A 115,343-nucleotide genomic window follows, 5' to 3' on the forward strand; every position below is an offset into this window, starting at 1 on the left:
CCGGCGATTGAGCCACGAAATCAGGAAGCAAGTGAGCAAACGAGACAGCATGTGGATCAGTTGACCAAGCCGCTTGGCAGCCTTGGACGCCTGGAGCAATTGGCTATTGAGCTGGCTGGGATGACAGGTGAGACGATGCCTGTTGTAACACCGCCGGGCGTGCTTGTTTTTGCGGCCGATCACGGTGTGGCACGGGAAGGTGTCTCTGCCTATCCGCAGGAAGTGACAGCGCAGATGGTGCTGAATATGGTTCATGGCGGAGCTGGAGTCAACGTCTTTGCCAGACAAATCGGAGCCATTCAAAAAATCGTCGATGTCGGTGTAGCGGTCGAGGTCGAAGCACCGGGTGTTTACAACAAGCGAATCAGAGCAGGCTCGGGCAATATGCTGAAAGAACCAGCAATGACCGCAGACGAAGCGCAGCGCTCCATCGCAGTTGGCCTCGAGATGGCGGAAGCGATGATCGGGGAAGGCGCCAAAGTCCTGATCGTCGGTGAAGTGGGCATTGGCAACACGACAGCCAGCAGTGTGATCCTGTCAGCATTAACCGGAGCTGATCCTGAGCAAATCGTCGGACGAGGAACAGGGCTGGATGACGCGGGCTGGCAGCGTAAAAAGGCAGTTGTTCGTGAAGCACTTGCCCTGCATCGCCCGGATGCAACTAATCCGTTGGACGTTTTGGCAAAAGTCGGCGGACTGGAAATCGGAGCAATGGCTGGTGCGATCATGGGAGCAGCCTCTCGCCGTGTCCCTGTGCTGCTGGACGGCTTTATCGCTACGGTAGCGGCTTTGCTTGCTGTTCGAATGGAGCCACTCGTTGCTGATTACTTGATAGCGGGTCACCGTTCTGAGGAGCCGGGGCATGATTTTGTCCTGCAAGCATTAGGCAAGGAGCCACTGCTCAGCCTGAAATTGCGACTGGGCGAAGGAAGCGGAGCAACATTGGCGTTTCCAATCGTGGAAGCGGCGACACGGATGGTTCGTGAGATGGCGACATTTGCATCAGCAGGGGTAAGTGACCGATGAGCGGCGCGGGGAAAGTCTATCTCGTAGGAGCTGGCCCTGGCGATCCAAAGCTGATTACTGTAAAAGGAATGGAATGCCTGCAAAAGGCAGAGGTGGTTGTGTATGATCGTCTGGCAAATCCAGCCCTGCTGGAGTACGCGCCACAGACGGCAGAACGCATCTACTGCGGCAAGCTGCCGGATCATCACACGATGAGACAGGAATCGATTAACGAGCTGTTAGCGGAAAAAGCGTTGGAAGGAAAAGTCGTCGTACGGCTAAAAGGCGGCGATCCTTGTGTGTTTGGTCGAGCGGGAGAAGAAGCGCAGCATTTGGCTGAGCGTGGAATTGCCTTTGAAATCGTCCCGGGAGTAACAGCTGGAATTGCAGCCTCGGCGTACGCGGGTATTCCGGTGACACACCGCGATCACGGCTCTTCATTCGCTGTCGTGACGGGACATTTACGCGAAGACAAGCCGGAGCTGGCGGTAGAAAAATGGAGTGCTCTCGCAAATGGCATCGACACGGTTGCCTTTTACATGGGAGTAGCCAATCTGCCGTTGATCCGCACCCAATTAATCAAGCACGGACGCGATCCACATACGCCAGTCGCTGTCATCTCTTGGGGAACACTCCCGCAGCAAGCAGTGGTAACGGGTACCCTGGTTGATATTGAGGAACGTTTGGCCCAAAACAGTCACATCACGAATCCAGCTATCATTCTGGTCGGTGATGTCGTGAAAATGCGTGAGAAAATCAACTGGTTTGAAGCTACGCTTGGAATGGGGCAAGTGCAATAATAGGAAAACGAGGGGGGAAACGCTGATGACGCACTATGCCATGATGGTCAATCTACAAAACAAGCGTTGCCTGGTGGTCGGTGGCGGGCAGGTAGCCGAGCGGAAAATCGGCAGTCTGCTTGCTGCTGGTGCAGATGTCACCGTTGTGAGTCCCTCCTGTACGGCAACCATCCTTGAGTGGGCACATGCTAGGAAGCTGATGGTAGCACAGCGCCCCTTTACCCCACAGGACGTAGAGCAGGTGGTTCTCATCATCGCGGCGACGAGTGATCCCACCGTCAATCTGGCTGTATACGAAGCGTGCCGTCCGCATCAGTGGATCAATATCGTTGATCGCCCAGACCTCTGTTCCTTTACCGTTCCATCTGTCGTTGTACGTGGAGACCTGCAGATTGCTATCTCTACGGGTGGGAACAACCCGGGTCTGGCAAAGAAAATGCGCCGTCAGCTCGAAGAATGGGTGGGACCAGAATACGAGGACTACACGCTTTTTCTCGGCAGCATGAGAAGACAAGTACTCTCGCTGGCGGCAAGCGAGGCGGATAGACGGGCAATCTTGGCAGAGCTTTTGGACGACCGCTTTTTACAGTGGACCAAAAATGGCGAAATCGACCGAAGAGATCGGGAGGCCGCAGCACTGCTTACCATGACAAGAGAGTAGATCAACGCAAAAATTGGATGGCTCCCACTAAGCGACTTGGTGGGAGCTTTTTTCTACTTCTTTCGCCAGATCATTTCCAAATGCCTCCCGACCACTTCAAAGCCGAGCTTTCTGTACATTTCCTGCGGCGTATCATCTGCATAGGTCGTCAAGTACATATGGGTGGCGCCGAGCTTTTTGGCGTCCTGCATCATGACCCGAATGATTTCCGTGCCGAATCCTCTACGTTGCCAGGCATCCAGTATAAAAAATTCCTCCATACGAACGAGCTCGTTGTAAAGATGCCATTCACATGCACCGACTGGCTCCTGATCGACAAAGCACACATACGGAATGATCTCGCCTTTTTTATAAATTTCTCTTTTCCGGTTCGCTTTACGTACAGCAAAATCAGGATTGATCATAACGGAATCATAAGCAGTAAGGCAGCGTATTCCTGCTTCCATGATGTCAGTTGAATCCCCTCGTAAAACGGAGCATTGTGGATTCGGAGCCAGTTTATCGGCAACATCCAGTGGAGCAAGCATGTACAGCATCGTATTTACTTCAAACCCAAGCTGGGAAGCAAAAGACACTAACTCTTCTGAAAAAGGTAGCGACGGGTGCAGTTCCAGCTTCAAGTGGCCGAGCTGCTGCTCTTTGGCATGTTGTAGCTCTTGCTCGATGTAAGCTTGTATCCAGTCTTGAGTGGGAACCGACATCAGTTCTGTATAATTATGGCTATACATGTCCGGGACCGATTCATCGCGATATACGCGTACTTGTGGATGCTCCGTTCGCGTAGAAAAAGCAAGGGCATAGCGCTCCTGCAAAGTAAAAATATTCGTGAGCATTCCTTTATTCCCCATTTCCTGATATGGTGATAGTTGTTTGAATACTTGTCTTCTCAGAGTAAGCCATTTTCCTAAAGGAGGAAACGAAAATGTCGGATGCTTTTCAAATGGGCCCCTTTTTGTTGAAAATGAGCATGCTGGCGGTCATTGTTTCACTTTCGCTCGGCTTTGTGGCTATATCCGCTCAGCTTAAACATAGCAGAGAAATGAAATCAGCGGTTATTGAGCTGTTGAGTAATGCACTGTTGCTGGCATTTCTCGTTTGGAAGTTCAGCTACGTCCTGTTTCATTTTTCGAAGGCAGTGGAGAATCCCTCATCGATTCTTTATTTTTCCGGGGGAGAAACCGGAGCCATCCTGGCAGTCGTGGCAGTTGTCGTCTACCTCACCAAGACGGTACGCAAAAAAGCGATTCTTGTTCATTTCGTTGCCTTGGGAATGGCGACAGGTTTTCTTGCTGCAACTGGTGTTTACCAACTGCTCACGGTCCTGTTGGAACAGAGCAGCATGTGGTATCACCTACAGCAGGTCGTCATATGCGTCCTCTTTCTTTGGTGGCTGCATCGGGCAAAGGAAGGACTCATTCATCTGGCGGCTTGGCTTGCACCCGTGATGTGGTTTGCCATTAGCCAAGTCTATGTGCACTTTTTTATTCCGAATCGAGAAGCTGTGTTTGCAGGACTTTCTGGCGATCAGCTCATGTACTATGCATTCGCTCTCTTGCTGCTCTTTTTGTCCAGACGAGTGAAGCCGATAGGGGGAACGACTGATGAAGAAGCATCATAATGTTTGGGCGATTCTCGTACTCTTGGGGCTTTTGGGATGGGGTATTTTTGATGCGGAAATCTTGAACAGGCAGGAACCCATCGCTTCATCTGGCGAGCAAGGCAACGGGCAGATTGGAATAGAAAAAGGAAATACCGCCCCGGATTTTGAACTGCAGCAGATAGGTGGCGGTACAGTCAAGCTGTCCGATTTCCGGGGGAAAAAAGTCATTCTCAATCTATGGGCGACGTGGTGTCCTCCTTGCCGCGCAGAAATGCCGGACATGCAGCGTTACTACGAAGAGAACAAAGAAAAAGGCGTTGTTATTCTCGGGGTCAATCTGACCGATACGGAGACGAGCCCGGAAGTGGTGGCGGATTTCGTGAAGTTGTATGGCATCACCTTTCCGATCTTGCTCGATCCCGATAAAGAAGTAGCGAATGTATACAAAGCCATTTCGATTCCGACCAGCTACATTATTGATTCGAACGGCGTAGTCCAGAACAAATACATCGGCCCGATGAGTGAAGAAATCATGGAAAACATGTTGTCTGCGATCAAATAGAAAACCGACAGCAGTCATATCTGCTGTCGGTAGTCATGTCTTTCCTATTATCCAGCGTCTGCTTTGTTTGCTGGTTCCTTGACGGATGTCTTTCGATCCAGACGAAATACAGCATTGAGCAGCTTGTATATATGCTTGGATTCCTTGGTTAGCAATGGTCCTAAAATGGCGAGAATCAAAACGTAAAGAGCCGCAAATGGTTGCAAAATTTCCATGAGTGCGCCCGCTTTTCCGAGATTAGCCATGATGATGGAGAACTCACCGCGAGATACGATGGTCAGTCCAATATTGGTAGAAGCCTTCGGAGGCAATCCGGCACTTCGCCCAGCCAAAAGTCCGGCGACGACGTTACCGAAAAGGGTGAGGGCGACGGCACCAATGGACAACCATACGGCTCCACCTAATGACAATGGATCAATTGTCAAACCGAAGCTGAAGAAGAACATGGCTCCGAAGAAGTCACGAAATGGCAGGATGAGATGCTCGATGCGCTTCATGTGTTGTGTTTCTGCCAAAACGAGACCTACGAGCAGTGCTCCGATGGCTTCGGCAACATGGATCGTTTCGGAAAAACCCGCAATCAGAAACAGAGCGGCAAACACCGTAATCATAAACACTTCGTTTGATTTGATGTTCAATGCCCGATTCAGGAAAGGAACGAGCTTGCGGCCTACGATAATGAGGAGGAGCATGTAGCCAAGTGCAATCAATGCGGATGAGAGGACGCCAGCAAGGGAAGTTGCACCGCTTAACACCAAGCCAGATACGATTGAGATATAGACGGCCAAGAATATGTCTTCGAACATGATGATCCCCAAGATCATCTCTGTTTCGCGATTTGCTGTACGTTTGAGATCCACCAGTACTTTTGCCACAATGGCACTGGAGGAAATAGTGGTAATGCCTGCGATAATCAAAACTTCTTTGAGTGGAAATCCAGCAGCCCAACCAAACAAGAGGCCGAGGGTAAAGTTGATGACAATGTAAATGGTACCGCCAACGGCAATAGATCGACCAGCCTTGATCAGGCGGCCTACTGAAAATTCAAGTCCGAGGTAAAACAACAGGAAGAGTACGCCAATTCTGCCCATAAATTCGATGAGCGGGGCGCTTTCAATAAAGCGGAGATCAAACAAGCCGATGTCGGGAGCGTGTGGACCCACGATCATCCCGACGAGAATGTAGAAGGGTACGATGGAGAATTTTAACTTCATGGAGAGGAACCCCGCCATTGCTATGAGTGCGAGGGCAAGACCGACTTCAAAAACGATGTGCTCCAATATCACTCACCTCCGTTGCTGAGAATAGTCTTGAGAGCCTTCACCTGCTTCCGTTCACCTGCAACGACCAACGTAGATCCTGTACAAAGGACATACTCGGGGCCGGGATTAATCGTTTGATTATGGTCTTTTTCGATAACGGCGATGATAGTAGCGCCAGTTTCTTGACGAATGTTGAGCTCCCCAATCGTCTTGCCAATGGCAGGAGCGTTCGATTCAATCTTGTACCATTCGATCATGAGTTTGTCTAACGCAACCTCGACTGTTTCCAGTGCAGATGGTTTATACGTCAAACCGCCTACGATGGCAGCAATTTGTCTCGCCTCATCATCGTCAAGGGTAACCATGGAGATTGTTTCGTCTATATCATCACGGTCAAAGTGATACATTTCCCGGCGGCCATCATCGTGAATGACGATAACCAGCTTGTCGCCACTTCTGGTTTCGACCTGGTACTTCCTGCCGATCCCTGGCAAATCGGATTCTCTAATCGAGAACATGTAAGATCCTCCTTCACGCAAGACACTGTATTGGCATAGATATCGGCTCTTTTTTCCCAGTGAGCAACAAGTCGTCAATAATTATTTGGAATTATATCCATTCCGGTGATATTTTAGTAATAATCCCCCCTGTTGTGCGGACTATTGTCGACATTCATACCTACAACAACTATTATACACGAAATGACATGATTTTTCTCTGAAATGAAACATTTTTATTAAAAAATGACACACTTATAAACGTACAGGAATATCAACTTTCCTCTAAAGCGAAGTCGCTCCTCCATGAGCCGGCTTCGAAAGAGGTTATTTTAAGGATGATGAAACATGGCGAACAAACAGTATCGATTAACAGAAGCGGAATGGGTCTTTATTCAAGACATGCGGTCCATGGAGATGGATGAGCTATTGGACATCGTGATCGCATTGCGCAATGAGGTAAGGGAGTTGGAGAAAAAGGCGGAGCTGATCAGAGAGCGCGAGAAAGAGGGCTGGCAGGAGGAGTATCAGGCAGCACAGAAGCGAATTAATCACCTGCGCCAATTTGAGGTGGAGCTTCGTAAAACATGGCCAAATGACTAAAGCAAAAAGAGGTTCTCTCGGGAATAGGAGAACCTCTTTTTTATCTGGACTAGGCCATAATCGGTTTTGCCTCTGACTCGTTGTCCGTCTCGGTGGCAGTTTCATCTGTTTGCTGGACGCGTCCCGGATGGAACTCATTTTCATGCTTGGCTATGACCACGGCAGCTACGCCATTTCCGATCAGATTCGTGATGGCACGAGCTTCTGACATGAATCGATCGACGCCGAGCAAGAGGGCAATGCCTTCGACCGGAATGACAGGGAAGGCTGCCAAGGTAGCGGCGAGTGTAATGAAACCAGAACCTGTGACACCGGCAGCCCCTTTTGACGTAATCATCAGAATTCCTAAAAGAGTGACCTGTTCCCAAAAGCTGAGCTCGATGCCATATGCTTGGGCGATAAAAATGGCAGCCATAGATAAATAAATAGAGGTGCCATCCAGGTTAAACGAGTAGCCCGTCGGTACGACCAGACCGACAACGGATTTGGAGCAGCCGTACTTCTCCAGCCGATCCATCATTCTTGGAAGAGCGGACTCTGAGGAGGATGTTCCGAGCACGAGCAGGATTTCCTCCCGAATGTATTTGATAAACGAGAAGATGCTGAATTTGTAGTAGCGCGCGATCCCGCCCAGGACGAGAATAATGAACAAAAACATTGTGATGTAGACAGCCGTCATCAAAAGGCCCAGTCTGGTCAGCGACCCGATGCCGAATTTCCCAATCGTGTACGCCATCGCGCCAAATGCAGCTACTGGCGAGACCTTCATGATCATATTGACGACACCAAAAAATCCGTGTGTCAGCTTGTCAAACAGCTTGATGACAGGCTGGGACGCTTGCCCCATGGCAGTGAGTGAGAGACCAAACAGGACAGCGAAGAACAGAATAGGCAACAGCTCGCCATTTGCCATCGCCCCGACGACATTTTCCGGGATAATCTTCACAATAAAATCGATAAAACCGTTGTTACTCTGAGCAGCAGCCTCCGTGTACTTGGAAACGTCCCCGCTGGTCAGTCCCGTTTTGTCAAAGCCTACCCCAGGCTTGATCAGGTTGACCACGAGCAGTCCGATGGCCAATGCGATTGTGGTAACGATTTCAAAATAGAGCAGCGCTTTGCCGCCGATCTTACCGACCTTTTTCATGTCTCCCATACTGGCGATTCCATTCACCACGGTGAAGAAGACAATCGGTGGAATGACCATTTTGATCAGTTTGACAAAAATATCGGCCAACACCTTCAGCTCTGCGCCGAATTTGGGTGCAAAATGACCAACTAAAATACCGAGGATGATGGCTATAACGACCTGTACGGTCAGATTTTTAAAGTTGATCCGCATCGAATCACTCCTCCTCCAAGAATTGAAAGCGCTTTATCCCTCTCTTTTGCATTGTATAAATGGTGTGGAAAATTGAAAATGATACGGTCATATTGGTTGTTTTGGTCCTTTTGGTCATAGAAAACCCCTCAAATTGGAAAGGAAAAAATCAATTGTTGACATACTCTCGACACGAACGATAGGTAAAGTAAGAGATGTACATAGTGACACGAAAGAAACAGACAACCGGGAGAATGGAGGATTTTCTATGTTCAAGAAGCAATATCTGGCGATTGCCTCAGCGTTGATTCTGTCTACCACACTTATTCCGACGAGCTCTCAAGCGGCTACTGGAACGAAGAATCTGCAAGCTAAGTACAACAACATTAAAGTTATCTATAACGGTGCAGCTGTTCCAACAACAATCGAACCATTCATCGTAAACGGAACCACGTACATTCCACTTCGCATGATGGCTGGCGTATTCAGCAAGGATGTAGCATGGGATGGCGCGAAGTACACCATCACAGTAAAAGACTTGCCTAACTCCCAACACGCAAACGAGTTAGCTGCACGTGATGCTCAAATCAGAAGTCTGCAAAACACCATCGATAGCCTGAACAAAGAGATCTCTGATTTGAAAAACAGCAAGAAGAATAACAGTAGCAAAGACGATGACGATCTGGACGATCTGGAAGACGATCTGAATAACTACTACGATGACTACAAAGATATCGAGTGGAAGATCTCTCTGAGTGGCGACGAAGATGATATCGATGTAGAAATCCAAGTTGACCGTGAAGAATTCGAAGATGAATATGAGGATCTGGATGAATCTGATTTCGAAGAACTCGTGGAAAAAGTAGTGGAAGATATTTGGGATGAGTTCGAAGATGCAGATATTGACGGTGAAATTGTCGATGAGGATGACGATAACCTGTATGATTTCTCCGCTGACGCTAGCGATGGAGATATCACTTTCGAAGGTGACGTTATCAACTAACTTCCCGCAAAGTGGGGACGTTTCTCACAAAAAAAGCCTTGCTCCTTTTCACAGGATGCAAGGCTTTTTTCCTATTTTCCAAAAACATCAAAGCCAAATTTTAATACAAGGTTGTAAACTGATAGAATAGAAGTACGTAGATGATTAGAGAGACCATGCGAGAGAATTCTCGAATAGGAATGATCATATGTCTGTAAATCAGGTAGGGAAGATATGAAAAGCATTTTGTTGGTAGAAGATGAACTGGTGATATCGCGCGTGCTGAAGGCTTACTTGCAAAAGGAAGGGTATGAGGTCTTGCAAGCGAACGATGGAATCAAGGCGATGGAGCTTTTTGACGAAAAAAAGCCGGATCTGGTTCTGTTGGATGTCATGCTCCCTGAACGCAACGGTTGGGAGATTCTCCAGTACATTCGCGAAAAGAGCTCCTGTCCAGTCATTATGATGACGGCGCTCGGTCAAACAGACCAAAAGCTCAAAGGACTCAATCAAGGGGCAGATGACTACATAACGAAGCCTTTTGTCGCGGATGAAGTAATTGCACGAGTCAATGCGGTGCTGCGCCGCTCTGTTATTTTGGTGAAAGATCAGGAAACCCGACTATTTGGAAGCTTAAAAATAAACTTTCAGTCCCATCACGTGACGCTTCATGGTCTCGAACTGACGTTTCACCCGCGCGATTTGTCCTTGCTGCTTTTTCTGGCACAAAATCCGAATCAGACCTTTACCCGAGAACAATTGATCGAACAAGTATGGGGAATGGACTATGGCGGGAGTGACCGTGCTGTAGACCTGGCGATCAAGCGGGTCAGAAAGACACTGGAGAATTGGCCAGTTCAGGAAGGCGAGATCAAGACGCAAAGAGGGGTTGGGTATCAATTCTGTGTTTATAAAAAACAATGAGCCCGTATCGCTGCTGCGCTATTGGACCACACGCTATCTACTCACCCTCGTGATCGGATTGCTCATCATTGGGGCTGTCTCTGCCTATTGGATCAAGTACGCCGCGATTGAAAAGCAGATCGAGGTCACGCGACTGTTTGCAGAGGAAGTGGCTGATCGGGTCGTCGATGATGTTGGAAATATTTTGGTGGGGGAAAAACTTCATCAGGTATTGGATAATCGGCGAAAGTTTATGGGTGTGGATCGCAATCTGATTTTATTCATTGAAGATGTAAAAGGAAAGGTCGTATACAGTCGGCCAACCAAGCTTCCGCCTCCATTGCAGCAGGCAGCACCTGAGTTGTTGGAGCAGGCAGATAAGCGGGATAAAGTGAGGCATCCGTCAGGTGAGACCCTGTATGTAATCAGGAAAAATCTGGAGTTCAATGACCAAATCATTGGCAAGGTGATCTTGCTTTTCCCCGAAACAGATATCAAGGTAGGGAAAGAGGAAATCCAATATTTGGTCATCATGCTGGGGAGTTTGGGTGTGCTTGGCTGGGCGGTTATTTATTTTCATGCGCGCAAGCTGTCTGAACCGATTCAAAATGTGGTGATGTCCGCACGACAGATCGTAGAAGGAAACTACGACGTCTTGCTCAATAAAACGATCAAGGAAAAAGAAATTCACGAGCTGGTGCATACCTTTGCGGAAATGGCCGACCGTCTTCGGCAGTTGGAAAGCATGCGAACAGAGCTTTTGGCTGGGGTGACACACGAGCTGAAAACCCCCGTTACGTCGATTAGCGGATTAATCCAGGCAATTAACGACGAGGTGGTTTCCGGTGAGGAGCAGAAGGAGTTTTTGGAAATCTGTCTGAAGGAAACAAAGCGCCTGCAAAAAATGGTAGAGGATTTGCTAGACTTCAATTCATTTGCCGTAGGAGCGATCACTGTTTGTCAGGAAGAGCAAAACGTGAACAAGCTGATCCGCGAGATCGCCTCACAATGGCAGATTGTCCACGACCTCGGTCACGTCACGTTTACCGTTAGGGTTCTGGAAAAGCAGACAATGATCTATGTCGATCCGGGCCGTGTCCAGCAAATCTTGATTAACCTATTGAACAACGCGAAACAGGCTGTTGGTGAGAAGGGGAACATAGCGCTCACTCTCTACAAAACGGATACAGATTTACGAATCGACGTCAAAGACGATGGACCAGGAATACCCGCAAAGGAACAGCCTCTTGTGTTTGAGCGTTTCTTCCGGGGTAGCAATAAAAAAGACAAAGTACGTGGACTTGGGTTGGGGTTGTCGTATTCTCGCATGATGGCGAAGGCGCTTGGCGGTGATCTCCTCCTCGCAAAGAGCACGTCAGAGGGATCGGTTTTTACGCTCATTTTGCCTATGCGCAAGGACCAGAGCGAGGAGATTGCTTGAGAGCTTCACCGGCGTTGGTGGAGCTCTCTGATTTTCTGCATCAATGGTTCTCCGATGCTCGGAGCGAATTGATCGTAGACTGGCTGCAACGCTTCGATCCAGGCGGCACGTTCTTCTGCTGTCTGTATGTGGATGTTCATTCCCCCGTTTTCTTGGAGCAAGCGCAGTTGTTTGTCATTCATCGATACAGCCAATTGATTATTGTAAGCTGTCGCTTCCTGCATCGCTTCCGATATCGCCTGCTGAATATCGGCGGGGAGATTGTTCCAAAAGGTTTTATTAATCACCACAGTGTAACCCAAATAACTGTGATTGCTGATCGTCATGTGCTTTTGAACTTGGTAGAGCCGTTTAGTGTACACGTTGGAGATCGTATTTTCTTCGCCGTCTACTTTTCCGGCAGCCAGCATGCTGTATAATTCATTGAAGGAAGAGCCTACAGGGATTGCCCGGAGCGTGCGAAATTGAGCTTCGATCACGTTGCCAGGAATAATCCGCAAACGTTGGCCGACAAAATCGGAAGGCATAATCAACGGGCGGTTGGCTGTCACTTGCTTAAAGCCGCTTCCCCAGAAGGCCAGTCCTTTCATGTCGGAATCTTCGAGCTTATCGAATAGTATTTGGCCGATTTCTCCATTGAATACGGTTTCGACGTCCTCTTGTGATCGAAACAGATAAGGCAAATCAAGGACAGCCCATTCGGGAATCGTGTTTGACAGATAGGAGAACGCAGGGGCAATCATCTGGATTTCGCCGTTTTGCAAAGCAGTCATCTCGGTTTTCTCGGTATGAAGGATACTGTTGGGAAAGACTTGTACCTCTACACGTCCGTTTGTCTTTTCCTTCACGAGCTGGGAAAAGCGTTCGATAGTGAGACCCTTCGGCGTGTTTTCCGCGATTACGTGGCTGAACTTGATGATAATTTGACTGGACAACCCTACCTGTTCTTCATCATACCCTCTGTTTTCCATCAGAGAATCTGGTCCGAAGCCTATAATGACAGCGCTCACAAGTCCGAGTATAACAATGAATGTACTGGTTACCAATGATTTCATTTTCAAAACACCTGCTTATGTTGAGTGAATGTGAGTTGCAAACCCAATGGAAAGGAAAGAACGAACCTGTTCGAACGTTTAACAATCAAATGGAAAATTATGCTGCTCTCCGTCGGAATCGTTCTTTTTTCCTTGATCATCGGAAACTTGATCATGGCCGGAGGGATTATTCGGATTACGGAAACCCAACTGGGACAACGGCTGATGACCACAGCGCGCACGGTTGCGACGATTCCGAATGTACAAAAAAGCATTCAGGAACCAGACGGATGGAAGGTGATCCAACCGACAGCAAACAACCTGCGCGTCGTCAATGATGTGACGTATATCGTCGTGCTGAATATGGAGCGTGTCCGTTATTCAGACCCATTAGATGGGCGGATTGGTACGGTGTTTATGGACCCTGCGGTTGATGAGGCCTATGCCGAGCACTCCTATTTTCAAAAAGTCAAAGGAGAGATGGGAATGGCTCTGCGGGCCTACGTGCCGATCATGGATGACCAGCATCAGCAGGTGGGTGTTGTCTTGGTCGGACGTGTCATGCCTGATGTTTGGGGGATCTTGTACAGCGAGCGAAACAATATTGCACTGACCTTTTTCTTCTCCTTATTGTTCGGGGTGTGGGGTTCCTATCAGTTGGCCCGTCACATGAAAAAGCAGATGCTCGACCTGGAGCCGGACGAAATCGCGCGAATCCTGGTAGAGAGAACCGCAACCTTCCATGCCATGCATGAGGGAGTCATCGCCATCGACAATCGGGAGAGAATTACGATCTTTAATGACAGGGCGAAGCAAATTTTTGGCATCGAAGGAGAGGTGCTGGGCAAGCACATACGGTCTGTCCTGCACGACACCAGATTACCAGAAGTGCTGGAGCTTCGCCAGAATTTTACCAACACGGAAATTCACGTCGGCAATACACTGCTCTGGTCCAACCGTTTTCTGATCAAGGTCGAGGAAAAGATCGTCGGCGCGATTGCGATTTTTCAGGACAGAACAGAAGTGGCGAGAATGGCGGAGGAACTGACAGGCGTAAAAGAATTCGTCGGTGCGCTGCGGGTACAAAACCACGAGCACATGAACCATTTGCATACCATCGCAGGCTTGCTCCAGCTCCATCAGCATGAAAAGGCGCTCGCGTATTTGTTCGAGGTCAACGAGCAGCAGGAGGAGCTCATCTCCTTTTTAACGACGCGGATCATGGATGAGAATTTATCAGGGCTATTGATTGGCAAAGTAAGTCGCGGAAGAGAGCTGGGTATTCGAGTTGTGATTGATCGCAGGAGTCATCTGGAACGTTTTCCGCCGTACATGGATCATCATAATTTCGTGCTCATTTTGGGGAATCTGATCGAGAATGCCTTTGATTCACTGGAGCAAATCGAACGCGAGGAGAAGGAGATTATGATCAGTATCGAGCAAGACGAAGAGATTTGCTCCATCCTGGTGGAGGACAATGGAATCGGCATGGACGAAGAGACGCGCCGACACATGCTGGAACGGGGATTTTCTACGAAAGAACGCGCGCACCGTGGACTTGGTCTGCATCTGGTGCAGCAGCTGGTCAATAAAGGGAGAGGCGAGCTGGTTTGCCATTCGGCACGCGGAGAAGGGGCCAGCTTTCTTATAACGTTTCCGATGGGGGTGGTGGAGAGTCATGGAGAAGGATAACGATCACATTCGCGTACTGATTATGGAAGACGATCCGATGGTACAGGAAATCAACAAACAGTTCATTGAGCGCGTCCCGGGCTTCGTCGTGGTCGGAATTGCAGCCAACGGGGCAGATGGACTCAAGCTAGTGAATGAGCTCAATCCTGACTTGGTGATCATTGATATTTTCATGCCGATCCAGGACGGGGTGAAGGCGCTGATGGAGCTGCGTGCCGCCAAACATGCAGTGGACGTCATCGTCGTGACAGCCGCAAAGGACAAAACCACGATTCAATCGATGCTGCGCAATGGGGCAATGGACTATATTATCAAGCCGTTCCAGTTTGAGCGGATCAAGCAGTCGTTGGAAAATTATCGAGAGTTTCGCCGACGGATTGATTGGGAGGGAACCGCATCCCAGGATGAAGTCGACCAACTGCTATTCCGCAAAAGCCCGGAAAAAGAACAAGCCGATGCCACTATTGGCAGGGCAGTGCTGCCGAAGGGACTGCACGCTGTCACCATGGAGCAGATCATGCGCCAGATCGAGAAAGAGAGTCAGCCGCTCTCGGCAGATGACGTGGCCGAACGCGTAGGGATCGCGAGAGTAACAGCTAGACGCTATTTGGACTATCTGGAGAAGAGCGGGAGTGTCAGAATGGATGTCAGCTATGGTGGGGTAGGCAGACCGACGAATCGCTATGTACGTGTCACTCCACAAGATGCGGGGGGCACGGGAGGTAAGGAGCGCCATGGTCGATTATGAAGCCTTGTTAGGCTCGCTGTTTGATATCGTACACGTAACAGACGCAGAAGGCAGGACCTTGTTTTGCTCGGGAAGCTATGAGGAATTTTTCGGAATCGATCCCAGGGAGATGATGGGCAAGCCGATTGAAGAGTTTTATCATCACGGTTATTTTGCGCCAACGATCACGATGCGGGTCATTCGCGACAAGAAAAAGATACACACGATTCAAACCACCCGCAAAAATCGTAAGCTTTTTGTGGAAGGTACACCGATTTGGGATCAGGACGGGAATTTTAACGGAGTGATCCATACGTTCATTGATATAACGAGCCAGGAGCAACTTCAGCAGGAATTAAATGAAGTCAAGTACGTCGGAACGGTCTTGCAGAGTGAAATGACCAAGGAGAACAACAGGCAAAAAGGAGAGACTAGCTTGATCTACCGCAGTCAGTCCATGGAGCAAGTCGCCATGATGGCAAAAAAACTGTCGCAGGTAGAATCATCCATGATCCTGCTAGGGGAATCAGGCGTCGGAAAAGGCGTACTGGCAAAATACATCCACGAGTGCAGTCCGCGGGTGGACAAGCCATTCGTGCATATCAATTGCGGAGCCATTCCCGAGACATTGCTGGAGTCAGAACTGTTTGGCTATGAAAAGGGTGCTTTTACGGGAGCAGACAAGGATGGCAAGGCAGGTTTGATTGAAAAGGCAAACGGAGGCACGCTGTTTTTGGACGAGATCGGGGAGATGTCACTCTCCTTGCAAGTGAAGCTGTTGAATGTGTTGCAAGAAAAAACGATTACGCCCGTAGGCAGCTCTGTTTCGCGAAAAGTCGATGTAAAGCTGATCACGGCCACGAATAAAAACCTGCGGCAAATGGTCAAGGAAGGCAAATTTCGCGAGGATTTGTACTATCGCATTCACGTCGTCCCGTTAGAAATTCCACCGCTGCGCGAACGACAGGAAGAGATACCCGTGCTCGTTCATTACTTTCTCAATGTCTTTTCGCAAAAGTACTGCTTGGAGAGACAGCTCGCAGATACCTGCTATCGCATCCTCAGTGAATACGATTGGCCTGGCAATGTGAGAGAGTTGGAAAATGTAGTGGAACGGCTCGTCGTTACGTCTCACGATACCCTCATTACGCCCGCGCAAATTCCGCGTTACATACATAACCAAGAGTACAGGGAGCACAAGGGGATCAAGGTTGATCGTGTAATGCAGATGCAGGAGGCAATGGACGAGGTGGAGCGGCAGCTCGTGCACCGGGCGTATGAGCAGCATAAAACGACGACAAAGGTAGCGGAAGCGCTCGGAATCAGCCAGCCGTCTGCAAGTCGCAAGCTGCGAAAATGGCTATGCACCATTTGACACAGATGTACGATAATGGGGAGAGAACCCGGAGGAGGAGACTGGACAGATGAACAAAGGGAAAGCATTGCGAGCGGGCGATACAATCGGAGTAGTGGCAACCTCTAGCCCTGCTACAGAAGAAGTGCTGAACAAAGCAATGGCAGAGCTGCAAGGTTTGGGATACAAGGTGAAAATATCGGATACGTGCCGAGAATCGTACGGTGGGTATTTGGCGGGAACTCCTGAGCAACGAGCGGCTGAGCTAAATGCCATGTTCGTCGACGAGGAAGTAGACGGGATCATGTGCATGCGTGGCGGTTACGGTTCCCCGCAAATCCTGTCTTTGCTCGACTATGACCTCATCGCCCAAAACCCGAAGCTGTTTATCGGCTACAGCGACATTACGGCGCTGCATACCGTTTTTGGACAGCGTGCGAATCTGGCTACCCTTCACGGACCGATGGCTACCTCAGACATTGCGCATGGATTGGATGACTGGTCCAAGCAATATTTGCTGCGCGCCATGACTCGCCCCGAGCCATTGGGAGCGATCATGAATCCGCCGGGGGAAGAAATCGTCTGTCTCGTCGAAGGTCAGGCAGCTGGACCTGTAGTCGGCGGGAATCTCGCCCTCGTCTCCGCGTTGATGGGGACCCCGTACCAGCTCGATACGAGAGGCAAGCTGTTGTTTTTGGAGGATATCGACGAGGAGCCGTACCGGATTGACCGCATGCTGACACAGCTTGCTCAGGGTGGCTTGTTTGATGATTGTGCGGGCGTCGTCATCGGGACCTGGACCGATTGTGAGCCGAAAAAGCGCGAAGGCTTCTCAGTCTGGGATGTGTTTCAAAATATCGTCGTACCGTACGGAAAGCCGACCATCTGGAACATACAGATCGGGCATGGCGCGTGCAACATTGCTCTCCCTCTGGGCGTAGAGGCCAGTCTCGACGCGACAAACGGTGAGCTGGTGATCGAAGAAAGTGTAACGATATAACGAGATTGCTTTTTCTTTCAAGAAGGCTTCCCCAACTATCGCAGAGTTGGTGGAGGCCTTTTTGGGTTATTTTGAAAAATAAGGAAACAGGACGTTTGACCCATAAATTATTTTCCAATTTATCCCGATTATTAGATGGAATGTAAAAATAAGACGAAATATGGAAGTTGCTTGCGGAGGATTTTTTGGGAAGGGGAGATAGGTCTAATGATGCTAGCGTTACTTCAAGCACTTGCAATGGGGTTGTTCAGCCCCGAGTACTCATATGTCGTGCGGGGAGCGACTCTCAAGTGCAGTCAGGGAACCGACCCCGGCGTATTGAATTTACCTTTGTGCCATGGCGTTTACAGCCTTAACAAGCCTGTTATGAATGTCGCCGATCACGTCCCCGGCGTGAATATCGGATGCTTTGGGTTTTGCAAAGCGGCAGGAGGAGTGGAGTGTGTACCACAGACGTTCTCGAAATGGACAGATGGAAAACACGATGTGCTCATCGACAACGAGCATGCCTTGCTGAGCAGGTCGCAGCTGGTTTGCAATCGTTCAGGCATCATCACGATTGAAAAAGACGGTCAGGATTGACGCTTATCGCGCTTGCTAGAGAAGGAGGGGGGAGAATATGCAGCGTACAAGCGGCGTCATGACCTATCAGGATATAAAAGTCGTTTGGCCATATGGACCAATACGGTTAGATCAGCTGGAGTTCGTCCATCAAACAGGCACGCATGCCACGCTCACGATCACAGGAATTGTCCCGGAAGACAAAGAGGACGAGATCATCAATCGTGCCGGCACCCACGATCCCATCGAGCTGTACAAGGTGGAAGGCGGGGAAAAACAGCCGATTTTCATGGGGCGGCTGGATCATGTGGAAATCAAGGTCGTACGGGATATTCACTACGTCACAATAAAGGCCGTGTCGCATACATATGCGTTGGACATGAGCGTGAAAACACGTTCGTTTCAACAGGTGAATCGGTTGTACCGGGATGTCGTAGACGAAATCATGTCCATCTATCACGGTGGAGATGTCATCGATCAAGCCTTCGACGACCGCCAGCAGGGCAAATTCATCATGCAGTACGAGGAAACAGACTGGACCTTTTTAAAGCGAATCGCGTCCCATGTCGGAGCCGTGCTCGTACCGGATTTGAGTGCGCATAAGGTACGCTTGTGGATCGGCATGCCCGAGGGACGCAAGCGAATCAAGCTGGAAGAGGAATCGCCATACGAGGTCAACCGGGCTATCGCGCCGTACATGAAAAAAGCCGCAAACGGCTCCTCGTCTGTCAGCGAGTACCAGTACACGACGTACGCCTTCGATTATGACGATCTGCTACAAATCGGGGATGAGGTGCAGCGGGAAGGGCAAACGTTTGTCATTACAAAAGTCACTGGGAAGCTGGAGCAGGGACTCTTGAGGTGGAGCTACATATGTGCCGTGCCAGAAGCCGTCAAGCAAACGAAGCTGTACAACAAGGCCATCATCGGTGCGGCGATCGACGGAAAAGTGATTCAAATTGGTCGCAATCAGGTCAAGCTCCACCTGAACATGGACAAAAAGCAAGAGCCAAGCAAGGCCCAGTGGTTCCCGTATGCGGCGGAAGGCAACCAAATTTTGTACCTCATGCCCGAGCTCGGCTCAAAGGTAAAGCTGTACTTCCCGAGCGCCGAAGAAGACGACGGCATGGTCATGAACTCCGTACGCCATGCGCCCAAAGGAGCGGCTGCCGAGAAGCAGGAGCGGCAAATGCAGGACCCCGGTGTGAAGACGTTTGGGAATCCGCAGGGAAAAGAGTTTACGCTCGGGGATAAAGAGCTGACGATGACTGCTCAGGAAGGGATGCTTTACATCTCGATGAACAAGGATGTTGGCGTCAGTTTGAAAAGTACCTCGAATGTGAATATCAGTGCGAGTGGTGCCCTGACCTTGACAGGGGCAGCCGTGTCTTTGTCCGGGACTGAGAGCTTGAACGTGAAAACGGCGTCGGATACGATAGAACTGTTGGAGGAAAACAAATCCAGTAGTGAGGAGATTAAGCTGGATGCGACCGTACGTCAGGCGTTTCCGAGAATATTAAGTGCGTTTGAAAAGGACGTTCAGGAAAACGGTTTGGCTGCCGTCATGTTGCGCAGAACTGTCAACAACCAATTATCTGAGGCGAAAGGGAAATTAGATGCTCTCGGAGATACCTTGTTAGGCTTGTGGAATGTGGTAGTAGATGCCGGAGATATTGCGTCGACCGCGTTACCAACATCGTATCTGGTAGACGCCATTTACGAAGGGGTGACTGGGGAAGAGCGACCTTCTCTCCTCGAACGAAATGATCTCGCGAGAGGAGCTGTAGAAACCGCTACGAATGCAGTCAATTACGTGGGAGATACGGTAACGGGCAATAAATCGTGGGAACAAATCAAATCCGATGCAAAGTCGTTTGGACAAGGGCTATACGATGACTATATCGACCCATTCGTGAAAGACGCCCAATATGATCAAGATAACTTGTTTAGCGGTGGTCTGTGGACCAGATCAGAAGAACAAAGCTATGCAAAGGGCCAGAATGAGTTTAAGAAAGACATGGTGGTTGCAGAGGTAGCGGTAAGTGCTCTTAGTGCTGGTACAGGTACAGCCGTTACGCGGACAGTGAAACTGGCCAATAAGCTGGATGGGCCGAATGGCAAGAAAAAGTCTGGTGACCATGAGGGAAATGGGAAAGGTGTCCTTTTGCCTAATTCCAGTATTGATGATGCAATGAGCGCCGTCCTTAAGGATGGAAAGCTAAAGACGCATGGTAAGAGTTTTGCAGAGTCGATGATTGAGTTACAAGAGAAAGTGGATAAGTTCCTCAAGCAGATGAATGGTGTGTTTAATGGAAGAGTTGTCGTTCTAAGAGATGCTGTTACAGGTCAGCCTATGGTTTATTGGATGCGGCATGATGATATGCCTGGTAGCACTGGAGGCGGTCGTGGCAGTAATCATCTCAATAGTGATGCAGGGAATGGTAGAACTGGTCATGTTGAAAAACCTCTCGACACTTCCAATAAGAAGGGTTTACCAAAGGTAGTGAACGGAGATTCTGGGCATTCCAATCATTCACCATCGCTGAATAGTAAGGCAGATGGTACGAACAAAAATAATTCTCAAGGAAGTAATAAGCCAGATAATGAGGCAAGGACAGGACAAGCTCAACATGCTGAAAAACCTCTCGACATTCCTGATGAGAAGGATTTACCAAAGGTAGTGAACGGCGGAATTGGGCATTCGAATCATTCTACGCCTCCTAAGGGGAAGGGTGATAGTACTAAGAAAAATGATTCTCAAGGTGAAAAGAAGCCGGATACTGAGGGGACGGGTAATGTACCACCAATTAAACCTATTGAACCGAGAGGAGAGCCTATAAAATTTGAACCACTTATTAAGCAAGAAAAAATTGCTCAACAGACATACGATAGGTTAAGAAGAACAGGTCTAGATATGAATGAACTTGAACTGTTCTCCAAAAACACAGGACTTAGTTTGGAAGAAGCTATTGAATTGAAGAAACATCTGTTTTTAACTGAGCATGTTAATTTACCGGATACTATTACTGGAAAATATTATTATACGGGTTATTTTCATCCGGATATGCATATTGCTTATGGGTGGGAAAAGGCACTTCAAGGGGAATTATCGCCTGCAGGAAAAGCATGGTTTAGACAATTAGCAGACCATGAACTAGCGGAAAGTAAAATGATGCAAGAAGGAATGCCATATCGTAAAATTGAATCATGGAATCCTAAAGAAGGATTAACTGGAAAACCACCTAACGAGGGAGCTCATGATCTAGCACCTCTTCCACCAAAAGACTTCCCAGATTTTAAAGCGGATGAGACTATTTTATAATTCTATAAGTAAATTTATTTTAGGAGGACGCTTAGTTGAATCAGATGTTTGAAGATGCTAGAACCATTATAAGAAACATTAATTGGGAAAATGAAGAACCTAACAAACCTTCACACGGAATATTAATATATGAGTTTTTAAGGAGAGGTTCTCAATTTTATGACTTTATAGATCACGAACCTAACAAGAGACTGGCAGTTTTTAGTGCTGCAGATATGTGCGGTATAAAATTGCCAATTGAAATATATGAATACTGCGATGAATTAAACGAAATTAAGGATGAGTGGTTAGTCAAATCAGCTTGCAAAAGTTATTTGGAATGGGCATATTTATCTGGTGAGAACGAATCCGTAGCACTTAAATTCCAAGGACTATATGTTCCTATTATCAAGCTGTTCAGTAGAGGAGGGAGGATAAGATACCATAATGGAGAGTTAACCTATGGAAGGGCTGCACGTTCTCGAATTATTTCTGTAGAAATGAGCACGGTTGAACCAGAGGATATTAGTGAAAAAACTTTGGATAAACTCGACACAAATTGGAATGAGACAATACCGAAATAATTATTAAAATAGGCTTCAGTCAAACAACTTTCAGTTCGAAAGCTATATCATATAAGTACATTCAACAACGCCACAATGCGAGCTAGACGCCCGTATTGTGGTTTCTTTATTATCTGCCGCTATTGCTATACAGTACAAACAAATGGCGGCTCTCCCCAAAAGACCCCACCCAGTGCCGAATGAGCTCATCATTTAACCAATAACACATATAGCCCATGTAATACCCGCATAAAGGATTCTTCATTTTTGTTGTACGCACATGAAGCTTGAATTTTATAACCTATTTAACGTAATAGCATTACATCGAACAGGTCGATTATGGTCAGATACCACCATGATTGACCTGTTTTTTGTTATCTTCGCTTTCTCACAGCTTTTTTAAAATTTATCGCAACAATTTGGCAGAATAAAACGATAGTTAGTGTGAGAGACGGTCAAAGAATTTTTCATCGCAACTAAGCGAGTAGAAGTTCCGACTATTAACAGTGTAGAGTTCAAAATCTGGTGACGACCAGTTGACATATAACAGGTAAGGTAACGTGTAGGCTAGCCACCTTCCCAACTTCATAGCTGCCATGCAGCGGCATAAAACTATGAGAAGGGTGGTAATGAAAATGAGTAACTTCTGGTTGATTAAGAATAACCCAAGCCGCAAATGAGTACATGGACAAGGTGAGCCAAGAGAGTCAGTTCACGTCACAACATAAGGGGTTTACCAAAGTGCCGCATAAAATCCATCGGTGCTAAGGCTTAACACAATATGAAAAGCTGATTCTGATTGACCTAATCGCGTATATGAGCGACAAAAGTCAATGCTATCCGACCATCGAAATGATGGCTAGAAACATCGGATGCAGTTCAAAGTCAGTAGAACGCCATATCAAGGAATTGGCAGACAAGAAGATGATTCTAGTCAGTCAGGGTAAGAATAACACCTATTCCCTGTCGAATTATCTGCATTGCCACCCATATCTGCTAATGTCGGAAAAGACCCATGAGGTTATCGGAAGCGTACGGAAGCAAGTAAACGAGCGAGAGTTGACGCTTTGGATTCAGGGCATGGTCAAGCGTGACGAATACAAGTCGTATATTGACCAACTTCAAAGACTCAATGAAAGAAGACTGCCCATTGACAAATTTGCTGAGAAGGAGATTCTGGAAAGCTATGCTCAGTTCCTGAAAGCTGAGATGACCAAACGCTTTCCGTCCGATGTGAACGGGTAAAAATGATGAGTCTGTCATTTCAGCAGACTCTCTGTCCGAATAACCGTCATATAGTCTGTTGAAGGATGCATAAATGGTGCTGTAGACAATGTGTCCATGATTTAGACATAGAGTCGGTTAAGAAGGACAGGGAGTCTGAATGAAAGACATAAAGTCTGTTACGAACCGTCCGACAGTCTCACTAATAATAATCATAAACAATATCAATTAAAGAAGAATTAAAAAAGAATCAGTTAAAGAAGAAACAGCAGACACGCCATTGGCGGTCTGCGATTTCGGGGGATTTTTGATTCTTGAAGGGGATTGGTAAAAGCGGCGGATAACTCTTTTAAGGATACTTTACTGAGTGCGCATAAGGTACGCTTGTGGATCGGCATGCCCGAGGGACACAAGCAAATGAAGCTGGAAGAAAAATCGCCATACGAGGTCAACCGGGCCATCGCGCCGTACATGAAAAAAGCAGGAGTATACTTCAAGGTTCAAAAATTGAAAATATAGTATTAAGATCTGCAAATGGACATACTGGAGGTATTAAACCTTTTTGTAAAAATTGTTCAATTACATTTGAGGATTTTATGCAATCCATGGAGTAGGAGGAAAAAGAAAGTGAATATGAGTAATGAAACTATAAAGATTTTAAGGAATTCTGGTTGGTATGAGGGAAGAAATATAGACACTAAAGAAATTGAAGAGAATTTGGAAAAATTAGGTTTCACCATTTATCCGGAAGTGAGAAAATTTTTATCAGAGTTTGGTAATCTAGTAATAGAAGATACTATAAACGATGAGACCCACAATACAGGTGTGAAGTTCAGAAGCCAGGGAGCTTTCAAAGCAGAGGAGAAATATGCTCAAGAAAATTTAGTGCCCGTGGGTTTTATTGATAGTGACAATCTTGTGCTATTTGTATCAGAAAGTGGAAAAGTGTACTGTAGTACAGGGAAATTAGGTGATAATGCAAAAGAAGCATGGGAAAGTTTAATTGGGGGTAGCGGTTTTAAGCCGTGGGGGTCTTTCTAGATATGTAATTTATTTTATACAAGCAACTCTAAATAATGTATATGTATATTCTTACTATAATGTAACGCCACAATGCGAGCTAACTGCCGTGTTGTGGTTTCTTTTTTATCCGCCGCTTCATGCTAATAAATAGTCATACAAGTGGCGGCTATTCAAGAATACCCCAGCCAGTGGCGAATGAGTAGGGCTGTATCTCATGCCTGAGCTGGCCTTAAAGATAAAGCTGTATTTTAAAAGAATTGTACTTAATCTAGATGAATATCCTGCTGAAAATATAGATGAGCTATAAAAGACTATTTTGAGGCAAACAACGCCCAAGGTAAATTTAAAACACCTGGACGAACTCTTAATTGTTAAGGATGGTCAAATTACAGAGTTTTTGGGAGGTAGGAAAGAATGGATTACGAATTATTTATAAATACTAATTTGGAAAGAAAAAGCATAGGAGATTTATTATATAAAGTAGCGAGTGAAGTAATAGGTGAGGAAGTTAAGTTTAAAAAAATGCAACATAGCCTTGGTTTTGAATATGTTTATATTGGCAGTGCTTTTTTTTCGATAGACATTGATCTAGATGATGAAGATGATGATATGGAAGAGTATCAGGAGATGAATTTAAGATATCATGACGTTAATACAAATATGCGTATTAGTGTTCAGATGATTTCAAAGACGTTTAATGTTGGATGGATGAGATTCCTTGAAATAATCGGGGGAATTTTACAAATTATTGATGGAGATGTGCTTTTGCTGGATGATGGTTCTTTTCCATTAATGAAAAGAAAGGATAAAATTTTATATATAAATAGCAATTTAGATGAATATCGTGTCAAGTATATTACTAAGGAAAATTTAAACCTTCTTAATTACCCTTTTATTGAGGAAAATTTTTCAGGCAAGTAAGAATGCTACAAGACATAATAAACTCAGAAATAAAAACAGGGATGCATCCTACGAAAATGTAGTACAGGCAGCAATTGATTATTAAGTATCTATTGAGTGCTGAGTAAATTATTTATGCAGACAATAATCACATTTGACCCATGTAATAGGGTCTGTCAAGATTTTTGTGTAAACTCAATCAACCGATATATGAAAAGGTTTCATCCCCCTAATTAGGACATCTTTTTCGAAGCCAACAGGGTCAAGGGCGTAAGGCAAAGCGAACCCTTGACACGTGGGTGTAGAAAAAGACAATCCCTTCGGGGATGAAGCCTTTCTTTTACTTGTTAACGGATGTGTGGCCGTACGCGATCCTCAAAGAAAACAGATAGCTGCATGAGAATCTGTCCCCAATTGTGGACCCTTCCCGTCCATTTTCGTAAGACATCCATGGTTACGAGATATAACATCTTTAGAAGGGCATCGTCTGTCGGAAATATAGCTTTTCCCTTCGTTACTTTTCGAAGTTGACGATGGTAACTTTCAATAACATTAGTTGTATAGATCAGCTTTCGAATCTCTGGAGGATATTTAAAGAAGGTCGCAATCTCCTCCCAGTTGGAACGCCAGGAGCGTACCATTAAGGGATATTTACTCCCCCAAGTTTGCTCAAACTGATCGAATTCTTCCAGTGCAGCTTGCTCCGTTGGAGCCTTGTAAATAGGCTTTAGTTCAGCTGTCACTCTCTTTAAATCCTTATAGGAAACATATTTAATAGAGTTACGTATTTGATGGATGACACACTTCTGAATCTCTGTCTTTGGATAACATGCTGAAATAGCCTCCGTAAAGCCTCGGAGGTTATCGACGCTAGTAATGAGAATATCCTGGACTCCACGGTTTTTCAGTTCATTGAGTACATGTAGCCAGAATTTAGCCGATTCATTCTCGCCAACCCAGATACCAAGGACATCTTTATGACCGTCAAGGTCAATGCCAATGACCATATAGGCAGCCTTGTTGACGATAGCCCCGTCCTGTTTTACTTTAAAGTGAATAGCGTCTAAGAAAACAACGGCATATACCGATTGCAAGGGGCGATTTTGCCACTCTTTAATCAGTGGAACGATTTTGTTCGTGACATTAGAAATGAGTGTTGGTGAGACTTCGATGCCATAGAGCTGCTGTAGATGATCTTGAATATCACGTGTGGATACGCCTTTTGCATACAGCGCGAGGATTTGATCTTCGATCCCTGTTACATTGGACTGGTGCTTCCTTACGATGGCAGGCTCAAATTCTCCCTCACGATCACGAGGAATTTGAATATCGACTTCGCCATACTCGGAGCGAACCGTTTTTTTGCTATAACCGTTGCGGCTATTGGTTGTTCGCTTGTTTTTCATGTCATGCTTGGCATATCCAAGTGAGGACTCCATCTCAGCTTCGAGCATTTCTTGGATCGTTTCAGCAAACAAATCCTTCAAGGCTGACTGAACATCGTCCACAGACTTCATGTTTTTCTCCTTGATCCACTGCTTGATCTGCTCTTTTGACATCATAAAAATCTCCCAACCTTTCTAAGACTAATTGTAGTTTAGAGGTTGAGAGTTTACACAGAATATTTTACAGACTCATGTAATACCATATAAAGCTTCCGTTTTTATTTTTGTAGGTACATTAATGCTCTGATTTGTGGTGCCTTTCCTTTATATCTTACAGGTCGATTATGGTTAGTTCCCCCCATGATTGACCTGTTTTTATGTGTAGCCGAATGAAAGTAGATTTTGTAGCTAATGAAAGAGAGCAGTTGACTACTGAAGTACTGTTGAAAAGGAATTGTAGGAAGCGGAAAGGCTTCCATCATGTCGTGTAGAGCCTTCAACAACCAAGTGGCTGAGGCGAAAGGGAAATTAGATGCTCTCGGAGATACCTTGTTAGGCTTGTGGAATGTGGTAGTAGATGCCGGAGATATTGCGTCGACCGCGTTACCAACATCGTATCTGGTAGACGCCATTTACGAAGGGGTGACTGGGGAAGAGCGACCTTCTCTCCTCGAACGAAATGATCTCGCGAGAGGAGCTGTAGAAACCGCTACGAATGCAGTCAATTACGTGGGAGATACGGTAACGGGCAATAAATCGTGGGAACAAATCAAATCCGATGCAAAGTCGTTTGGACAAGGGCTATACGATGACTATATCGACCCATTCGTGAAAGACGCCCAATATGATCAAGATAACTTGTTTAGCGGCGGTCTGTGGACCAGATCAGAAGAACAAAGCTATGCAAAGGGCCAGAATGAGTTTAAGAAAGACATGGTGGTTGCAGAGGTAGCGGTAAGTGCTCTTAGTGCTGGTACAGGTACAGCCGTTACGCGGACAGTGAAACTGGCCAATAAGCTGGATGGGCCGAATGGCAAGAAAAAGTCTGGTGACCATGAGGGAAATGGGAAAGGTGTCCTTTTGCCTAATTCCAGTATTGATGATGCAATGAGCGCCATGCTTAAGGATGGAAAGCTAAAGACGCATGGTAAGAGCTTTGCAGAGTCGATGATTGAGTTACAAGAGAAAGTGGATAAGTTCCTCAAGCAGATGAATGGTGTGTTTAATGGAAGAGTTGTCGTTCTCAGAGATGCTGTTACAGGTCAGCCTATGGTTTATTGGATGCGGCATGATGATATGCCTGGTAATAGAGGCGGTGGTGGAGGGAATCATCGTCGTAGGGATGGGAAGGAAGACCAGGAGAGAGAAGAAAGAGGGAGGAGAGAAAGAGAAGAAAGAGAGAGAGAAGGGAAAGAGAAGAAAGAGAGAGAAGAGAAAGAGAAGAAAGAGAGAGAAGAGAACAAGAGCAGAGGGATTCTGAGGGTAAGGGGAACGTGGCTTCGTACCCATCTAGAACTCCAGAGGCTACTGCAGAAGCACAAAATGTGGTAGGTGAGCTTAATAAAATACTTGGAGATGGTAAAAGAGCCCCAAATCCAGTCGTTTCTGTAATAACGCACGAAGATGGAACGGTTTCAGTTGGGATTTCAGGTGAAGCAAGTCCTAAAAATATTGAAACAGCAAGACAATTACAAAATGCATTAAATAAAAAATATGGAGATAAATACACTGTAAAGGCTGAACCGATGCCAACAGAAAAACTAGATACAATAGAGGGTAGTAATACTGCAGGTACATGTGCAGAATCAAAAGTAGTAAATGCTGCACATGATAACCCAAGTAAAATAACGGGTATGGATACTGTTTGGCGCTCATCTAAAAAAGAAAATCCGTATCCATATGCAGAAGGTTCAAACCAAATGAATCCATGTTTAACGTGTAGTGATATAAAAAATATAGAGGAGTACATGAAATATGCAAATGCCAATAAAAAGTAATCACATCCCACCCATAGGAGATTGTACAAATCTTTTTGAACGATTATCAAAATATATATCAAGATTTGATGAGAAATGGGTAAATGAAATAGAACCAGCAAAAAAAGAGGACATAGATACGCTGAAAAATCTAACACAAATTAATAAATATAACTATCATTTTCCTAAAGAATATGAGATTTATTTAAATTATATGGGGCAGGATGATAAGGGTTTACTAAAAACTCAACTTCCAGGATATGCTTCAATTTCTGAGATAATTAATTCTTATGAAGGGATACATGAGGAAGCACCAGACACTTTAAGTGATAAATATATACATTTTTTTCAAAAAGAATTATTTGATGGTCAACTATCATTTGATTTTACCCAAACTGATAATCCTCTGATTGTTATGACTGATGAGGATAGCGAGTTTGTAAGTTATTTTGCAGATAACTTTGAAAAACTCTTATTTCAATGTGCATTTAGTAAATATGAAAGATTAAATTATGATAAGTGTATAATCTTTGCTGGATCACCTAATATGCTTAAAGAAGCAATACAGAAGCATAATGAATCGGATGTTTTTGGCATAATTGATAAATTTTCAAAAACATATAATTTTCAAAGAGGTTGGTTTAGTGACCTGACCCATCACATAGGTTTTAAAGACGGCATTAGCTTTTACATCGATAGTAGAAATAATTCTTTGCGTGGATTTATAGCAGGTGATTTAGATAAACAAATCGACATTATTGGTGAAACCTTACTAGCTGAATTATGTGTTAATAAAAAAAATTAAAGCTTTCACCATGCTTATATGCAAAGTTTCACACTAATATTGGGGTATCAACACTGATTTTGGAAAGGATTTCTTGAAAAATGCTACTATGCTTGAAGTAGGCAACCGAGTCTGTCAAGATTTTGTGTAACCATTTACAATCCCAACAACTAGATCGTACAATACAACCAACAAACCAAACGCTTAAAAACTTGACAAACACGCTTAGACCAACTTCCCAAGGCTTATTCCAACTCGAACGGCGAGGAGGAATGAGCCTTTTAAGCATGCACACGAGAGTCTCGCAGAGATGAAGGGTCTGGAGAGAATCCATGTCCTATAAGCGGATTTTTCTAAAAGAAGAAAGGCTGCCGAGTTACTCGACAGCCGTGGGCGAAAGAAAGTTTCCCAAAAAAGAGAAAACAGCTACTCACCACTTAACCGGCAAAGAATGATAACCAAACGCTAAATCAATCATGGCACTTGCTTCTTGACGCTTCAACAAATCTTTTGCGCGGAATGTGAAGAAGCCATCTGCGCTTATCTTCGTATCAGGATCGACGATGCCTTGTGAAGCAAGAGTAGTGATCGCATCTTTTGCCCATGCATCGGCTTTGTCTTGCAGCTTCACTTTGCTGGTTGCCACGGGTTCAAGCTGCTTCAAAGTTTGGATCATGACAGCAGCGGCTTGTCTTGAAATAGGTGCCGAAAGGTTCAAATCAGGGAGGCTCGCGGCCAATTGCTGTCTATTCATGTCTTCGTCCCCGGGAAATCCGTACCAGCCATTTGCTTTGACCAGAGCGTCAATAAATTCGCCTTGTGTCATGGTCCCTGTAGGATCAAATTTACCTTCCGTTTTTGCTCCCATAATGGAAAGAGCGCTGACATTACTGATATAGGTCTTATAGCTACTGGTGTTAGGGACGTCTGAGTAAGTCTCCTTCCTATCCATTTTTTGTGAATGGGCAACGGCGTGTGTGACGTCTTTTGGCGTGGAATAATAGAAGTATTGGATGTTGCTGTTTTTGTCTTCCTTGAACGCGATTTTATTGCCTTCCTCATCTACAAACAGCAGTGGATGAATCATTCGTAGCTTTTGTTTTCCACCGGTTTTATCCTCCAGCATGAGTGAGCCATTCTCGTAGGCAATCGAAGTGCGGTTCCAAAAGCCACGCGTATTTTGGTACAGCCCGATATATTTTGGTGCATCTCTTTCACTCAAGGGCAAATAAACAGGCTCTGCTTTTTCTTTTTCGGGGAAATAATGATCCATGAACTCTTTGAAAATATCGGATCTCATGTCCGAATCACTGTTGTAGGACATATAAAAGGCGGTTTTTTGTTCAGGGATCAATACGATCAGGGAAGCATGGCCAGGTATGTTTCCTCCCTTGAAAACCACGTGCTGACCATTTGCCAGCTCTCTATAGAGGTTTTCAAAGCCTACTGTTGTGACCGGGATGTCCTTTTCCGCGAAAATCTGGTAAGAATGCATCAAGTCTAGGCTTTTCTGGCTGACAATTTCCTTGCCGTCAAATTTCCCGTTTTGCAGCTGCATGATCAAGTACTTGGCCATGTCTTCTCCCGTTGATAGAATGCTTCCCTGCGGAGCATCACTTGGAATGAATCCTTCTGCGGGATGTGGCTCGCCATTAGGGCGGTAATGGGCAGCCATTCTCTTCAAGAGCTCAGGCTTTAAGCGAACGCTACTCGAGGTCATTCCGAGAGGCTTGAACACTTTTTCATCCATATACTGGGCAAAGGGGATTCCACTTGCTTTTTCCACGGCGTAGCCAGCGAGTAAGAATCCTGTATTATCGTAGGAATAGACCTCGCCAGGTGGTCGGATGACGGACGGCATTTTATTCTTTGAAACGAATTCAGCCATCGAGATGTCCTGCTCGATGTATTGTGGACCGAGAAAGGTAGTGATGTCAGGAGAATCGAAGCCGCTTGAATAGGTAAGCATGTCGTACAGAGTGAGCGGTTTTCCCGTCTTATTGGGAATCTTTAGATCGCCGAGATATTCCTCTACATTATGATGCAGGTCTATTTTGCCCGCATCGACTTGCTGCAAGACCGCCATGGCGGTAAAGGTTTTCGTTACAGAGCCAATTTGGAACACCGTGTCTTTATCAACAGGGATTTTCTTTTCCTTGTCAGCGAAGCCGTATCCTTTGTTCACGAGGACCTTGCCATCACGGACGACAGCAAAGTTGGAACCATTCACATTAAATTTTTTCATCTTCTCTGCAAACAGTTGATCGGCAAACGCTTCTACTTCTTTTGCATCCAGCGGTCCTTTTATGTTATTGGCAGCAATGGAAGCAGTCTGATTTATTTCCATTGCACCGAGTGGCTGGGTGCATACGGCAATCAAGGTCGCGGAGAGAAGAAAAACCGTGAGACTCATTTTTTGAAAAGCTTTTTTCATGTGTGATTCTCCTTTGAGTTTTGCTAATACGTTTTGTCGCACCGACTCCGAGAGTGAGCGCTTGAGCACAGTATGGCAAAGCTCTTGTCATACTCGGTAGTAACTTTCTGTCATATGACACTTTGGCACTGGCTCATACGCAGGTTCCAAGAGCATATGAAAAAGACTGCCGAGTTTCTCGACAGCCTTAAAGTAGGGGAGAGTAATTATTAATCTTTCAGCTCGGTAATCACTTTTGAGGCGCGTTTTTCATCCGGGGTAGGGAACATTTGAAATTGATGCTGAAGCTCGATTTCCTTCTCATTCAAGTCACTTGAAACTTTTTGCTCAGCTTGTCCCCTGTGTTTATCGCTATTTTCCACGACCATTCACCTCCCTCAAAGGAGTAGGGTATACAACAAGTCCCTACTTTATCCCAAAAATAGGAAAAGGATGCTTATCGTTTAATCGGCAATGAATAGTAACCAAATGCTAAGTCAAGCAAGGCACTGGCTTCTTGACGCTTCAGTAAATCTTTTGCGCGGAATGTGAAAGAGCCATCTGCGTTTACCTTCGTGTCAGGATCGACGATGCCTTGTGAAACAAGAGCAGTGATCGCATCTTTTGCCCATGCGTCGGCCGGGTCTTGCAGCGTCACTTTGCTGGTTGCCACAGGTTCAAGCTGCTTTAAATTTTGGATCATGGCAGCAGCGACTTGTCTTGTAATTGGTGCCGATGGGTTCAAATTAGGGATGCCTGCGGCCAATTGCTGTCTAAGTCCGTCTTCACTCCCGGCCATTACGTAATGGCCTTCTGCTTTGATCAGGGTGTCAGCAAATTCGCCTTGTGTCATGGTCCCTGTAGGATCAAATTTACTTCCTGATTTCGCTCCCATAATGGAAAGGGCGCTGAGGTTGTTGATATGGGTCTTATAGCTGCTAGTGTTAGGGACGTCTGAGTAGGTCTTTTCCATTTCCATTCTTTGAGATTCGCCAGCAATGTTAACGCCTATTGCTGTTGTATAATAGTAGTAGTTGATGTTACCGTTTTTGTCTTCCTTGAACGCGACTTTTTCGCCTGTCTCATCTTCAAATAGCAATGGTTTAATCATTCGCAGTTTTTGTTTTCCGGTTGCCTCACTCTCAAGCACGAGTGATCCATTCTCATAGGTAATAGAAGTGCGTGTCCAATAGGCACGTGTATTTTGATACAGCCCGACATATTTTTGCGCATCCGCTTCACTCAAGGTCATGAAAACAGGCTCAGCTTTTTTCTCTGTTTCTGGGAAATAATGATCCATGAATTCTTTGTAAATATCAGCGCTAACCATTGAATCATTGTTGTAGGACATGAAAAAGCCGGTTTTATGTTCCGGGATCAATACCATCAGGGAAGAATGGCCTGGCATGTTTCCGCCCTTCAAAACAACTTTCTGACCATTTGCATACTCTGGAAAATAGTTTTCAAAGCCTAAGGTTGTGATCGGGATGTCACCCGCGGAATACTGGTGCGTATGCATCAAATCCAAGCTTTTCTGGCTGACGATTTCCTTGCCGTCAAATTTTCCGTTTTGCAGGTGCATGATCATGTACTTTGCCATGTCATCTGCTGTTGATATAATGCTTCCCTGCGGACCATCAGTTGGATTGGTTCCTTCTAGCGGACGTTGCTCGCCAGTATTAAAGTAATTGGTAGCCATTCTCTTCATGAGCTCAGGCTTCAAGCGTACACTGGTCGAGGACATTCCGAGAGGTTTGAACACTTTCTCATCCATATACTGGTAAAATGGGATTCCACTTGTTTTTTCCACAGCGTAGCCAGCGAGCAAGAATCCTGTATTATCATACGTATAGACTTCGCCAGGTGGTCGGACGATGACCGGCATGTGCTTTGGAAAGAATTCATCCATAGAGATGTCTTGCCCGATGTATTGTGGACCGGTAAAGGTAGTTTCGTCCGGAAATTCGAAGCCGGGTGTGTAGGCGAGCAAGTCGTACATGGTGACTGGTTTTCCTGTCTTATTCGGAATTTTTAGTCCACCGAGATATTCCTCTATATTGGCATGCAGGTCAATTTTACCCGCATCGACTTGCTGCATGGCAGCCAAGGCGGTAAAGGTTTTCGATACTGAGCCAATTTGGAACACCGTGTCTTTATCAACAGGGGTTTTCTTTTCCTTGTCAGCAAAACCGTAGCCTTTGTTCACGATGACTTTGCCATCACGGACGACAACAAAGCTGGAACCAGCCACATTAAATTCTTTCATTTTTTTTGCAAACAGTGGATCAGCAAACGTTTCTATTTCTTTGGCATCCACCGGTCCTTGGGTAGCAATGGAAGCAGTCTGAGTAGATTCAACAGCACCGAGCGACTGTGTGCATGCGGAAATCAAGGTTGTGGAGAGAAGAAAAACAACGAGACTCATTTTTTGTATCACTTTTTTCATGTGCGATTCTCCTTTTTGTGTTACAAAACGTTTTGGCGCACCGACTCTGAGAGCGAGCGCTTGAGCACAGTATGGCAAAGCTCGTGTCATACTCGGTAGTTACTTCCTGTCATCACTTTTCCGACTAACAAATGATTTTGATGAAATGACATGACTTAGCCTGTCATATGACATTTTGATACTGGCTCATGTGACGCGCAGTGGTTTACGGTTATGGCAGACCGTCATTAGTGTGTCGGAAAAAGTATAGATAGGAGAGAATTAGCTTATATGAAAAAAGCGATCATGCGTAACGTTCAAAATGTTATCTTTTTGCTGTATACATTTGTCTCGGGAGTATTTTATTTATGTTTTTACATGGTCAGTATCATGCTTGGCTTGGCCTTGTCCTTTACCGTAGTGGGAATTCCATTGCTCACCAATGTTTTGCGTACAACTCAAACCTTTGTCCAGCATGAACGTATTCAGACGAAGATTTATACGGATATTTCCATAGAACCGTTGGCAATGAGAGAAAGAGCCAAGGGAAATCAATGGATGCAGGCTAAGGCGGAATTATCGGATGTAAAAAACTGGATATCCGTTTACTGGCTGATGAAAAAATTTGTCCTAGGCTGTATCTGCCTGGTGGTCGGAGTGCTCATCTACATTGCACCCGTATTTTTTGCGATCGTACCGTTGTGCTATCCTTTCGTGGAGATACATTTTTTCGGGAGCGTAGTGGATTCAGAGCTGAAGGCATTGCAAATCATGGGTTTAGGATTCATACTCATGATCGGATGCTCCAAGCTAGGGAACGGTCTGGTACAATTAGTTGGTGGGTACACCCGCTTGATGTTCAAAGCAATTAGGAGATGATGGTTTGTTAGATGTCGTGAAACAATGGGCTTGGTATGACTGGGTGATGTTTTTTTTACGTCTGATCGTTTGCTTTTCACTCACCGTTACGACTGTAAAATTTGGAGATTATCTCACGCTACCCTTATGGATGGTTATACTTTGGGAAATGATGGTGTTTTCCGTCCCGTGGATTTGTTTAATGCTGAGCTATCGTTATTATCTGATAGCAGAAATGCTCTTGTTTGGCGGATTATCGATTTATCTCACGTCTATGTTTCCGGAGGCGTACATTACTTTATTGATGCCTGCTTTTTTGATTGCCGCCAATAGTGCGGAGAAATCGTATCGCTGGGCGGCTCCCATTACAATTGTTTTCCTTCCACTGCTGATTGTGCTTTTTTCGCGGGAAATTGATGTCTTCGTGATTTTTTCGCAAGTCGGGCTTGCTTATGCGATAGGGTTTGCCTTTCATTTGCTCATCGTCAATCATCGGCAAAATGAAATTATTCTCAAGCAAAACAGTGTGCTGGAGCAATACCTCACCCAAATCGAGAAAGTGACTCTGCTGGAGGAGCGGGACCGACTCTCAAAGGACCTGCATGATACGATGGGGCATTCCTATGTCTCGATCATCATGGGGCTGGAAACCTTGCGTCAGGATGTAGCGTCGGAGGAAGGGGCGCAAAAGCTCGAATCCCTCTTGCAGCTTGCGCGAAAAGGTATGAAGGAAGTGCGAGGGTACTTGCATCAGATGGGGGCACCGCAAGAGACGCTTCCCTTGGTTCATTCGCTGAGGCAGCTTGCAGAGGAGTTTCAGACACATGCAAAAGTGAATGTGCGGTTTCGTGCAATTGGAGAAGAGTATCCGATCGGTAAACAAGTGAAAATGACCTTGTTTCGCTGCTTGCAGGAATCTTTGACGAATGCCGTACGACACGGGAACGCTACAGACATCGTCGTTTCCTTGCATTTTGAGCAGCAACAGACGAGGCTGGAAGTACAGGATAACGGTCACGGGGTGGATAATTGGGAGGATGGCTTCGGGATCACGACGATGAAAGAGCGGGCCGCGCTTCTGCAAGGAAGAGTATCCGTATACTCAGAGCGGGGAGAAGGAACGCTCATTACTTGTTTGGTTCCGAGGATGGTAGAGAGCACCGATGAAATCATTCGTTTGTTTATCGTCGATGATCACTCGTTTATTCGGGAAAGCTTGCGTTCCATATTAGAGGGACAGCGGGACCTGCGGGTAGTCGGGTTAGCAGAGGATGGGGTCCAGGCTGTGGCGCTGTGCGAGGAGCTGGAACCAGATCTTGTGCTGATGGACTTGGAGATGCCGAATATGGACGGGATTACTGCGACAAAACGAATAAAGGAAAAATGGCCCGGTATTCGTGTCCTTGTCCTGTCTACGTTTCAAGATACTGAAAAAGCCAAGGAAATCATGCGCAGTGGTGCAGACGGATATCTTTTGAAATCGATCGATTCACGAGAGCTTGCGGAAACGATTCGCCTCGTCCATCGCGGTGGTACGATGATTGCACAGGACCTGTTTCATAAAATGCTGGATGCACAGCCAGCAAGCGAACAGGAAGATTTGCTCGGTGCACCGAAACTAAGCGAAAAAGACGAGAATGCTTATGGTTTAACGAAGCGGGAGCAGGAGATTTTGCAGATGCTTTCCCAAGGCATGCGTTATAAAACAATTGCTTCCAAGCTGTATTTGTCAGACGGGACCGTGCGTAACTATGCGTCTGCTCTGTATGACAAGCTCGGCGTGCGGAATCGGGATGACGCGGTACAAAAAGGGAAAATGGAAGGACTTCTGTAACGTGTGATAGCCAGGGAGAGTAGGCCCTGGTTTTTTTGTATAGGTCATTTGACAGCTATTTACAGATAGTTGTATATTAAACTATCAAATGAACCCCCCTATATATAAACAACTCTTCTATCCAAACTCCACGAGGAGGAATGACACGATGGAAATGTCTATCACAAGAGGACTCTCAGAATTAAAGTTACTCGATAAACGAATTCAAAAAGGAATCAATGAAACGACTTTCATGTCTTCGGCCATTGGACCTAAGCCAGTAACTGGTTACACGTCAACAGAACTGTATGTGGAAACAACAGAGCGCAACTACCAATCCACCATTGATTTAATAAAAAGAAGACAAAAAATTAAGTCGCTGATCGTCGAGTCCAACGCAAAGACGATGGTAACGATAAGCGGCAAGAAAATGACAGTTGCCGAAGCAATCGAGCGAAAAACCTCCATTCAATATGAGAAATCACTGCTGGAGAAAATGAGAAGAGATTACAACCACGCTGTCATGCAGGTTGAAGAGAAAAATGAAGAAGTACAGCTGCGATTGGAAAAGCTGCTCGAAGCGAACTTTGGCAAAGACTCCAAGGTGAAGGATACGGAAATGGAAGCGATCTCCAAACCGTTTAAAGAACAAAATGAAGCGAAGCTCGTAGACCCCTTGAAGCTGAAAGAGAAAATGGATACGCTTAGTAAAGAAATTGACGAGTTTGAGTGTGAAGTCGATTTTATATTAAGCGAATCCAATACGATTACCAAAATCAATCTTGTGGATTAACAGTGTGATTTGCTAATCATTTGAATAGCTGATAAACGAGAGTCCCTTGCCTGGTGGGTTAACCAGGCCATCCTAAAATTATTTGGTGAATATGCGGATGAAAGCTCAAAGCTTAGCGCTCAGATTTCAAACCTTACGTATCAAAGCTCTTTAGGCTCAAAGATCAGGACTTAGGCGTTAAGACTCGATGAAATCTTGGAGTACTGGTCCCAAAACGTGCACTCTCTGGACTTTTCAGCAACCACCAAGCTAAATGGTTAGCAACTAGCACCATACAAAGTAGAGATATGTTGAGAGAAGATTCTCAGCGAACCTCTACTTTTTTATTTTTTAAACGAAACGGTTAAGAGCTAGCATAGATATGTCGATACAAATAGGAAGAAAAGGAAATATATTGATTGTGCCATACAAGGAAAGTCAGGGAGTGAAGTAATGGAATTTGAGTTTCATGTTACCTTCAACGATCTACAACTTGATGAAAAGGAAGCTTTTATCGATCTCTGCCAATCGCAACATGTGAAACCGGTCATGATCGTTTTGGATCAGGGAAATTACATCAATCAACCGATGATAACAGGAGTAATCAAGCGAGCAGATTTTCATGAAGCGAATATAGAGATGGAAAAGGTTGCAGCTACGTTTCAAAACAACGGTTTTACCATCGTCCGAAAAAAAGTAGAGATTTCTCCAAAGGAAGAAACGTACTTTCACCAGCCCATCCTAAAAAACTCGAAGCCTTACTTCGAATGGCATGGCAAAGTACAGGTCGATGATGTCGATGCGTTACGAAATTTATGTGAGGATCATGGCGGGCATATTTCGAGAAACTCATTGAATGCGAATGGAAAGGTGAGATTCATCACTGTCCGAGAATATGAGAGCCCGAAACAGTTTTACGATCGAGTAGAAATGATACATACCATATTGCAAGCAAATCAGATCGAGTTAATCAAAGAACAATACGAACTATGTATTTATGACAGCCGAGAAGAACTGGACAGCGGCTGGATATCCTAATTTTTAAGATGGAGGATCATGATGATAACATATGATGATGTAGCAGAGTTAGAATATGAGGCGAGAGAGCTAGTAGTTTTGGAAGCACTGTTGAGAAGAATTGCTCTTGTGAATATGCCCTTTGTATTAAAAGGCAGCCTTCTCACCAGACAATATTTGGACAACCGAGAGATTCGGGACGCGGATGATATTGACTTATTGTATGCGGGGAAGATCAGGGACGTCGAGCACGCCCATGAAGTATTTACACAATGGATGATTCAAGTAACCGAAATGGATCTGAACGACGGCGTCGTGTTTAGAAGCTTTCGTGAAAATGCCTTTTGGAGATATATCGATTACGCAATGGCAGATGATTTTCCGACGATAAATACGGATATTGCCTATTATTTCAAAGGCCAAACAAGGGAAGCGAATGATTATAACGAGCTTGATCTTGATATTTCGTTTAACCTGGAAATGGAAGCAGACCCAGTTCCGCTACAGTACCAACCTGCTTTCGGGGAAAGCTTTCTGGTTCCGTACACTGTGCCTCTGTCCATCCAGGTTGCTTGGAAGCTGCATCAAACAATTGTCAGACCGAGGTTTAAAGACTTGTACGATTTGAAATTTTTACTCGCTCACCCGTCCTATGACAACGATGCGCTCAAGGCAACATTACAGGCGCTCGTGAACGAATGCAGTATCGATCCATCTATTAAAAATGCGGATATGAAAAAGGTGCTTGTTGATGATTTGCATTACATATACGATTCGTTAACCTACGATTACGACTTGAGAAAATATGCGGGCAGCATGGATCGTGGCCTCTATTTTACGCAGTTTGTCAGTGATTTGCGTAAAAAGATGGATTTTGCCGGGATTAATGGGGAAGCGTTTGAAAGTTTGCCAAGTCCAACACCCCAAAAATTGTAACAGGATAATAAATGAAGTAGGCTTGTTCCTTCTGTTAGGGTAGAAGGAGTGAGCTTTTTTTATGGGATACAAGATTAATGATGAAATTGGTCGGAACATTCCCCATCAACATCAATGAATAATACCCTACATTAACCCAAATACAATTGCACAGCAGCTCGTGAAACAAAATGCGCGAGACAACAGGAAAAGGTGAAAGTAGTAACGAAAATGGCAATATCCCGTGAATCCGCAATTGCACGGAGATTCAGGGGATACTAATCGTGGATTGTGTACGAAATCTCGCGTTTTTGGTTTGAAGCTGAGCGGCAGTCTTGGACGATATGATCACGTTATCCTGCCGCTGTTTTCTGTTATCAATACCAATGATTATCCCAAAAAAGCAATAGAACGCTTCACTTTCCTGGCAAATGCAATGGGATTATCAATTGACTCCCAATGAATATACATAAGACGCGGGTTGTCAAAGAGCCAGTGATTATGGACTGCTGTTACCTTTATCCCGTTTTTGCGAAGGTTTGACAATAAACGGTTTACTTGGTTTTGGAAGAGAGCCGTTTCCCCTAAACATAGTGCACGTCCCGAACTGTTCAAGGATTCGAATGAGAACAATTGATAGCGGACCAATGGAGATGTGGTTTTTCTGCCTAATATAGACGCATTGAATACTCTATTTCTGGAGACGAAACAAACGGGACCTCTTGTAATTTCATGCTCTGTTCCACCTAAAATGGCTGAAAATCGGTTACACAGTCTTCTAAACTGGGGACTTGCCTTTGCTTTTGCATTTACTTTGCCCATATCCGTCATCCTTTCGATTATGATGAAATGAAAACTTCATGGCTCCACCATGTTAACCCAGGAATGCGATGGACTCTTTGGTTTTCCTAGCGAATACGATAGGGTTTTCTATCGCTTCCCAATGCATGTACATTAAGCGCGGGTTTTCTTTTAGCCAGTGGTTGTGAAGTGCGGTCACTTTAATTCCGCGCTTGCGGAGATTCGACATCAAGCGGTTCACCTGATTTTGGTGAACGGCAGTCTCTCCCAAACAAAGGGCACGACCCGACTTATCAAGGGATTCAAACGAAAACATTTGAGCTCGAACTAAAGGAGATAGCGTTCGTCTTCCTAAGATGGTTTCTCGAAGATTTGTAAGCCGCATGACAAAACAAACCGGCCCACTGTCAATTTCCGACTCGCCCCCTAATATTCTTCCAAATCGGGTACAGAGTCTTTTGAATTGTGGGCTAACCTTCGTTTTCGCTTTATGCGCCATAGTAATCCTCCTTTTGTCAATCTAGAAATAGCTTATGATTGACAGAAAAAAGGGAAATGAGTAATTTGTGGTTTTTTACATGAAAAAGACACAGATTTCATTCCAGAGCTTTAGCAATACGTGGAGCTAGTTGTATAAGCTCGTCCAGCTTGTAGAAAAGATGGACTGTCATGAAAAGAATAGAATCGCCCGATTGACCACATACTACAAACGCTATATCTATACCATGAGAGGTGGAGCGTCCGGATGAGTATGACAATGAGTCGGCCCGTGACCGACGTACTTAATAAACAAGTTGCCAACTGGTCTGTGCTGTATATGAAGCTGCATCATTATCACTGGTTTGTCAAAGGACCGAATTTCTTTACCCTGCATGAAAAATTTGAGGAGCTATACAACGAGGCAGCCAAAAATGTGGATGAGCTGGCAGAACGGCTGTTAACGGTTGGGGGCAAGCCTGTTTCGACGTTGAAGGCCTGTATGGAGCAGGCTTCCATTAAGGAAGCGACAGGTGGAGAGTCTGCGGATCAGATGGTAGAGGCAGTCGTGAACGATTTTACACTCCTGATCAAAGAACTCAAAGAAGGTATTACAGCCGCGGAAGCAGGGGACGATGAAGCGACTGGCGATATGTTCTTAGGGATCATGGACAGCTTGCAAAAGCATGTGTGGATGCTGCAAGCCCACTTGGGAAAATAACAAGAAATTCTTTTATAAGCAAAGCTGATGCCATGGGGTATCGGCTTTTTTCCTATGTACTCATGAAGGCAAAGTGCAGAGCTGGTCTGATTTAGGGCAACCCCCTTGTTCCCAAGAAAGACATGCTGGTGTAAACTAACCTTGTGTGAAATAAAGTAAGCACTTTCATGATGGAAAGGATGTACATTCCCATGGCATCACCCTATGTTACATTTAATCGCGGGCAGTGGAGTGCTCTGCGGGCTTCCACGCCGTTGACCATATCTGATAACGAGCTTTCCCTTTTGCAGGGCTTAAACGAGAAAATGTCCATGACCGAAGTCTCCGACATTTACCTTCCGTTGTCCCGTCTGCTGAATTTGTATGTCGGGGGCACGCAGGAGCTGTACCAGGCGACTCACACTTTTTTAGGGAACCAGGATGGCAAGGTTCCATTCATTATCGGTATCGCAGGCAGTGTGGCTGTAGGCAAAAGCACAACGGCTCGCATTTTGCAGACGCTGTTGTCCCGCTGGCCGAATCATCCGAAGGTGGATTTGGTAACGACCGACGGGTTCCTGTATCCGAACAAGGTCCTAGAAGACAGAGGAATCATGAAGCGCAAGGGATTCCCGGAGAGTTATGACTTGCGCCGCTTTATCAATTTTTTATCCGATGTAAAATCGGGTTTGCCTGAAGTGAAAGCACCAGTTTATTCCCACCTTGTATATGACATCGTGCCAGATGAATGGCAGACCGTCAGACAGCCTGACATTTTGATTGTTGAAGGCTTGAATGTGCTGCAACCGCCTAGAGGTGACGAAAACGATACTCGTATTTCCGAGGTCATTGTTTCGGATTTCTTTGACTTCACGATCTACGTACACGCGGAAGAGAAGCACATCCTGCAATGGTATGTAGAGCGGTTCAAGCTGCTGCGTCAGACTGCGTTCTCCGATCCATCCTCGTATTTCAAGCGTTACGCGAGTTTGTCTGATGAGGAGGCGACTAAGGTGGCCACCGGTATTTGGACGGAGATCAATGGAGCTAACCTGCGTCAAAACATTTTGCCGACGCGTGTTCGCGCTCAATTGATTTTGGACAAGGGGCAGGATCATAGGGTACAAAGCGTGAAGCTGCGCAAGCTGTAAATAAAAAGGTGGAGGACGGTTGTCATGAAAGTGATTAGCGCCTGTTTGATCGGCTGTGAATGCCGTTACGATCAGAAGTCATGCTTGAACCAAGAGCTGGAGCAATTGCTCCGGGAAGGAAAGGCCATTCCCGTCTGTCCTGAACAGCTGGGAGGCTTGCCAACACCACGACCGCCAGCCGAAATCATCGGGGGTACGGGAGATGATGTTCTGGATGGCAAAGCACGCATCATAGACGACACTGGCCGAGACGTTACCGAGGAATTTTTGATGGGGGCGAACCAAGCACTGAAGCTGGCGAAAACGGTTGGAGCCACATCTGCTATCTTAAAAGAAAACAGCCCGTCCTGTGGGAGCTCCTTCGTTTACGATGGCAGCTTTTCCGGGAAAAAAGTGCCGGGTGTCGGGCTGACGGCAGCGCTGTTTCGCAGAAACGGGATTGAGGTAACATCTGAGGTGAAAACATCTAATGAATAACAAAGGGGGGCGCGATGAATAGCGTCCCCCTTTACAATCTGCTCATATAATAAGCGGTCTCTTCAAGCAACTCCTGTATTTTGAACCAAGAACGCCAAAGAGAAAAACTGAAGAAGACACATGCAACAAATGCTAACGCAGGAAGGCTATGATCGCGAATAACATTTCGCAGTATAAACCAAACGGACAGTATGTACGACAAGATTAGGAAATAAAAGATGACATTGCGCTCTTCTCGAATGAGCAGATCGATTTTATCCTCCAGTAATGAAAACTCCAGTTGGTTGTCTTTGTGCATTTGTTGGCGATCCACTCGAGCGTCTGAGGTTGCAAAGCTGTACAGCTCTATTTCTTTCCTGTTTGGTTCCTTGATAAATTCCACTTGAAACATTACACCTGTAAAAATCGATCGTTTCATGTACAGATTGTCGGTATAGAGGCGATTTTGATTTTCCCATACTTGCAAGATAATAAACGAAGCAATGAATAGTGTGAAGACAATCATCAATTTCCAGTACGGTATCGGTACTATCTTTTTTCGAAAAGAACGATCTAGCTCCATACGATCAAATCCTTTGAAATATTTTCCATATAATACCACAAAAAAGACCCTTCACGAAGCATAATGCCTGATAGAAGGGTCTTCCTGCCTTTTACAACTCCTTCAACAACCTCTCCAGCTTCTTCTGCTGTTCTTTCCGCTTCTTTTTCGCAATCCGGTCTTCTTCTTGCAACGCCATGACAAGGGAGAAGCACATCAAGACCATGATGACGGTAAAAGGCAGTGCTGCCACTATGGAGGCTGTCTGTAGGCCTTCCAAGCCGCCGCTTAACAACAGAACAATCGCGATAGCGGATTGGAGGACGCCCCAGGTGATTTTTACCCGATTCGACGGGTCCAGGTTGCCATCAGAAGACAGCATGCCGAGCACGAAAATAGCGGAATCCGCTGATGTAATAAAAAAGGTGATGATTAACAGAATCGCAACGACAGCGAGAATGTACCCCATAGGCAACTGCTCCAGGGCGAGGAACAACGCAGTCGATATGTCACTTTGTACCGCCGCCCCTATAGGCGCTTGATCAAAAATTTCGAGATGAAGAGCAGTCCCGCCAAACACCGAAAACCAAATGAAGCTTAACAAACTCGGAACGAGCATCACGCAAATGACGAATTCCTTGATCGTGCGACCTTTGGAGACGCGTGCGATAAACATGCCGACGAACGGCGCCCAGGCAATCCACCACGACCAGTAAAACAGCGTCCAGTTGGCTACCCATGTCCCTTGTGTAAAAGGGGTCAGTCGCAAGCTCATCGAGATGAGATTGTTCAAATAACTGCCCAGCGTACTGGTGAAGGCGTCAAAAATAAATGAGGTTGGTCCCAGTACGAGCGTTAGCAGGAGGAGCAACAAAGCGAATACGAGATTCGTATTGCTCAAATACTTGATACCTCGATCCAGCCCTGTCGTAGCCGAGAGCAGAAATAGCACTGTAATGATGGAAATAATGACGATCTGCACTGTGGTACTGGACGGCAGTCCAAAGAGGTGAGACAAGCCCCCATTTATTTGCAGAGTTCCGAGGCCAAGTGAGGTTGCGACACCGAATGCCGTGGCGATGACAGCTAGAATATCGATCCCTTTTCCGAGCGGTCCGTGTATGCGTTCACCGAGCAGTGGGCCAAAGGTGGAGGAAATCAAGCCCTTCGCCCCTTTGCGAAATTGAAAATACGAGAGAGAGAGTGCGATGAGAGCGTAGATCCCCCAAGGATGCAGACCCCAGTGAAAAAACGCATAGCGCAGAGCAGTTTGTGCGGCTTCGGTCGTTTGTCCGGTCACACCTGCTGGCGGAGCGAAGTAATGAGAAATGGGCTCCGCTACTCCCCAAAAGACAAGACCAATCCCCATCCCAGCAGAAAACAGCATGGCAAACCACGTAGGCAGCGAGTATTCCGGCTCGTCATCGTCGCTCCCCAAAGGGATTTGTCCGTATCTGCTAAAGGCAAGGAAGATGCAAAAGATCAGAAAACCGAAAGTCACGATTAAATAAAACCAGCCAAAATTCGTCGTGGTCACTTTCAGGACATGGGAAGCCGCAGAGGCGAACAGCTCAGGAGAAATCGCGCCGAACAGCACAATGACAAATACAATGACCAAGGATATCAGGAAAGTCATCTTTATCCTCCCGGGAATCTACAAGAAATGGTAATAGTTTATCATCCCGCGGGATTTCCAAGATTATTCCACTGGAGTTACGATGAAAACGTCTCGATAAACCGATTCGCTGCTTTGGATAGATGGCGTCCAGACTGCCAAACGACAGCAGCGGAAGAATAAATAGAAGTACCGGAGAGTCGAATCCCGCGAATTTGTTCGCTCTGATGAGTTTCCCATGCCGAGATGGGGACGATGGAGGAACCGACAGAGGAGGCGACCATGCTGACGATGAGCGAGATGTCCGGGCACTCACAGATGACATGCGGTTCCACGCCTAGACGGGAAAATTCCTTGATAATCAAGTCGTAGATGCCCAATCCTGGCGTGCTCGGCATGATGAGCGGGAGCTGGGCGATCTCGCGCATTTCGATTTCTTTGCGATCGGCATAAGGGGAGGTGGCAGGAACAATGAGCACAAAATCCTCTTCCTCCAACGGAATCATGGTGCAGTTGTTCAATGAGTGGGGGAGACGTACGATAGCGACTTCTATGGTTCTGCGCTCCAGCCACTGATTGAGGAGCTGCGTATCGCCTTTCCAAATTTTATACGTAATGAGCGGATATTTTTGCTGAAACACGCGAATTTGTTCTGGCAGACGATAGGCCGACAGTGCGCTGACACCGATGGAAAGCGTCCCACGAATGCCTTCGCCTGTCTCTTTGACCTCGGAAAGGGCTTCCTCCATTTGATGAACGATATTGAGGGCCTGTTTGTAGAGAGTGACGCCTGCTTCTGTCAGAACCATTTGTTTGCCTGAGCGCTCAACAAGCAAGGTTCCGAGTTCCTCCTCCATTTGTTTCAGTTGCTGGCTCAAAGGCGGCTGGGCCATGTTCAGCCTTTTAGCCGCTCCCGTTATCTGACCTTCTTCCGCTATGGCGATAAAATAACGCAGTTGCCGAATGTCCACACACAATGCCTTCTTTCCTTACGAGAATGGTTCCATATGAAAACGATATGAAAATTAGATTTTATGGATATTTTTCATATTGATGAAGCTATGATAGCATGTTTCCTGTGAATCTTCACTTCATGGAAAAGACATAAAGGAAAGAAGGGAAATCCGTGCGTACGTGGATGGAAAAGCTATTTCACTTGCGCGCTTACGACACGACGTTTCAAAGGGAACTCATCGCCGGATTTATTGGCTTTGTCACCATTGTTTACATTGTTGCCGTAAACGCTTCGATTTTAAATGATGCTGGAATACCGATGGAAGCAGGCATTCTGGCGACTGTATTGACGGCATTTATCGGGTCACTTCTTATGGCCTTTTGGGCAAATGCACCTATTATTCTGGTTCCCGGCATGGGGATCAACGCCCTGTTTACGTTCACATTATGCAAATCGATGGGCCTCACTTGGCAAGAAGCATTGGCAGCTGTTTTTGTTTCGGGTCTGATCTTTAGTGTCATTGCCTTTACCAAGGCCGCGAAAATATTGTCCAGTGCGATACCCGCTTCGCTAAAAGAAGCGATTACCGTAGGGATCGGGCTGTTCTTGACCTTCATCGGTCTGCAAAAAGGCGGGCTGATCGTCATGAATCCGTCTACATTTGTCGCGCTGGGTGACGTGTCCAGCCCGCATGTGATCGTCACGCTGATAACTTTGATTGTTACGTTGATTTTGTTTGTTCGCAATGTACCGGGCAACTTCTTGATCGGTATTGCGGTTGGTACAGGACTTGGCTTTTTGTTCGGGATTATCGAGCCAGGAGGAGGAGGATCGTTTTCGTTCGCGGATTACGGAAGCGTATTTGCGGGTCTTTCCTTTTCAGCCATTTGGGCGTTGCCATTTTGGATCGCGACCTTCTCATTGGCGATGGTCATCGTCTTTGAAAATATCGGCTTGATTCATGGGCATACCTCGATGCTTGGGCAGCCGGAGAAGTTTGGCCGGTCGCTGCAAGCGAATGCATTGTCGGCTGCCATCTCTGGCATTCTGGGAACCAGTCCGACGGTTTCTACGGTAGAGACAGCAGCAGGAATCGCAGCGGGAGGACGGACGGGACTGACCGCACTTGTAACAGGTACCTTGTTCCTGCTCTCGCTCGGTTTGCTTCCTGTCATCAAAATGATTCCAGATGGAGCCATTGCTCCGGTGCTCATCATCATTGGCGCACTGATGCTGCAAAATGTACAGAATATCAATCTGAAGGACTTCTCGGAAGGCTTCCCTGCCTTTTTGATCATCGCGATTATCCCGTTGTCCTACAGCATTGTAGATGGAATTGCGTTTGGATTCGTGGCGTATCCGCTCTTGAAGCTCGCATTGGGCAAACGCCGTGAAGTGCCTGCGCTCATGTATGTCATCGCGGGATTGTTCTTGCTGAATCTCATGCTGCCGATCTTCGCATAAAAGAGAAGGTTTCCCTCGACTTGTGTCGGGGGTTTTTTTGTTCTGTTCTCCCGTGCGATTTGCCTCGTAAAACCATCTTAAAAACAATGAAAAAGTCCCTTTGCCAATGAGAGAGGCAAAGGGATTATTCACGGAGAGATGCGCATTGATTATCGTTTTACCAGCGTAAACGCTTGTTTTACTTGGTCCAGAGACATCATCAGAGGGATGAATTTCTTCCCTTCTTTGCTTGCTGGATCAAATACTGTGTCTTGTGGCAAGCTTGCTACATAAACCGTGTTGGTTGCTTGGTTACGTGCAATTTCGACGCCGACTGGTGGCTCGTCCGGGTTGTTCAGTTTTTTCCAGTCATTCAGGTCAAACGCGGTGATAACTACAACTGGTGTACGATCTTCCGCTTTGTCAGCATTGAAGATGAAGCGGGTTACACTCTTTGCTTCTGGCAAGTATTCGTCTGCATTTGGGCCTGTTTTTTCCTCAACAAGGATGTTGCCATTCCAAGATTTTGGACCTTTAAAAGTAAAGGCTGCGTCTTGGCTTTTGAAAGTATCATGATAGACTTCGAGTGGTTTTACAGCTGGTTCGAAGTTGGCACTCATCAATTCCCATTTGGTTTGGTTCCACTTCCATTTGGATTTGAGGTAGCCGCGAACATCTGCATTGTAATCACCAGTCAGGCGCTCTGTGCCTTCCAGTACGTAGAGGCCATTATTGTTTAGGTCGATCGGTTTCAGTTCGACGAAGTCCGCTCCGACTACGCCTGCTTTGTTTTTATCGAGACCTGGCAGGCTGAGTTCTTTCGCTTTTCCATCTTTCACGGTGTAGATGTGATTGGTTGTGTAGCCGCCGCTTCCGCCAGTGCTTGCAGTAACCATGATCTCGCCTTTTTTATCGTAAGTGAAATCTTGAACGGACAGCTTCGGCTCGTAGCCGTTGTCCTTCACGTCGATGTTAAAAGATTTCTTCGTTTTGCCATCTGTTACTTTGATGGTGAGGTCCTTCACGTATGGGCTGTTTTTCTCTTTTTTCCCGTACAGAACCACTGTGTCTGCGGTTTTGTCACCCGTTACGTCTGCTGTTTTTTTCGTAATCTCTTGCAAGCCTTTTGTTGTAGCAGTTGTGTTGCTTGCATCTGCTGTGATTGCATACCCTCCAGTGAAAAGTACGGAAGTTAGTACTGTTCCTGTTACGAGTTTGTTCAAGTGTTTCAAGTGTTTCATGTGGTGAATCTCCTCCCCAGTCTTGCTGACTGATCATGATGTAAATGTGTAGTCTGCTGCATCTTGGCTTGTCCTTGCTACACGTTCATTATGTACGATAGGGTGGCTGCATTGGTTACAGACTATCGACATAAATCCTACAAATCGGTAACAGGTAAAAGTTAGGGGGCTAGGAGGTTGCTCGCTTCTTTTAGCAGTGCCTCGCTGCTTTGCTCCAACAGCATGGGATAGAGACGTGTTTTGTCTGGAGCTAACGCGAGGAGCTGATCATATACCGCAGCGGAGGCATAGAGCAAGTCAGAATCGTGGATAATCTGCTGCAAGGAGCGTTCATCAACGAATCCTGCGGTCATGTGTTGAATCTGTTCGATACCTGCCTCTTGTACCCGTCTCGCCATCCATTCCCCGCCTTTTTTTCCGAGACAAACAAACCCAACTGCACGGCCTACCTCCAGGCGAGCGATCTCCAGAAGCGTGCTCGTCTGGGCACTTGCTCCAATGATGAGGACTGATTTGTGATAACGAGCAGCTAATTCTTTTACCTCCTCTGCATGATTGACGGTGGTGACGATTTGGTCGGCATCTTGTATAGCAGAGAGAACATCTGAATGGTTTTCAAGATAGGCAGCCTGAATGGGCTGACCAATGATCTCTTCTATTTTCCTACGATAAAAAGGATGGTCATGCTCGTGACATTCTACCAAGAGCCATCGGGCTTCTTTTTTGGACCGGGAAAGAAACAAGTGCCCGTAAGCAATGGAAGCAAGCATAAGCTCATCCAGCGAAAACGGAAGCTGCTGTGCTTCGGTCATGATGGTTTTGGCGTGATCATAAAGCGATTGCTGCCGCATGCGAAAGGCAGTAATCGCAGAATTGTCGGCGACAGAGGTGCCGCGACCCTTTTGCATATGGACGAGACCTTCATCCCGTAGCTGTGTGTATACAGCATTGATGGTGTTGCGGTTGACTTGCAGCTGATCCGCTAATTGGGCAGCAGGTGGGAGCATTTCGCCCGGTTGAAGGTGGCCGAGGCCAACGAGAAGCTTCAATTGTTCTTTGATTTGCACATGAATCGGGATTGGAAAGTCTGGATTTAGCCGCACAAGTGATTGAGTCATGGATATTCGCCTCACAGTTTGGTGTTTGTATTTTATTTTACTAAATATCTAGGTAACTAGCTATTATTTGTGTTTTTGTAAGATAGCTTACAGAACAAGGAAAGGTCACTTGCTAAGATGGGAGCAGGAGGTGGCTGTGATGAGTGAAGGATGGAGCATAAAGGGATTTGTAGCCAAAATGAAGGGGAGAAGCAGAACGCCTTTGAAAATATCTGGCTCGGTTGCTTTGATTGGGGGCCTTGGCGGATTAGTGACGATAGGGGTGTTGGGCATGCTGACGGAATTCACCACCGCTGTTTGGTTGATGGCTTCATTTGGAGCAAGCTGTGTGCTTGCTTTCGTGGCTTGGGATTCGCCGTTATCTCAGCCGCGCAATATCGTCGGGGGGCATTTTTTTACCAGCTTGGTTGGCGTGCTGCTTTATCAAATAGGCGGATCGCAGCTGTGGGTCGTAGCAGTTAGTGTCGGTCTTGCGATTGTCGTCATGCATGTCACGAAAACGACCCATCCTCCTGCGGGTGCCAATCCGATCGTCATTGTCATGGACGGCAAGGGGTGGGAGTTTTTATTGTCTCCGGTACTTATAGGTGCAGTAGTGGTTGTGCTGATTGCGCTATTCGTCAATAACATGCATAAGAAGCGTGCTTATCCTGTGTTTTGGGTATAGCAATATCACAGTAAACAATGGCCGCCTTTTATTAGGGGGTCATTTTTTCATGGAGAAAGAAGAGGAGAGGGTGATTGACAAATGAGATGAAATACATAAAAGTATAGGTAACTAGGTATGCGGTGTGGAGAGGATGTATCATGAGTGAGCAAATCGTTCTAGCCAAGAAAACGGTGTTTCAGACACCGACGGACACTCGAATGGGCATTTTTTTCATTCAAAAGGGACTTCTGCGTCTCTCTCGGTTAAACGAGGATGGAAAATCCTTTACCGTGGGATTGCTGGGACCCGGAGCTGTTTTTGGCGAGATTGGGGAAATGGTGCTGGGGTCACGTGCTGTGTACATTGAAGCGATGCAAAAAACGACCCTTACTCATTGGAGTGCGACTCGGATGGAAAAAATGCTGCAAGCATGTCCACCACGCTTGAAAGAAATGATGTACCAGTTGTCAAAACGATTGGGCGAACAAGAGGAGCGGATGGAAAAGCTGGCCTTGGAATCGGTCAGGGATCGCGTGTTGCATCTGTTGGTTCAGTTATGTCAGCGGTTCGGAAAAGCAGAGGGGCCGTTTTGGAAATTGACCGTATCTCTCTCCCACCAGGAGATTGCCAACATGGTAGGGGCGACCAGAGAAACTGTTTCATTAGCATTAGCGAGTTTGGTCGATGAGGGAATGGTGTTGGTGTCCCGCATGTCGATTGCGGTACATGCCTCGAGAATGGTTGATAAAAAAAGAGAATGCAAGTAAAATGATTGAATGCTCAAAACGGGCCGCGGTTCGTAAACTCCCGCGTTATCAAAACTAGGAGGAAATCATATGTTTAATTTTTGGATCGGAGTGCTGTTTGCTCTGGTGAACTTCGGGCTGTTCCTGCTCTGCTACCGATTGTTCGGCAGAATGGGACTGTACGCGTGGATCGGGATGGCAACCGTGCTGGCCAACATCCAAGTGGTCAAAACGATCGAAATGTTCGGCTTGGTCATGACGCTCGGCAATACGATTTATGCTTCTATTTATTTGGTAAGCGATCTATTGAACGAGAAGTATGGGGAAAGAGAAGCGAAAAAAGCCGTATGGTTCGGCTTCTTTACCTTAATTGCGGCAACGATCATCATGCAACTCGTGCTGGTGTTTGAACCACAGGAAACAGATATTGCCCAAGGTTCCTTAGAGACGATTTTTGGCTTGATGCCAAGAGTTGCATTGGGTAGCTTGTGTGCGTATTTTGTCAGCCAGTTTGTCGACGTGAAAATCTATTCGTGGTTGAAGAAAAAATGTCCGGGCCCAAATCAGCTCTGGATTCGCAATAATGGAAGCACGCTCTTTAGTCAGTTGCTTGACTCGGTTACCTTTTGTACGATTGCCTTTTTGGGAGAATTCCCGATGGATGTTTGGTGGCAAATCCTGTTGACCACCTACCTGATCAAGTTTGTCGTATCGGCAGCTTCGACGCCGGCTCTTTATATCGCACGTAGTATGAAAGTGGACGAAAGCTAATTGACAAAAACACGGAAAAACCGCCAAGGACGATGAAACTTGGCGGTTTTTGTTTTTCCATGTTTAGAAGGATTATACAAACTTTACATCAAATTTACATAAGATTCAGGTTATACGTTTACCATCTTATAGTAATTACTTCCGAATGATGTGAGGAGGAATGATGCGAGAATGTTGAAAAAAAGAGGGATTACTTCCAGATGGCCAAAGTTGGCGTTAATAGCCGCGGTCATGATGGGAACTGTTTTACCGACCGGGTGGATACCACAGGCAAAAGCCGAGCGGGCTGATCATGTGGTGATCAGTGAGGTGTATGGGGGTGGGGGGAATTCAGGTGCCCATTACAAGAATGACTTCATTGAATTGTATAACCCGACAGACACGGCTGTTTCGCTAGTAGGGTGGTCAGTTCAGTATGCTTCTGCTACGGGTGAGAAATGGCAGGCAACTAATTTGACTGGAAGCATTGCCCCCGATGGATTTTATTTGATTCAGCAAGCGGCAGGACAAGGTGGAGGGACAGAACTCTCTTCTCCTGATGATACTGGAAAGACTGATTTGTCAGGTACGAAAGGGAAAGTCGCTCTCGTCAGCCATACAACACCTTTAACTGGAACAGATGTATCCTCACAAGCAGGTGTTGCTGATATGGTTGGATTTGGTGATGCCAATTCATCTGAGGGCAACTCACCAGCACCAGCTCCCTCGAATACGACCAGTGCCCAACGCATTAGCGACGCCAGCGGCATTGTGCCGAACGGAGGAAATGGCTGGGATACCAATAACAACGGCAACGATTTTATTACAGGGGCACCTACCCCGAAAAACACCCAAAGCCCGGTAGAACCGCCGCTACCAACAGATGTGACCGAAAAGCCGAATGCCACAGAACTCATTTTTGATCATACGGATCCTATCCAAGCAACAATTCGCGGCTATGTCGGTCAAGGGCGGACTATTAAGGTTTATGCGAGTCAGCCTACCGGAACAGGTAACGACACTCCTTTGGCACAGCAAGATTCGGATGCTTCCGGACTGATCGACCTGACTTTTACCAATCCCGATCCAAATGCACAGGGAGTCTATCTCACGGCAATGGAAGGCAGCAAGAAGGAAAGCGCGAGCATTGAGCTGAGGCCAGCGGTAGCAAGCCCAGCTATGATCCAGGATAAAGTCAGCCTGCAAGCATTGAACGGTGTGGGCGAGCTGCGTGGAGAAGCAGGTGCGGCAGCAGGGAATGCGATACTGCGTGCATACGATCCACAAAAACAACCGCTAATGCTTAGTAACAAAGAAACTGGAACGGCACAGGCAAATGGGTCATTTTCCTTTACGATTCCAAACATCGACCAGTTGGATCATATCCTCGTAACGCAGCAAACAGTTGGGGCATATGGCAAGTCGTTTGAGAGCCCGGAAGTTAGCGTCACCAAGTCAGCCGTAGGTTTGACGACGATTGCTGAAGCAAGAAAAACCCCGGTTGGGACGAACGTGATTGTCGTCGGAACGGTGACCGCGATGTTTGAAGCGGGCGGACAAAACAACGTGTACTTCCAAGATGAGACGGCAGGACTCGTACTTCGTGCGCCAGGGCTGACTGGCAAAGTTGAGGTAGGAGACAAGATCCGAGCTACCGGAAAAATGAATGATTATTATGGACTTGCTCAACTCGAAGCACTCACCAATAACGTGGAAATCGTGCAAAAGCAAGCAGGTGTGCCTAACCCGCAAGTTGTGACTTCCACTGATTTTGCAACTGCTACAGGAGAGGCATTGGAAGGCAAACTGGTAACCGTGAAGGTGGTTACTGTCAAATCAGTATCAAGCGGCAACTATACGCTGGAGGATCAGCACGGTACGTTTGTGTCTCGACCGGATGCCTCTCTTCTGCTACCAGTGAACAAGAGCTATGCAGCTATTACAGGCGTGGTGAACTACGACCGCAATGTATACAAGCTGGTGCCGCGCACTGTTGCCGATCTTGTCGAGGACGAGAATAAAGTCCCGATGGTCACAGCGAGCCCAGCTGGTCCTATGGTGACAAAAGGAACAAATGTCACGCTCACAACGACGATGGCTGACGCTACGATCTTCTATACGGTAGATGGTTCAACGCCCGGCAGAGGAAGCATCAAGTATACGGGACCGATCCAGATTGATACGGATACGACACTTTCAGCCATAGCCGTCAAGGATGGTTACACAGACAGCAATATAGCGACCTTCCGCTATGTGATTCAAAAAGATAACATTCGTATCCATGACATTCAAGGAACCTCGCACCGCTCACCGATGACGGATGGAACGGTGACCAATATTCCAGGAATCGTCACGGCTATCGTCAAAAGCGGCAGTAATGTACAAGGCTTTTATATGCAAGACCCGCAACCGGACGCAGACCCATTTACCTCTGAAGGCATTTACGTTTACGAGCCAAAAGCAGCGGTCGCCCCTGGCGATGAAGTAACTGTGAGTGGTACCGTCAAGGAATATGTACCATCGAACAGGGCGGGTACAGACCTCACTCAAACGCAAATTGATGCAACCTCGTACGCCGTTGTAAATCCAGCAAAGGGACTCCCAGACCCACTCATCTTGGGCAAAGACAACTACGAATATCCGAAAGGAATTATCGACAACGACAGTCTCGGCAAATTCGATCCAGACCAAGACGGCATCGACTTCTGGGAAAGCCTCGAAGGCATGCTGGTACAAATCGAAAATCCAATCGTGGTTGGCGAAACCAAGACGTTTACCAATCCACGCGCAACGGAGTTTGTCGTCATCGATGATCAAGCCCATCCGAATCAGCCACGTACGCCAGCCGGCGGAGTGGTGCTGGAAGCCAATGATTTTCACCCTGAGCGCATCACGGTATCGGACAAACTCGAATCGATTACCGGAGAAGTAAAAGTCGGCGACAAATTTGACGGCCCGCTGGTAGGTATCATTGATTACAGCTTTGCGAACTACAAGCTGTTCCATACACGAGCGTTTACGGTACAGCCAAGCCATTATGAGCAGCCAGTGACAAGTATTTCCCCAAAAGAAGACAAGCTGACAATCGCTTCGTACAACATCGAGAATTTCTCGGCAAAAACCGATTCTGCCAAAATCAATCGCATCGCCGAGACGATTGTAGACAACATGAAAGCGCCGGATATTGTCGGAGTGGTGGAAATGCAGGACGATAATGGCCCGACGGACAATGGGCAAACAGATGCTACGCAGTCTGCGGACGCATTGATCAAAGCAATAGCAAACAAAAACGGACCGACTTACCGATACATCGATATTGCACCACAGAACAATCAGGATGGTGGACAGCCAGGAGGAAACATCCGTGTCGGCTTCTTCTACAACCCAGAACGGGTACAGCTGGCAGCAGGAACGCCAGGTGGTGCGACTGATGCGGTGCAAATCGAGACACGAGATGGTATAGCGCATTTGTCACACAATCCAGGACGGGTAGATCCGACCAACGCGGCGTTTGCTTCGAGCCGTAAGCCACTGGCAGCAGAGTTCATTTTCCAGGGCGAGCCAGTCATTGTCATAGCCAACCATTTCAACTCCAAGGGTGGAGATCAAGCGCTGTTTGGAAAAGATCAGCCGCCACAGCTGGTGAGTGAAGTACAGCGCATGAAAATTGCCCGTGTGCTAAATAACTTTGTAAAAGAAATCCATGCAGCGGAAGCGAAAGCAAATGTTGTGGTGCTGGGCGATCTCAACGATTTCCCGTTTTCGAATCCGGTGCAGGAATTGGCAGATGGCGTTTTGACCAATATGGTCGAGAAACTGCCGAAGGGTGAGCAGTATACGTACGTGTACCAAGGGAACTCCCAAGTCTTGGATCAAATTTTGGTCAGCAACCACTTGAAGGATGACACAAAGGTTGACATCGTTCACATCAACGCTGGCTTGACCGAGAGCGAGGGACGTGTGAGTGATCATAATCCCGTCCTTGTCCAACTGGACTTGAAGGATCGTGGTACGCCGGAAAAAACAGCACAAGAAGTCGCGGAAAGCATTACGCAGCTCACACAGCCCGCAGCGGGTGAGACCCGTTTGAAGCTGCCAGAAGTACCTACAGGCTTTACTATCACGATCAAGTCGTCTAGTGATCCAGCAGTCATTGCGCTGGATGGCAAAATCACGCCGACATATCGCCAGACGAATGTAGACCTAGTTTTGGAGGTCACGCGAGCATCTGATCAATCTACAGCAGAAACGAAAGTATTGACCGTACAGGTTCCAGCCAAGCCGGATTCACCACCGCCAGTTACGCCGCCGGACAGAACACCGACACCAGACTCGCAGCGTGAGTTGAACAAGCAAGCAGCTCAAGTGATCTCCTCAAGTAACGGGGAGAACGCCATTTTGGGTCAGGTGGATCAAGTACTCAGCCATTTGGAAAAACTTCTGGATGCCAAGCAATGGACGCCGACGGAGAAATGGGAGACAGTCACGGATACGATCACGACTGTACTCGAGGCAGTAACCGAGCAGGCTGAGCGAGGAATTATCAGTGAAGAGACACTCCAAGATGTGACGAAGAGCTTTTTGGACAAAGCATTTGACCCGCTCACTGAAGATGGCATCGAGGATGAAGAGATTGCCCGCCTGGCACTTGCCTCTTTGACGAGTTTGGCGAAAACAGCGCTGGAGCCGCTCGATGAAAAGGATATTTCCAAAGAGGTAGCCAAGCATGTCCGAACATTGGCAGGAGAGCTCTTGAAAAAGCTTGGCACTGTCGTCATAGAAGATGGGGATGAAATCAAGGCAGATGACGAACAAGTAGATGAGCTTCTGGACGTACTCGGGGAATTCATGAAGGCAATCGAGTCCGTGAAAGAAAAGATCGGCTTTGCTCCTGTGCTGTTCGTTCAGGTGAAAGAAGGCGATGACGATGCGAGCGACACGCGTTCTCGCAAGGGAGAATCCGCTGATCCGACGGTGACCCTGGAACAGCAACTCGTTGAACAATTAAAGGAAAAAGAGGTAGGCATTCGCGTAACCTTGGACAGCGAAGCATGGGTTGAGGTGCCTGGCACATATTTTGCCGCTCAGCGTGCAAGAGAATTTGCCCTCGCTCTGACACAAGCAAACGGGAACGGGTGGAAAGGTGTGCCGAACCCTGGCGAAGCGTATCAATTGCAAGTGTGGAGCAACGGTAAAAAAGTGACAAATCTCGGCAAAACAGGCTTTACACTTGGTCTGCCAGTCGCCGAGGACGCAAGCGAAAAGCTCCAGGCGTATTCGTACCGTAGCAATATGTGGAGAGCAGCTACTGGACTCAAGGGTAAAGCGATCCAGGTGACGAAGGAAGATGATTTGGGTAGCTTTACAGTAACAACGGCGGCAACTTATGTCGTCGGAGAGAGTGCCCTGAAAAGGATCGAGATCGAGCCGAAATCTCTCAAGCTAGCCCAAGGAGAGGAAGCACAACTCAAGGTGAAGGCGATCCTCGGTAATGATGCAGAAGAGGACGTTACCGAAGCAGCGGGTATCGAGTTCACATCAAGCAAGCCCGAACAGGTAGAGGTGGATGAGTCTGGACGTATTCTTGTCTTGGATGATGCCAAACCAGGGACAAGAGTGACCATCACGATCAGCTACGCTGGCAAGACAGCGAAGGTAACTGTCACGGTTAAGAGCAATTGACGAAAAGAAAACGGGTTGGGAGAAAGTTTCCCAGCCCGTTTTTTTGTTGTGCAAATGGATTAGATACGTGCCATCCCCATCGCTTTTTCAACTTTGTATAGCATCTCATTCGCGACCTTATTCGCTTTTTCTGCCCCGGCAGTCAGGATATCATCCAGCTCTGAGGAGTGGAACAGCTGCTCAAAGCGTTCTTGAATCGGACGGAGTGTTTCTACGACAACTTCTGCCAGCTCGGTTTTGAATGCGCCATAGCCTTTGCCCTCGTACATCGCTTCAATCTCGTCCAGCGTTTTTCCGGAGCAGAGGGAGTAGATGGTCATGAGGTTAGAGACAGCAGGCTTTTCTGCTTTGTCATAACGTACAACGCTGTCGGAATCCGTCTGTGCGCGCTTGATTTTTTTCGTGATGGTGTCTGCATCATCCAGCATGGAAATGAAGGCGCCTTGGTTTGGATCGGATTTGCTCATTTTCTTGGTGCCTTCAGCAAGGGACATGATGCGTGCGCCAGTCTCTGGCAGGCGAACTTCCGGAATGGTGAAAATGTCACCATAACGGTTGTTAAAACGAGCAGCTAAATCACGTGTCAGCTCCAGATGCTGCTTCTGATCCTCGCCCACTGGGACAAAATCAGTGCCGTACAGCAAAATATCAGCAGCCATCAATGGAGGATAAGCTAGCAGACCGCCTGGAATAGATTCGCCGCGTCCATCGGATTTGTCCTTGAATTGGGTCATGCGCTCCAATTCACCCAAGTAAGAGGTACACAGCATGATCCAGCCGAGCTTGGCATGGGCCGGTACTTCCGATTGGACGAATAGCGTCATTTTGTTCGGATCGAGGCCAACGGACAAATAGAGAGCCGCGAGACGACGAATGTTTTCGCGCAGAACAGCAGGCTCCTGTGGAACGGTGATCGCATGCTGGTCGACGATGCAGTAAAAGCAGTTGAACTGATCTTGAAGCGGAACGAAGTGCTTCATTGCGCCCAAGTAGTTGCCGAGTGTCATAATGCCGCTCGGCTGAATGCCGGAAAAGATGGTTTTCATGGGAAAGTTGCTCCTTTCAATCGTGAAATATGAATTCAAAAAGTCGACTTTTCAGCACCGAGAAAATGGCGAGAAGCTGAAGAAGGAGGAGCGGAATGTAGGGGACCTACATGAGCACCGGACTTCGAAGGTGAACGCCATTTTCGATGCCGCATAAGCTTTCAGAACTACTTCGTGATCAAAAGTCGATTTTTTGAATGTCCGCTTAAATACAAAAAGGTTCATCCGCCCTGGACAGGGACGAATGAACCGTGGTGCCACCCTTGTTATTTCGCGCAAGGAATCATCCATACGCAAAATCTCTTTAATCCGTACCGTTTCTGTGTAAGACAGCTTGATACGGTGTCCATTGTAACGTACGGACGTAACGCCAAGGCCTACTGCCGCCATAAGGGCGGGTTCGGTTTGGAGCTCGGAAGCCCATTCATCATTTCCTTAACACTGATTCGCACCAACCATCAGCTCTCTGAAGTCTCGCAAAATGACTACTCTTCTTCCTCATTGCCATCAAATGATACCCTTTGAGCAAACATTTTACATAGAGCGGAAGGAAAAAGCAAGTGGGTCTTGACAAGAAAATCCAAAAGTTGTAAAAATAACTCAAGAGTTATATAACTGACGAGTTACTTTTGGTGGGTGAGAAAATGACCAATGACAAATTGTCAAAAGGAGAGCTGAGTCGCAGTCGGTTGCTTGCGGCCGCAGCTTCTGAGTTCGCGGCAAAAGGCTTTCATCGTACACGAGTGAGCGACATTGTGAAAGCAGCAGGTCTGACTCAGGCGTCTTTTTACCAGTATTTCGACAGCAAGGAAGGCTTGTATCAGCAGTTGACGGACACATTCGTCACCAAGCTGTGGGAATTGGCGAACAGCGGTCAAAAGGTAACGGCTTTGACGAAGGCAGATGTCTTCCATCAGGTACGGGAAAACTTGCTCGCCTTGTTCCGATTTTTTCAGGATCAGCCCGACTTGACCCGGATTGTGCTGTATCAGGCAGAAGAGGGCGAAGAGCTGCAGCGTAAGCTGGCTTCGATTGTTGCTGTCAACTTGCGACAAAATCAGACTGCTGGGCATGTTCGTGTCGAGTTGTCTGTGGAGGTAGCGGCTGAGGCAATGATCGCAGTTATAGACCGGATGACGGCGCGGTATTTGCTGACAGGAGAGAAAACAGCGGAGCAGCTTGCAGATGACGCGGTATCTTTTTTGGCATATGGAATTTTGCAGGCAAACGAATAGGGAGTGGGTGCTTGTATGCTGGAGCTGTCCCATCTGATTTGGCTATTTTTAGTTGTTTTCATGTTTCATGATTTCGAGGAGATCGTGATGGTAGAAGGTTGGGTGCGAGCCAAGAAAGACATGATTAGACGGACTGTGCCAGAACGGCTTATGAAGATGCTGGAGCCGTCTCTTTCAATGAATACGGCGCAATTTGCTGTCGCAGTCTCCTGTATTTTCGCGGTTTTATCGGCAGCGGTCATCCTGACTGTCACGACGCTTTCGGCTGGAACGTACCTTCCGTTTTTCCTTGTTTGTCTGCACGTGATGTTTCTCCATGTGTTCATGCATGTTGGTCATACCGTTGTCCTTCGCACGTACACACCTGGTGTGGTGACGGCTGTGGCATTCGTTTTGCCGTATAGTTTATATACGTATGATCGATTGCTTGAGGCGGGGCTTGTGACGTGGCCGTTGCTATGGAGCACATTGCCGTTCAGCTTGCTGATCATACCTGTTTTGTACGTGGCACACCGGCTTGGGGAGGCAGCAGGTAAAATGATCCCCCGATGAGAAAAAGAAAGGGAGTATGTTATCCTAGTAGGAGAAGATTGGTGTGAAAGAGGGAATTTTGTTGAAGCTGCGACTAGGCGTAATAGGCGCGGATGATTCACTTGCCATCATCGAATCAGTCATGCGAGAGTTTCCCGAAATTGAATACTTGCCGATTGTCTATTGGAAAGAAGAAGAAATCCTCGATCTGATCATGCCGCATGTGGATGAGGTGGATATGTGGCTTTTCTCCGGACAAGTCCCTTATGCCATGGTGAGCGAGTCAGGCAAGGTTCAAGTCCCGATGGCGTATGTGCCTCATCTCGGTGCGAGCTTGTACAGAACCTTGCTTCATCTGTCCCATCAATTGGGAATCCGGGTGGAGGAAGTGAGCTTTGATACATTTTCACCAGAAGAACTGGAGCATTTTATGGATGAAGCGGGCATCGCTGGCGGCTACAAATGGCTCAAGCATTACGAGGGAGCGATCTCAGCCGATGAACTGGCGGATTACCACGAACAGCTTTGGAGGGCAGGCAAGACAAAGGTGGCTGTCACCTGCTTGCGGACAGCAGATGTAGAGCTGGCACGCAGAGGTGTCCCAGTACATCGGGTCGTGCCGACACGTGCAGGCGTGATTTCGGTCATTCACATGCTTTTGCGGACACACGAAATGCTTCACTTCAAAGATACCCAAATCGCTGTGCAGATGATGGAGATCGATCCATTTCGCGAGCTTGCCGGTGGCAACTTTTCCACAGATGAATGGCAAAATGCCGAGATCAAGACGATGGAAAAGCTGTTGCGCTACGCAAAGCATTTGCAAGGCTCACTAAAGACAGCAGGTCCCGGACGCTACGTCATTTTTACAACGCGGGGCAACCTGCAAGAAGTGACCCGTGACTATGCGACCATGCCGGATTTGGAAGAGCTGTTTGGCATTCGCGCTGATCTGGTGACGTGCGGAATCGGGATCGGCAAGACCGCTTATGAAGCAGAGATCCACGGTGGCGCGGCTTTGCTGCACGCCAAAGAGCGCGGGGCAGGCAACTGGATGGTCTTCTTTGATGACAAAAGCATCGCAGGGCCGCTTGGTCGTGATGAACAGATCACCTATCGGTACGACTCAGAAAAGCTGCAAGAGCTCAGTCAGCTTACCTCCCTAAGTGTCATGACGCTCGCCAAGCTGTACTCCATACTCAAAAAGCGAGGCTCTCAGGAAATTCATGCGACAGAATTAGCCTCATATCTGCAAATTCTGCCACGAAGCGCCAGACGAATCCTGATTGAACTGGAGTCAAAGGGACTAGCGCAGGTAATCAGAGAAGAAAACCCGCACCCGCGGGGCAGACCGCGAAAGGTGTATCGAATCGTATGGCAATCGCAATTGTAATAAATTTACCAATTAATCATTTCTTTCGGGAAATGATTTTTTTGTCGTTAAAAAATTGTTCTCAAATTCACATTTATGACAAATAATAAGAGATGTAAACAACTATGAAATTACATAAAAAACAATAATTACCAAGGAGGAGTTAACAAGTATGAAGAAATCGGTTTTTGCAGTAACACTCAGCTTCGCATTAGGTACCACTACATTCCTGCCGTTGGCTACGCAGGCCGCATCCGAAAGCATCGTCTATAGCGCTGAGTGGGATACCCCCGAATTTATCGGAGAAGAGTTCGAAGCAGAAGAGCTGGATGGCGAAGAAAAAGTTTGGGGATTCCTGGAACAGTACCAAGATTCCTTCCGCATTGATGGAGATGTGAAAGATCACTTTAAAGTGCTAGATGAAGTGACAGACAAAGAGACAGACATGACTCACTATCGCGTACAAGAAATGTACGAGGGCATCCCGGTCTATGGTTATCAGCAGACGATTCACGTAAACGAGGATGGGAATGTAACGGCATTCCTCGGGAACTACGCGCCTGACTTGTCAGACAATGATAAGCTGACGAAAAAACCAAAACTCAAGGCAGATAAAGCGGTTAAAGAGGCTATCAAGGATTTGGAGGATGAGATTGACAAAGAAGTGAAGAAGTTCGAAGTGAAGCCAGAAGGGAACCTCTACATCTACATCCACGAAGATGAATCGTATTTGGCTTACGAAGTGGAGCTGAATTTCCTCGATCCACAGCCAGGCCGTTGGAAGTATTTCATCGATGCAAACACTGGTGACGTGATTAACAAATACAATATGCTCCATGAGATTACAGGGACGGGTACAGGGGTACTAGGTGATTCCAAATCGTTCGAAGTAACGAAAGTAAGCAATACCAACTATACAACGAAAGATACGACTCGCGGCAAGGGAATTGAGACGTACACTGCACGGAACAGATACACTCTCCCAGGCACTCTTGGCTCTGATACCGATAACAAGTGGACAGATGGAGCACTTGTTGACGCGCATGCCTATGCACAGGCAACCTACGATTACTATAAAAACGCACATAACCGCAACAGCTATGACAACAACGGTGCGAAATTGATCTCCACTGTCCATTACGGTAGCAACTATAACAACGCATTCTGGAACGGCGTACAAATGGTATACGGTGATGGAGATGGAAGCGTATTCCGTCCACTGTCTGCTGGCTTGGATGTCGTCGCACATGAATTAACACATGCTGTTACAGAAAAAACAGCCGATCTGATCTATCAAAATGAGTCCGGTGCGTTAAATGAATCCATCTCTGATATCTTCGGGGCAATGATTGACAACGACGATTGGCTCATGGGTGAAGATGTATACACGCCAGGAACTCCAGGAGATGCTCTGCGCTCTCTCGAAGATCCAACCATTGCTGGTGATCCTGACCACTACAGCGATCGATATACAGGTCCAAATGACAACGGAGGCGTACACACGAACAGCGGTATCAACAACAAAGCGGCATACCTCCTCGCAGAGGGTGGCTCACACCACGGTGTAACGGTTACAGGCATTGGTCGCAATGACACAGCAAAAATCTACTACTACGCTCTAACAAACTACCTCAATCCAAACTCTAATTTCTCCGCTATGCGACAAGCAGCTATTCAATCGGCAACAGTTCTTTTCGGTGCTAATTCCCAACAAGTAGAATCTGTAAGAGATGCGTATGATGCAGTTGGCGTGCAATAATCACTAAAGTATTTTGCGACACGAAATATTTGTCATACTATTAAAAATTGTCTTGCTCCTATTGTGGGGCAAGACAATTTTTTGTATGTTGATGGTAATTTACCTTGTGTGTATATGGAGTAGAAAGGAGTATCTCATGGATCATCTAAAAAACATAGTGAGACACCATTATGATATAGACGTTGTTGATGTGACCCCTCAACAAGGTGGATGGTCGGCGCTTGCTTATAAAGTCATTAGCCACCAGCACTCCTATTTCTTGAAGGTCTATGAAAAAAGCAGAGCATCTACGCCCAAGTGGACAGCGCTGATCGATAAGTATGTTCCCATCATCCAATGGCTGTCAGGTCAGACCAGACTGCAAGGCAAAATTCCAGTTCCGCTGCTGACTAGAAACGCAGCATTTAAACATGAAGACGACATGGGGATTTATCAACTGTTTTTATATATTGAGGGGAAAACCATTGGGAGCCAAGTGTTAAACTCGATGCAAGTTCGCCAGTTGGCAGAAATCATAGCAGAGTTGCATTTGTACACAGAAGAAATCCCGGTCAGTACGGCTGCCATCAAGGAAGACTTCCGCATCCCATTTGCCGAGCAGTTTAGAGAAATGCTGAATGAAGATATCCATCGTCTGCCTGATGATGTGGATGAAATCGTCAGACCTTTTGTAAACGTACTGGCTGACCGCATGAATAAGTTGGAGATGATTGCAGAGGAATTGCGAGGCAGTGAGGTGAAAATGAAGCTTTGCCATACGGATATTCACAACTGGAACCTGATGCAATCTGATCACCAGCTCATTCTCATAGACTGGGAAGGATTGAAGCTGGCTCCAGTAGAAGCCGATCTGATGTTTTTGGTAGATGAGCCTTTTTTTGAGGAGTTTATGACTACCTATCGGAAGACACATCCAAATTATGTGATCAATCGACAAGCGCTGGAATTCTATCAAATCCGGCGTAGGCTGGAAGATATAGGTGAACTGCTAGAGCAGCTTCTGTTTGATGAGCAGGAAGAACAAGATCGAGTGGAGACGATCGGACATTTGAAAGGGGAATTGAGGAAGATTGATAGCAGGGAGGCTTAACATGATAGACGTTACTTACTTGGAAAGGTTATTCCTAAATAGAAGGGAAGATCTACATCTCAGATTGGGTGATATTGGTGATTTGCTCGAGTATGGAAACCCTAATCGAAATGACGTTATCACATTTACAAAGTATGTCCTGGAACTTGCGATTGCAGAGGAAAACTTTGAAGTAAAGGAAAGTTTGTTTTATCTACTCATGAATGCAGTAACCTTTCAAGGAGTCGCAAGAAATGTAGAATGGGAGCCATTAGCAGATGTTCTGCCAACACTGGAAGACGCTATCCTTATTTATGCATTAACCATCCTTGGTTTTTCAAAAAACCGAAAATTTATAAAAGTAATTGAGCCGTACTTACATTCTCCGAACGATTCTATTAGGGAAACTGCGGCGGAAGCATTGGAGGAAATCAATTATTACGTAGAAGGATCTCCGTAAGGAAATCGAACAGCTATTGAGACAGTCTAGGACTTTATTTCAGGGGGCCATGGCTGCCTCCTTTTCAAAATAGACAGACTATTATACAATTAAGGACATAACCGTTAATCAACCGTTATTGGCTTTACATAGAAGGGGGAGTGGCGCGTCATGATCAATTCGGATCGATTGTGGGATCGATTGGGACAGCTTGGCAACGTCGGGAAGCAAGAGGCGGGCGGCATCACGCGGTTGTCTTTTACGCCTGAGGAAAGGGCGGCAAAAGATCTCGTCACAGGCTTTATGAAAGAAGCAGGTCTCACCGTTCGCGAAGATGAGGTTGGGAACTTGATTGGGCGAAAAGAAGGGAAAAATCCGGCAGCTCCTGTCGTTTTGGTTGGCTCGCATATCGACTCCGTACCAAATGGCGGCGATTATGACGGCCCACTTGGCGTGCTGGCTGGCGTAGAAGTTTTACAGACGATGCAAGAACAGGGAATCGAAACAGAGCATCCGATCGAAGTCATCGCGTTCACAGATGAAGAAGGAACCCGTTTTGGTTACGGGATGATCGGCAGTCGCGGTATCGCGGGTCTGATCAAGCGTGACGAGCTGGAACAAGCAGACAAGAATGGGGTCACGATTGCCGAAGCAATGCGACAAACAGGGCTTGATCCAGACCGCACCAGTCTCGCCGCGAGAACGCCTGGAAGTGTAAAAGCTTATGTGGAACTACATATCGAGCAAGGTAAAGTACTGGAAAGCCGCGACCTATCTGTCGGGATCGTGACAGGAGTGGCGGGCCCGCTCTGGTTGAATTTCGTGCTGGAGGGAGAAGCCGGTCATGCCGGGGCAACGCCGATGAATTTGCGCCGTGATCCGATGGCAGCAGCCGCTCAAGTGATGCTGGTCATCGAGGAAGAAGCCGGACGGACAGGAACCAGTGTAGGAACGGTTGGACGCCTGCAAGCATTCCCAGGCGGGGTGAATGTCATTCCTGGACGAGTCGAGTTTTCGCTTGATTTGCGCGACGTGGACGAAGCGATCCGCGATGAAGTGGAACAGCGCATTTACGAACGGGCCAAAGCGATTTGTGCTGAGCGCAATGTGACGTTGAAAGTAGAGCTGCTGCAACGTATAGCTCCTGCTGTATGCTCGGACGATATCCAGCATGCTGTAGCCGAAGCATGTGAAGCAGAAGGCTTGGAAGCATTTAGACTGCCGAGTGGCGCAGGGCATGATTGCATGCAGCTGGTTGAACTGTGCCCGGTTGGCATGATTTTCGTCAGGTCCAAGGATGGCATTAGCCACAACCCGGCAGAGTTTACGACAAAAGAGGATTGTGCGAACGGAGCACAAGTACTGTACCGCACCGTTTTATCCTTAGCAAAATAGGCATATGAGATAGTAAGTGGGGGAGCCACGAAAATCAGGAGGAGAGCGGCATGACAGCAATAGCAGTGGTAACACTTAATAAGGCGGTCGAAGAAATCATGGATCAGGTAATTGCGTGGAGACGCTATTTGCACGAGAACCCTGAATTATCCTTCCATGAAGAAAAAACAGCACAGTTTGTATACGAGACATTGCTTTCTTTTGGCAATCTGGAAGTGTCCAGACCGACGAAAAACAGTGTGATGGCCAGATTGATCGGTTCCCAGCCTGGAAAAGTGCTTGCCATGCGCGCTGACATGGATGCATTGCCGATTACGGAAGAGAATACGTTTGAATTCGTCTCGAAAAATCCTGGCGTTATGCATGCGTGCGGACATGATGGACATACTTCCATGCTGCTCGGAACAGCAAAGCTGCTGTCCGGGATGAAGGATCAGATCAAGGGAGAGGTTCGTTTCTTCTTTCAGCACGCGGAGGAAGTATATCCGGGCGGAGCGGAGGAAATGGTACAGGCAGGCGTCATGGACGGCGTAGACATGGTGATTGGTACGCATCTGTGGTCGACGATGGAGTTTGGGACAGTGGGTATCTGCCCAGGTCCAATGATGGCAGCTCCCGATACGTTCTGGATCACGGTACTTGGAAAAGGCGGACATGCGGCGCTCCCGCATGAAACGATCGACAGCATCGCGATTGCGGCACAAGTGGTGACCAACCTCCAACACATCGTATCCCGCAATGCCGATCCCCTCGATAATCTGGTTCTCTCTGTCACACAATTTGTGGGGGGAACGACACACAACGTCATTCCGGGTGCGGTAGAGATTTGCGGGACAGTCCGCAGCTTTGACAAAAATCTGCGCGAGTCTGTTCCGGGACTCATGGAACGCGTGATCAAAGGCATTACAGAAGCACATGGAGCAGGGTATAAATTCAAGTATGAATTTGGCTATCGCCCGGTTATCAACGATGCCGAAGTGACGAAATTGATGGAAGAGGTCGTGGAAGAATCACTGGGAGCAGAATGGGTAGAGCATATGCGCCCAACCATGGGGGGCGAGGATTTCTCGGCCTTCCAGCAAAAAGCGCCAGGCTGCTTCTTCTACGTCGCCGCCGGAAACAAAGAAAAAGGCATCACATATCCGCACCACCATCCACGTTTTACAATCGACGAGGATGCGCTCGAAGTCGGCGTAAAAATGTTCGTCAACGCGGCCAGAAAAATCGTGATGGAATAGAAACAGGGTAGCGATCATTCTCCAGTCATAATCCAAAAGTAAGGCAGCTTGTCAATGTGGCAAGCTGCTTTTTTACGTTTACCTCCCAAAAGAGCCCGCAAATCCGGGACTCAGGTAGTGGTACGTAATGCGTGTGTTTTGTTGTGTTTGTGGTTGATGTGTTGTGTATTTAATTTGTAATTTATTGTTTTTTCTTTTGATTTTAATAAACCCTCAACACTGCAGCTATAAAATGAATGCAAACAGACCTGGATTCTTTCTAAGTGATAGGGATCGGGGCAGAAAAAGGGAGGCTTGATAATTACGTAAGCAAGTGATGAAGCAAATCAAGCCGATGAAAAGAAAATGAATTGAGATCAGAGGAGGAGAGGTATCATGAAAAAAATCCTGAACCAAAAAGGACTTGCTGCCCTTTTAACAGTTACAACTCTCGTTACCGGTGGAGTCATCGCACCAGCTCCATTTCTGAATTCGTCTGTTTATGCGACGGCAGAGGCGGCGAAAGAACTCCCATCTGAAAAGCAACTCTATCGTTTCCTGTTTGAGAATAGCATAGAGGATAGCTCAGAATCTCACTATCCAGTGCAAGTGTTCGGAACACCAACGTTCGTGGAAGGACGTGTAGGATTGGGGAAATCCATTCACTTCCAGTCAACCTCAAAAGACAATGCAACCTGGATAGATCTGGGTGAAAATGACGAAATGAAGTTTGGGGAAACACAAGATTTCACCATTGCCTTCTGGGTAAAATCTCCTGGCGTTGACGCTGATCCTGGCATTATCTCCAATAAAAACTGGTCAAGCGGTGGTAACGTGGGGTGGTTCATCGGACTGCAAGGTTCTACGTTAAAGTGGAATTGGCGCACATCCGACAGCTCCCGTCTCGATGCAACGATTCCAAACATTGCGGATAATGCATGGCACTATGTCGTCGTTTCTCATGATCGGGGTGAACTGGCAACGATCTACGTCGACGGTAAAGTAGCAAAAACAATCGACATCAGCCAATCCAAGGGAACAATCGACACTAGCTTCACTACCAAGATTGGAGTAGATGGCGCTGGAAACCATTTTGGAAACCGCTATGACGTACAGTTGGACCAATTGCAGATTCTGAGTCGTACCGTTACAGATGAAGAAGTAGCTGATAGTTACGCAAGTGCTCCGAAAATTCCAGTGAAGAGCATTTCATTGGATCAGAAGGAGCTCGAATTGAAAGCTGGAGCAACGATGCCTGTTACAGTTGTAATTTCCCCGAAAGAAGCATCCGTTCAGGATGTCAGATGGAGTTCCAACAACAAAGAAGTCGCGAAGGTCGAAATGGTCAATGGACGCCCAACTGTTGTAGCAGGTAAACCGGGCAAAGCAAAACTCACAGTGAAAACTGTCGATGGAGGCAAAACGGCGAAAGCGGAAGTAATCGTTACGAATTCGATTGACGTATCGGGAGACGGCCTCCTAACCGAGGAAGATTTGAACGTCATTATGAACAACCAAAAGAGCCGCTTCGGTGACCGGCGCTGGGAAAAAGCGCAACACGCGGATATTAACAATGACAAGAAAGTGGACAAAGCCGATGTGGAGATGATGAAAGAAAAGCTGGCTCCATATGAGAACGAGTTCCTTTACAGACGTGTCGTGGTAATCGGCATCGATGGTGCAGGGAATGCAGTCAAAGATCCGGAAGCAAAAGCGACGAATATCTTGAAACTGATCGAAGAAGGTGCTGGAACATTTGAAGCCAAAGCAGAGCTGCCCACGATCAGTGCGCAAAACTGGGGATCTATCCTGCATGGCGTCACTCCTGACAAGCATCAATTGACAAACGATAGCGTAGCGGCTACTCCTTATCCGGAGAAAAACGAGTATCCTTCCTATATGAAGCTGTTGAAACAAGAGCGTCCTAAGCTCCAGCAAGCTTCCTTCGCTACATGGAGCCCGATCAATATCGGTATCATTGAAGATTCAGCAGGTTCTTACAAGCAAAACAGCGGGTCGGATGAAGCGACTGCGAAAAAAGTAGTCGATTATATCAAAAAAGAGGGTGAAAATACTCGTAACATTTTCGTTCATCTGGATGAAGTCGACGGGGCTGGTCACAATCAAGGCTATTTCACACCGGCATTTTATAAAAAGCTCCAAAAAGCAGATGAGTATGTAGGTAATATCCTCGAGGCACTGGAAGAGGAAGGACTGATGGAGGATAGCCTGATTATCATTACGACTGACCACGGTGGGAAAGGGACAGGGCATGGGGGTTCTTCACCGGGAGAACAGACGATTTTCTGGGCGGCAAAAGGTGGCTCCATCACGCCTGGTACAGAGCTCTCAGAGGTAGTAAACACAGACACTGCCGCCGTAGTAGCCCATGCGCTTCGGTTGGAATTGCCTGAAAATTGGGATGCTAAAATTCCAGAAGGGTTGTTTCAAGACAACAAGTAAAAAGACCCTGGCTGTTTTTAACCGACTCGAAAATTTTAAAAACTAAAAAGTTATTCCTTATTCCACCATGGTGTAATAGGGGATAACTTTTTTCTTTCCAGCTAGTGACAACGAAACTAGTACAGACGAATCAGCTTTTGCCAAAAGGAAGTTTTTCTACTTGCGTCCTTGATCTTTGCCAACTCGATTTTGGCATCCATAATGTCATTCATTGCCTTGGTCAAGCGGCGATCTCGTTCCTTCAGGTTGTTGGTAATATAGGTTTCCTGCTTTTCGACACGGGCTAACAGCGCCAAGTAGGCAGCGTCTTGTTGCTGGACATGGGAAGCCAAGGCATGCAGCTTTTCATCCAGTTCTTCAATAACGGCAGTATGGTTCAAAGCTGGATGTGAGGAAACAGGGGCAGCGAATGCAACCGCAACGGCTGTTTCCTTTCGGGCAGGTTCAGGTGAGCTTTGCGTAGCAACCATTCGGGCAGCTTCATCTTGCGGAATGAGTTGATCCTTTGTTAAGGTATAAAACCGCTGAAGACACGTAATATCAACCTGCCTGTACTCCCGACGATTCTGACTATCTCGCAAAAACCAGTAGCCGTGCTGTTCCAAGAGCACGCTCCACTTGCGCAGGGTGCTGGCCCCAATACCTAACAGTCCCGCAACTTCTCTGCCACTGTATGTTCTCTCCCGTGCCAATAACTCGATAACCTCTCCCATAGAAATCCCTCCTCTGACGTAAGTCCGCTCATCTCTTGCTATACCGTTTCTGTACGTGAAAATGGTTTTCCTTTTGGAATCGTGCGACAAAATCTCACAGTGTTCGTGAACGGAGGACGGTTTTGGCGTCACTATGCCACCAGACGACAAAGTTGGTAAGAGAGTGTAGGGCAAAATAAGGACAAATGACGGACGGGTACAAGTACATTTTCTCTTTCACTCCGCATTTGCTCAATAGGGCTATGCCAAATGTACATAGGATGCATGAGAAGGAGGGATTGACCATGTCATTTAAAGACCAAGTAAAAAAATTCGAAGGCAGAAATGTTAAGGTTGCTACTGTAGACGGTACTTTTTTCGGCCGTCTGGTACAAGTAAAATCGACCACTATTATTTTGGAAGAACGCAATGGTAATCGCCGCACCATTATTCGTGATTCAAAAATTGTTGCTGTTACAGAGCATGACGGCGACGATTGCTAAGTTCTGATTGTAGAAAATTAGAGTTTGTTTCTCAGGCTGTCGAGTGATCGACGGCCTTTCCTATTCTTTACACCCTGCAGCATGGTAACATAAAAGGGACTGAAAAAACGTTGCGAATAGAGGGGGTACCACTATGTTGGATATTCGGTTTCACGGACATTCTTCCGTGCAAGTAACAAGTGAAGGGCATTCGATTATGATTGATCCATTTATTTCAGGAAGCCCAGTGGCAGCAACCAAGCTGGAAGACATCTCGGTTCAGTACATCCTTCTGACACATGGACACCAAGATCATATTCTGGATGCGGTAGAGTTGGCCAAGAAAAACGATGCGACAATCGTTGCAACCCATGAGCTTGCTACCTATTTGAGCTGGCAGGGAGTCAAGACCATCTCGATGAATCTGGGAGGCTCTGTCAAACTGCCATTTGGAAAAGTGAAAATGACACAGGCGTTCCACAGCTCCGGTGTTGTGTTGGATGATGAAAAACAAATCGTGTACACGGGAATGCCAGGGGGCTTTGTGATCGAGCTGGGTGGAAAAACGATCTATCACGCAGGGGATACAGGGCTGTTCGGTGACATGAAGCTGATCGGAGAGCGTCATAACATCGATTTGGCGTTCCTGCCGATTGGAGATGTGTTCACAATGGGACCTGAGGATGCACTCGTGGCTGCCGAGTGGGTACAAGCAGATTTTGTTGTGCCGATTCATTATGATACATTCCCGCCGATCAAACAGGATGGGGAAGCATTCGTGGCTGAGCTGGCCGAGAAAGACATCAGAGGCAAGGCATTGAAGCCAGGAGAGACGTTGCGTCTGCCATAACACGATCTCGATACATATTACCGCTAATCTACGGAGGATGGATTAGCGGTTTTTTTCTATGTATGTGGCTGCGGTGGGGAGAAGAATATTTCCAGACTAGGCTCCAGGCTCCGTCCCGCTGGGGGTAAGGCTGTCCGCTCCGAAGGGATTCGCGGGGAAACGCAAAAGTGGTAGCCGCTACGTAGCCCGGGCACGTTGCGTTTCTTTTGCCCGCGAATCCCTTCTCCGCTAGGAAGGACTCCACAAGTCGCTACGTCTGGAAATATTCTTCTCTGTCGTGAACTGATTACGTTCTTCCATCTTTTGAAAAATCGGATCAAACGGAAAGCACGTAGAGGAAACAGGAGAAATAAGCGAAGATCTTAGGGACACCGACCGAGGCGCAATGAAAAAAAGAGAAACAAGCTTTTAGCGTCCACCTCTGAGACGCCACCTGAATGGACGACTTTGGACGCGGGTTTCGCTTTTTTTCATGGAGCCGGGCAGTCAATCCCCCAGCGGGTGGCCCTAGAAGCTGGAGCGTTTTCTCCTGTTTCCTCCCAGCACTACAGCAACAACATAAGGTCTCTAGTTATGTAGCTGGCGGTGGGGAGAAGAATATTTCCAGACTAGGCTCCAGGCTCCGTCCTACTGAGGGCTGAGACTGTCCGCTCCGAAGGGATTCGCGGGGAAACGCAAAAGTGGTAGCCGCTTCGTAGCCCGGGCACGTTGCGCTTCTTTTGCCCGCGAATCCCTTCTCCGCTCGGTAGGACTCCACAAGTCGCTACGTCTGGAAATATTCTTCTCTGTCGTAACTTGCTACATTCTTCAATCTTTTAATGCTTTTAAAACCCGTTTAACACGGAAAACACGTAGAGGAAACAGGAGAAATAAGCGAAGATCTTAGGGACACCGACCGAGGCGCAATGAAAAAAAGAGAAACAAGCTTTTAGCGTCCACCTCTGAGACGCCACCTGAATGGACGACTTTGGACGCGGGTTTCGCTTTTTTTCATGGAGCCGGGCAGTCAATCCCCCAGCGGGTGGCCCTAGAAGCTGGAGCGTTTTCTCCTGTTTCCTCCCCACCACTACAGCACGAGCCAAGATTTTTTACCCAAAAAGAAATCTCTGAAACTAGCATGAAAAGAGAAGGACCACTCATAGATATAGAAGAGGAAAGAAGAAAGAGAAGAAAGGGTGACTTCCTGGATGAGATTGGTGCACAATAGTCTTCTATTTCTTGCGGGAGTGGTCCTCTATTCACTGGGTGGTCTTGCTTTTCCAGACGGTGGGGCCTGGCATGATTCTCTGGCCAAGCCCGATGGAACACCGCCAATCTACTTGTTTCGCATCATCTGGCTCATTTTATATGCACTCATAGCATGGTCCTTACTCATCTTGATTCGAACGAAGCAGATAGACCGTGAGCTTTTGCTCCTCTATGGAATCAATTGGTTTTTTCATCAACTTTTTTTCGTGTTGTTTATCGGTTATCAACTGCTCGTGTTGGCTGCGCTGGATACCATTCTGGTGATGTATTCCACATGGGTACTCATTCGCGCCATTCGTCCCCACCACAAAATCGCATCCTCGCTGCTCATTCCCTATTTCATGTGGAGCGTGTTTGCGATGTGTCTCACGATTGGCTTCTGCCTACGCAACCTGTGAGTACAATAGCAATTACAGGCCCTCGACGAGTCGGCTGGCTCGTGCTGTCGCTTCTCTTTTTATTTCCTCCCAATGGAGGGTTTGGAATTGGCGCTGATGCATTAAAATTTTTCCGTTCACAATGGTCGTATCCACATCGGCTCCCGTTGCGCTGTAGGCAAGCAGGGCAGGGATGTCATGGACAGGCTGGAGGTGCGGTTTATCCAGATCGATCAGGATGAGATCGGCTCGCTTTCCGGCTTCCAGTGTTCCGACCTCGTGATCGATTGCAAGCAGCTTTGCACTTTCGATGGTAGCCATGCGCAAGGCCGTTTCAGCAGGCAGTACCGTTGGATCACCGTGCTTGAGCTTTTGCATCCAAGTCGCGGCTTTGATCTCGGAAAACATATCGAGAGTCGTAGCGCTGCCGGCACCGTCTGTTCCCATCCCGACAGTGACCCCAGCCTCGATTAGCTCCCTGACAGGGGCGATGCCGCAGCCGAGCTTCAAATTGCTGACAGGATTGTGTGCGACACCGCCTCTCATCCCGCGAAGAAGCGCGACATCGGATTCATTCAGATGAACAGCATGCGCGAGCAAGACGTGCGTATCGGCGAACATGCCCAGTTCGTGCAAGTACTCCGTGGGAGTCTGATTGTACTTGGCCCGGATTTTCTCTCCTTCCTCAATTGTTTCGGCCAGATGGATGTGGAGTGGGATTTGGCGCTTGCGGGCAAGCTCGATGACTCCTTGCAAGGGCTTTGGCGGGCACGTATAAGGAGCGTGCGGACCGAGCATCGTCGTGATTCTGCCATCGCCAGTTCCCGTCCAGTTGTCGATGAGGTCCAAGGCTTCGGCCATTCGTCGTCCTCCGTCATCCTCGAGAAAGACCATGCCGCGAGTCAGGGAAGCACGTATCCCGGAATCAAGTACCGCTTGGGCAACAGCATCCATATGCACGTACATATCGGCAAAGGCGGTCGTGCCAGAAGCGATCATTTCCGCGATTCCCAGTGTTGTTCCCCAGTAGACATCTTCTCTTGTCATCCGGGCTTCAGCCGGGAGCATCTTTTTGTCCAACCAATCCATCAGCTTGAGATCATCGGAAAAAGCACGCAGCAAGGACATGCTGGCATGGTTGTGAGCATTGATGAGACCGGGCATCGCTAGCCTATTTTTAGCCAGTATGACATGGTCTGCTTCCTCTTCAAGGGATGGTCCGATTTTGGCGATTCTACCATCCACGATCCAAATATCCCCGAGAAATGGCTTCTCTCCTTCAACCATCGTCCATATCATGCAGTCTTTAATCAGTAACGTTTCCATGGGAAAATCCTCCTTTTTATTCCTAGTTGCGATGCAAGCGTAAAGCTTGACGCCGCGAGAAAGTCAAGGAGGGAATTTTTTGAAAAAGGGAGAACAAATTCAGACGAGTTGTGCTGAGCTTTGCAAATTTGAAATATTGTTTATTAGATAACAATTGACGAGAGAAATAACGCTACATAAAATGTAGATAAGATTTGGGGGAAGAAAGAGATGTCACATATGTTAAATGGAGGGCTTGTCAGCCTGCAAGCAATCTTGGATCAATTGAAGCCTTCGGAGCGAAAAGTCGCTGATTATATCCTGGCTCACCCGGAAGATGTCGTGAAGCTATCTGTCCAAAAATTGGCGGAATATAGTGGGGTATCCGAGGCGACGATTATCCGTTTGGCTCGCTCTCTTAATATGAAGGGATATCAGGAGCTAAAGCTGCGCGTCGCAGGAGATTTGACGAAACAGACGGCGATGGGCAGTTATCAGGAGATCATGATGGAGGGTTCAGTTGAATCGATTATGCAAGCGGTTAGCTGGAACAATATTCAATCCATTCAGGATACGCTCTCTGTCTTGTCCAACGAAGAAGTAAAGAAAGCAGTCGACGTGCTGTCGGTTGCCAGGAAGATCGATGTTTACGGCGTCGGTGCATCGGCGGTCATTGCTGACGATATCCGGCAAAAATTTTCGCGGATTAACTTGTGGTGTGAGGCTTATTCGGATTTTCACGCACAATTGACGTCGGCAGTCACTTTAACGGAAAAAGACGTAGTCATCGGCATATCTTATTCAGGACAGACCGAAGACATTATTCAATCGTTGACGGAGGCCAAGCAGCAGGGAGCGACCATCATTACCCTGACCAAATTCGGTCCCTCGCCAGTAGCCGAACTAGCCAACATTCGGTTGTTCACCAGCTCGGTAGAAAAAAGCATTCGCAGCGGAGCAATGGCTTCACGCATTGCTCAATTGAACGTCATCGATATTTTGTTTATTACCATGATCAGCAGGATGCAAGAGCGAGTCATTCCCCTGTTGGAAAAATCAAGGCTTGCTGTTAGTCGAACGAAACGCTCATCGACGTAGGAGAAGGGAGGGTAGACATGGACGATCTGGAGCTGCTTTTGCAAGGATGGGTGGATAGCGGTTTGCTCCCGGGAGCTGCCTTGCGAATCGTGCGTGATCGTCGTATCTGGTATGCGTGTGATGTCGGAACGACGAGTATTGCCAAAGACCAGCCAGTGACGCCGAATACCATGTTTGACCTGGCGTCGCTCACCAAAGTGACGGCGACGCTGCCTGCTATCCTCTTGCTCGTGCAGGAGGGAGTGGTAGCGCTGGATGATCAGATTGGTCAATTTTTTCCCGATTGTCCCGCTGACAAAAAGCGGATCACACTCGAACAGCTGCTTGCGCATACCTCAGGAATGCCGGCAGATTTGGCAGAGAGAAGGCGCGATAGCGAGATCGATTTGCCAGAGCTGTTGTATGCGCAAGAATTGATTCACGAGCCTGGGGCCCAGGTAGTTTACAGTGATTTGGGCATGATCTGGTTGGGCCTCGTTATCGAGCAAGTAACAGGAGAGCGCTTAGACCAGTTTGTTACCCGGCGCATCTTCACCCCATTGGGTATGACACATACGGTTTTCTGTCCGAACCGACATATTTATCGGAATATTGCGTCTACTGAGTATTGTAGCCTGACCAACGACTACATGACAGGAGAGGTTCATGATGAGAAAGCATTTGCGATGGGAGGGGTTGCGGGACATGCTGGACTTTTCTCAACAGCGGACGATCTTTGCCGATACGCGATGAGCTGGTTGTACCAAGAGCCTCGAATACTTGCGAGCGAATGGTACGAACTGGCGATTCGCAATCATACAGAGCAAGCAGGAGGGAGTAGAGGGTATGGCTGGGAGCTCAATCAAGCGTCCACGACCTTGAGCTGTGGAAGCGGCTTGCATCGTAGGAGCTTTGGGCATACAGGCTTTACTGGAACCAGTATGTGGATCGACCCAGAGCAACAGTTTGCTGTCATCTTTCTGACTAACGCCGTTCATCTAGGCCGCAATCATCAGCTTCGGCAATTACGACCGATATTGCACGATGCTGTTACGGCCCAGCTTTTGCAGACCTAAGGGAAGAAAAAGGGGAGGGTTTCGCATGAAGCAATTTCGTTTTCGCTATGTAGCTGCTATCGTGTTGGCTGCGGTTATGGTGATGACAGGATGTAGCAGTGGAGGAACCGAAGCAGAGTCAGTCGGCGGACAGGGTGGAGGACAGCAGGTAACACTCTCGATGCATAGCTGGCGCGTAGAAGACACGGAGGGCTACAAAGCCATCATCAAAGCTTTTGAGGCAGACCATCCGAATATCAAAATTGACTTCAAACCATTCAAAGCAACGGAGTACAATACCATCCTCAACACGGCGCTCCAAAGCGACAGTGGCCCAGATATTTTGCAGCTACGTCCCTATGCTCCGGGGATTGCCTTGGCTGAAGCTGGACACTTGGAGCCGCTCGACAATGTGCCAGGCATATCTACCATCCCAAAAGACGTCCTCGCAGCGGCCACAGGTAAAGATGGTAAAGTCTACGGTGTCCCACTATCCCTGAACTCCACGCAATTTTACTACAACAAGAAAATCTTCGAGCAAAATGGCCTCCAGGCACCGAAAAGCTGGGATGAGCTGATTGCGACAGCCAAAACATTAAAAGAGAAAGGAATCGTCCCGATCTCTTTCGGAGCAAAGGAAGGCTGGCTCCTCTCTCTCAGTCATGGTGTAATTGCTCCAGCTAGCTATAGCGGTACGAACTATCTCGACAAGCTGCTAAAAGGAGAAAGTGACTTAAAAAGCGCTGAGTTCCTCCAATCTGTGCAGCGTATGCAAGAACTTATCCCTTATTTCCCGGAAAATTATGTGGGTCTCGAATTGAATGATATGCGGACGTTGTTCGCCACGGAAAAAGCAGCGATGTTCATCAATGGCAGCTTTGAACTGGAAGGCATCAAAAAGCTCAACCCTGATTTGCCGCTTGATTTCTTCCCGATGCCAACCGATGACGGAAAACAAGTCCTAACAACCTGGGTCGACGGCTCCTATGCTGTAAACGCCAAGTCCAAACACAAAGCAGAGGCATTGAAGTTCATGGAATTCATGGCGACGAAAAAGTTTGGGGAGCTATTCGCCAATCAGTTCAAACGAATCAGCGCGGTGCCAGGTGTATCGACTGACGATCCGTTGGTAAACAAGATGGCAGAGCTGTCCCAATCAAGCGCCACACCCTATTTGATGGTCGTCAGCTTCGCGGAAGGAAAACCGACCACGAAGCAAACATTGGAAAACGCCCTCCAAGGCATGTATTTAGGCAAGCTCACCCCTGAGCAGGTCGTAGAAGAAGTGCAAAAGTCGGCGGCTACCTGGTTCCCTCCCTTTAAAAAGTAGAAAATAGCAGACAAAAAGGGGGAGTGGACCTGAGGTGGGTTCACTCCCGGCTTCTGAACAGGCCGCGATGATTTTTGGAAAAAGGGGTGGGTATCATCGAGACGGTAAACCGAAAAAGCATTCGAACAAAGGGGCAAGTACGCTGGCTGATTCACTTGTTTCCACTGCCCGCACTTGTTATTTATACGTTGTTTGTCGTGTACCCGATCTTTTCGGCATTCTTATACAGTCTGTACGACTGGAATGGCATCAAGCGCGGGGTTTTTGTTGGACTGCAAAATTTCATTACGCTGTTTACGGTAGAGCCTTTCAACGAAATGTTCTGGAATGCTTTTCGGCATAACGTCTTCTACTTTGTGGTCGAAATGATTGTGCAAAATGGGATTGCCTTCGGTCTGGCTTTTCTCATCTATCGCAAAATACGAGGTTCCGGCTTTCTCAAGATTGCTTATTTCATGCCAAGGCTGTTGTCTGTTATTGTAATTGGTTTTTTATGGAAGTTAATATTGAATCCGAATTATGGGGCACTCAATACGATTTTGGCAAAAATTGGTCTAGGGGAGTGGGCCAGACCATGGCTGGGGGACCCAGATACAGCGCTTCTTGCGATTATTTTGATTAATTGTTGGTTTGGTATAGGCTTTGCCATGCTGATCTTTTTGGCGGGACTTCAGTCGATCCCGGAGGATTTGATCGAGGCGGCGAGATTGGATGGGGCAACAGGCTTGCGGATGCTGTGGAAAATGATTTTGCCGCTGTGCATGCCAGCGATTACGATTATGACGATATTTACGTTCATTCAGGCGTTTGAAGCGTTCGAGCTCGTCTACGCTATGCAAGGCTCGATGGGTGAGCCGTTTTATTCGACGGATACGCTAGCGGTTTACTTTTATCGCATGGCGTTTAGCAGCGGAGCTGGGGATGTCACACTTGGACTCGGTTCGGCATTGGCTGTCGTGTTGTTTTTCATCGTCGGATCTGTGTCGGCGTTGTCGCTCTATTTGATGAGGAAACGAGAGGTCCAACACTAATTGCGTGTTCCTGAGTGGAAAGGAGGATGCGACGTGAAGATGACTGTGGGTGGGAGAGCTATAGCTTATGTGCTGGCGTATTTATTTGCGTTAATCGCTCTATATCCGATTGTACTGATGCTTTCTTCTTCCTTGAAAACGAATATGGAGATATTTGCGAGTCCGCTTTCCCTTCCGAAGACGTTTAGTTTGGATACGTACAAAAAGCTGTGGGAAGCCGTGCCTTTTGCCGACTTTTTGTGGAACAGTGTATTCGTCAGTGCTCTATCTGTCTTGCTCATTACGGTTTTTTCAGCGATGGCGGCCTTTTACTTGTCGCGCTTTTCCTTTACATGGACAGCGGGGCTCTACTTCTTTTTCATTATTGGCCTGATGATTCCGATCAAGCTGGGGATCGTTCCCTTGTTTTTGCTGATGAAGAATCTCGGCCTCTTGAATTCTCTGTGGTCGCTGATTCTGATTTATACGGCGAGTGGCATTCCGATCTCTGTTTTTATTTTGACGGGCTTCTTTCGGACGTTACCCATTGAGCTGGAGGAAGCGGCGCGGATCGATGGATGCAGCCATTTTCAGGTGTTTTGGCGCGTACTCTTGCCGCTGATTCGTCCTGCCTTGGCTACGGTGGTCATTATTAATTTCATCCATGCGTGGAACGACTTTTTCTTCCCGTTGATTTTCATTCAGGAGGAAGCGCTCAAGACGATTCCGGTAGGCATGATGGTGCTGTTTGGAGAATATGAAACGGATTGGAGCCTGTTGTTTGCTGGGCTCACGTTGTCTGCTTTACCGATGATCGTCGTGTTTTTGATGGCATCGAAGCAGTTTATGGAGGGGTTGACGGCAGGTGCAGTCAAGTAATGCGGAAAAGTGGTTTATCGGGATCGATGGGGGTGGGAGCAAAACCAGAGCAGCCATCTGCAATAAGGCGGGACAGGTTCGAGCAATTGTGGTGGGGGAGTCATCAAATCCGCTCTCTAGAAGCTGGGGGGATGTGGAGGCTACACTACGCCAACTCATGGATGCTGTGAGAATAAAGGCAGGTGCCAAAGAAGAGGAAGTAGCCAGTCTGTTTATTGGGCTTGGCGGTGCAGATCGTCCGCAGATCAAGGAAAGAATTCAGCTTGCCTTTGCCAATGAGTGGGGAGAACGGCTATTGATTGATAACGATGTAATCGCTGCCCTTTACGCAGGGACGTGGGGGCAGCCAGGCGTCGTACTCCTTGCTGGTACGGGCTCGATTGCCTGTGCCTTTTCAAAAGAGGGGGCGCGGCACCGTGTAGGCGGATGGGGGTATCTGGTAGGAGATGAGGGCAGCGGGTTTGATTTGGGCAAAAAAGCGGCAAGCGCCGTATTGCGCGAATACGATGGGCGCGGTGAGTCGACAGTACTGACACAACTGTTTATGGACCACTATGGCGTTGAGCGTCCTGATGAGCTGATCAGCCTGATCTACGGGGGAAGCAATCCGCGAATGGAGCTGGCAAAAACGAGTCAGCTCGTAGAACAAGCTGCAACACTAGGTGATCGGGTGGCGAATACATTGATCGTGCAAGCAGTGGAAGATTTGCTAGAATTAGCCGATGCTTGCTTAAAAAAGGTTCAGGAGCCTGTTCCAGTCGTTTTAGCGGGAGGATTGTTAACGGCCAATACAATCCTACGCGAACAACTAATTGGGAGAGCTTCGTTTCAAACGATCATTCCCACGGTACCCCCTGTCGTCGGAGCGCTGGTAGCGGCTTTCACAAAGCTGGGCGTAGTTGTTGACGAAAAAATGGCAGAGCAACTGCGTATCAGTTCAGAGGTACCGGAAAAATCGCACAATTAAATTTTCCGAGGGATGGAAACAACAGAACGAATAGGGTAAAATTGGGTGAGAATAGGATTTGAGAACGTTGCAGGCTATTTCCGTAATTTGGAGTAGCCGTTTTCTCGTCCCAGGAGGGAGGGGCACGATGAAAAATTTATTGGACAGTGGATGGAGAAGTGGTCATCTCTATCGTTCCTTCTTTGATCAAATGATGCAGGCCACTTTTCTGCTCGATCAATTTGGAAGAGTTTTTAAAGGCAATCCTGCCTGCCAAGTGTTGAATGGCTACTCTGTAGAAGAATGGGAAGGGTCTTCATTTTGGAAGCTGGCTATTTCGGAAGAACAGGAAATGGTACGCCTTCAAACACAATTTGCGATGAATGGTGATCCGAGACCTTTTTTCACCGCTTTTCGTCATAAGGATGGCACAAGCATTCCCGTGCATATTACATATGGAGCCTTTTGGGAGGAAGGGACATCAATTGGGTATTATGCGATGGTACAGAAGCTCCCGGCCCCGTTTGGAGACAGCTATGGTTCCAAACAGTGCAGAGTATTGGATATTTCCGGTGAAGGAGCGTTCATTTTCCGTGCTGGGGAGCTTCAATACGTCAATCAAGCAGGGATGCAACTGGTTGGGGCTTCTGGCTTGGACGAGCTGTTATGGTATCCATTTCAGTCGTTTTTCCATCCCCGTGATGTACCGAAGATCAAGGGGCTCATCCGCATATTGGAAGAAGGGGAAACAGCCTCGCCAATTGAGGTCGAGCTAATCCGTTTGGATGGCAGTCGGACGGAGGTAGAAGTGTGTGGAACATCGATGACGATGTTGGACAAGCTCTCCGTGTACATACTGATTCGGGATATTACGGAACGCAAACGGGCGCAAGAATTTTTGCAAAACTCGGAAAAACTCGCGCTGGTCGGGCAATTGGCGGCAGGAATCGCGCATGAGATACGCAATCCGCTTACCTCGTTAAAAGGCTTTGTGCAATTAATGCAAAAGGATGGCATGAGAAAGCCGGAGTATTTTTCGATCATGAGCTCGGAATTGGCGCGAATTGAGATGATTGTCTCAGAGCTGTTGGTCTTGGCGAAGCCGCATACGGCTGTGTTTGAAGCCCGCGATCTGTCCAACCTGATCACGCATGTGGTTACGCTCTTAGAGACGGAGGCGATTTTGAAAAAGGTCATGATTCAGGTCGTTTTCGAATCGGAGGTTCCCTTGATCCATTGCGATGAGAATCAGTTGAAGCAAGCTTTCATTAACTTTTTGAAAAATGGGATCGAAGCGACCGCAGGGAATGGAGAAATTGTGATTCGACTACGGTGTGAAGATGACCGAGTCGTCATTCGGTTTGAAGACAACGGAGTGGGGATCCCGGCCCATCAGATGGCGAGATTGGGAGAGGCTTTTTTCACGACGAAGGAAACGGGGACGGGCCTGGGGTTGATGGTGAGCCGCAAAATCATCGAGAACCATCGGGGGACTCTGCGGTTGATAAGCACCCCAGGTAACGGAACGGCAGTCGAGGTATGCTTGCCGATCAGCAGCTAGGAGGACGACTGGATGAACAAAAATACGGTACTGACAGCAGGCTTCGCCCAAATCCCCAAGGGAACTACCTTGTACGAGGTTTCAACCATGGTAGGCTGTGTACTCATCATTGATGTAGACGCCGAAGTGATTTGCGACGCCAGCTTTACCTTTGTCATGGACAAGACGAGTGAGTTTTTGGTGAGCTTGCTTGTAGGCAAGACAGTTGCAGATGGCATGCAGGAGATCACGAAGGCGATCCAAGAACGTTTTTTAGCACCTGGTCAGGGAGCTGTCTTGCAAGCCATCCGTGCAGCTATTGAGCGATATCATGAAAAAAAAGCGTAAAGCTACCCAATAGCCGGAGGGTTGAATATGCATGAGAAGCACGACGTTAGAGAAGCGTACGCAAGACAGTTGTTGGAGCGTTATAGCCAATGGCTCGGCAACATAGAAGCAGTCGAGCTTGGCGAGGTCGAAGCATTATCTCGTGAGGTAGATAGTATGCTGTCGGAACAGGACAGTGTCTTGCATGCAGAACTGCTGAAGCAGATTGTGGAGCTGCGAAATAAGGTAACCGAAATGATGTGGATCTCCGAGCATATGAAGATTTTGCACGATCTCAGCCACATTTTTGCGAAAACGTTTGAGGAAAGCAAAATTTTGTGGAAAGCATTCGAGCTGGTCTCGCGCGTAATGCGTGCAGATGCTTTCTTTATCGCCTTTTATGATGAAGGCGACAGTGAGATCAAAATTCCGATCAGCATCGATAACGGGGTCAATTATGGTCCGCTCACCATTCCCTATGGGCAAGCGATGGTGTCCAAAGTGATTGATACAAGGGAAACCATCCACATCAAGACGATGAAGAACGAGCCAAGCGAACCAGAAATGATCCGCTGGGGAAGCCCGGAAATTGATACGAATACATGCATTTTCGTTCCACTCATGCTGGGGAATCAGATCAAAGGCGTTATTTCTGCCCAGTCTTATCGCGAGTTTGCTTATAAAAAAGAGCACGAGGAACTACTGAAAATCATTGGTTTTCAGGTAGCAAGTGCTATCGAAACGGCGCGTTTATATGAGCGAATGTACCAGATGTCGTTTCAGGATGAGCTGACAGGGATTGCGAACTATCGTGCTTTCCATCGTGATTTGGAAAAGCTGCTGGGTGAAGAGGATGCGTCTGTCTCTTTGATCATGCTGGATTCAGACAGCTTAAAAACGGTAAACGACCATTATGGTCATCATGCAGGGGACGCACTGATTAAACAAATTGCCGAAGCGATGAAAGAAGTGGCGGGACCAGAGGATACTGCGTATCGTTATGCGGGAGACGAGTTCATGCTGCTCTGCCCCGGATCGTCGATGGAGATGGCGGAGGAAAAAGCGCATGCCATTCGGGAATATTTGCGCTTGCGCCCGTTAACACAGGACGATTGCTGCATCTTGATAGCGGTCAGTGTTGGCATCGCGCGCTACCCTCAAGACGCAAACACGGCAGATGGCTTGAAGCGGGCAGCAGATGAGGCACTGTACCGCTCCAAGCGCAAAGGGAAAAACTGTACGACCGTGTATGCAGCCGGCTAAGCTTTCTGCCGACGCATGGCGAAAAGAAACGTCAAAACTGGCGAGATCCACAGGTAGATGACGTAAGGCAAGTATTCCACTGTAGATACATGCAAGGTAGCGGTAAAGAATGCACCACTTACCCCCCATGGAATGAGTGGGTTGACGAGTGTCCCGCAGTCTTCGAGAGTACGAGACAGTCGTCTGCCCGCCATTCTGCGAGCTGTGAATGCTTCACGAAACATCTGCCCAGGGAGCAGGATGGACAAATATTGTTCTCCTGTCAGCAGATTCACGAGAATAGAAGAAGATCCGGCTAGTCCGACCATTTCAGCGTCCCGTTTGATTCGATTGATGAATCCGGAAAAGAGTGCATGAAACACACCGCTGTATTGCAGGATGCCGCCTAAAGACAAGGCAATCAAAATCAAGGCGAGGGACCAGGTCATCGACAACAGTCCACCGCGGTCTACAATCGATGCAACGGCTTCATTGGCGATATTGCTGGTGAAGCCTTTTTGCATGACAGTCATCCATTCGACCGGAGAGGTAACTCCTTCGGAAAGAGCAGCTGTGACAATCCCGCTCAAAATCCCGAATACCAATGTAGGCAAGATAGGTTTTCGCAGCGCTGAGCATAACAGGACGACGAATGCAGGCAGCAGCGATAAGAGGCTAAGCGAGAAGTTTTGTTCCAAAGCAAGCTGGATTTCTTGAATGGCGTCAAGATTCACGCTGGCGCTTTGTCCTTGAATTCCGAAAAAAATCGCGGTAATGACAAGGGCAGGAACGGCAGTGCGTGACATGAACTTGACGTGCTCCGACAAGGAGACGCCCGCAATGGCTGCTGCAAAGTTGGTCGTGTCGGAGAGCGGCGACATTTTATCCCCAAAGCAAGCTCCACAAATAATGGCTCCAGCTGTAATCAACGGATCAAGTCCGAGTGCAGTGGAGACCCCCATCATAGCGACCCCTACCGTACTAACCGTGGTAAAAGAGCTTCCTGTAACAGTCGAGACGATCACCGTCAGAAACAGGGCGGAGAGTGTGAAGTACTCCGGTGAGATGAGCGAAATGCCGAGGTGCAGAATCATCGGAACGGTCCCACTCATCATCCACACCCCGATCAAAATGCCGATCAAGGAAAGAATCAGCATGGGGGCGATCGCGGTTTGAATTCCTTTGATCAAGCCCTCCTCCATTTGCTTCCACGGAACGCCGAACAGGAAGAGAAGAGTGGCAGCTCCTATGGTTGCGAGGAAGAGCGGCATATGCGGCTCAACTTTTCCCCAGAAAAGGGCAGGAAACAAGATTCCGAATACGGTGACAAGCACCCAAATACTTTGTGAAAAAGATAATGGCTTGTTCATAATGGCAACTCCTTGTTAAATCAGCCTGAAAGCAGTGAGAAGGCACATTTTACTTTCGCACTTTTGTGCTTTCTTGCTTTTTTGCTTTTGTGCGTTCAAGTGTTAGTGGTACTTTATCCTGAATTACTTGTTTCGTCAACGAAATCGGGTGAATTCGGAATCGTAAAATAATTCAAGGCAGTGGGCGGACTTTTTGTGCGCTTTTTATAATAAGAACTAATTTAAAATTATTATAAAAAGATATTGACTTTAAAATTTTATCGAGTAGAATGATAATTGTTCCTAGTTGATAATGATTACAATTTGATAATAAGGAAAGGGGGAGCCGTTCATGTATGATGTCATCATCATCGGGGGAGGACCAGCTGGTGCTTCCGCTGCCATTTATACAGCTCGTGGAAATCTAAAGACGCTCGTCATCGATAAGGCACCCGGAACAGGGGCGCTTGCCCTGACACATAAAATTGCCAACTACCCAGGGGTTGAAGGCGAGATGACTGGGAAAGAACTGTTGGATAAAATGCGCAGACAAGCGGAGGGCTTCGGTGCAGAATTCATCCAGACTACGATTTCTGCGGTAGACGTAGAGGATGAGGATAAAAGCATCTTCACGGCTCATGGTACTTTCCAAGCGAAGGCCGTGATCGTAGCGACTGGTTCCAAAGGGCGTAACCGTATGCTTCCAGGAGAAGAGCAATTGCTCGGACGAGGCGTGAGCACATGTGCGACATGCGACGGAGCTTTTTATGAAGGCAAGCATGTGGCGGTAATCGGTGATACGGAGGAAGCATTGGAAGAAGCACATGCACTGACCAAATTTACGGACAAGATCACCTTCTTGGTGCCGCGCGCTGATCTCCAAGGGGTAGATGGACTACCCGAACTGCCGAATACGGAAATGCGTTTCCGTACGCGCCCATTGGAAATAGTGGGAGAAAAAGCGGTCGAAGGGTTGCGCATTCGCACGGCAGAAGGGACGGAAGAAATGCTATCCGTAGACGGGGTCTTCGTCTTCCTGTCTGGCAGCAAGCCGGGTACCGATTTCTTGGATGGACAGGTTCCCCTCGATGAGGAAGGCTTTATGATTCTAGATGAGTTCATGCAGTCTTCTGTTCCAGGCGTATTTGGAGCGGGAGAGGTGCGCAAAACACCTGTGAAGCAAGCAGTAGTCGCTGCGGCAGACGGTGTCATTGCGGCTATGGCTGTAGACAAATACATCAACAAGCGTTCAAAAGTTGTCCCCCAATACAAATAGAAGAACAGGAGAGAAACAAACATGGCACAAGCAATCGTATACTCCAGCACCAATTGCAACTTCTGCAAGGAATTAAAGAAGTATTTGACAGAACAAAACATTTCTTTTGAAGAACGCAACATCGATGAAAAGGAAGAGTACGGTCAGGAGCTGAGCCGTTTAGGCGTGATGTCTGTTCCCTTGACAGTCATTGGTGAAAAGCAAATTTTGGGCTTCAACCCGACACGTATCAAAAAAGCACTGGCAGCATTGGAAGAAGCTGCGAAGTAATTTTCATTAGATAACATATAAAAGGAGAGATTTATCATGACAACAATGACAACCCAGCAAACTGTACAACTTCAAGTAGGAAAACCAGCACCTGACTTTAACATGCTCACGACCAAAAACCTTGAGACACTGGAAGAACGTGTGTCGCTGGCTGATTACAAAGGAAAATGGCTGATTTTATTCTTCTGGCCGTTCGACTTCACATTCGTTTGCCCGACAGAGGTTACTTCGTTTAGTGACAACATGGAAGAGTTCGAAGATTTGGATTGCGAAGTGCTGGGGGTATCCACGGATAGCGTACATACGCACCGGGCATGGATCAAAACACCTCGGGATGAAAACGGCATCGGTGAAGTAAACTTCCCGCTTGCGAGCGACTTCAAAAAAGAGACGGCACGAGCTTATGGCGTCCTGGACGAAGAGACCGGTGCAGCTCACCGTGGCTTGTTCATCATAGATCCAGACGGCATTCTGCGCTACCAAGTAGTTACGGACATGAACGTAGGCCGCAGCGTGACAGAAACAACTCGTATTTTGCAAGCTCTGCAGGCTGGCGGTCTGTGCCCGGCGAACTGGAAGCCAGGTCAGAAGACGCTGTAATCAAAGAAAAAGCATTGCTTCTATAATATAGAAGAAAGACAATCCCACCCATCTATTGCAGACGGAGGGATTGTCTTTTTTTATGGAAGGAACGAGGAGGGATGGAGCTAACTTTGATGATTCCATGCCTCTGAAAGCAGTTCGTTGTTGATACTCATTCCAGCGGCAGAACCTAGAGCAGCAGCAGTTATCACTTGGTATTGTGTAGTAGCTGCATCGCCTGCACTGTAGACACCCGGTACGCTCGTTTTCCCAAAGCTGTCGACGATGACCGTTCCTGCTTCCGTTACCTGGCAGCCTAATGCTTGCGGCAACTCAGATCCAGCCGCGAGTTTTGGAGCAAAAAAGATCCCCTTGCACGAAATGCTATCGCCATCTGCAAGGTCAACGCGCTGTACCATCCCATCGACAGATACAATTCGCTCAATCGGGGAGTCATAGACAGGAACGCGATGCTGCAACAGCTCCAACCTTTGTTCTTCTGTGAATCCATCTGGTCCATTGGTGCAGATGGTGTATTGTTTGGTCCAACCAGACAGCATTTTTGCCAAATGCAATGCCTTTTCCCCGTTGGCGATCAAGACGAGTGGCTGGTCGCGTAATTCCCATCCATCGCAATAAGGGCAGACAAAAGCGCTTTTTCCATACACTTCTGCCAATCCGTTAACAGGTAGAGGAAGATCCTTCATTCCCACTGCGAACAGCAGCTTTTTGCTTTGATAAGTCGTTCCCTGTGCAGTCGTAATGAGAAAATTTCCATCTTGTCCCGTTATCGTTACAGCTGTATCCTCCACGAAACGGACGGAGGGGTAGGCGCTGATCTGTTCTCTTGCAATGCGACGAAATTCGCCCGGAGTGATGCCGTCTCTCGTAAGAAAGCCATGCGACTCACGTGTAACTCGATTGCGCGGGCGGCCTTCATCGATAACGACGACGCTTTTTCTTGCCCTGCCAAGTGCGAGAGCGGCACTCATACCTGCTGGTCCGCCGCCAATAATCCCTACATCGATAAGTTGATTCATGTTTGTATACCACCTTTGCAGATTCTTTATATCTGTAATAAAAATAAATAACTATTATAGACCTGTAATATCTATTATAAACGAACCTTCCCAGGAATCAAGCCGAGAAACACTTTGTGTTCTTTTTGTAAATAATCCTTTATATCGGAAAAATCCAGCGCCTTTCAAATAGTAGCAACCTACCATTTTTACGAGCCAAAAGGAAAAAAAAGGAAGGAGTAAATGTACCTAGTTGGCAAAAAATGTGGGCCAGAAGACCGTCCCGGTTGCAGGACTTCCCTCCAAAAAACGTAGGACGATGGAGGTGAATCTGTCCCAACATTACATTTTCATGACAAATCTGAAAAAGACACAATAGTGAATTTTGTCTATGGGAACGATTTGCTCCCTATGTTTACAATGACTGTGACGTGGCAACATATCGGAGGTTGACGAGAAATGGAGCCAACAAAAAAGAGAAGATGGCGCTGGATGAGCCTGACCATGCTGATCGTGGTGGGGGCAAGTGCTTTCTGGTGGTTTTGGGCAGCAGATCGTGTCGAAAGCATGGAGACGAATACAGGTGCTCAATTAAAATTTCGCGCAAATGGCGAGCTGTTCGAAGTCTATCAGAATCAGAAATGGCAGCCCTTTTTTGCGAAAGGCGTCAATCTGGGGGCATCGCTACCGGGTCATTATCCGGGTGAGCTTCCCATAACAAGAGAGGATTACATGCGCTGGTTCGCAATGATCGACGAGATGGGAGCGAACGTTATTCGTGTGTATACCATCCATTCTCCTGTCTTTTATGAAGCGCTGGTCGATTACAATCGGCGAAAAGAAGGGGACCCTCTCTATTTGATGCAGGGCATTTGGAGTCCAGAGGAGCTGTTGATTGAAAAGAAAGACGCCTATTTGCCAGAGATTCGCGAGGAGTTTCGACAGGAAATCAAGGATGCAGTCGGCGCTGTCTACGGGGGTATCACCCTGCCAGAAAAACCGGGAAAGGCAAGTGGTACATACCGTGCCAATGCGGGCAAATACTTGATCGGCTGGCACACAGGGACCGAGTGGGACCCCGTGATGGTACGAAACACCAACCGCCTGCATCAAAAAGTTACTCCCTATCAAGGGAAGTACTTCCACGCGACACCGAGTGCAACCGCTTTTGAGACATGGATTGCTGAAATGGTAGATACGGTGGCAATGGAAGAGAGCAAATACGGTTGGCAGCATCCGATGACCTTCACCAATTGGGTGACTACAGATCCCTTATCGCATCCGGGAGAGCCGGTCCATCATGAAGATTTGGTCAGTGTCGATCCTACCCATATAGAGCCAGCGCAGTGGGAGGCAGGCTACTTCGCTTCCTATCACGTGTACCCGTATTATCCGGATTTCTTCCGTTACGACACTACCCTGCAACAGTTGAAGAACGATGCAGGGCAAATCGATACGTACAAAGCGTATTTACGACAACTGAAGCAGTATCACAAAAACATGCCGATCATGGTGACAGAATTCGGGGTCCCAGCATCGGTGGGAGTCGCCCATCTGGGCAATTTGGGGCGCAATCAGGGTGGTCATTCAGAAAAGCAGCAGGGAGAGATCGACGCCGAGCTTTTGCAGGAAATCCATCAGGAAGGGTATTCGGGAGCAATCGTATTCGTGTGGCAGGACGAGTGGTTCAAAAAAACGTGGAACACGATGCGCTTTGAGTTGCCGGAAGATCGACGCTCCCTGTGGATCAACGTGTTGACCAACGAGTCTCTGTTCGGAGTCCTCGGGATGTACCCGAACAAAGAAGGCGTGCTGACCATCGATGGGAATCGCACGGATTGGGATCAGCTCGTGCCGGAAGAGAAGCAACGCCTCGATGTTCAAGTCCCGGGCGTCGACGAAATCTGGATGACACATGATGAAGGGTACGTCTATTTTCTTGCTCAATTGAAGGAAGACTTTGACCCGGCAAAACAACAGCTCTATATGGGTATTGATACGCTTCCTGGCGGGAACAGGCATGCGGCTCAGCTTCCTGGTCTGACGCTGGATGAGGGGCTAGAGACGTTGATCGCGTTGGGAAAAGCAGACGAGAGCCAGATTCAAATCGCCGCCAATTACGACTTTCATGCACGCTTATACGGAAAACGCTACGGCATGCTTGCCATCAAGGAAGAGGAGAAAAAAGACAATTCCGGGATTTTCAAGCCGTGGAAGCTAGCTGTTAGCCTGGAGATGGAGCCGCCAGACAGCAAGAAGTACTATCCGTTGGAGGAAGTCGAGGTCGGCAAGCTAATCCGGGGAACGACAGATGCCGCAGACCCGCAGTACGACTCACGAACCGCCTGGCAAGCGAAGGGCAAAGTGGTAGAGCTGAGAGTACCGTGGATGCTGCTTGGATTTACAGACCCGAGCTCCTTGTCCGTCATGAGCTATGAAGATGACGGCAAAAGCTTCACGACGAAGAAGACGAAAGGCATTCGCATCCTGCCGCTCCTGGTGGATACAGCGACCAAACAAATCGTCGGACAAAAGGCTTATGCATTGACGAAGCTCCCGATGTATTCATGGCAAGGCTGGGAGCAAGTCGGCTATCACGAACGCAAAAAACAGAGCTATTCCATACTAAAAAAAGCATTCCATGAGATTGAGGCTCCGGTGAAGATCGGGACTCAGCCTTGATTGGATAGGAGAGTGGCAAACGTGCAAACACCATTGGCGACGGCAATTGTTTTTCTGTACGCGCTATGTGGATTGACAGTACTAGGCTTGCTTGTCTTGTTCGCACTGAAGCTGCGCAACATTTCGGTGGAGAAACAGACCATGCGTTGTCTGGAAAAATATCGCGACTACTTCGTTTACCTGCAAGCACACGGGGAAGAAGACGAGCGCTTGCAAGTGCCTTATGGCGATGTGACCCAAAAAGAAAAGCAAATCATTCAGAAAAAGCTGTTTGAGCTGATGGAGCGAGTCACAGGCATTCATCGGGACAAGCTGATCTGGCTCTGCGAGGATATGGGACTCGTAGAGCTGGACATGCAAAGACTAAATGGCTGGTGGAAATGGACGAGGGTGGATGCCGCCTACAATTTGGGGATCATGCGCTCCAAGCTCGCCGTACCTGCACTACTCACCCTGCTGCAAAAAAACACGAATGACACCAGTGTTTTTATCATTGCGCGCTCCGTCGCCAAATGTGCACGCAACACAGAAGATTTGCGGGAAATGGTGACCCGGGTTGTCGGAGCGAAGAAAAATGTCCACCAGCTTATCGTGGACATCATCAGTGATGCGCAGGTGGATACAGCACCGCTTTTCGCACAGTTTTTACAAGAATCCGATGCTGAACTGGTCAAAATCGGACTGATTGGCTACGCGGTGCATGCCCAGCCTGGCATTGAGCCTGCGCTATACCAGCTCATTCAATCGCCTGACAAGGAAGTCCGAATTAAGGCAGTCAAGCTCATGAGTCGGGATATCCGCTATATGAATGAGCAGACAGTCACAGATTTTATGAACCACAAAGATTGGGAAATTCGGGCAATGGCAGCGAAAGCAATTGGCTCACTGAAATTGCATTCGTACATCCCCTCACTGAAAAAAGCGGTGGGCGATGCGAACTGGTGGGTTCGCCATCACAGTGCGCGCAGTCTGGCGCAGCTAGAGGTCGAAGGCTTTGCTGCCCTGTGTGAAATTTTGCAGGAAGAGAGAAACAGTCATAAGAGTGAGATGGCTCATCAAGTGATCCAGGAGGAGCTGGAAAAAGAGAAGCTGGTTCTACAGCGTGCGACAGCAACAACGACAGAGAAGCTCGTGCAATACAACGAAAAGCTGCATCTGTACCGCAAGTCGTACCGCAAAACGATCTCCACGGTTCAGGTATTGGAAAGATAGAGCGAAAGGAGGCTGCCATGAGAGAATTTCTACTTTACTACGGAGTATTTGCGGTCTATTACGTCATCGCGATCAACTCTTTGTACTTCATCATCATGCTGTTCTCGTTCAAGAGCATCATGGGAATCTTAAAAAGCTCCATCTATTCGAGATTCCAGACACTTTCAGGTTCTGAGCACGTTCCGCCGATTTCGATTCTCGTGCCGGCATACAACGAAGAGCTGACGATTATTGAAAACGTAAGGTCGCTCTTGTCCTTGAACTATCCGCGCTACGAGGTGCTTGTGGTCAACGATGGATCGAAGGATGCTACCTTGCAGGTCTTGATTGACGAGTTTTCACTGGTTTATTCCGAGCACATGCCGGTGCAGCCGCTTCTGCATACGTCGAAGATCAGGGGAGTCTACCACAATCCGGCTTTTCCGAATCTGTACTTGATTGACAAAGAGAACGGAGGAAAAGCTGACTCGCTCAATGCGGGGATCAATCTCTCCCACTATCCGTTGATCGCTTCTATCGATGCAGATTCCTTGCTGGAAAAAGACGCGCTGATTCGCATTGCGAAGGTGTATATGGAAAACCCGGATGAAACCGTAGCTATCGGCGGAGATATTCGCATTGCCAACGGCTGCAAGATCGAAGACGGTGTCGTGAAAGACATTCGTTTACCAGACAAGTTTTTGCCGATGATGCAATCCGTCGAATACCTCAAGGCGTTTCTCGGGGGACGAATCGGCTGGAGCGCAATCAACGGATTGATTATCGTCTCAGGTGCGTTCGGTGTTTTTCGCAAGGATTACATCATCAAGGTAGGCGGCTATCGCGAGGGGTATCCGGGTGAAGACATGAACATCATCATCAAGCTGCACAAGTACATGCTTGAAAACAAGCTGCCGTACCGAGTGGCATTTTGCCCCGATGCGGTCTGCTGGACGCAAGCGCCGGATACGCTCAAAATCTTGGGCAGTCAACGCCGCAGATGGGGTCGAGGCAATCTGAAAAACATGATTGAGTACGGCAGATACATGGCGTTTCGCCCCAAGTACAAGCTGTTCGGGATGCTCACGCTACCGTTCAATATCTTGTTTGAAACCCTGAATCCGTACTTCCGTATCACGGGTCTATTGGCCCTCATCGGTTATACCTTGTTGGATATGACCAACGGCTACGTCCTCTTACTCTACGGCTTGCTCAATGTGCTGTATGGCATGCTGCTTGGCATTGGCTCCTTATTGCTGGAGGAAATCGCGTTTCGACGGTATCCGCGTTTTCGGGACATCGTCAAAATGCTTTTCTATACGATTCTGATGTTCTTCGGCTATCGGCAAATCGGCGTCATCTGGAGATTCCTCGGTCATATTGAATATTTGCGCAACAACAACTCCTGGGGAACGATGACGCGGACGAGCTGGCAGACGAAGAGCAGCGAAAACATTTCAAGTTTGGAGGCTAGATCATGAGTAATCTCGTACCTGTTTTTTACGAGCATCTGAACAAGATGGAAGAGAAACATTTGGCGTGTGGGGTTATTCTGGCGGCTTGCAAAACCCTCACGAAAGAGTCAATGGAGCTGATCAAGCAAGACCTGGGCACCAGTTCAGGAGACGGCCCCGAGATTGCTTTGCACTACGCGTATGACAAAAACAAGCAGCTCTTCGGAATACTGCTGGAAGGACAGAAGCTTTCGAACACCCATTTCTATGCTTTGCGTGTCAAAGACTATTTGCAAGAGCACAAACTGCTAGCAGGCAGCCTTTTGATTGCAAGTTTTCCCGAAAGCTCTCGCTCGTCCGGTCAAATGCTGATGCGGATGATCCAAGAGATGAGAGAGCCAGGCGCTCATGGGGAAATCAAGATTTACGAGCAGAATCCCGCTCAAAAAGAGGGGCCGGCAAGTATTTTGCTGGTTAACCATGATGAGACTGTCAACGAGTTTTTGAGCATCTACTTTCAGCGCAAAGGGTATCTCGTTACGGTAGCCAATGACGGGATGGATGGCATGGAAAAATATCAGGAGGTCGCCCCTGATCTCGTGATTACCGACCTGAATCTCCCTATCCTCAATGGATACCAGCTCATGGAAAAAATCAAGGATATCAGCGCTTCTATGAGCAAGATTATGGTGCTCACAGACAAACGTCTGGAAGAAGATGTGCAAAAATCATTTGCGATGGGAGCATCTGACTACATTACCAAACCATTCTCCCCGGTAGAGCTGGAAGCCAGGGTGAAAAGGCTAATTTCATAATTTTAGAAAGAGAAAGGGAGAGAGACGAGGATGGCGAGATACGAGGAACTGCAACAGAAGATTCAACGAAAGACAGCGAGAGTGGGTGTCATTGGGCTTGGGTATGTAGGGCTGCCGCTGGCGGTAGAGACGATCAAGAGTGGTTATACCGTAATCGGAATCGATCTGCATGGCGGAAAAATCGAGAGCCTGAAAAGAGGAGAGTCTTATGTCCAGGATGTTTCTAATGAGACCTTGCAGGAATGCCTCGCGACCAATCGCTTTTTTCCGACGACTGATTATAGCGTAATCGAGGAGCTGGATGCGATCAGCATTTGCGTTCCGACTCCACTCAGTCCCAATCAGGACCCGGACACCTCTTACATTACAAACGTTGTCGAGCAAATCAAGCGATTCATGAAAAGAGGAATGCTCATTACGCTGGAGAGCACAACCTATCCGGGAACAACGGAGGAGCTGATCCAGCGCGAATTTGAAAAGCTGGGCTATCGGGCTGGCGTCGACTTTTTCCTCTGCTACTCGCCGGAGAGGGTCGATCCGGGCAATCGCAAATACAGTACGTACAATACGCCAAAGGTGATCGGCGGGACGACAGAACGCTGCATGGAGCTAGGCACACTCTTGTATGGCAGTCTGGTCAAAACCGTCGTACCGGTCTCCTCGCCAAAAGTGGCGGAGATGTCCAAGCTTTTGGAAAACACCTTCCGCAGCGTCAATATTGCTTTCATGAATGAGATGGCAATGATGTGCGACAGAATGGGCATCAATGTTTGGGAAGTAATCAAGGCCGCATCGACCAAGCCTTTCGGGTTCATGCCGTTTTACCCGGGACCCGGAATCGGTGGGCATTGCATACCGCTCGATCCGATGTATTTGTCGTGGAAGGCCAAGGGCTTTCGTTTTCACAGCCAATTTATTGAGATCGCCCAATCGATTAACGACAACATGCCGGACTATGTCCGAAACAAGACAGCACAGGTGCTCAATATTTACGCCAAAGCGATCAACAGCTCGCGCATCTTGATTCTCGGCATGGCCTACAAGCCGGAAGTAGATGATCTGCGTGAATCACCGGGTCTGGAGATTTACGAGCTATTCACTAATAGTGGAGCAACGGTTGACTATTACGACCCGTATGCGCAGAGCTTTGTGAATAAAAAAGGCGAGATCGTCCATTCCATCGCCAATGACTACGAGGCGTTCAAGACATACGATTGCATGGTGCTCATTACGAATCACCAATGCTTTGCCTATCAGGAGCTGGCGGATTTGGGAGTGGCCATTATCGACACACGAAATGCATTTGAGGGCATCACGAATCCGAATGTGTATCGCATCGGAACCTCCGTCGCAATCAGGCAGGAGAAAGAAGTCGTCAGCTTGCTCGCATAATACAAAATCCGAGCATTATACGCAACAAGGGAGGAACCGAAGACATGTGCGGAATTATGGGATATATCGGGAACAGGGAAGCGCAGCCGATCCTAATCAATGGGCTGCGAAAGCTGGAATACAGAGGCTACGATTCAGCAGGCATTGCGATTTGTGATGGAGCAACCATCGGCATTCGCAAGGCAAAAGGCAGAATTGATGTACTGGAGAGCCAAACCCAAAAGTCCGGCTTGCAAGGCTCCATCGGCATTGGTCATACGCGCTGGGCGACACACGGGCGACCTTCTGATGAAAACTCTCATCCTCATTTTGATCAATCCGGCAAGTTCTCGATCGTGCATAACGGCATTATCGAAAACTATCTGGATCTCAAGCAGGAGTTGATCGAAAAAGGCGTGACGTTTACCTCGGAGACAGATACAGAGGTCATCGTACACCTTTTGGCGCAGGAATACGACAATAGCCTGGTTGCGGCAGTGCAGAAGGTCGCTGGCAAAATTCGCGGAGCATTTGCCCTTGGTGTGATGACGGAGCATGAGCCTGACAAGCTGATTGCAGTACGCATGGCGAGCCCGTTGATTATCGGGGTAGGAGAGAATGAGAATTTCATCGGTTCTGATATCCCGGCGATCCTGGAGCACACGCGTGATGTGTACGTTCTGGAAGACGGAGACCTGGCGATTTTGACCAAAGATTCTGTTCACGTCATGCGTCTGGATACGACGGAGCCAATCGAGCGAGAGCTGGTGCGGATTGAGTGGGACAAGGAACAAGCGGAAAAAGACGGCTTTGCTCACTATATGCAAAAGGAAATTTACGAGCAGCCGCGTGCCCTGCGCAACACAATGACGGGTCGAATCGATGCTACCCAGCAAAAGGTTATTTTTCCTACTCTTCAATTATCGGAAGCGGATGCCAAGCGTGTGGAGAAAATCTACATTGTCGCATGCGGTACCGCTTATCATGCGGGCTTGATCGGCAAGCATGTGATCGAGCGACTGGCACAGATTCCGGTAGAAGTAGACGTAGCGTCGGAGTTTCGTTACCGTCGCCCACTTTTTCAGTCCAATACGCTCACGATTGCCGTCAGCCAATCAGGGGAGACAGCAGATACACTGGCAGCCATGCGTGAAGCCAAGCGAAACGGCTCGGCAGTGCTCGCTATTACGAATGTAGTCGGAAGCTCGATTGCCCGTGATGCTGATGACGTAATTACGACAAATGCTGGTCCGGAAATCGCGGTTGCTTCGACGAAGGCATATACCTCGCAGCTGGTTGCGTTTTACTTGCTTGGCATCTATCTGGCGCAAGCGAAGGGAACACTGGATATTGGCACCCGTGCCTCACTGCTTGACCAACTGACGGCTCTCCCGGATCAAGTCGAGCATATTCTCGCGCATGCAGATGAGATTCGTCATTTCGCTGAGTCGATCAAGGACGAGCAGCATCTGTTTTTCATCGGACGAGGACTCGATCATGCAGTATCGATGGAAGGCTCACTCAAACTGAAGGAAATCTCGTATATTCACTCGGAGGCGTATGCGGCAGGGGAGCTGAAGCATGGCACGCTGGCGCTGATCGAAGAGGGAACGAGAGTCATTGCCTTGGCTACACAGGATGAGCTGCATGAGAAAATGATCAGCAATATTACAGAAGTGAAAGCCCGTGGAGCAAAGGTTCTCGGTATTACCTTGGATGGACATGTAGAGCTGCATCGCTCGGTTGATGATGTATGCCTGATTCCGCAGACAGATGCCTTGTTTACACCGGTGTTAGGCGTTATCCCCCTCCAGCTCATTTCCTATTACACTTCGGTTGCGCTCGGCAATGACGTAGATCGTCCACGGAATTTGGCCAAAAGTGTAACAGTTGAGTAAACACGAACGTCAGTCGTATTAAGGCTAGAGAGTAATAGGAAAAAGGGGGAAAGATGAATGAACACCTCGAAGCGGACGTTGAATCAGGAGAAATTACTGGAGATTATGCTTCAGGCCTATCAGCTGGGCGTGCAGAGGAAAGACATTAATTTGAGCATGATGATTGACACACTGACCTATGAATTGAAACCATACTTCGATCAGCAAATCCAACAGGGTCAGCTTGCAAATGGGGAGCTGACCAAGACGGAGGCGATAGGATGAACATACATGCAGTAGTACTCGCAGCAGGAAAAGGAACCAGAATGAAGTCTTCGCTCTACAAGGTCATGCATCCAATCTGCGGGAAGCCGATGATTGAGCATGTCGTAGAGACATTGGAGGCCTTGTCGCTTCGCCACTTGGTCGTCGTTGTCGGTCACGGAGCCGAAGTAGTCAAAGAGCAGCTGAAAAACCGCGTTCAGTATGCGTATCAACCGGAGCAACTAGGTACTGCTCATGCTGTTTGGATGAGCCACGAAATTCTCGGGGCGCAGGATGGTGTTACGATTGTCATGAATGGCGATACACCTCTCGTACAAGAACAGACGCTGCGAAGTTTGCTCGAGTATCACCAGCTCAAACAAGCAGCAGCCACGGTTTTGACCTCCATTGTGGACGAGCCTACAGGCTATGGCAGGATCATTCGCGACGAGAACGGCGATGTCCGTAAAATTATCGAGGAAAAAGACGCGACCTTGGGCCAAAAAAAGGTGAACGAGATTAGCACCGGAATCTTTTGCTTTGACAATCAAAAGCTGTTTTCGATGCTGCCGATGGTCTCAAATGAAAACGCGCAAGGGGAGTTTTACTTGCCAGACGTTCTGGGGCTTTTGCAAGAGCAAGGTCATTTGGTAGCGGCGTTTGCAACGGATGATCCAGAAGAAGGCAATGGCGTCAATGATCGTGTGCAGCTCGCAGATTTGGAACAACTGATGCGCAAGCGAATCAACGATTTCCATATGCGAAACGGAGTTACGATGATAGACCCGAGCTCGACATACATCGATTCGGACGTAATGATCGGCCGCGATACGGTGCTCTATCCGGGAACCTGCCTACTTGGCGACACACAGATTGGTGAAGGCTGCCAAATCGGGCCGTACGCGCTGGTCAAAAACAAGAGCATCGAGGATTACACGAGAATTCAGCCCTTTTCGGCGGTTGATGGCAGTACGTTTGGTGAGCGGGCTTTTGCTGGAGTGGGAGCGACGACACAACAGTACGGTATCGACCAGCGCTGATGCAGGTACTTCGTCGATATAGCTGGCTTTGGATAGCACTGCTCCTTGTGACAGTGGCTTCGATCATCATGCTGTCGTTGGCAAACACCCGCTCTCCGCTGACAAAAGCAACCTGGATATGGGATGCCAAGCAAATGGAGACCCAAACCGATGAAATGATCGAGTTTGCCGAGAAAAACGACATCAACCTGATCTATCTTCACGTCGAACCAGCAACAGTTGCGCCTAAGACGTACCGTACCTTCATTGAAAAAGCCAACCAGGCAGGCATCAAGGTAGAGGCGCTTGGCGGTGACCCAAATTGGGCGTTAACAGCGAATCGACAGAGCATCAACGATCTCATCTCCTGGGTGAAGGCGTTCAATCGCAGTGCCAAGCCAGATGAACGATTCGCGGGGATTCACGTCGATATCGAGCCGTATTTGTTGCCTGCATGGAAGGAAGACCAGGCGGAAATCGTCCGGCAATGGCTGAAAAATGTCAGCTATCTGGTAGCGGAGACAAAGAAGGATACTGATCTCGCTGTCGGTGCCGACTTGCCTTTTTGGATCGACTCCGTAAACGTTCCTGACAGTGATGAGAAAGTGAGCAACTGGATGGTGCAGCGTCTCGACAGTATTACGTTAATGGCCTACCGCAATCAGGCTCTTGGGCAAAATGGGATCGTCGAAATCGTAGAAAAAATCGTCGATGATGCCAATGAACGCAAAAAAGGGTCGGTCATCGTAGGCGTCAACATCATGGAAACGATGGAAGGCGCGCATGTGAGCTTTTTTGAAGAAGGCACAAAAGAGATGAACAATCAGTTGGCCATTTTACAGGAGGAGCTGTCAAACAATCCGGCGTTTGCAGGAAGTGCGATCCATGATTACGAGAGCTGGAAGCACGCAAGTCAACGAGAGGAGCAACTTTGACGAATGAAAGCTGCGCGCATCTATTTGAGTGTACTCTGCCTGACGGTCGGCTTTCTGTTCGGCTTTTCCCCCGCGGAGAAGAAGAGTAAAGCAACATGGATCTGGCAATCCGAAATGATCGGGAGAGAGAAACAAGAGATTCTCGATTTCTGCAAAAGTAACGATATTCATCTCGTCTACTTGCGAATCGAGATGAACAAGCCCTATGAATACTACCGCGATTTTATCCGCGAAGCAACAGAGATGGGGATCGAGGTTCATGCGGTAGCCGGTCATCCGGCGTGGGCGCTCAAAAGCAATGAAAAGCGGATGATGAACATCGTCCACTGGGTAAAAAGCTACAACCGTGAAGCACAGAAGGATGAGCGTATTAGCGGGATTCAGTTAGACATCGAGCCGTATCTCCTGCCGTTTTGGGATACCGATCAGAAGCGGATTATCGGTGAATGGCAAGCCAATGTACAGGCGTTCACAGCCGAGGTGTCAAAAGATGAGGATTTGGTTGCCAGCGCAGCCATTCCATTTTGGCTGGACGATATTCCTGTTCCGGGACAAAAAGAGATGTCTCTGTCCAAATGGATGATCAGCCAGTTTGATACGGTATGTATCATGGCGTATCGGGACACCCTTTCCGGTCAAAACGGCATCCTGAATTTAATTGATCAGGAAATGAAGGAAGCGGATGAATTAGAGAAGCGTGTCTTGGTTGCTGTGAATATTAAGCCACTGGATGAAGACCACGCTTCTTTTGCAGAGGAAGGCCCGGCTCTTATGAAACAGCAATTAGAGCAATTGCCTGCACATTTGGCACACCATCCGTCCTTCTCTGGAGTCGCGATCCACGATTATCGCTATTGGAAGGAGGCGGCTCCACTGCCCCCGATAACGAAGCAGCGTTATAAAGGCACCTACATATGGCGTGCAGAATTGATAGGCACGGAAAAGGAGGAAATTCTCTCCTTTGCGGAACAAAACGGGGTGAATCTCCTCTATGTTCGTCTGGATTTAGAGCAACCGACTTCCTATTATCGCGATTTCGTCAGAGAGGCTCGTGAAGCGGGGATCGAGGTTCATGCGATGGGCGGCCATCCGATTTGGGCTCTGTCTGAAAGTCGGAGCAAGATCATGAAGCTCGTGAATTGGGTGAAAGCCTACAATGAGGCTGTCTCGACAGACGAGCAGTTTCACGGCATTCACTTAGACATTGAGCCGTATGTCCTTCCTGTCTGGCGCGAGGATAAAGAGGAAGTTTTACGTCAATGGATGGGCAACATCGAAGCTTTTGTCGAGGAGACCAAGAAAGAAACTTCCCTGGAAGCAAGCGTCGATCTCGCCGCGTGGCTGGACAAGACACCTACTCCGGGTCAGCCTGAATTGCCCTTTTCGCATTGGATGATCGAGCAGCTTGATCATACGACCTTGATGGCCTTTCGCGATCGCGCTCCTGGGATCATTGGCTTGGTTGAAAATCAGATGAAGTACGCAGAGAGTCTCCAGAAAAAGCTGGTCGTCGCCGTGGAGACAAAAGAGAGCCACGAAGGGAAAGGAATCACCTTTCACGATGAAGGCATGGGCGAAATGGATCGGCAGCTGGATCTGGTGACAAAAGCGCTGGATCGATACTCCTCTTATTGGGGGCTCGCCATTCATGCCTATGACTACTGGAAAAACGGGAAAGAGTAGGCTGCCTGCATCGTGCACCATTGTTGTACAATAGGAGAAAACGAGTGTCGGAAAGAGGAGAACAAGTCATGCGAGATGTGCAAAAACGACATCGCAATCTCCCGCAGCGTACACCAGAGATGTTGTACAACGTGGTGCGCAAATTTTACCGCGGAGCTGTCAGTCATTTTGACTTGATTCAGGAGAAAAAGCAGGAAGCACGGGCGGCCTTGGAAACTGGTGACCACGACAAAATCCGTGCAGCCGTACACACGTTATTTTTGGAGTTCCATTTTTATGTGACCTGCTGGCTCCAGATTGAGCTTGCCCTGTATCGGCTGGCGCGTCAGGATGAACGCCTTGCGCAAGTGATGGAAAGATACCGACCATCGTTGGAAAAGCATGTAGCGGTACGGCAACTGCTGGATCAAACGGAGGCTTGTGTGGAGGCGCAGTTTCAACCAATCGGAGATGGATGGTCCTGCGTGCAGAAGGATGCTTACGTGTTTGGCAGTATTATTTTTACAGTGGATGAAGAGAGTCTGCGAGATTTGCACGCCGTGTATCAGGCGATTTGGGAAAATGTAGATTGCTGAACCACCGATAATAAAAAGCGTGACCGTCGCGATGGATGGTCACGCTTTTCTCATTTAGAAAGTGCCAGGGAAGATTGATCCTGTATGTGGAGCAGCCTGACCTGGAGCGTTCAATTGGCGCACCTCTTGTACATTCGTGCCAGCAAAACCTGGAGTGAAGACAGATTGTGCTCCCATGCCGATTGTATTAGCAAAAGCCTGCTGTTGGGGTTGAGGCTGCTGTGCTTGCAGACCGAATCCGGTGTTGTTCAATTGGCGTACTTCTTGAACATTGGTTCCGGCAAAGCCCGGGGAAAAGATGCTGCCAGCGTTTCCGGCTTGGTTCACAAATCCAGGTTGTCCAGCGAAGCCAGTTTGACCTGCGAAGCCAGTTTGACCTGCGAAGCCAGTTTGACCCGCGAAGCTGTTATAGCCAGCTTGATTTCGCGCCTGAACCTCTTGAACATTAGTTCCAGCAAAGCCAGGAGAAAAGACCGCGTTCGCTCCACCAAATGCTGGTTGATACGATGGCTGCGCTGGGATGTACTGGGATGCCTGATTTTGACCAAAACCAAATTGTTGCTGTTGTTGTTGTACTGGATAGCTAGCATTTTGTTGTCTTACTTCTTGTACATTGGTATTCGCAAAGCCTGGGGAAAAGATGGATTGGGCACCACCGACTCCGCCACTGAAGGATGCAGCAGATGAAGGCGTTCCGAGCGATTGTGCATGGCCGCCTTGGTTCCAATATTGTACTTCTTGTACGTTGGTTCCGGCGAAGCCTGGTTGGAACATCGAACCTGCAGGGCCTACTGCTCCAAAAAATTGCGGTTGTTGCTGGGATTGCATCATATTGTTATTTGTGTAGGTCATGGTTAAGACCACCTCCATGGATTATTTTTTCCAAGCTCGATTTTGTCATGCATCCGATAACGAAAAAAACATGCCGGAGTCTAAACGGCATGTTCCTTTAAAGCAAAACGTGAGACTTGCCTCATTGTTCAGTGCTACCCGCACGTACAGCCAGCATGCCGATTCACCTTTTGCGGTAGCGTTTATCTACAACCAGGAAGGATTGACCCATTATAAGTCAACAGCTTGGGGGTCAATCGCGTCAGCCAGTCGTTCGTTGGGTGATGCGCCGTTCCCCTTCCTGACGGGCAAATCGCACGAAGGTCGTCTGTGAATCAAAGTGCTGCTCGACTCCTTTATCCTGCGGCACTCCCTCGCTTGCCTGGCAAGTGGGAGACATGTTGTGCGTAGTGGATCAAATTTGATAGCGATAATCGTCGAATCGATGGTTCATCGAATTTCTCCGGCTTTGCATTTGCTTCAAAGAGCCATAGTTTTCCTTCTTCTGTCAAGCCAAGGTCCATCGACATCTCAGCCAAATCCGTCCATTCTTCATTTAATGATCGTGCGATAGCGAGCGCTGTATCGTGAATGTGTCTTTCCATTTGCTCGTGATGATTATGAAACAAGGCTTGCATAACGGTTGATAACGAGTGGATTGAGCCGCCGCGTGGCACATGAGTGGTGATGCTTTGCGAGCCGGACCTTCTGATGCCAACCCCGGTTACACTCCACTCGCCCTCGCCATCTTTCTGTACGAGGACGCGCACATCAAAAGGTTTGCCGTTGTAACGGGCACGACGGATACCTTGCTGCATGATGTACTTTTGCTGTTTGACATGAAGTCTAATATGCTTCCATACTTCATTCAAGTTGGAAAAGCGTCGAGTAATGGCCTTATGCTCCTTTAACCGTTGCAGGAACCACTTATCGTTTTTGAAATCAATGCGCATAATTCCCTGACCAGCTCTACCGCGCACAGGTTTCAAGTAGACAAAGCGATGTTCTGTGCAAAAGCTTCGAAAGCGAGCCAAGGTGTCCAGCTGTTTCGTCTCCGGTAGAAAGGCTTGCACTTCCAGGTGGGACTCAAGCATCGTAAACAGCTGCTGCTTGTCAAAAAAGCCGCGATTAAACAATGTGACATTTGGCATCTCATGTATGCGGTTCAATGCTCTTCGGACTTCAGGTCGCCGTTCTGCTTTTCTCGTCGGAATTCGATTGTAAACCACATGGGGGAAAGGCAGAATCACCTCTTGCCACGAGTTTAGACGATTGTTGTACAAATAGCCGCGCACCTTTTTCTTCTCCCAATTGATTCCTTGTGGAGTGAACACATAGACGAGTGCACCCCATTGCTTTCCCGATTGAGAAATATCTTTGAAGTTCTCTCGGTTTCCTAAAAATGCTGCCCCTTCACCAACAGTCAATATGCCAAATAATGGGCCAAGCTTCAGGGAGTCGTCCGCCATTTTCCAGTTAATGCGTGTACGAATGCGGCTTGCTTGCACGCGGGGTAAACCAGCGTATATCCGTTTCGTATGAGAAAAGGGACCAAGACTGGCGACCAGTGGCTTTGGCGAGCGTTTAAGGACTAGCCGAGGTAACTGTACGAACCATCTACCGCTAGGGAGGATCGTCAGCCACCCGGAGCGCTGCTGAAGCATGGTGTTCCTCCTTCCTGAAAAACGGTACAGATCGCGTGTGACTAGAAATTGGCCAAGTAACAGCTATAATCGACGAGCAGCTTGCGTGATTCTTGATCAGCCTGCCTGAGACGGGCGTGCTTGAAAATAGAACGGCCAGGCTTGGAATTCGCTTCGAACATCCAGACATGACCTTGCGTATCAATCCCCATGTCCAGCCCCAATTCGCCTAAATCGATTCCTTTTGCCAGTTCAATCGCGGTAGCGAGTCGGATCGAGGCATCGGAAATTCGCTGGGTCATGAGGGCTTTTTGTTTGCCAAACAGGTGTTGTAACAGGTCATCGCCGGGGATGACAGTTCCACCAGTGCGTACGTGGGTAGTTACGCTGCCAGAACCAGCAACCTTGGCTGCCGTGCAGGAGACGACCCACTCATTTTGCTGATTTTTATGCAAGTGAACACGGAAATCAAACGGTCGTCCATGGAAGGTCATGAGCGAAATGCCCTGTTGTGCCAGATACGCACTGACCCGGCGACTACGGAAGACATGCTGATAAAGGCTGGACAGCTTGGAAAATTGTCTTTTGACATTGCCGCTGCCTGTATGATAAGAGGCAGTAAAGCCACCGCCGGCCTGGCGAACAACTTTGACAATTCCGTACCCGAGACTTCCATTTTTGGGCTTCAAATAAACGATAGGGTATTTACGAAGCAAGTTTCGAACTGTTGTAAGGGACGGAGAGGTGTAAGTCTCCGGGATATGCTCATTCACTTCTGGATTCGGGTACAGCAGTTGGTGCACGCCCCATTTGTTAAAAAAGCCCTGATTGAACATCGGTAAATTGGGGTAGCTGGCGAGTCGATACTTGAATTCCTGAACGGCTTCATGTTTTTCTGCCGAACGAGAGGGAATGCGATCATAGACGACGTCGGGCATAGCGGTAACATGCTTTTTCCAAAAGTATCCACCTGACTTGTTTCTACGCAAAAACCACGCTTTGACCGTATTGGATTCCCAGTCCACATCGTTTGGGGAAAATATATAGTAGAAAACGCCTTTCCCTTCTTGTGCCTGTAACAAATTGTAAAAAAACGAGGTGCGAGAGCCAATTGGTTGCTTGGGATCTCGTCTGATGCCAGTCGTAACGATCCCGATGGAAGGACCGATCCGGAGTGCGGAGCCCTCTAGTTTGAGCTGGATCAAGCCAGGATGAGGAATGCCCAGCTCCGTTTGCAAGAGCGTTGTCACTTTCATGACGTTCGTATCCGGATTGCGTTTATCTTGTAAGACAGTTGCGACTACTTCCTTTTTACCCAGTAAGACTTTAATTTTTTGGCGTTGCCGTAGCTGTAGCTGTTGGAAGAGAGTAGCTGGCAGGATAATCCCACTGATACGTGGGTTGGAAAGGAAGCGAAGCCGCATTCTGAACGTTTCCATGCTTTAACCTCCTACACGCTCTTTCATGAGATATTGGGCGTAGCGAACAGGCTGAGTAATCGAATGCAGTTGCGCAGTCGGGTCGTCAATCATGCGAAAAACAGTTCGCCCTGGTCTGCTGTTTACCTCGATGATCCAAACATTACCTGCGGTGTCGATGCCAATATCGATTCCCAGCTCAACGAGTCTGCCGTGTGACTCTTCCAAAAAACGGGGAAGTTCTTCCGCCACTCGGTTGATTGTTTGCTCGATGCGTGCCGCTTTTGCGGATGTGAAGTGAAGGGGCAGGAAAGAGGCCAGAGGTGTTGCTTTCCCTCCTCCGTGCAAATTGGAGGTGATACTGCGTTTGTCTCCCAGGCGCACAGCTTTGCCCGTTGTTCCCCATTTACCCAGCCCGTTTTTTTGAACGAGAACACGGACATCGAATGGGGTACCATCCGGGGTATGCAACTCCAAATAGGGCTGTACCAGGAACTTGCGGCCGGCAGTAAAGACTGACACAAAATTTTTTAATCCGGCAGTGTCATGAATTCGCCTGGTGAAAGGTTTATTGTCCCGGTTTCGTCCGGAAGCTTCATAGCCACTGCGCATTTCTTTGATTCTCACGACGCCAATACCGTGAGTTCCCGCCATAGGTTTAATGATGGCTGCCCCGTATTTTTCCAAGGTTGCATGAAGCACAGGATATGAGAATATTTCAGTAGGTGGTAGCAGCGGGGCGAGGAGAGGGGACTTAACGAGCATCTGGTGCACCTGCCATTTTCCAGACAGACCATGCCCCAAAAACGTAATGTTGCGATCGTTTTGCAACTTTTCCACAAATGGTTTATAGTGGCGATAAGATGGGCCCACAAAGCAACGATCATAGATAAAGGTGGGGATTGGGAAGTCTTTCGCGTGCCAGGACCCATTGCGATATTCGAAGCCTTTTACCATACGCGTGGAAAAGTTAACCTGACGTGGTGAAAAAACGAAGACGCGAATACCGTGCTTGCGTCCATAGAGCGTAAGCTTTTTGTAGTACCCTTTGTCTACAAAGTGGGAGCCTTGGCACCGGGCCATGATGCCAAGACTTCTCTCGGATGCTGTCATGTAGGTCACCTTCGCCTGTTATTGTTGCGTTTCGGTTTTCTTTTTATCGTCTTTTGTGGTTGAATGGTCCGGGGAAAACCACTTAGAAAGGCGGAATAATCCAGCATGCGAATGACAGAAGGGCGAGCACGCCGAGGCAGCTCTTCGGCACCCTCAGGCAGCGGAACAGTTTTGGCTGACTTGGATGGCTTGCTGTTGACCTCCAATAGCCACACCCGTCCATGGACGTCGACTCCCAGATCAATTCCGAATTCTGCGTAATGCCCAGGCAGTGATTCCTCTAAAAGGATTGCGAGCTTCAGTGCTACGGCGTGTAACGTTTGGGGAGAAGGTCGAATCGCACTCGCCCGAGGTCCACATACTCGCAGCGCCTGAAGGGGAGTCATCATCTGCCCGCCTCTGGATATATTGGAAACAATGCGGTTTAATCCCAGGCGAGCGACCATGGAAGTGACGGACCATTCGCCTTTTCGGTCTTTTTGCACCAATACACGAAAATCTGTCGGTCGTCCTTGGATGCCGATTAACGGTAACCCTTGCTGCAGCAAATAGGATGTGCCTTTTGTCCTTTTTTGCAAATACTGATGTAAGCCCTGAATGCTAGCAAATGATTTGCGCAATCCTCCTGGGAACGCGAGCTGGTATCCCTCGGGCGAACTGCGAACTCGAATGATCCCGCGCCCCATGCTTCCGTTAGCTGGTTTTGCATAAACGGTGCGATAGGTAGATAGCATTTGCCGCAGGTCTTCCTGTTTCAAATAACGAACCATACTGGGAAGATGTTCGGAGGCTGTCGGTTGATTCTCGAGTGCGGCGTGTACATGCCACTTATTCAAAAAACGCTCGTTAAAAAAGGGAATGGAAGCGTCCTTGCAGCGTTGAACCCAGTTGGCCATCTGTTCGCTTCGTTCGCGTTGGCGGGATACGAGCCGGTTGTAAATGCATTGCGGAAGCGGAAGTAAGGTCTGTCTCCAGACGCCTCCCTTTCTGACGAGGCCGCGCACGATTCCTGCATCCCAGTTGACATCCTGAAGCCGAAATGCGCAAAGGATCCCTCCGCGTTTGCGGGTGATATCGGACATCTCATGGAAGAAAGAGTTTAGGTGTCCAAACGGTCCTTGCGAGACCGCTGCATTGTAGCCTGAAACAAGAACACCTACATACGGTCCGAAAACGATTATTTTCTGACTCGCATCATAACGGACTAAGAGAGGAACGCCCCTGGGTAGATAAAGTGATTGAGCTAAAGAGGGTCGAATGAAGGTTTTACCCGAGGTTTTGCCTCCCCGTTCCCAACCGCCTACACGTGCGGAAACGGTTTTGCTCCCAAATTGGACCGCAATGGTGGATGGTGTTGAAAGATTCCATTTGCGCAAGTGCGCCTGGGGCAGGTAAAGGTCTACTTCCGATATTATCTCGTTTTCGACAACGATTGTTGGAACGTAGGACATGAGTATCCCCTTCCCATCAGGCAAAGTTAGTCTATGGTATGAGCATCCAAAACGTTTGGTGCCATGTAGAGAAGAGAGGTTGTTAGGATTTATGAACGCTTGGATACTATTAGTGAACATTGCAGTAGGCTCTGTCATCGGTGGAGTGACGAATGAGTTAGCCATCCGAATGCTGTTTAAACCAGTAAAACCGTGGTATATAGGCAGATGGAAAGTGCCTTTTACCCCGGGTTTGATCCCGAGAAGACGGGACGATATCGCGATACAAATGGGCAGACTCGTCGAAGAACATTTGCTGACGACAGAGGGGGTCAAGCGTGCGCTGAACCAAAGTGGTTTGGAGAGCACACTGACAGGATGGATGAACACCATCGCTCGGGATTGGATGGCAGATGAGCGTAGTCTGCGTCAAGCATTGCTCACGGTGATGCCACAGTTATTTAAGGAAGACGGAACGTGGAGTGAGGGTGTCCGCGCGCCTATCGAGTCGAAATGGGGTACCTTTGTCGATCAGGTTCTGGCACAATATGAAGAGAAAAAACTGCGAGAGTTGGTAACGGACAATGGACGCGAGCGTTTGGATGCTGCACTTGGCAGTGTGAGCGAATTACTCTTGAAACGTTTCCGTGAATATTTGCATTCCCCGGAAGGCCAGCAAACCTTGCAAAACATGGTTCGCGGATTACTCGGTGGAGGCGGAGGCATGTTTGGTGGCTTGGTCGGGATGTTTCTTGGGGATGACAAGATTTTGGGCAAGATTCTCCCGTATCTCGATGAGCTTTTGCAAAGCAGAGAGCTTTCAGAACGCGTGCACCACTTTTTACATAAGGAAGCGGACAAGCTCTTGGACAAAAATGTGGGTGAAGTGGTTGCCTGGATTGGGCGAGATCAGGTGGACGATTGGGCGCGGAAGCTCTTTGCCAAGCTGGAGGAGCAAAGCCTGCGCATCGTGGACGAGCCTCTGTCTCGTTTGACGGCGCCTATTTCTGAAACGGTGACAACGGAACTCGTTCCTCGTTTGGCCAAGTGGATGGTGGACACGCTGCAACAAAACATAGAGAGAATATTTTCGCGCCTGGCCATCCGGGATATTGTTACCCGGCAAGTAGAGGGTTTCCCGATTGAAAGAATTGAAGAGATGGTAGTCGGAATCTCAGGCAAGGAATTCCGTATGATTACCGTGCTTGGATTTATCCTCGGCGGGATTATTGGGCTTGTCCAAGGTATATTGGCAAATTTACTCAGTTAAACAAAACTGAAAAGAAACTGTAACTGTGTTGTAATAATCCTGTAATATTCCTTGGGTATGATAAAAGCACGATGAAAACCCCCTTAATGATATACTTTCTGGTCGGTAGCTTTCGAAAAAGCTACCCTTTTTTTTTGCCCCGCCTTCGGGTATATTGGTCGAAGGAGCGCACGTACATGGAACGGGTGGGAGAAAAGGAAGGGGGAATAGCAATATGGCAACGAAGCATGAACAAATCTTGCAACATATTGATCGCCTTCCGATCGGTTCGAAGATTTCCGTGCGGCAGATCGCGAAAGACCTGGATGTGAGTGAAGGGACTGCATACCGCGCGATCAAGGAAGCGGAAACACAAGGATACGTCAGCACGATTGAGCGTGTCGGTACGGTGAGAATCGAGAAGAAGCAAAAGGAAAATATTGAACGTTTGACCTTTGCGGAGGTTGTGAACATCGTCGATGGTCATGTGCAAGCCGGACGCGAAGGCTTACACAAGACCTTGAATAAATTTGTAATAGGGGCCATGCAGCTCGAAGCCATGATGCGCTATATCGATGCCGGGAGTCTCTTGATTGTCGGTAACCGCTATCAGGCGCACAAAATCGCTTTGCAGCAAGGGGCTGCAGTATTAATTACCGGGGGATTCGATACAAGCGAGGAAATCAAGCAGCTGGCTGACCGCTTAGCGCTGCCAATCATCTCTTCTAGCTACGACTCCTTTACGGTAGCTTCGATGATTAACCGGGCCATTTACGATCGCCTGATCAAAAAAGAAATCGTAATGGTTGAGGATATTTTGAAGCCGCTAGCAGAAACGCCTGTCTTATTGACTTCAGATTCTGTTGCCAAGTGGCACCAGTATACGGAGCTGTATCAGGACACGAGATTCCCCGTTGTTGACGAGCAGATGCGGCTGATCGGGATTGTTACCTCCAAAGACATCATCGGTCATGAGGAGACTGCAATGATCGACAAGGTCATGACGAAGAACCCGATCACGACCTCGCCGCGGGTATCCGTAGCGTCATCTGCGCACACCATGGTGTGGGAAGGAATCGAGCTATTGCCTGTCGTAGACAATCATCGCAAGCTCGTAGGGGTCTTGAGCCGCAACGACGTGTTAAAAGCACTGCAATTTACAGCTAAGCAACCACAGATGAGTGAAACGTTCCCGAATCTGATCATGTCCCATTTCCGTGAGGAGCGACAGGCAGATGAGATGGTCTATCTGGGGGATGTGAGCCCACAAATGACCAACCACCTCGGTACGATTGCCAGCGGAATCATGACGACGGTCATGGTCGAGGCTGCTTGTAACCTGTTGCGTCATCATCGTCGAGGAGACATGGTACCGGAAAATATCACCGTCTATTTCCTGAAGCCAGTCCAGATGGAAAGCCATATCGAAGTGAAGCCGCGCCTATTGGACATCAGCCGCCGCTTCGGAAAAGTCGAAGTATCGGTATTCCATGGCGAACAGCTCGTGGGGCAGGCTATGATTACGGCGCAAATAATTGAGCGTTAGAAGAAAGGAACAGTCTCTTATGGACTGTTCTTTTTTGTGTTGAAAAGTGGCTGTAGTGGGGGAGAAGAAGCGCATTTCCAGTCTACGCTTCGGCCTCCGCCCCGCAAGGGGTGTGAACTGTCCGCTTCGGAATAAATGGCGGGAGCGCTTCAAACGTTGAAGTTTCGAGGAAGTATTCCATAAGTGAAGCTTAAATTCCCCGCCATTTATTCCTACGCTGAGATGGGCTCCAGAGGCGCTTGGACTGGAAATGCGCTTCTTCTACGCAGCTTTGGTAAAGGCATCCTGAAAGTTAATTCATGAGGCGAAAATCATCCTGATAAACGAACAAATCAAGCCGCAACTAAACAGACAGCCGATTCAAGGAAAAAGGAGAAATAAGCGAGGCTCTTTGGGACACCAGCCGAGGCGCAGTGGAAAAAGGGAAACACGCCTTTAAGCGTCCACCTCTGAACATGCTCCATGGGGAGGACTACTTTGGACGCGGTTTCCCTTTTTCCGCTGCCACTAACAGCAACGGTTAAGGGTATTTTAAACGTCCTAGAATTGACAGGAAAAGCAATGCAACTTATCATCTAATTAGAACATCATCTAATTGAAACGATCAATCAAAGAAAGGAGTACCCCATTTTGCAATTAGACCAACTCGTCACCTTTTACAAAGCACTCGGAGACCCGACGCGCGTACGCATTCTCGCGATTTTGGCAAATGGCCCCCTGCATGGACAGGCGTTGGCAGGCAAGCTCGGTGTGACACCTCCCACTATTACTCACCATATGGCAAAGCTTCGGGAAGCAGGTGTCGTTTACGAACGGCGTGATAAAAACACCATTTACTTTTACCTGCACGAAGCCAATGTAAAACGCCAGTCGCAGGCAATCGTGAACGTCATGGAAAAAGCAAAGGATTCGACAGCAGAGGACATTTTTGCACAAGACAATTCTCATGTTCAAAGGAGGCATCAGATGGCAGCGGAAAAAATGCAGGTCATTCGCAGCTTCATTACGTCAGATGGCAAGCTGAAACAAATCCCGTCCCAGCGTAAGAAAAAGCTGATCGTCTTTGAATACATGGTTCGAGGGTTAGAAAAAGACCGCAAATACAAGGAACCAGAGATCAACGAATACATTCGCCAATTCCACGAAGATTATGCTACGATTCGCAGGGAATTCATCATGAATCATTATATGTATCGGGAAGAAGGCATCTACGAGCTGAACCCGGAGGAAATGTGGGCAAAAGCCGAAGACCTGCAATAGCTGGGAATCGTTCCCTCCTGAACTGAACAGAAAAAAGGACAACCTTCGGCACTGCCGCTCAGGTTGTCGAAGCAATAGAATGTCACACAAATCCATTATAGCGAGAGCTCTATCGGGTTTGTATGATAAACAGCTGGGAATAGAGGAAAAGTATTTCCAGCGTTGCTTCTCCCCAAATGAAAAAGGCATGTGAACGTAAATTTGTTCTCATGCCCTTTTTTTATACCCCTTTTTTCAATTCTGCTTGCCAAGCTGTACGATAACGGAAATAATTGCGCGTTCCCAAAAATAAATTCATAGCCCCTACAATCAGCATGATCAATGCAACGACAATGCGGATCGTATCGAGCGAATCAAAAGTAAACTGATTGATGCCGAACAAAGAAACGAGTATCCCCAATGACACATTCATCTTCCCCAGCAGCATACGCGATTCAAGCGGATGGATGCCTCGTCTGCGAGCATGGATACTATAGTAGACGCTGGCTACTAGGGAAGCGAGAATACCGGTCATGTAAAAGGCAGACCACATAGATGGATTCATCCTTTCTAGCCATTCTGGTATTACCCATCCTACCAAAATCAGGGGATAACGGTCAAACACAAGTAAGAACGTTTGTTCTTATCGTCCGTATGGGCTATACTTCCGGTATAATGTAAGAGAGAAAGTTTCAATCGTGAAAAGTGAGAGGGGTAATATCATGACCTCCTTTGTCCATTTGCATGTTCATACGGAGTACAGTCTGCTGGATGGAGCAGCACGTATCGATGCGCTAGTGAAGCGAGCCAGCGAATTGGGCATGCATGCACTGGCGATGACAGACCATGCCAATCTGTACGGGGCGATCCCGTTTTATAAAGCTTGTCTGGAGGCAGGCATCCAACCGATTATCGGGATGGAAATATACGTAATAGAGGGAAATCTTCAAGATCGCGTGCGAAATGCACCGCCGCCTAGTCATCTGATCGTTCTCGCTGAAAACGAAACGGGCTACCGGAATCTCCTGAGGCTGGCGACAATCGCGAACACAGACGGCAACTACATCCTTCCGCGTCTCAACAAAGAAGTGTTGGCAAAGCATACAGACGGCCTCATAGCACTAAGCGGCTGTCAGCAAGGGGAAGTACCCAAGCTGTTACTGGCTGGAGAAGCGGACGCTGCGAAGGAAGCAGCCCGCAAGTATCAGCGAATGTTTGGAGAGCACCATTTTTACTTGGAGCTGGCTGATCACGGACTGGAAGTGGAGCGCAGGCTGAATGCTCGTCTCGTGAAACTGAGCCAGGAGACGGGGATTCCGCTGATTGCGACGAACAACGTTCACTACATCCACAGGGAGGATCACCAGCAGCATGATATCTTGTTGGCGATCAAGGAAGGCAAGACGGTTGGCGAAGAAAACCGTTTTCGCTATGAGACGGATCAATACTATCTGAAAAGTGCCGAGGAAATGGCGGCGCTCTTTGCCTTTGCTCCCCAGGCGTTAGCGAATACGATAGCAGTTGCTGACAGGTGCAAGCTGAACCTTACCTTTGGCGTGCATATTTTGCCGGAATTTCCTTTGGCAGAGGGACAAGATTCGACGCAGTATTTGCGTGAACTGTGTGAAAAGGGCTGCCGGGAGCGATACGGCGAGATTACGCCAGAGGCACAAGCGCGTCTGGATCACGAGCTGGCGATTATTACAGGGACGGGCTTCACCGATTACTTCCTGATCGTATGGGATTTCATGCGGTACGCTCACGAGAACGGGATACCGACGGGACCTGGACGCGGGTCTGCGGCAGGTAGCCTGGTCGCGTACGTATTGAAAATCACGAATGTCGATCCACTTCGCTTTCACTTGCTCTTTGAACGCTTCCTCAACCCAGAGCGGGTGACGATGCC

Annotated in this window: 102 protein-coding genes and 1 other annotated feature (2 of these 103 cut by a window edge); of the genes, 75 read left to right on the top strand and 27 right to left on the bottom strand. The window is 47.8% G+C overall.

From position 1 onward, the window contains the following. The 3 genes in view from cobT to FO446_RS06705 are tightly spaced (at most 25 nt apart) and all read left to right on the top strand, a layout consistent with a single transcriptional unit that may run on beyond the window. Positions 1–1,026, top strand: the 3' portion of a protein-coding gene (gene cobT, locus FO446_RS06695; protein WP_237900149.1) for a nicotinate-nucleotide--dimethylbenzimidazole phosphoribosyltransferase. 15 nt of this gene lie to the left of the window's left edge; the window shows 1,026 of its 1,041 coding nt (coding positions 16–1,041); its start codon lies off the left edge, out of view; it ends in the stop codon at positions 1,024–1,026. Continuing rightward, the gene (cobA, locus tag FO446_RS06700) at positions 1,023–1,805 is read left to right on the top strand and encodes a uroporphyrinogen-III C-methyltransferase (protein ID WP_237900151.1); all 783 of its coding nucleotides are present in this window, start codon (positions 1,023–1,025) and stop codon (positions 1,803–1,805) included. Before cobT ends, cobA begins: the two co-directional genes overlap by 4 nt. 25 nt (positions 1,806–1,830) lie before the next feature. Further along, a complete protein-coding gene (locus FO446_RS06705; RefSeq protein ID WP_237900153.1) occupies positions 1,831–2,466 on the top strand; it encodes a precorrin-2 dehydrogenase/sirohydrochlorin ferrochelatase family protein in 636 nt (211 codons plus the stop codon). A 53-nt stretch (positions 2,467–2,519) separates the two neighbouring features. Here FO446_RS06705 and FO446_RS06710 read toward each other — a convergent pair whose 3' ends face one another. Then, positions 2,520–3,299, bottom strand: a complete 780-nt coding sequence (locus FO446_RS06710; protein WP_237900155.1) for a GNAT family N-acetyltransferase — start codon at positions 3,297–3,299, stop codon at positions 2,520–2,522. An 89-nt stretch (positions 3,300–3,388) separates the two neighbouring features. Here FO446_RS06710 and FO446_RS06715 point away from each other — a divergent pair, with 89 nt between their 5' ends. After that, positions 3,389–4,084, top strand: a complete 696-nt coding sequence (locus FO446_RS06715) for a hypothetical protein (protein ID WP_237900157.1) — start codon at positions 3,389–3,391, stop codon at positions 4,082–4,084. Continuing rightward, positions 4,068–4,628 (top strand): peroxiredoxin family protein, encoded by a 561-nt coding sequence (locus FO446_RS06720; RefSeq protein ID WP_221867509.1) that lies wholly within the window; start codon positions 4,068–4,070, stop codon positions 4,626–4,628. Before FO446_RS06715 ends, FO446_RS06720 begins: the two co-directional genes overlap by 17 nt. A gap of 47 nt (positions 4,629–4,675) precedes the next feature. On the opposite strand, the gene FO446_RS06725 is transcribed toward FO446_RS06720, so the two are convergent. Further along, complete coding sequence (locus tag FO446_RS06725) at positions 4,676–5,908, bottom strand: cation:proton antiporter (protein ID WP_232773630.1); 1,233 nt, start codon at positions 5,906–5,908, stop codon at positions 4,676–4,678. A gap of 2 nt (positions 5,909–5,910) precedes the next feature. Next, on the bottom strand, positions 5,911–6,408 hold the full coding sequence (locus FO446_RS06730) for a cation:proton antiporter regulatory subunit (protein ID WP_173608955.1): 498 nt from the start codon (positions 6,406–6,408) through the stop codon (positions 5,911–5,913). A gap of 327 nt (positions 6,409–6,735) precedes the next feature. On the opposite strand from FO446_RS06730, the gene FO446_RS06735 reads away from it, so the two are divergent. Next, positions 6,736–6,990: a hypothetical protein gene (locus FO446_RS06735; RefSeq protein ID WP_173608954.1), complete on the top strand. Its 255-nt coding sequence runs from the start codon at positions 6,736–6,738 to the stop codon at positions 6,988–6,990. 49 nt (positions 6,991–7,039) lie between these two features. Here the strand turns inward: FO446_RS06735 and FO446_RS06740 are convergent, their stop codons facing one another. Next, positions 7,040–8,332: a dicarboxylate/amino acid:cation symporter gene (locus tag FO446_RS06740; protein WP_237900159.1), complete on the bottom strand. Its 1,293-nt coding sequence runs from the start codon at positions 8,330–8,332 to the stop codon at positions 7,040–7,042. Positions 8,333–8,579: 247 nt separating this feature from the next. Here FO446_RS06740 and FO446_RS06745 point away from each other — a divergent pair, with 247 nt between their 5' ends. From FO446_RS06745 to FO446_RS06755, 3 genes are all read left to right on the top strand, one after another. Further along, the gene (locus tag FO446_RS06745; protein ID WP_173608952.1) at positions 8,580–9,314 is read left to right on the top strand and encodes a stalk domain-containing protein; all 735 of its coding nucleotides are present in this window, start codon (positions 8,580–8,582) and stop codon (positions 9,312–9,314) included. 213 nt (positions 9,315–9,527) lie between these two features. Beyond that, on the top strand, positions 9,528–10,217 hold the full coding sequence (locus FO446_RS06750; RefSeq protein ID WP_173608951.1) for a response regulator transcription factor: 690 nt from the start codon (positions 9,528–9,530) through the stop codon (positions 10,215–10,217). Beyond that, positions 10,183–11,637, top strand: a complete 1,455-nt coding sequence (locus FO446_RS06755; RefSeq protein WP_173608950.1) for a HAMP domain-containing sensor histidine kinase — start codon at positions 10,183–10,185, stop codon at positions 11,635–11,637. Before FO446_RS06750 ends, FO446_RS06755 begins: the two co-directional genes overlap by 35 nt. Before the next feature lie 5 nt (positions 11,638–11,642). Here the strand turns inward: FO446_RS06755 and FO446_RS06760 are convergent, their stop codons facing one another. Next, entirely contained in the window at positions 11,643–12,692 is a 1,050-nt protein-coding gene (locus FO446_RS06760; RefSeq protein WP_173608949.1) for a DctP family TRAP transporter solute-binding subunit, read from the bottom strand. 99 nt (positions 12,693–12,791) lie between these two features. Here FO446_RS06760 and FO446_RS06765 point away from each other — a divergent pair, with 99 nt between their 5' ends. From FO446_RS06765 to FO446_RS06810, 10 genes are all read left to right on the top strand, one after another. Beyond that, the gene (locus FO446_RS06765; protein ID WP_221867513.1) at positions 12,792–14,363 is read left to right on the top strand and encodes an ATP-binding protein; all 1,572 of its coding nucleotides are present in this window, start codon (positions 12,792–12,794) and stop codon (positions 14,361–14,363) included. After that, entirely contained in the window at positions 14,350–15,111 is a 762-nt protein-coding gene (locus FO446_RS06770) for a response regulator (protein ID WP_173608948.1), read from the top strand. The genes FO446_RS06765 and FO446_RS06770 overlap by 14 nt, the downstream gene beginning before the upstream one ends. Next, complete coding sequence (locus FO446_RS06775) at positions 15,098–16,465, top strand: sigma-54 interaction domain-containing protein (protein ID WP_173608947.1); 1,368 nt, start codon at positions 15,098–15,100, stop codon at positions 16,463–16,465. Before FO446_RS06770 ends, FO446_RS06775 begins: the two co-directional genes overlap by 14 nt. Positions 16,466–16,514: 49 nt before the next feature. Continuing rightward, the gene (locus FO446_RS06780) at positions 16,515–17,444 is read left to right on the top strand and encodes a S66 peptidase family protein (RefSeq protein ID WP_232773632.1); all 930 of its coding nucleotides are present in this window, start codon (positions 16,515–16,517) and stop codon (positions 17,442–17,444) included. 207 nt (positions 17,445–17,651) lie between these two features. Beyond that, positions 17,652–18,026, top strand: a complete 375-nt coding sequence (locus FO446_RS06785; RefSeq protein WP_173608945.1) for a DUF4280 domain-containing protein — start codon at positions 17,652–17,654, stop codon at positions 18,024–18,026. 37 nt (positions 18,027–18,063) lie between these two features. Beyond that, positions 18,064–21,327, top strand: a complete 3,264-nt coding sequence (locus tag FO446_RS06790; protein WP_237900161.1) for a late control protein — start codon at positions 18,064–18,066, stop codon at positions 21,325–21,327. Positions 21,328–21,362: 35 nt separating this feature from the next. Next, the gene (locus tag FO446_RS06795; RefSeq protein WP_237900162.1) at positions 21,363–21,890 is read left to right on the top strand and encodes a hypothetical protein; all 528 of its coding nucleotides are present in this window, start codon (positions 21,363–21,365) and stop codon (positions 21,888–21,890) included. A 795-nt stretch (positions 21,891–22,685) separates the two neighbouring features. Next, the gene (locus FO446_RS06800) at positions 22,686–23,114 is read left to right on the top strand and encodes a helix-turn-helix domain-containing protein (RefSeq protein ID WP_237900164.1); all 429 of its coding nucleotides are present in this window, start codon (positions 22,686–22,688) and stop codon (positions 23,112–23,114) included. A 612-nt stretch (positions 23,115–23,726) separates the two neighbouring features. Then, a complete protein-coding gene (locus FO446_RS06805; protein ID WP_237901048.1) occupies positions 23,727–24,134 on the top strand; it encodes an SUKH-3 domain-containing protein in 408 nt (135 codons plus the stop codon). A gap of 396 nt (positions 24,135–24,530) precedes the next feature. Then, entirely contained in the window at positions 24,531–25,037 is a 507-nt protein-coding gene (locus FO446_RS06810) for a hypothetical protein (RefSeq protein ID WP_237900166.1), read from the top strand. 326 nt (positions 25,038–25,363) lie between these two features. On the opposite strand, the gene FO446_RS06815 is transcribed toward FO446_RS06810, so the two are convergent. After that, positions 25,364–26,578, bottom strand: a complete 1,215-nt coding sequence (locus FO446_RS06815; protein WP_221869331.1) for an IS256 family transposase — start codon at positions 26,576–26,578, stop codon at positions 25,364–25,366. Positions 26,579–26,881: 303 nt separating this feature from the next. On the opposite strand from FO446_RS06815, the gene FO446_RS06820 reads away from it, so the two are divergent. The 3 genes from FO446_RS06820 to FO446_RS06830 are packed head-to-tail and all read left to right on the top strand — an operon-like array spanning position 26,882 to position 29,182. Then, the gene (locus tag FO446_RS06820; protein ID WP_237900168.1) at positions 26,882–27,952 is read left to right on the top strand and encodes a hypothetical protein; all 1,071 of its coding nucleotides are present in this window, start codon (positions 26,882–26,884) and stop codon (positions 27,950–27,952) included. Continuing rightward, the gene (locus FO446_RS06825) at positions 27,946–28,398 is read left to right on the top strand and encodes a hypothetical protein (RefSeq protein ID WP_237900170.1); all 453 of its coding nucleotides are present in this window, start codon (positions 27,946–27,948) and stop codon (positions 28,396–28,398) included. Before FO446_RS06820 ends, FO446_RS06825 begins: the two co-directional genes overlap by 7 nt. Continuing rightward, positions 28,376–29,182 carry an SMI1/KNR4 family protein gene (locus FO446_RS06830; protein ID WP_237900172.1) on the top strand — a complete coding sequence of 269 codons (807 nt, stop codon included), beginning with the start codon at positions 28,376–28,378 and terminating at the stop codon, positions 29,180–29,182. The genes FO446_RS06825 and FO446_RS06830 overlap by 23 nt, the downstream gene beginning before the upstream one ends. 409 nt (positions 29,183–29,591) lie before the next feature. On the opposite strand, the gene FO446_RS06835 is transcribed toward FO446_RS06830, so the two are convergent. The 3 genes from FO446_RS06835 to FO446_RS06845 all read right to left on the bottom strand — a co-directional run bounded on the left by FO446_RS06835 (position 29,592) and on the right by FO446_RS06845 (position 34,020). Further along, the gene (locus tag FO446_RS06835; RefSeq protein ID WP_173608942.1) at positions 29,592–31,595 is read right to left on the bottom strand and encodes a serine hydrolase domain-containing protein; all 2,004 of its coding nucleotides are present in this window, start codon (positions 31,593–31,595) and stop codon (positions 29,592–29,594) included. Positions 31,596–31,804: 209 nt separating this feature from the next. After that, entirely contained in the window at positions 31,805–31,957 is a 153-nt protein-coding gene (locus tag FO446_RS06840) for a hypothetical protein (protein ID WP_172141946.1), read from the bottom strand. A 74-nt stretch (positions 31,958–32,031) separates the two neighbouring features. Beyond that, entirely contained in the window at positions 32,032–34,020 is a 1,989-nt protein-coding gene (locus FO446_RS06845; protein WP_237900175.1) for a serine hydrolase domain-containing protein, read from the bottom strand. A gap of 270 nt (positions 34,021–34,290) precedes the next feature. On the opposite strand from FO446_RS06845, the gene FO446_RS06850 reads away from it, so the two are divergent. The 5 genes from FO446_RS06850 to FO446_RS06870 all read left to right on the top strand — a co-directional run bounded on the left by FO446_RS06850 (position 34,291) and on the right by FO446_RS06870 (position 39,395). Then, a complete protein-coding gene (locus FO446_RS06850) occupies positions 34,291–34,878 on the top strand; it encodes a sensor domain-containing protein (protein WP_221867520.1) in 588 nt (195 codons plus the stop codon). Positions 34,879–34,882: 4 nt separating this feature from the next. After that, positions 34,883–36,691, top strand: coding sequence for a helix-turn-helix transcriptional regulator (locus FO446_RS06855; RefSeq protein ID WP_237900177.1), 1,809 nt, complete (start codon positions 34,883–34,885; stop codon positions 36,689–36,691). Between the two features lie 148 nt (positions 36,692–36,839). After that, the gene (locus FO446_RS06860; RefSeq protein WP_173608938.1) at positions 36,840–37,463 is read left to right on the top strand and encodes a hypothetical protein; all 624 of its coding nucleotides are present in this window, start codon (positions 36,840–36,842) and stop codon (positions 37,461–37,463) included. Between the two features lie 432 nt (positions 37,464–37,895). Further along, positions 37,896–38,480 carry a hypothetical protein gene (locus FO446_RS06865; RefSeq protein ID WP_173608937.1) on the top strand — a complete coding sequence of 195 codons (585 nt, stop codon included), beginning with the start codon at positions 37,896–37,898 and terminating at the stop codon, positions 38,478–38,480. Positions 38,481–38,498: 18 nt separating this feature from the next. Further along, the gene (locus FO446_RS06870; protein WP_237900179.1) at positions 38,499–39,395 is read left to right on the top strand and encodes a nucleotidyl transferase AbiEii/AbiGii toxin family protein; all 897 of its coding nucleotides are present in this window, start codon (positions 38,499–38,501) and stop codon (positions 39,393–39,395) included. Between the two features lie 369 nt (positions 39,396–39,764). Here FO446_RS06870 and FO446_RS06875 read toward each other — a convergent pair whose 3' ends face one another. Both FO446_RS06875 and FO446_RS06880 read right to left on the bottom strand, forming a co-directional pair. After that, positions 39,765–40,196: a DUF1259 domain-containing protein gene (locus tag FO446_RS06875; protein ID WP_173608936.1), complete on the bottom strand. Its 432-nt coding sequence runs from the start codon at positions 40,194–40,196 to the stop codon at positions 39,765–39,767. 52 nt (positions 40,197–40,248) lie between these two features. Next, positions 40,249–40,674, bottom strand: a complete 426-nt coding sequence (locus tag FO446_RS06880; protein WP_173608935.1) for a DUF1259 domain-containing protein — start codon at positions 40,672–40,674, stop codon at positions 40,249–40,251. A 246-nt stretch (positions 40,675–40,920) separates the two neighbouring features. Between FO446_RS06880 and FO446_RS06885 the strand changes: the two genes are divergently transcribed. The 3 genes from FO446_RS06885 (at position 40,921) to FO446_RS06895 (ending at position 42,980) form a co-directional block, all read left to right on the top strand. Continuing rightward, positions 40,921–41,373 (top strand): Dps family protein, encoded by a 453-nt coding sequence (locus FO446_RS06885; RefSeq protein WP_047070550.1) that lies wholly within the window; start codon positions 40,921–40,923, stop codon positions 41,371–41,373. A gap of 191 nt (positions 41,374–41,564) precedes the next feature. Further along, positions 41,565–42,503 carry a type I pantothenate kinase gene (coaA, locus tag FO446_RS06890; RefSeq protein WP_229087973.1) on the top strand — a complete coding sequence of 313 codons (939 nt, stop codon included), beginning with the start codon at positions 41,565–41,567 and terminating at the stop codon, positions 42,501–42,503. Positions 42,504–42,527: 24 nt separating this feature from the next. After that, positions 42,528–42,980 carry a 2-thiouracil desulfurase family protein gene (locus tag FO446_RS06895; protein WP_173608933.1) on the top strand — a complete coding sequence of 151 codons (453 nt, stop codon included), beginning with the start codon at positions 42,528–42,530 and terminating at the stop codon, positions 42,978–42,980. Positions 42,981–43,011: 31 nt separating this feature from the next. Here the strand turns inward: FO446_RS06895 and FO446_RS06900 are convergent, their stop codons facing one another. From FO446_RS06900 to FO446_RS06910, 3 genes are all read right to left on the bottom strand, one after another. Continuing rightward, the gene (locus FO446_RS06900) at positions 43,012–43,542 is read right to left on the bottom strand and encodes a hypothetical protein (protein WP_237900181.1); all 531 of its coding nucleotides are present in this window, start codon (positions 43,540–43,542) and stop codon (positions 43,012–43,014) included. A 91-nt stretch (positions 43,543–43,633) separates the two neighbouring features. After that, complete coding sequence (locus FO446_RS06905) at positions 43,634–45,157, bottom strand: glycine betaine uptake BCCT transporter (protein ID WP_237900183.1); 1,524 nt, start codon at positions 45,155–45,157, stop codon at positions 43,634–43,636. 77 nt (positions 45,158–45,234) lie between these two features. Beyond that, positions 45,235–46,107 carry a LysR family transcriptional regulator gene (locus FO446_RS06910; protein WP_232773639.1) on the bottom strand — a complete coding sequence of 291 codons (873 nt, stop codon included), beginning with the start codon at positions 46,105–46,107 and terminating at the stop codon, positions 45,235–45,237. Positions 46,108–46,274: 167 nt separating this feature from the next. Between FO446_RS06910 and FO446_RS06915 the strand changes: the two genes are divergently transcribed. Beyond that, entirely contained in the window at positions 46,275–47,555 is a 1,281-nt protein-coding gene (locus FO446_RS06915; protein ID WP_255688669.1) for an NCS2 family permease, read from the top strand. Between the two features lie 149 nt (positions 47,556–47,704). On the opposite strand, the gene FO446_RS06920 is transcribed toward FO446_RS06915, so the two are convergent. Beyond that, positions 47,705–48,775 (bottom strand): hypothetical protein, encoded by a 1,071-nt coding sequence (locus FO446_RS06920; RefSeq protein WP_237900185.1) that lies wholly within the window; start codon positions 48,773–48,775, stop codon positions 47,705–47,707. Between the two features lie 161 nt (positions 48,776–48,936). After that, entirely contained in the window at positions 48,937–49,893 is a 957-nt protein-coding gene (locus FO446_RS06925) for a GntR family transcriptional regulator (RefSeq protein WP_237900187.1), read from the bottom strand. A gap of 139 nt (positions 49,894–50,032) precedes the next feature. Here FO446_RS06925 and FO446_RS06930 point away from each other — a divergent pair, with 139 nt between their 5' ends. The 4 genes from FO446_RS06930 (at position 50,033) to FO446_RS06945 (ending at position 57,720) form a co-directional block, all read left to right on the top strand. Continuing rightward, positions 50,033–50,560, top strand: a complete 528-nt coding sequence (locus FO446_RS06930) for an HPP family protein (protein WP_237900189.1) — start codon at positions 50,033–50,035, stop codon at positions 50,558–50,560. A gap of 140 nt (positions 50,561–50,700) precedes the next feature. Then, positions 50,701–51,309 (top strand): Crp/Fnr family transcriptional regulator, encoded by a 609-nt coding sequence (locus FO446_RS06935; protein ID WP_237900191.1) that lies wholly within the window; start codon positions 50,701–50,703, stop codon positions 51,307–51,309. Between the two features lie 69 nt (positions 51,310–51,378). Next, entirely contained in the window at positions 51,379–52,059 is a 681-nt protein-coding gene (locus FO446_RS06940) for a queuosine precursor transporter (protein WP_221867532.1), read from the top strand. Between the two features lie 171 nt (positions 52,060–52,230). Then, positions 52,231–57,720, top strand: a complete 5,490-nt coding sequence (locus tag FO446_RS06945) for a chitobiase/beta-hexosaminidase C-terminal domain-containing protein (RefSeq protein ID WP_237900192.1) — start codon at positions 52,231–52,233, stop codon at positions 57,718–57,720. A 59-nt stretch (positions 57,721–57,779) separates the two neighbouring features. Here the strand turns inward: FO446_RS06945 and trpS are convergent, their stop codons facing one another. Next, positions 57,780–58,766, bottom strand: a complete 987-nt coding sequence (gene trpS / locus FO446_RS06950; protein WP_047070564.1) for a tryptophan--tRNA ligase — start codon at positions 58,764–58,766, stop codon at positions 57,780–57,782. 233 nt (positions 58,767–58,999) lie between these two features. Next, positions 59,000–59,277, bottom strand: a binding site (T-box leader). Positions 59,278–59,410: 133 nt separating this feature from the next. Here trpS and FO446_RS06955 point away from each other — a divergent pair. From FO446_RS06955 to FO446_RS06995, 9 genes are all read left to right on the top strand, one after another. Continuing rightward, positions 59,411–60,001: a TetR/AcrR family transcriptional regulator gene (locus tag FO446_RS06955; RefSeq protein ID WP_237900194.1), complete on the top strand. Its 591-nt coding sequence runs from the start codon at positions 59,411–59,413 to the stop codon at positions 59,999–60,001. Positions 60,002–60,016: 15 nt separating this feature from the next. Then, positions 60,017–60,553, top strand: coding sequence for an HXXEE domain-containing protein (locus tag FO446_RS06960; protein WP_237900196.1), 537 nt, complete (start codon positions 60,017–60,019; stop codon positions 60,551–60,553). A gap of 43 nt (positions 60,554–60,596) precedes the next feature. Further along, positions 60,597–61,925: a helix-turn-helix domain-containing protein gene (locus FO446_RS06965; protein WP_229087974.1), complete on the top strand. Its 1,329-nt coding sequence runs from the start codon at positions 60,597–60,599 to the stop codon at positions 61,923–61,925. A 151-nt stretch (positions 61,926–62,076) separates the two neighbouring features. Beyond that, positions 62,077–63,663 (top strand): M4 family metallopeptidase, encoded by a 1,587-nt coding sequence (locus FO446_RS06970; RefSeq protein WP_173608920.1) that lies wholly within the window; start codon positions 62,077–62,079, stop codon positions 63,661–63,663. 136 nt (positions 63,664–63,799) lie between these two features. Further along, on the top strand, positions 63,800–64,753 hold the full coding sequence (locus FO446_RS06975; protein ID WP_221867534.1) for an aminoglycoside phosphotransferase family protein: 954 nt from the start codon (positions 63,800–63,802) through the stop codon (positions 64,751–64,753). Between the two features lies 1 nt (position 64,754). Next, entirely contained in the window at positions 64,755–65,192 is a 438-nt protein-coding gene (locus tag FO446_RS06980) for a hypothetical protein (RefSeq protein WP_237900198.1), read from the top strand. 150 nt (positions 65,193–65,342) lie between these two features. Beyond that, positions 65,343–66,566: a Zn-dependent hydrolase gene (locus tag FO446_RS06985; RefSeq protein WP_237900200.1), complete on the top strand. Its 1,224-nt coding sequence runs from the start codon at positions 65,343–65,345 to the stop codon at positions 66,564–66,566. 50 nt (positions 66,567–66,616) lie between these two features. Beyond that, positions 66,617–67,804, top strand: a complete 1,188-nt coding sequence (locus tag FO446_RS06990) for a M20 family metallopeptidase (RefSeq protein ID WP_237900202.1) — start codon at positions 66,617–66,619, stop codon at positions 67,802–67,804. 375 nt (positions 67,805–68,179) lie between these two features. Then, on the top strand, positions 68,180–70,246 hold the full coding sequence (locus FO446_RS06995; protein ID WP_173608915.1) for an alkaline phosphatase family protein: 2,067 nt from the start codon (positions 68,180–68,182) through the stop codon (positions 70,244–70,246). 116 nt (positions 70,247–70,362) lie between these two features. Here the strand turns inward: FO446_RS06995 and FO446_RS07000 are convergent, their stop codons facing one another. Continuing rightward, complete coding sequence (locus tag FO446_RS07000) at positions 70,363–70,959, bottom strand: MerR family transcriptional regulator (RefSeq protein ID WP_173608914.1); 597 nt, start codon at positions 70,957–70,959, stop codon at positions 70,363–70,365. Between the two features lie 284 nt (positions 70,960–71,243). On the opposite strand from FO446_RS07000, the gene FO446_RS07005 reads away from it, so the two are divergent. The 3 genes from FO446_RS07005 (at position 71,244) to FO446_RS07015 (ending at position 73,916) form a co-directional block, all read left to right on the top strand. Further along, positions 71,244–71,441, top strand: a complete 198-nt coding sequence (locus FO446_RS07005) for a hypothetical protein (protein WP_173608913.1) — start codon at positions 71,244–71,246, stop codon at positions 71,439–71,441. 133 nt (positions 71,442–71,574) lie between these two features. Continuing rightward, complete coding sequence (locus tag FO446_RS07010; RefSeq protein WP_237900204.1) at positions 71,575–72,270, top strand: metal-dependent hydrolase; 696 nt, start codon at positions 71,575–71,577, stop codon at positions 72,268–72,270. A gap of 1,187 nt (positions 72,271–73,457) precedes the next feature. Then, positions 73,458–73,916: a TspO/MBR family protein gene (locus tag FO446_RS07015; protein WP_173608911.1), complete on the top strand. Its 459-nt coding sequence runs from the start codon at positions 73,458–73,460 to the stop codon at positions 73,914–73,916. Between the two features lie 12 nt (positions 73,917–73,928). On the opposite strand, the gene FO446_RS07020 is transcribed toward FO446_RS07015, so the two are convergent. After that, on the bottom strand, positions 73,929–75,221 hold the full coding sequence (locus tag FO446_RS07020; RefSeq protein ID WP_173608910.1) for an amidohydrolase: 1,293 nt from the start codon (positions 75,219–75,221) through the stop codon (positions 73,929–73,931). Positions 75,222–75,431: 210 nt separating this feature from the next. On the opposite strand from FO446_RS07020, the gene FO446_RS07025 reads away from it, so the two are divergent. The 9 genes from FO446_RS07025 (at position 75,432) to FO446_RS07065 (ending at position 84,627) form a co-directional block, all read left to right on the top strand. Then, a complete protein-coding gene (locus tag FO446_RS07025) occupies positions 75,432–76,298 on the top strand; it encodes a MurR/RpiR family transcriptional regulator (protein WP_237900206.1) in 867 nt (288 codons plus the stop codon). A 17-nt stretch (positions 76,299–76,315) separates the two neighbouring features. Continuing rightward, positions 76,316–77,353, top strand: coding sequence for a serine hydrolase domain-containing protein (locus tag FO446_RS07030; RefSeq protein ID WP_237900208.1), 1,038 nt, complete (start codon positions 76,316–76,318; stop codon positions 77,351–77,353). 25 nt (positions 77,354–77,378) lie between these two features. Beyond that, a complete protein-coding gene (locus tag FO446_RS07035; protein WP_237900210.1) occupies positions 77,379–78,662 on the top strand; it encodes an ABC transporter substrate-binding protein in 1,284 nt (427 codons plus the stop codon). An 86-nt stretch (positions 78,663–78,748) separates the two neighbouring features. Then, the gene (locus tag FO446_RS07040) at positions 78,749–79,693 is read left to right on the top strand and encodes a carbohydrate ABC transporter permease (RefSeq protein WP_237900212.1); all 945 of its coding nucleotides are present in this window, start codon (positions 78,749–78,751) and stop codon (positions 79,691–79,693) included. A gap of 33 nt (positions 79,694–79,726) precedes the next feature. Next, positions 79,727–80,551 (top strand): carbohydrate ABC transporter permease, encoded by an 825-nt coding sequence (locus tag FO446_RS07045; protein WP_237900214.1) that lies wholly within the window; start codon positions 79,727–79,729, stop codon positions 80,549–80,551. Next, a complete protein-coding gene (locus FO446_RS07050; RefSeq protein WP_237900216.1) occupies positions 80,538–81,518 on the top strand; it encodes an N-acetylglucosamine kinase in 981 nt (326 codons plus the stop codon). The genes FO446_RS07045 and FO446_RS07050 overlap by 14 nt, the downstream gene beginning before the upstream one ends. Positions 81,519–81,645: 127 nt before the next feature. Next, positions 81,646–83,058 carry an ATP-binding protein gene (locus FO446_RS07055; RefSeq protein ID WP_237900218.1) on the top strand — a complete coding sequence of 471 codons (1,413 nt, stop codon included), beginning with the start codon at positions 81,646–81,648 and terminating at the stop codon, positions 83,056–83,058. A 12-nt stretch (positions 83,059–83,070) separates the two neighbouring features. Next, the gene (locus FO446_RS07060; RefSeq protein WP_007725309.1) at positions 83,071–83,385 is read left to right on the top strand and encodes a DUF3870 domain-containing protein; all 315 of its coding nucleotides are present in this window, start codon (positions 83,071–83,073) and stop codon (positions 83,383–83,385) included. 27 nt (positions 83,386–83,412) lie between these two features. After that, positions 83,413–84,627, top strand: a complete 1,215-nt coding sequence (locus FO446_RS07065) for a sensor domain-containing diguanylate cyclase (protein ID WP_237900220.1) — start codon at positions 83,413–83,415, stop codon at positions 84,625–84,627. On the opposite strand, the gene nhaC is transcribed toward FO446_RS07065, so the two are convergent. Next, positions 84,624–85,976, bottom strand: coding sequence for a Na+/H+ antiporter NhaC (gene nhaC, locus FO446_RS07070; RefSeq protein ID WP_221867545.1), 1,353 nt, complete (start codon positions 85,974–85,976; stop codon positions 84,624–84,626). The genes FO446_RS07065 and nhaC overlap by 4 nt on opposite strands. A gap of 331 nt (positions 85,977–86,307) precedes the next feature. Between nhaC and FO446_RS07075 the strand changes: the two genes are divergently transcribed. The 3 genes from FO446_RS07075 to FO446_RS07085 are packed head-to-tail and all read left to right on the top strand — an operon-like array spanning position 86,308 to position 88,101. After that, entirely contained in the window at positions 86,308–87,231 is a 924-nt protein-coding gene (locus tag FO446_RS07075; RefSeq protein WP_237900221.1) for an NAD(P)/FAD-dependent oxidoreductase, read from the top strand. Between the two features lie 21 nt (positions 87,232–87,252). After that, a complete protein-coding gene (locus FO446_RS07080; RefSeq protein ID WP_173608899.1) occupies positions 87,253–87,501 on the top strand; it encodes a glutaredoxin family protein in 249 nt (82 codons plus the stop codon). A 45-nt stretch (positions 87,502–87,546) separates the two neighbouring features. Next, positions 87,547–88,101, top strand: coding sequence for a peroxiredoxin (locus FO446_RS07085; protein ID WP_173609140.1), 555 nt, complete (start codon positions 87,547–87,549; stop codon positions 88,099–88,101). Between the two features lie 107 nt (positions 88,102–88,208). On the opposite strand, the gene FO446_RS07090 is transcribed toward FO446_RS07085, so the two are convergent. Next, positions 88,209–89,123: an NAD(P)/FAD-dependent oxidoreductase gene (locus FO446_RS07090; RefSeq protein WP_173608898.1), complete on the bottom strand. Its 915-nt coding sequence runs from the start codon at positions 89,121–89,123 to the stop codon at positions 88,209–88,211. Between the two features lie 438 nt (positions 89,124–89,561). Here FO446_RS07090 and FO446_RS07095 point away from each other — a divergent pair, with 438 nt between their 5' ends. The 11 genes from FO446_RS07095 to FO446_RS07145 all read left to right on the top strand — a co-directional run bounded on the left by FO446_RS07095 (position 89,562) and on the right by FO446_RS07145 (position 102,968). Continuing rightward, a complete protein-coding gene (locus tag FO446_RS07095) occupies positions 89,562–91,784 on the top strand; it encodes a hypothetical protein (protein ID WP_237900223.1) in 2,223 nt (740 codons plus the stop codon). 21 nt (positions 91,785–91,805) lie between these two features. Then, the gene (locus FO446_RS07100; RefSeq protein WP_221867547.1) at positions 91,806–92,996 is read left to right on the top strand and encodes a HEAT repeat domain-containing protein; all 1,191 of its coding nucleotides are present in this window, start codon (positions 91,806–91,808) and stop codon (positions 92,994–92,996) included. A gap of 17 nt (positions 92,997–93,013) precedes the next feature. Continuing rightward, the gene (locus tag FO446_RS07105; protein WP_173608895.1) at positions 93,014–94,456 is read left to right on the top strand and encodes a glycosyltransferase family 2 protein; all 1,443 of its coding nucleotides are present in this window, start codon (positions 93,014–93,016) and stop codon (positions 94,454–94,456) included. Then, entirely contained in the window at positions 94,453–95,244 is a 792-nt protein-coding gene (locus FO446_RS07110; RefSeq protein ID WP_237900225.1) for a response regulator transcription factor, read from the top strand. Before FO446_RS07105 ends, FO446_RS07110 begins: the two co-directional genes overlap by 4 nt. A gap of 30 nt (positions 95,245–95,274) precedes the next feature. Next, complete coding sequence (locus FO446_RS07115) at positions 95,275–96,636, top strand: nucleotide sugar dehydrogenase (RefSeq protein WP_173608893.1); 1,362 nt, start codon at positions 95,275–95,277, stop codon at positions 96,634–96,636. A gap of 44 nt (positions 96,637–96,680) precedes the next feature. Then, a complete protein-coding gene (gene glmS / locus FO446_RS07120) occupies positions 96,681–98,513 on the top strand; it encodes a glutamine--fructose-6-phosphate transaminase (isomerizing) (RefSeq protein WP_232774682.1) in 1,833 nt (610 codons plus the stop codon). 57 nt (positions 98,514–98,570) lie between these two features. Next, entirely contained in the window at positions 98,571–98,777 is a 207-nt protein-coding gene (locus FO446_RS07125) for a hypothetical protein (protein ID WP_173608891.1), read from the top strand. After that, positions 98,774–99,796, top strand: coding sequence for a bifunctional UDP-N-acetylglucosamine diphosphorylase/glucosamine-1-phosphate N-acetyltransferase GlmU (gene glmU / locus FO446_RS07130; RefSeq protein ID WP_237900227.1), 1,023 nt, complete (start codon positions 98,774–98,776; stop codon positions 99,794–99,796). Before FO446_RS07125 ends, glmU begins: the two co-directional genes overlap by 4 nt. A 47-nt stretch (positions 99,797–99,843) precedes the next feature. Continuing rightward, positions 99,844–100,710: a hypothetical protein gene (locus FO446_RS07135; protein ID WP_237900229.1), complete on the top strand. Its 867-nt coding sequence runs from the start codon at positions 99,844–99,846 to the stop codon at positions 100,708–100,710. A gap of 3 nt (positions 100,711–100,713) precedes the next feature. Continuing rightward, positions 100,714–102,393, top strand: a complete 1,680-nt coding sequence (locus tag FO446_RS07140) for a hypothetical protein (RefSeq protein WP_237900231.1) — start codon at positions 100,714–100,716, stop codon at positions 102,391–102,393. 68 nt (positions 102,394–102,461) lie between these two features. After that, positions 102,462–102,968 (top strand): hypothetical protein, encoded by a 507-nt coding sequence (locus tag FO446_RS07145; protein ID WP_173608887.1) that lies wholly within the window; start codon positions 102,462–102,464, stop codon positions 102,966–102,968. A gap of 54 nt (positions 102,969–103,022) precedes the next feature. Here FO446_RS07145 and FO446_RS07150 read toward each other — a convergent pair whose 3' ends face one another. Next, positions 103,023–103,820 (bottom strand): hypothetical protein, encoded by a 798-nt coding sequence (locus FO446_RS07150; protein ID WP_237900233.1) that lies wholly within the window; start codon positions 103,818–103,820, stop codon positions 103,023–103,025. A gap of 124 nt (positions 103,821–103,944) precedes the next feature. Between FO446_RS07150 and FO446_RS07155 the strand changes: the two genes are divergently transcribed. Continuing rightward, a complete protein-coding gene (locus tag FO446_RS07155) occupies positions 103,945–104,133 on the top strand; it encodes a hypothetical protein (protein ID WP_229087978.1) in 189 nt (62 codons plus the stop codon). 22 nt (positions 104,134–104,155) lie between these two features. Here the strand turns inward: FO446_RS07155 and FO446_RS07160 are convergent, their stop codons facing one another. From FO446_RS07160 to FO446_RS07175, 4 genes are read right to left on the bottom strand one after another with little or no spacing between them, the layout of a single operon-like run. Further along, complete coding sequence (locus tag FO446_RS07160) at positions 104,156–105,463, bottom strand: YheC/YheD family endospore coat-associated protein (protein ID WP_173608884.1); 1,308 nt, start codon at positions 105,461–105,463, stop codon at positions 104,156–104,158. A 41-nt stretch (positions 105,464–105,504) separates the two neighbouring features. After that, complete coding sequence (locus tag FO446_RS07165) at positions 105,505–106,881, bottom strand: YheC/YheD family endospore coat-associated protein (protein ID WP_173608883.1); 1,377 nt, start codon at positions 106,879–106,881, stop codon at positions 105,505–105,507. A gap of 3 nt (positions 106,882–106,884) precedes the next feature. Beyond that, positions 106,885–107,973 carry a YheC/YheD family endospore coat-associated protein gene (locus FO446_RS07170; protein ID WP_221867554.1) on the bottom strand — a complete coding sequence of 363 codons (1,089 nt, stop codon included), beginning with the start codon at positions 107,971–107,973 and terminating at the stop codon, positions 106,885–106,887. A 5-nt stretch (positions 107,974–107,978) separates the two neighbouring features. Further along, the gene (locus tag FO446_RS07175) at positions 107,979–109,424 is read right to left on the bottom strand and encodes a YheC/YheD family endospore coat-associated protein (protein WP_237900236.1); all 1,446 of its coding nucleotides are present in this window, start codon (positions 109,422–109,424) and stop codon (positions 107,979–107,981) included. A gap of 91 nt (positions 109,425–109,515) precedes the next feature. On the opposite strand from FO446_RS07175, the gene FO446_RS07180 reads away from it, so the two are divergent. From FO446_RS07180 to FO446_RS07190, 3 genes are all read left to right on the top strand, one after another. Continuing rightward, positions 109,516–110,673, top strand: coding sequence for a DUF445 domain-containing protein (locus FO446_RS07180; protein WP_232774680.1), 1,158 nt, complete (start codon positions 109,516–109,518; stop codon positions 110,671–110,673). 214 nt (positions 110,674–110,887) lie between these two features. Then, positions 110,888–112,198: a DRTGG domain-containing protein gene (locus FO446_RS07185; protein ID WP_137030251.1), complete on the top strand. Its 1,311-nt coding sequence runs from the start codon at positions 110,888–110,890 to the stop codon at positions 112,196–112,198. 630 nt (positions 112,199–112,828) lie between these two features. After that, a complete protein-coding gene (locus tag FO446_RS07190) occupies positions 112,829–113,458 on the top strand; it encodes a DUF2087 domain-containing protein (RefSeq protein ID WP_237900237.1) in 630 nt (209 codons plus the stop codon). Positions 113,459–113,678: 220 nt separating this feature from the next. Here FO446_RS07190 and FO446_RS07195 read toward each other — a convergent pair whose 3' ends face one another. Further along, on the bottom strand, positions 113,679–113,990 hold the full coding sequence (locus FO446_RS07195; RefSeq protein WP_173608878.1) for a YtpI family protein: 312 nt from the start codon (positions 113,988–113,990) through the stop codon (positions 113,679–113,681). Between the two features lie 169 nt (positions 113,991–114,159). Here FO446_RS07195 and FO446_RS07200 point away from each other — a divergent pair, with 169 nt between their 5' ends. Further along, on the top strand, positions 114,160–115,343 hold the 5' end (the start) of the coding sequence (locus FO446_RS07200) for a DNA polymerase III subunit alpha (RefSeq protein ID WP_221867557.1). Its footprint extends 2,245 nt past the window's final position; only the first 1,184 of its 3,429 coding nucleotides appear in the window; the start codon lies at positions 114,160–114,162; its stop codon lies beyond the right edge, outside the window.

Origin of the sequence: Brevibacillus brevis (assembly GCF_022026395.1) — a bacterium.
Lineage (GTDB): Bacteria > Bacillota > Bacilli > Brevibacillales > Brevibacillaceae > Brevibacillus.

Bases quoted from the DNA above. Each gene is read 5' to 3' on its own strand.
- FO446_RS07150 (WP_237900233.1), bottom strand. From the start codon at position 103,820: ATGACCTACACAAATAACAATATGATGCAATCCCAGCAACAACCGCAA.
- FO446_RS07140 (WP_237900231.1), top strand. From the start codon at position 100,714: ATGAAAGCTGCGCGCATCTATTTGAGTGTACTCTGCCTGACGGTCGGC.
- FO446_RS07085 (WP_173609140.1), top strand. From the start codon at position 87,547: ATGACAACCCAGCAAACTGTACAACTTCAAGTAGGAAAACCAGCACCT.
- FO446_RS06955 (WP_237900194.1), top strand. From the start codon at position 59,411: ATGACCAATGACAAATTGTCAAAAGGAGAGCTGAGTCGCAGTCGGTTG.
- FO446_RS06720 (WP_221867509.1), top strand. From the start codon at position 4,068: ATGAAGAAGCATCATAATGTTTGGGCGATTCTCGTACTCTTGGGGCTT.
- FO446_RS07010 (WP_237900204.1), top strand. From the start codon at position 71,575: ATGTTGGATATTCGGTTTCACGGACATTCTTCCGTGCAAGTAACAAGT.
- FO446_RS06895 (WP_173608933.1), top strand. From the start codon at position 42,528: ATGAAAGTGATTAGCGCCTGTTTGATCGGCTGTGAATGCCGTTACGAT.
- FO446_RS07020 (WP_173608910.1), bottom strand. From the start codon at position 75,221: ATGGAAACGTTACTGATTAAAGACTGCATGATATGGACGATGGTTGAA.
- FO446_RS06875 (WP_173608936.1), bottom strand. From the start codon at position 40,196: ATGGGCAAAGTAAATGCAAAAGCAAAGGCAAGTCCCCAGTTTAGAAGA.
- FO446_RS06900 (WP_237900181.1), bottom strand. From the start codon at position 43,542: ATGGAGCTAGATCGTTCTTTTCGAAAAAAGATAGTACCGATACCGTAC.
- FO446_RS06775 (WP_173608947.1), top strand. From the start codon at position 15,098: ATGGTCGATTATGAAGCCTTGTTAGGCTCGCTGTTTGATATCGTACAC.
- FO446_RS06770 (WP_173608948.1), top strand. From the start codon at position 14,350: ATGGAGAAGGATAACGATCACATTCGCGTACTGATTATGGAAGACGAT.
- FO446_RS06815 (WP_221869331.1), bottom strand. From the start codon at position 26,578: ATGATGTCAAAAGAGCAGATCAAGCAGTGGATCAAGGAGAAAAACATG.
- coaA (WP_229087973.1), top strand. From the start codon at position 41,565: ATGGCATCACCCTATGTTACATTTAATCGCGGGCAGTGGAGTGCTCTG.
- FO446_RS06865 (WP_173608937.1), top strand. From the start codon at position 37,896: ATGGAATTTGAGTTTCATGTTACCTTCAACGATCTACAACTTGATGAA.
- glmU (WP_237900227.1), top strand. From the start codon at position 98,774: ATGAACATACATGCAGTAGTACTCGCAGCAGGAAAAGGAACCAGAATG.
- FO446_RS07065 (WP_237900220.1), top strand. From the start codon at position 83,413: ATGCATGAGAAGCACGACGTTAGAGAAGCGTACGCAAGACAGTTGTTG.
- FO446_RS07015 (WP_173608911.1), top strand. From the start codon at position 73,458: ATGAGATTGGTGCACAATAGTCTTCTATTTCTTGCGGGAGTGGTCCTC.
- FO446_RS06760 (WP_173608949.1), bottom strand. From the start codon at position 12,692: ATGAAATCATTGGTAACCAGTACATTCATTGTTATACTCGGACTTGTG.
- FO446_RS06750 (WP_173608951.1), top strand. From the start codon at position 9,528: ATGAAAAGCATTTTGTTGGTAGAAGATGAACTGGTGATATCGCGCGTG.
- FO446_RS06905 (WP_237900183.1), bottom strand. From the start codon at position 45,157: ATGACTTTCCTGATATCCTTGGTCATTGTATTTGTCATTGTGCTGTTC.
- FO446_RS06705 (WP_237900153.1), top strand. From the start codon at position 1,831: ATGACGCACTATGCCATGATGGTCAATCTACAAAACAAGCGTTGCCTG.
- FO446_RS07080 (WP_173608899.1), top strand. From the start codon at position 87,253: ATGGCACAAGCAATCGTATACTCCAGCACCAATTGCAACTTCTGCAAG.
- FO446_RS06785 (WP_173608945.1), top strand. From the start codon at position 17,652: ATGATGCTAGCGTTACTTCAAGCACTTGCAATGGGGTTGTTCAGCCCC.
- FO446_RS07030 (WP_237900208.1), top strand. From the start codon at position 76,316: ATGGACGATCTGGAGCTGCTTTTGCAAGGATGGGTGGATAGCGGTTTG.
- FO446_RS06805 (WP_237901048.1), top strand. From the start codon at position 23,727: ATGAGTAATGAAACTATAAAGATTTTAAGGAATTCTGGTTGGTATGAG.
- FO446_RS07170 (WP_221867554.1), bottom strand. From the start codon at position 107,973: ATGACAGCATCCGAGAGAAGTCTTGGCATCATGGCCCGGTGCCAAGGC.
- FO446_RS07075 (WP_237900221.1), top strand. From the start codon at position 86,308: ATGTATGATGTCATCATCATCGGGGGAGGACCAGCTGGTGCTTCCGCT.
- FO446_RS07025 (WP_237900206.1), top strand. From the start codon at position 75,432: ATGTCACATATGTTAAATGGAGGGCTTGTCAGCCTGCAAGCAATCTTG.
- FO446_RS07105 (WP_173608895.1), top strand. From the start codon at position 93,014: ATGAGAGAATTTCTACTTTACTACGGAGTATTTGCGGTCTATTACGTC.
- FO446_RS07160 (WP_173608884.1), bottom strand. From the start codon at position 105,463: ATGCTTCAGCAGCGCTCCGGGTGGCTGACGATCCTCCCTAGCGGTAGA.
- FO446_RS06830 (WP_237900172.1), top strand. From the start codon at position 28,376: ATGCAAATGCCAATAAAAAGTAATCACATCCCACCCATAGGAGATTGT.
- glmS (WP_232774682.1), top strand. From the start codon at position 96,681: ATGTGCGGAATTATGGGATATATCGGGAACAGGGAAGCGCAGCCGATC.
- FO446_RS06970 (WP_173608920.1), top strand. From the start codon at position 62,077: ATGAAGAAATCGGTTTTTGCAGTAACACTCAGCTTCGCATTAGGTACC.
- FO446_RS06810 (WP_237900166.1), top strand. From the start codon at position 24,531: ATGGATTACGAATTATTTATAAATACTAATTTGGAAAGAAAAAGCATA.
- nhaC (WP_221867545.1), bottom strand. From the start codon at position 85,976: ATGAACAAGCCATTATCTTTTTCACAAAGTATTTGGGTGCTTGTCACC.
- FO446_RS06920 (WP_237900185.1), bottom strand. From the start codon at position 48,775: ATGAAACACTTGAAACACTTGAACAAACTCGTAACAGGAACAGTACTA.
- FO446_RS06915 (WP_255688669.1), top strand. From the start codon at position 46,275: ATGGAAAAGCTATTTCACTTGCGCGCTTACGACACGACGTTTCAAAGG.
- FO446_RS07145 (WP_173608887.1), top strand. From the start codon at position 102,462: ATGCGAGATGTGCAAAAACGACATCGCAATCTCCCGCAGCGTACACCA.
- FO446_RS07000 (WP_173608914.1), bottom strand. From the start codon at position 70,959: ATGGGAGAGGTTATCGAGTTATTGGCACGGGAGAGAACATACAGTGGC.
- FO446_RS07110 (WP_237900225.1), top strand. From the start codon at position 94,453: ATGAGTAATCTCGTACCTGTTTTTTACGAGCATCTGAACAAGATGGAA.
- FO446_RS07095 (WP_237900223.1), top strand. From the start codon at position 89,562: ATGGAGCCAACAAAAAAGAGAAGATGGCGCTGGATGAGCCTGACCATG.
- FO446_RS07115 (WP_173608893.1), top strand. From the start codon at position 95,275: ATGGCGAGATACGAGGAACTGCAACAGAAGATTCAACGAAAGACAGCG.
- trpS (WP_047070564.1), bottom strand. From the start codon at position 58,766: ATGAAAACCATCTTTTCCGGCATTCAGCCGAGCGGCATTATGACACTC.
- FO446_RS06790 (WP_237900161.1), top strand. From the start codon at position 18,064: ATGCAGCGTACAAGCGGCGTCATGACCTATCAGGATATAAAAGTCGTT.
- FO446_RS06940 (WP_221867532.1), top strand. From the start codon at position 51,379: ATGTTTAATTTTTGGATCGGAGTGCTGTTTGCTCTGGTGAACTTCGGG.
- FO446_RS07035 (WP_237900210.1), top strand. From the start codon at position 77,379: ATGAAGCAATTTCGTTTTCGCTATGTAGCTGCTATCGTGTTGGCTGCG.
- FO446_RS06960 (WP_237900196.1), top strand. From the start codon at position 60,017: ATGCTGGAGCTGTCCCATCTGATTTGGCTATTTTTAGTTGTTTTCATG.
- FO446_RS06850 (WP_221867520.1), top strand. From the start codon at position 34,291: ATGAAAAAAGCGATCATGCGTAACGTTCAAAATGTTATCTTTTTGCTG.
- FO446_RS06935 (WP_237900191.1), top strand. From the start codon at position 50,701: ATGAGTGAGCAAATCGTTCTAGCCAAGAAAACGGTGTTTCAGACACCG.
- FO446_RS07005 (WP_173608913.1), top strand. From the start codon at position 71,244: ATGTCATTTAAAGACCAAGTAAAAAAATTCGAAGGCAGAAATGTTAAG.
- FO446_RS07125 (WP_173608891.1), top strand. From the start codon at position 98,571: ATGAACACCTCGAAGCGGACGTTGAATCAGGAGAAATTACTGGAGATT.
- FO446_RS06975 (WP_221867534.1), top strand. From the start codon at position 63,800: ATGGATCATCTAAAAAACATAGTGAGACACCATTATGATATAGACGTT.
- FO446_RS06740 (WP_237900159.1), bottom strand. From the start codon at position 8,332: ATGCGGATCAACTTTAAAAATCTGACCGTACAGGTCGTTATAGCCATC.
- FO446_RS06995 (WP_173608915.1), top strand. From the start codon at position 68,180: ATGAAAAAAATCCTGAACCAAAAAGGACTTGCTGCCCTTTTAACAGTT.
- FO446_RS06835 (WP_173608942.1), bottom strand. From the start codon at position 31,595: ATGAAAAAAGCTTTTCAAAAAATGAGTCTCACGGTTTTTCTTCTCTCC.
- FO446_RS06820 (WP_237900168.1), top strand. From the start codon at position 26,882: ATGTCGTGTAGAGCCTTCAACAACCAAGTGGCTGAGGCGAAAGGGAAA.
- FO446_RS06985 (WP_237900200.1), top strand. From the start codon at position 65,343: ATGATCAATTCGGATCGATTGTGGGATCGATTGGGACAGCTTGGCAAC.
- FO446_RS07090 (WP_173608898.1), bottom strand. From the start codon at position 89,123: ATGAATCAACTTATCGATGTAGGGATTATTGGCGGCGGACCAGCAGGT.
- FO446_RS07180 (WP_232774680.1), top strand. From the start codon at position 109,516: ATGAACGCTTGGATACTATTAGTGAACATTGCAGTAGGCTCTGTCATC.
- FO446_RS06730 (WP_173608955.1), bottom strand. From the start codon at position 6,408: ATGTTCTCGATTAGAGAATCCGATTTGCCAGGGATCGGCAGGAAGTAC.
- FO446_RS06710 (WP_237900155.1), bottom strand. From the start codon at position 3,299: ATGCTCACGAATATTTTTACTTTGCAGGAGCGCTATGCCCTTGCTTTT.
- FO446_RS06885 (WP_047070550.1), top strand. From the start codon at position 40,921: ATGAGTATGACAATGAGTCGGCCCGTGACCGACGTACTTAATAAACAA.
- FO446_RS06945 (WP_237900192.1), top strand. From the start codon at position 52,231: ATGTTGAAAAAAAGAGGGATTACTTCCAGATGGCCAAAGTTGGCGTTA.
- FO446_RS06845 (WP_237900175.1), bottom strand. From the start codon at position 34,020: ATGAAAAAAGTGATACAAAAAATGAGTCTCGTTGTTTTTCTTCTCTCC.
- FO446_RS06745 (WP_173608952.1), top strand. From the start codon at position 8,580: ATGTTCAAGAAGCAATATCTGGCGATTGCCTCAGCGTTGATTCTGTCT.
- FO446_RS06715 (WP_237900157.1), top strand. From the start codon at position 3,389: ATGTCGGATGCTTTTCAAATGGGCCCCTTTTTGTTGAAAATGAGCATG.
- FO446_RS07060 (WP_007725309.1), top strand. From the start codon at position 83,071: ATGAACAAAAATACGGTACTGACAGCAGGCTTCGCCCAAATCCCCAAG.
- FO446_RS06860 (WP_173608938.1), top strand. From the start codon at position 36,840: ATGGAAATGTCTATCACAAGAGGACTCTCAGAATTAAAGTTACTCGAT.
- FO446_RS06780 (WP_232773632.1), top strand. From the start codon at position 16,515: ATGAACAAAGGGAAAGCATTGCGAGCGGGCGATACAATCGGAGTAGTG.
- FO446_RS06735 (WP_173608954.1), top strand. From the start codon at position 6,736: ATGGCGAACAAACAGTATCGATTAACAGAAGCGGAATGGGTCTTTATT.
- FO446_RS06925 (WP_237900187.1), bottom strand. From the start codon at position 49,893: ATGACTCAATCACTTGTGCGGCTAAATCCAGACTTTCCAATCCCGATT.
- FO446_RS07195 (WP_173608878.1), bottom strand. From the start codon at position 113,990: ATGTGGTCTGCCTTTTACATGACCGGTATTCTCGCTTCCCTAGTAGCC.
- FO446_RS07165 (WP_173608883.1), bottom strand. From the start codon at position 106,881: ATGGAAACGTTCAGAATGCGGCTTCGCTTCCTTTCCAACCCACGTATC.
- FO446_RS06990 (WP_237900202.1), top strand. From the start codon at position 66,617: ATGACAGCAATAGCAGTGGTAACACTTAATAAGGCGGTCGAAGAAATC.
- FO446_RS06930 (WP_237900189.1), top strand. From the start codon at position 50,033: ATGAGTGAAGGATGGAGCATAAAGGGATTTGTAGCCAAAATGAAGGGG.
- FO446_RS06880 (WP_173608935.1), bottom strand. From the start codon at position 40,674: ATGGCGCATAAAGCGAAAACGAAGGTTAGCCCACAATTCAAAAGACTC.
- FO446_RS06980 (WP_237900198.1), top strand. From the start codon at position 64,755: ATGATAGACGTTACTTACTTGGAAAGGTTATTCCTAAATAGAAGGGAA.
- FO446_RS06765 (WP_221867513.1), top strand. From the start codon at position 12,792: ATGCTGCTCTCCGTCGGAATCGTTCTTTTTTCCTTGATCATCGGAAAC.
- cobA (WP_237900151.1), top strand. From the start codon at position 1,023: ATGAGCGGCGCGGGGAAAGTCTATCTCGTAGGAGCTGGCCCTGGCGAT.
- FO446_RS07175 (WP_237900236.1), bottom strand. From the start codon at position 109,424: ATGTCCTACGTTCCAACAATCGTTGTCGAAAACGAGATAATATCGGAA.
- FO446_RS07185 (WP_137030251.1), top strand. From the start codon at position 110,888: ATGGCAACGAAGCATGAACAAATCTTGCAACATATTGATCGCCTTCCG.
- FO446_RS06800 (WP_237900164.1), top strand. From the start codon at position 22,686: ATGAGCGACAAAAGTCAATGCTATCCGACCATCGAAATGATGGCTAGA.
- FO446_RS07055 (WP_237900218.1), top strand. From the start codon at position 81,646: ATGAAAAATTTATTGGACAGTGGATGGAGAAGTGGTCATCTCTATCGT.
- FO446_RS06870 (WP_237900179.1), top strand. From the start codon at position 38,499: ATGATGATAACATATGATGATGTAGCAGAGTTAGAATATGAGGCGAGA.